The sequence below is a fragment of the Mycobacterium kiyosense genome (genome assembly GCA_021654635.1).
Classification (GTDB): Bacteria; Actinomycetota; Actinomycetes; order Mycobacteriales; family Mycobacteriaceae; genus Mycobacterium; species Mycobacterium kiyosense.
The window spans coordinates 4833400-4948742 of the sequence record AP025179.1; the positions used below are offsets into that span (position 1 = coordinate 4833400).

80 protein-coding genes and 21 pseudogenes (2 of these 101 only partly in view) are annotated in these 115343 nt (G+C 66.4%); 40 read left to right on the top strand and 61 right to left on the bottom strand.

Going from position 1 to position 115343, the window contains the following annotated elements; translation table 11 throughout:
* A protein-coding gene (locus L6444_RS22720) for an enoyl-CoA hydratase/isomerase family protein (RefSeq protein ID WP_236977421.1) crosses the window boundary here: on the bottom strand, positions 1–331 show its 5' end (the start). The gene continues 437 nt to the left of window position 1, outside the view; only the first 331 of its 768 coding nucleotides appear in the window; it begins with the start codon at positions 329–331; the stop codon falls past the left edge of the window.
* 210 nt (positions 332–541) lie between these two features.
* Here L6444_RS22720 and L6444_RS22725 point away from each other — a divergent pair, with 210 nt between their 5' ends.
* Positions 542–1339, top strand: a complete 798-nt coding sequence (locus L6444_RS22725; RefSeq protein WP_236977423.1) for an SDR family NAD(P)-dependent oxidoreductase — start codon at positions 542–544, stop codon at positions 1337–1339.
* A gap of 42 nt (positions 1340–1381) precedes the next feature.
* Here L6444_RS22725 and L6444_RS22730 read toward each other — a convergent pair whose 3' ends face one another.
* On the bottom strand, positions 1382–1777 hold the full coding sequence (locus L6444_RS22730; protein WP_236977425.1) for a DUF732 domain-containing protein: 396 nt from the start codon (positions 1775–1777) through the stop codon (positions 1382–1384).
* Positions 1778–1947: 170 nt separating this feature from the next.
* Positions 1948–2745, bottom strand: a complete 798-nt coding sequence (locus L6444_RS22735) for an enoyl-CoA hydratase/isomerase family protein (protein ID WP_236977426.1) — start codon at positions 2743–2745, stop codon at positions 1948–1950.
* A gap of 117 nt (positions 2746–2862) precedes the next feature.
* Here L6444_RS22735 and L6444_RS22740 point away from each other — a divergent pair.
* Positions 2863–3519, top strand: a pseudogene (locus tag L6444_RS22740) (alpha/beta fold hydrolase); the annotation flags it as partial.
* A gap of 98 nt (positions 3520–3617) precedes the next feature.
* Here L6444_RS22740 and L6444_RS22745 read toward each other — a convergent pair.
* A complete protein-coding gene (locus L6444_RS22745) occupies positions 3618–4187 on the bottom strand; it encodes a TetR/AcrR family transcriptional regulator (RefSeq protein ID WP_236977427.1) in 570 nt (189 codons plus the stop codon).
* Positions 4188–4199: 12 nt separating this feature from the next.
* Positions 4200–5336 carry an acyl-CoA dehydrogenase family protein gene (locus L6444_RS22750; protein ID WP_236977428.1) on the bottom strand — a complete coding sequence of 379 codons (1137 nt, stop codon included), beginning with the start codon at positions 5334–5336 and terminating at the stop codon, positions 4200–4202.
* Between the two features lie 360 nt (positions 5337–5696).
* Between L6444_RS22750 and L6444_RS22755 the strand changes: the two genes are divergently transcribed.
* From L6444_RS22755 to L6444_RS22770, 4 genes are all read left to right on the top strand, one after another.
* Complete coding sequence (locus L6444_RS22755) at positions 5697–6860, top strand: acyl-CoA dehydrogenase family protein (protein WP_236977429.1); 1164 nt, start codon at positions 5697–5699, stop codon at positions 6858–6860.
* A gap of 161 nt (positions 6861–7021) precedes the next feature.
* Entirely contained in the window at positions 7022–8260 is a 1239-nt protein-coding gene (locus tag L6444_RS22760) for a cytochrome P450 (protein ID WP_236977430.1), read from the top strand.
* Positions 8261–8282: 22 nt separating this feature from the next.
* A complete protein-coding gene (locus L6444_RS22765; protein WP_236977431.1) occupies positions 8283–8477 on the top strand; it encodes a ferredoxin in 195 nt (64 codons plus the stop codon).
* A 3-nt stretch (positions 8478–8480) separates the two neighbouring features.
* Positions 8481–9962: an aldehyde dehydrogenase family protein gene (locus tag L6444_RS22770; RefSeq protein ID WP_236977432.1), complete on the top strand. Its 1482-nt coding sequence runs from the start codon at positions 8481–8483 to the stop codon at positions 9960–9962.
* Here L6444_RS22770 and istB read toward each other — a convergent pair.
* Together istB and istA are read right to left on the bottom strand one after the other, a co-directional pair.
* A pseudogene (istB, locus tag L6444_RS22775) lies at positions 9883–10771 on the bottom strand (IS21-like element helper ATPase IstB). The gene L6444_RS22770 and the pseudogene istB overlap by 80 nt on opposite strands.
* A gap of 10 nt (positions 10772–10781) precedes the next feature.
* Positions 10782–12441: pseudogene (istA, locus tag L6444_RS22780) on the bottom strand (IS21 family transposase); the annotation flags it as partial.
* A gap of 181 nt (positions 12442–12622) precedes the next feature.
* Here istA and L6444_RS22785 point away from each other — a divergent pair.
* Positions 12623–12766, top strand: coding sequence for a hypothetical protein (locus tag L6444_RS22785; protein WP_236977434.1), 144 nt, complete (start codon positions 12623–12625; stop codon positions 12764–12766).
* Positions 12767–13025: 259 nt separating this feature from the next.
* Here L6444_RS22785 and L6444_RS22790 read toward each other — a convergent pair whose 3' ends face one another.
* The 4 genes from L6444_RS22790 to L6444_RS22805 form a co-directional block, all read right to left on the bottom strand.
* The gene (locus L6444_RS22790; RefSeq protein ID WP_236977435.1) at positions 13026–14981 is read right to left on the bottom strand and encodes a flavin-containing monooxygenase; all 1956 of its coding nucleotides are present in this window, start codon (positions 14979–14981) and stop codon (positions 13026–13028) included.
* Positions 14982–15277: 296 nt separating this feature from the next.
* Entirely contained in the window at positions 15278–15952 is a 675-nt protein-coding gene (locus L6444_RS22795) for a TetR/AcrR family transcriptional regulator (RefSeq protein ID WP_236977436.1), read from the bottom strand.
* A 64-nt stretch (positions 15953–16016) separates the two neighbouring features.
* Positions 16017–16292 (bottom strand): cytochrome C oxidase subunit IV family protein, encoded by a 276-nt coding sequence (locus L6444_RS22800; RefSeq protein WP_236977437.1) that lies wholly within the window; start codon positions 16290–16292, stop codon positions 16017–16019.
* Between the two features lie 3 nt (positions 16293–16295).
* Entirely contained in the window at positions 16296–16919 is a 624-nt protein-coding gene (locus L6444_RS22805; RefSeq protein WP_236977438.1) for a cytochrome c oxidase subunit 3, read from the bottom strand.
* Between the two features lie 234 nt (positions 16920–17153).
* Between L6444_RS22805 and L6444_RS22810 the strand changes: the two genes are divergently transcribed.
* Together L6444_RS22810 and L6444_RS22815 are read left to right on the top strand one after the other, a co-directional pair.
* Positions 17154–17930, top strand: coding sequence for an enoyl-CoA hydratase (locus L6444_RS22810; RefSeq protein WP_236984345.1), 777 nt, complete (start codon positions 17154–17156; stop codon positions 17928–17930).
* Positions 17931–18484: 554 nt separating this feature from the next.
* Positions 18485–19391 (top strand): annotated as a pseudogene (locus L6444_RS22815) (alpha/beta hydrolase-fold protein).
* Positions 19392–19437: 46 nt separating this feature from the next.
* Here the strand turns inward: L6444_RS22815 and L6444_RS22820 are convergent.
* Positions 19438–19881 carry a lipoprotein LpqH gene (locus L6444_RS22820; protein ID WP_236977439.1) on the bottom strand — a complete coding sequence of 148 codons (444 nt, stop codon included), beginning with the start codon at positions 19879–19881 and terminating at the stop codon, positions 19438–19440.
* Positions 19882–20061: 180 nt separating this feature from the next.
* Between L6444_RS22820 and L6444_RS22825 the strand changes: the two genes are divergently transcribed.
* Positions 20062–20658 (top strand): CAP domain-containing protein, encoded by a 597-nt coding sequence (locus L6444_RS22825; protein ID WP_264889385.1) that lies wholly within the window; start codon positions 20062–20064, stop codon positions 20656–20658.
* A 582-nt stretch (positions 20659–21240) separates the two neighbouring features.
* Here L6444_RS22825 and L6444_RS22830 read toward each other — a convergent pair.
* The 10 genes and pseudogenes from L6444_RS22830 to L6444_RS22875 all read right to left on the bottom strand — a co-directional run bounded on the left by L6444_RS22830 (position 21241) and on the right by L6444_RS22875 (position 32928).
* Positions 21241–22440, bottom strand: a complete 1200-nt coding sequence (locus L6444_RS22830; protein WP_236977440.1) for a hypothetical protein — start codon at positions 22438–22440, stop codon at positions 21241–21243.
* A 101-nt stretch (positions 22441–22541) separates the two neighbouring features.
* On the bottom strand, positions 22542–23192 hold the full coding sequence (locus tag L6444_RS22835) for an Mce protein (protein WP_236977441.1): 651 nt from the start codon (positions 23190–23192) through the stop codon (positions 22542–22544).
* A 131-nt stretch (positions 23193–23323) separates the two neighbouring features.
* Positions 23324–24832 (bottom strand): annotated as a pseudogene (locus tag L6444_RS22840) (MCE family protein).
* Between the two features lies 1 nt (position 24833).
* Positions 24834–25982: an MCE family protein gene (locus L6444_RS22845; protein ID WP_236977442.1), complete on the bottom strand. Its 1149-nt coding sequence runs from the start codon at positions 25980–25982 to the stop codon at positions 24834–24836.
* The gene (locus L6444_RS22850) at positions 25982–27223 is read right to left on the bottom strand and encodes an Mce/MlaD family protein (protein ID WP_459561250.1); all 1242 of its coding nucleotides are present in this window, start codon (positions 27221–27223) and stop codon (positions 25982–25984) included. The genes L6444_RS22845 and L6444_RS22850 overlap by 1 nt, the downstream gene beginning before the upstream one ends.
* Entirely contained in the window at positions 27180–28799 is a 1620-nt protein-coding gene (locus L6444_RS31250; RefSeq protein ID WP_459561251.1) for an MCE family protein, read from the bottom strand. Before L6444_RS31250 ends, L6444_RS22850 begins: the two co-directional genes overlap by 44 nt.
* Positions 28796–29826, bottom strand: a pseudogene (locus L6444_RS22860) (MCE family protein). Before L6444_RS22860 ends, L6444_RS31250 begins: the two are co-directional and overlap by 4 nt.
* Positions 29827–29878: 52 nt before the next feature.
* Positions 29879–31268 (bottom strand): annotated as a pseudogene (locus tag L6444_RS22865) (MCE family protein); the annotation flags it as partial.
* A 5-nt stretch (positions 31269–31273) separates the two neighbouring features.
* Positions 31274–32137 carry an ABC transporter permease gene (locus L6444_RS22870; RefSeq protein WP_236977444.1) on the bottom strand — a complete coding sequence of 288 codons (864 nt, stop codon included), beginning with the start codon at positions 32135–32137 and terminating at the stop codon, positions 31274–31276.
* The gene (locus tag L6444_RS22875) at positions 32134–32928 is read right to left on the bottom strand and encodes an MlaE family ABC transporter permease (protein WP_236977446.1); all 795 of its coding nucleotides are present in this window, start codon (positions 32926–32928) and stop codon (positions 32134–32136) included. Before L6444_RS22875 ends, L6444_RS22870 begins: the two co-directional genes overlap by 4 nt.
* Before the next feature lie 729 nt (positions 32929–33657).
* Here L6444_RS22875 and L6444_RS22880 point away from each other — a divergent pair.
* Together L6444_RS22880 and L6444_RS22885 are read left to right on the top strand one after the other, a co-directional pair.
* The gene (locus tag L6444_RS22880) at positions 33658–34266 is read left to right on the top strand and encodes a DUF305 domain-containing protein (protein WP_236977447.1); all 609 of its coding nucleotides are present in this window, start codon (positions 33658–33660) and stop codon (positions 34264–34266) included.
* Between the two features lie 271 nt (positions 34267–34537).
* Complete coding sequence (locus tag L6444_RS22885) at positions 34538–34750, top strand: hypothetical protein (RefSeq protein WP_236977448.1); 213 nt, start codon at positions 34538–34540, stop codon at positions 34748–34750.
* A 60-nt stretch (positions 34751–34810) separates the two neighbouring features.
* Here the strand turns inward: L6444_RS22885 and L6444_RS22890 are convergent, their stop codons facing one another.
* The gene (locus tag L6444_RS22890; protein WP_236977449.1) at positions 34811–35476 is read right to left on the bottom strand and encodes a TetR/AcrR family transcriptional regulator; all 666 of its coding nucleotides are present in this window, start codon (positions 35474–35476) and stop codon (positions 34811–34813) included.
* Between the two features lie 93 nt (positions 35477–35569).
* Complete coding sequence (locus L6444_RS22895) at positions 35570–36349, bottom strand: hypothetical protein (protein ID WP_236977450.1); 780 nt, start codon at positions 36347–36349, stop codon at positions 35570–35572.
* Positions 36350–36965: 616 nt separating this feature from the next.
* Between L6444_RS22895 and L6444_RS22900 the strand changes: the two are divergent.
* The 3 pseudogenes from L6444_RS22900 to L6444_RS22920 all read left to right on the top strand — a co-directional run bounded on the left by L6444_RS22900 (position 36966) and on the right by L6444_RS22920 (position 42717).
* A pseudogene (locus L6444_RS22900) lies at positions 36966–38782 on the top strand (serine/threonine-protein kinase).
* A gap of 28 nt (positions 38783–38810) precedes the next feature.
* A pseudogene (locus L6444_RS22905) lies at positions 38811–40614 on the top strand (serine/threonine-protein kinase).
* 146 nt (positions 40615–40760) lie between these two features.
* Positions 40761–42717: pseudogene (locus L6444_RS22920) on the top strand (serine/threonine-protein kinase PknH/PknJ).
* 11 nt (positions 42718–42728) lie between these two features.
* Here the strand turns inward: L6444_RS22920 and L6444_RS22925 are convergent.
* From L6444_RS22925 to L6444_RS22935, 3 genes are all read right to left on the bottom strand, one after another.
* Positions 42729–43295, bottom strand: coding sequence for a hypothetical protein (locus tag L6444_RS22925; protein WP_236977453.1), 567 nt, complete (start codon positions 43293–43295; stop codon positions 42729–42731).
* Positions 43296–43557: 262 nt separating this feature from the next.
* On the bottom strand, positions 43558–43695 hold the full coding sequence (locus L6444_RS22930; RefSeq protein ID WP_236977454.1) for a hypothetical protein: 138 nt from the start codon (positions 43693–43695) through the stop codon (positions 43558–43560).
* Positions 43692–45080 (bottom strand): amidase, encoded by a 1389-nt coding sequence (locus L6444_RS22935; RefSeq protein ID WP_236977455.1) that lies wholly within the window; start codon positions 45078–45080, stop codon positions 43692–43694. The genes L6444_RS22930 and L6444_RS22935 overlap by 4 nt, the downstream gene beginning before the upstream one ends.
* A 39-nt stretch (positions 45081–45119) precedes the next feature.
* Between L6444_RS22935 and L6444_RS22940 the strand changes: the two genes are divergently transcribed.
* The 3 genes and pseudogenes from L6444_RS22940 to L6444_RS22945 all read left to right on the top strand — a co-directional run.
* Complete coding sequence (locus L6444_RS22940; protein ID WP_236977457.1) at positions 45120–45548, top strand: HIT family protein; 429 nt, start codon at positions 45120–45122, stop codon at positions 45546–45548.
* Between the two features lie 152 nt (positions 45549–45700).
* A complete protein-coding gene (locus L6444_RS31255; RefSeq protein WP_370652964.1) occupies positions 45701–46567 on the top strand; it encodes a hypothetical protein in 867 nt (288 codons plus the stop codon).
* A pseudogene (locus tag L6444_RS22945) lies at positions 46549–48531 on the top strand (putative bifunctional diguanylate cyclase/phosphodiesterase); the annotation flags it as partial. The gene L6444_RS31255 and the pseudogene L6444_RS22945, both read left to right, overlap by 19 nt.
* On the opposite strand, the gene L6444_RS22950 reads toward L6444_RS22945, so the two are convergent.
* From L6444_RS22950 to L6444_RS22960, 3 genes are all read right to left on the bottom strand, one after another.
* Positions 48528–49568 (bottom strand): LLM class flavin-dependent oxidoreductase, encoded by a 1041-nt coding sequence (locus L6444_RS22950; protein WP_236977459.1) that lies wholly within the window; start codon positions 49566–49568, stop codon positions 48528–48530. The pseudogene L6444_RS22945 and the gene L6444_RS22950 overlap by 4 nt on opposite strands.
* Positions 49569–49711: 143 nt before the next feature.
* A complete protein-coding gene (locus L6444_RS22955) occupies positions 49712–50833 on the bottom strand; it encodes an FAD-binding protein (RefSeq protein WP_236977461.1) in 1122 nt (373 codons plus the stop codon).
* Positions 50833–51660 carry a uracil-DNA glycosylase gene (locus L6444_RS22960; protein WP_236977463.1) on the bottom strand — a complete coding sequence of 276 codons (828 nt, stop codon included), beginning with the start codon at positions 51658–51660 and terminating at the stop codon, positions 50833–50835. Before L6444_RS22960 ends, L6444_RS22955 begins: the two co-directional genes overlap by 1 nt.
* Before the next feature lie 76 nt (positions 51661–51736).
* Between L6444_RS22960 and tap the strand changes: the two genes are divergently transcribed.
* Together tap and L6444_RS22970 are read left to right on the top strand one after the other, a co-directional pair.
* Positions 51737–52981: a multidrug efflux MFS transporter Tap gene (gene tap, locus L6444_RS22965; RefSeq protein ID WP_236977465.1), complete on the top strand. Its 1245-nt coding sequence runs from the start codon at positions 51737–51739 to the stop codon at positions 52979–52981.
* 52 nt (positions 52982–53033) lie between these two features.
* Positions 53034–54353 (top strand): FAD-binding oxidoreductase, encoded by a 1320-nt coding sequence (locus L6444_RS22970; RefSeq protein ID WP_236984349.1) that lies wholly within the window; start codon positions 53034–53036, stop codon positions 54351–54353.
* A gap of 5 nt (positions 54354–54358) precedes the next feature.
* On the opposite strand, the gene L6444_RS22975 is transcribed toward L6444_RS22970, so the two are convergent.
* The gene (locus L6444_RS22975; protein WP_236977466.1) at positions 54359–55228 is read right to left on the bottom strand and encodes a class I SAM-dependent methyltransferase; all 870 of its coding nucleotides are present in this window, start codon (positions 55226–55228) and stop codon (positions 54359–54361) included.
* Between the two features lie 161 nt (positions 55229–55389).
* Here L6444_RS22975 and L6444_RS22980 point away from each other — a divergent pair, with 161 nt between their 5' ends.
* A complete protein-coding gene (locus tag L6444_RS22980) occupies positions 55390–56631 on the top strand; it encodes a cytochrome P450 (protein ID WP_236977467.1) in 1242 nt (413 codons plus the stop codon).
* Entirely contained in the window at positions 56631–57203 is a 573-nt protein-coding gene (locus tag L6444_RS22985) for a TetR/AcrR family transcriptional regulator (RefSeq protein ID WP_236977468.1), read from the top strand. Before L6444_RS22980 ends, L6444_RS22985 begins: the two co-directional genes overlap by 1 nt.
* Before the next feature lie 54 nt (positions 57204–57257).
* Here L6444_RS22985 and L6444_RS22990 read toward each other — a convergent pair whose 3' ends face one another.
* The 3 genes from L6444_RS22990 to L6444_RS30820 all read right to left on the bottom strand — a co-directional run bounded on the left by L6444_RS22990 (position 57258) and on the right by L6444_RS30820 (position 64387).
* A complete protein-coding gene (locus L6444_RS22990) occupies positions 57258–58388 on the bottom strand; it encodes an acyltransferase family protein (RefSeq protein WP_236977469.1) in 1131 nt (376 codons plus the stop codon).
* A complete protein-coding gene (locus tag L6444_RS22995; protein WP_236977470.1) occupies positions 58385–60070 on the bottom strand; it encodes a DEAD/DEAH box helicase in 1686 nt (561 codons plus the stop codon). Before L6444_RS22995 ends, L6444_RS22990 begins: the two co-directional genes overlap by 4 nt.
* A gap of 126 nt (positions 60071–60196) precedes the next feature.
* Positions 60197–64387 carry a PE domain-containing protein gene (locus L6444_RS30820; protein ID WP_459551874.1) on the bottom strand — a complete coding sequence of 1397 codons (4191 nt, stop codon included), beginning with the start codon at positions 64385–64387 and terminating at the stop codon, positions 60197–60199.
* Between the two features lie 318 nt (positions 64388–64705).
* Here L6444_RS30820 and L6444_RS23015 point away from each other — a divergent pair, with 318 nt between their 5' ends.
* Positions 64706–65296, top strand: a complete 591-nt coding sequence (locus L6444_RS23015) for an LppP/LprE family lipoprotein (RefSeq protein ID WP_236977471.1) — start codon at positions 64706–64708, stop codon at positions 65294–65296.
* A 599-nt stretch (positions 65297–65895) separates the two neighbouring features.
* On the opposite strand, the gene L6444_RS23020 is transcribed toward L6444_RS23015, so the two are convergent.
* The gene (locus tag L6444_RS23020; protein WP_236977472.1) at positions 65896–66333 is read right to left on the bottom strand and encodes a hypothetical protein; all 438 of its coding nucleotides are present in this window, start codon (positions 66331–66333) and stop codon (positions 65896–65898) included.
* 14 nt (positions 66334–66347) lie between these two features.
* Positions 66348–66956, bottom strand: coding sequence for a ParA family protein (locus tag L6444_RS23025; RefSeq protein WP_370653198.1), 609 nt, complete (start codon positions 66954–66956; stop codon positions 66348–66350).
* Between the two features lie 429 nt (positions 66957–67385).
* Here L6444_RS23025 and L6444_RS23030 point away from each other — a divergent pair.
* Positions 67386–70786, top strand: a pseudogene (locus L6444_RS23030) (TM0106 family RecB-like putative nuclease).
* Between the two features lie 21 nt (positions 70787–70807).
* Here L6444_RS23030 and L6444_RS23035 read toward each other — a convergent pair.
* Complete coding sequence (locus L6444_RS23035; RefSeq protein ID WP_236977474.1) at positions 70808–72715, bottom strand: MFS transporter; 1908 nt, start codon at positions 72713–72715, stop codon at positions 70808–70810.
* Positions 72716–72925: 210 nt separating this feature from the next.
* On the opposite strand from L6444_RS23035, the gene L6444_RS23040 reads away from it, so the two are divergent.
* The 4 genes and pseudogenes from L6444_RS23040 to L6444_RS30260 all read left to right on the top strand — a co-directional run bounded on the left by L6444_RS23040 (position 72926) and on the right by L6444_RS30260 (position 78776).
* Positions 72926–73690 carry a hypothetical protein gene (locus L6444_RS23040; protein ID WP_236977475.1) on the top strand — a complete coding sequence of 255 codons (765 nt, stop codon included), beginning with the start codon at positions 72926–72928 and terminating at the stop codon, positions 73688–73690.
* 127 nt (positions 73691–73817) lie between these two features.
* Positions 73818–77486 (top strand): annotated as a pseudogene (locus L6444_RS23045) (multifunctional oxoglutarate decarboxylase/oxoglutarate dehydrogenase thiamine pyrophosphate-binding subunit/dihydrolipoyllysine-residue succinyltransferase subunit).
* A 285-nt stretch (positions 77487–77771) separates the two neighbouring features.
* Positions 77772–78599, top strand: a complete 828-nt coding sequence (locus tag L6444_RS23050) for an SDR family NAD(P)-dependent oxidoreductase (protein ID WP_236977476.1) — start codon at positions 77772–77774, stop codon at positions 78597–78599.
* 54 nt (positions 78600–78653) lie between these two features.
* A complete protein-coding gene (locus L6444_RS30260) occupies positions 78654–78776 on the top strand; it encodes a hypothetical protein (protein WP_255730890.1) in 123 nt (40 codons plus the stop codon).
* A 4-nt stretch (positions 78777–78780) separates the two neighbouring features.
* Here L6444_RS30260 and L6444_RS23055 read toward each other — a convergent pair whose 3' ends face one another.
* The 3 genes from L6444_RS23055 to L6444_RS23065 are packed head-to-tail and all read right to left on the bottom strand — an operon-like array spanning position 78781 to position 81891.
* Positions 78781–79680, bottom strand: a complete 900-nt coding sequence (locus L6444_RS23055; RefSeq protein WP_236977477.1) for a glycine betaine ABC transporter substrate-binding protein — start codon at positions 79678–79680, stop codon at positions 78781–78783.
* A 2-nt stretch (positions 79681–79682) separates the two neighbouring features.
* Positions 79683–80858, bottom strand: coding sequence for an NAD(P)-dependent malic enzyme (locus L6444_RS23060; protein ID WP_236977478.1), 1176 nt, complete (start codon positions 80856–80858; stop codon positions 79683–79685).
* A gap of 43 nt (positions 80859–80901) precedes the next feature.
* The gene (locus L6444_RS23065; protein ID WP_236977479.1) at positions 80902–81891 is read right to left on the bottom strand and encodes a malate dehydrogenase; all 990 of its coding nucleotides are present in this window, start codon (positions 81889–81891) and stop codon (positions 80902–80904) included.
* Between the two features lie 191 nt (positions 81892–82082).
* On the opposite strand from L6444_RS23065, the gene corA reads away from it, so the two are divergent.
* Positions 82083–83183 carry a magnesium/cobalt transporter CorA gene (gene corA, locus L6444_RS23070; RefSeq protein ID WP_236977480.1) on the top strand — a complete coding sequence of 367 codons (1101 nt, stop codon included), beginning with the start codon at positions 82083–82085 and terminating at the stop codon, positions 83181–83183.
* 44 nt (positions 83184–83227) lie between these two features.
* On the opposite strand, the pseudogene L6444_RS23075 reads toward corA, so the two are convergent.
* The 7 genes and pseudogenes from L6444_RS23075 to L6444_RS23100 form a co-directional block, all read right to left on the bottom strand.
* Positions 83228–83799: pseudogene (locus L6444_RS23075) on the bottom strand (suppressor of fused domain protein).
* Positions 83796–84968: an ABC transporter ATP-binding protein gene (locus L6444_RS23080; protein ID WP_236977481.1), complete on the bottom strand. Its 1173-nt coding sequence runs from the start codon at positions 84966–84968 to the stop codon at positions 83796–83798. The pseudogene L6444_RS23075 and the gene L6444_RS23080 overlap by 4 nt, the downstream one beginning before the upstream one ends.
* 4 nt (positions 84969–84972) lie before the next feature.
* Positions 84973–85797 carry a carbohydrate ABC transporter permease gene (locus tag L6444_RS23085; RefSeq protein WP_236984351.1) on the bottom strand — a complete coding sequence of 275 codons (825 nt, stop codon included), beginning with the start codon at positions 85795–85797 and terminating at the stop codon, positions 84973–84975.
* 4 nt (positions 85798–85801) lie between these two features.
* Positions 85802–86464 (bottom strand): annotated as a pseudogene (locus tag L6444_RS23090) (carbohydrate ABC transporter permease); the annotation flags it as partial.
* A 67-nt stretch (positions 86465–86531) separates the two neighbouring features.
* Positions 86532–86605: pseudogene (locus L6444_RS31260) on the bottom strand (hypothetical protein); the annotation flags it as partial.
* 13 nt (positions 86606–86618) lie between these two features.
* The gene (locus L6444_RS23095; RefSeq protein ID WP_236977483.1) at positions 86619–88016 is read right to left on the bottom strand and encodes an extracellular solute-binding protein; all 1398 of its coding nucleotides are present in this window, start codon (positions 88014–88016) and stop codon (positions 86619–86621) included.
* Positions 88017–88029: 13 nt separating this feature from the next.
* Complete coding sequence (locus L6444_RS23100) at positions 88030–88557, bottom strand: YflT domain-containing protein (protein ID WP_236977484.1); 528 nt, start codon at positions 88555–88557, stop codon at positions 88030–88032.
* Positions 88558–88766: 209 nt separating this feature from the next.
* Between L6444_RS23100 and L6444_RS23105 the strand changes: the two genes are divergently transcribed.
* The 5 genes and pseudogenes from L6444_RS23105 to L6444_RS23125 all read left to right on the top strand — a co-directional run bounded on the left by L6444_RS23105 (position 88767) and on the right by L6444_RS23125 (position 93993).
* Positions 88767–89273: a DUF4190 domain-containing protein gene (locus L6444_RS23105; RefSeq protein WP_236977485.1), complete on the top strand. Its 507-nt coding sequence runs from the start codon at positions 88767–88769 to the stop codon at positions 89271–89273.
* A gap of 77 nt (positions 89274–89350) precedes the next feature.
* On the top strand, positions 89351–90661 hold the full coding sequence (locus L6444_RS23110; RefSeq protein WP_236977486.1) for a magnesium transporter MgtE N-terminal domain-containing protein: 1311 nt from the start codon (positions 89351–89353) through the stop codon (positions 90659–90661).
* Positions 90658–91183 (top strand): annotated as a pseudogene (locus tag L6444_RS23115) (DUF1003 domain-containing protein). Before L6444_RS23110 ends, L6444_RS23115 begins: the two are co-directional and overlap by 4 nt.
* 143 nt (positions 91184–91326) lie before the next feature.
* Positions 91327–92766: a lytic transglycosylase domain-containing protein gene (locus L6444_RS23120; RefSeq protein ID WP_459561253.1), complete on the top strand. Its 1440-nt coding sequence runs from the start codon at positions 91327–91329 to the stop codon at positions 92764–92766.
* A gap of 67 nt (positions 92767–92833) precedes the next feature.
* Positions 92834–93993 (top strand): annotated as a pseudogene (locus L6444_RS23125) (Mrp/NBP35 family ATP-binding protein).
* A 69-nt stretch (positions 93994–94062) separates the two neighbouring features.
* Here the strand turns inward: L6444_RS23125 and tatB are convergent.
* The 4 genes from tatB to sigE form a co-directional block, all read right to left on the bottom strand.
* Positions 94063–94443 carry a Sec-independent protein translocase protein TatB gene (gene tatB / locus L6444_RS23130; RefSeq protein WP_236977487.1) on the bottom strand — a complete coding sequence of 127 codons (381 nt, stop codon included), beginning with the start codon at positions 94441–94443 and terminating at the stop codon, positions 94063–94065.
* The gene (gene htrA / locus L6444_RS23135; RefSeq protein WP_236977488.1) at positions 94443–95954 is read right to left on the bottom strand and encodes a serine protease HtrA; all 1512 of its coding nucleotides are present in this window, start codon (positions 95952–95954) and stop codon (positions 94443–94445) included. The genes tatB and htrA overlap by 1 nt, the downstream gene beginning before the upstream one ends.
* Positions 95955–96036: 82 nt before the next feature.
* Positions 96037–96426, bottom strand: a complete 390-nt coding sequence (gene rseA / locus L6444_RS23140) for an anti-sigma E factor RseA (protein ID WP_236977490.1) — start codon at positions 96424–96426, stop codon at positions 96037–96039.
* A gap of 170 nt (positions 96427–96596) precedes the next feature.
* The gene (gene sigE / locus L6444_RS23145) at positions 96597–97388 is read right to left on the bottom strand and encodes an RNA polymerase sigma factor SigE (protein WP_236977491.1); all 792 of its coding nucleotides are present in this window, start codon (positions 97386–97388) and stop codon (positions 96597–96599) included.
* 203 nt (positions 97389–97591) lie between these two features.
* On the opposite strand from sigE, the gene L6444_RS23150 reads away from it, so the two are divergent.
* Positions 97592–98275 (top strand): O-methyltransferase, encoded by a 684-nt coding sequence (locus tag L6444_RS23150; protein ID WP_236977492.1) that lies wholly within the window; start codon positions 97592–97594, stop codon positions 98273–98275.
* Between the two features lie 9 nt (positions 98276–98284).
* Here the strand turns inward: L6444_RS23150 and L6444_RS23155 are convergent.
* Positions 98285–100052: pseudogene (locus L6444_RS23155) on the bottom strand (PE domain-containing protein).
* Positions 100053–100295: 243 nt separating this feature from the next.
* On the opposite strand from L6444_RS23155, the gene L6444_RS23160 reads away from it, so the two are divergent.
* Genes L6444_RS23160 through L6444_RS31265 form a run of 3 tightly spaced genes read left to right on the top strand, consistent with a single transcriptional unit; the run spans position 100296 to position 104711 of the window.
* Positions 100296–100934, top strand: a complete 639-nt coding sequence (locus L6444_RS23160) for a TetR/AcrR family transcriptional regulator (RefSeq protein ID WP_236977493.1) — start codon at positions 100296–100298, stop codon at positions 100932–100934.
* Positions 100924–101859, top strand: a complete 936-nt coding sequence (locus tag L6444_RS23165) for an ABC transporter ATP-binding protein (RefSeq protein ID WP_236977494.1) — start codon at positions 100924–100926, stop codon at positions 101857–101859. Before L6444_RS23160 ends, L6444_RS23165 begins: the two co-directional genes overlap by 11 nt.
* Positions 101856–104711 (top strand): CocE/NonD family hydrolase, encoded by a 2856-nt coding sequence (locus tag L6444_RS31265; RefSeq protein ID WP_459561255.1) that lies wholly within the window; start codon positions 101856–101858, stop codon positions 104709–104711. Before L6444_RS23165 ends, L6444_RS31265 begins: the two co-directional genes overlap by 4 nt.
* Here the strand turns inward: L6444_RS31265 and glgC are convergent.
* Entirely contained in the window at positions 104708–105922 is a 1215-nt protein-coding gene (glgC, locus tag L6444_RS23180) for a glucose-1-phosphate adenylyltransferase (protein WP_236977496.1), read from the bottom strand. The genes L6444_RS31265 and glgC overlap by 4 nt on opposite strands.
* Positions 105923–106079: 157 nt before the next feature.
* On the opposite strand from glgC, the pseudogene glgA reads away from it, so the two are divergent.
* Positions 106080–107244 (top strand): annotated as a pseudogene (gene glgA / locus L6444_RS23185) (glycogen synthase).
* 20 nt (positions 107245–107264) lie between these two features.
* Here glgA and L6444_RS23190 read toward each other — a convergent pair.
* The 8 genes and pseudogenes from L6444_RS23190 to L6444_RS23225 all read right to left on the bottom strand — a co-directional run bounded on the left by L6444_RS23190 (position 107265) and on the right by L6444_RS23225 (position 115162).
* Positions 107265–107432 (bottom strand): DUF3117 domain-containing protein, encoded by a 168-nt coding sequence (locus L6444_RS23190; protein WP_003406247.1) that lies wholly within the window; start codon positions 107430–107432, stop codon positions 107265–107267.
* A 177-nt stretch (positions 107433–107609) separates the two neighbouring features.
* A complete protein-coding gene (locus L6444_RS23195) occupies positions 107610–108191 on the bottom strand; it encodes a DNA-3-methyladenine glycosylase I (protein ID WP_236977498.1) in 582 nt (193 codons plus the stop codon).
* On the bottom strand, positions 108188–108553 hold the full coding sequence (locus L6444_RS23200) for a DivIVA domain-containing protein (protein WP_236977499.1): 366 nt from the start codon (positions 108551–108553) through the stop codon (positions 108188–108190). Before L6444_RS23200 ends, L6444_RS23195 begins: the two co-directional genes overlap by 4 nt.
* A gap of 45 nt (positions 108554–108598) precedes the next feature.
* Positions 108599–109573: a glucosyl-3-phosphoglycerate synthase gene (locus tag L6444_RS23205; protein ID WP_236977500.1), complete on the bottom strand. Its 975-nt coding sequence runs from the start codon at positions 109571–109573 to the stop codon at positions 108599–108601.
* Positions 109570–110418 carry a dihydropteroate synthase gene (gene folP / locus L6444_RS23210; protein ID WP_236984355.1) on the bottom strand — a complete coding sequence of 283 codons (849 nt, stop codon included), beginning with the start codon at positions 110416–110418 and terminating at the stop codon, positions 109570–109572. The genes L6444_RS23205 and folP overlap by 4 nt, the downstream gene beginning before the upstream one ends.
* A gap of 207 nt (positions 110419–110625) precedes the next feature.
* A complete protein-coding gene (locus L6444_RS23215) occupies positions 110626–112695 on the bottom strand; it encodes a PPE family protein (RefSeq protein WP_236977501.1) in 2070 nt (689 codons plus the stop codon).
* A gap of 122 nt (positions 112696–112817) precedes the next feature.
* Positions 112818–114591, bottom strand: a pseudogene (fadD6, locus tag L6444_RS23220) (long-chain-acyl-CoA synthetase FadD6).
* Positions 114592–114607: 16 nt separating this feature from the next.
* Positions 114608–115162: a TIGR00730 family Rossman fold protein gene (locus L6444_RS23225; RefSeq protein WP_236977502.1), complete on the bottom strand. Its 555-nt coding sequence runs from the start codon at positions 115160–115162 to the stop codon at positions 114608–114610.
* Positions 115163–115233: 71 nt separating this feature from the next.
* Between L6444_RS23225 and L6444_RS23230 the strand changes: the two genes are divergently transcribed.
* Positions 115234–115343: the start of an ATP-binding protein gene (locus tag L6444_RS23230; RefSeq protein WP_236977503.1), read on the top strand. It continues 2008 nt past the right edge of the window; 110 of the gene's 2118 nt are visible here — the first part of the coding sequence; it begins with the start codon at positions 115234–115236; its stop codon lies beyond the right edge, outside the window.

Here is a 115343-nt window from a genome sequence, read left to right on the forward strand (position 1 = left end):
CCGCCATGGCGACGCCCTGCACTGCGGCGACAACCGGGACCTCGATCTCGGCAATGGCGTCGCACGCACGACGAAATGCCACGAACAGGGTGCGCAACGCGTCCGGGCCTTCAGCTCGCAGGGACTCGACTTCGTTGAAATCGCCGCCCGCACAGAAGTTTCCCTCCGAACCCCGGATGAGGATGACGTTCACCTCGGGGTCGTTACCCAGCTCCCGGACCGCCCGCTCCAATTCGCCGCTCAGCGCGACGGTAAGCGCGTTCATCTGCTCGGGCCGGTTGAGGGTGATCACCGCTACCCGATCGACGACCTCGCGCACCACCAGTGTCATATGTCGTGACCCCCACCGGTGTCGGCAAACGCTCGGGCGATCTTGCACCCGACTCTGCGACCTGCGCCGGAGATGACGGCGACACGCTGGTCGAGCAGCCACTCAACCATGCACCAATCCCTCCTCGTCCGACCGATAATCAATATTTCTAATCTACGTTAAACTACCATGGCGACGGTCACAACAAACGTCCACGACAGGGAGCAGAGCATGGACCTTGGGCTAGCTGGGGCGCGAGTGGTGGTCACCGGAGGCGCCTCGAACATCGGGCGCGGCATCGTCCACGTGTTCGCCGCGGAGGGTGCCCGTGTTGTCATCAACGACATCGACGAGCCCCAGGCCAAACGGGTTCGCGACGAAGCCCTGGCCAGGGGTGCGGCCGCCGCCGAAGTCGCGATCGCCGACCTGACCACCCAACGCGGAGCCGACATCGCGGTCGGCACCGCCCTGGACACCTGGGGCGGCATCGATGTGCTGGTCAACAATGCGGGCTGGAGCGGTCAGCAATTCTTCGCCACAGACACCAACCGTGACAATTGGCAACGCACCATCGAAACCAACCTGTTCACCGCCATCGGCACCACCCAGGCGGCGATCGGTCCGATGAAGGAGGCCGGCGGCGGCGCCATCGCGTTCATCGCCAGCGACGCGGCATTCGGTCAGATCCGCACCGGTGTCTATGGGGCGTCAAAGGCCGCGATGATTGGCCTGGCCCGCACCGTCGCGCGTGAACACGGCCGGCACGGCATCAGGTCCAACGTCATCTGTCCTGGCTTGGTGATCCCGGAGAGCCCCGAAGCCGTGGGCGAATCGAGCCTGTGGGCCACTGGCCAGGACAGTGTGTTCAACGCCGACCAGATCGACTACATGGTCAAGGGGACACCGCTGCGCCGCCTGACCACCGCGGAGGACATCGGCCAGGCCACCGCATGGTTCTGCTCGCCGACGGCGGCTCGGCAGGTGACCGGACAGCTGATCTCGGTCAGCGGCGGCTACACGATGCCCTAGTGCCCTGGGCCCAACTTGGCCGACTCGTCCGGGCTTCGTCCGCTACTCGGCGCCGGGGCTGCCGAAATATTCTTGACCGGGCGGGGGGCGGTAGCCTTGCGCCGATTTGCGCAGTTGCGGGATCACGGCGGGGCACAGCAGATCGACGGCGTAGGAGACCAGATAGTTGGCTGAGAACTCGTCGTTGGGCGTCACGTCGTTCTTCACATCGCCCATTATCTGGGGGTAACCCTCGCCCGCGGTGACCTTGTCGCAGATCCCGTAGCCATAGCCGACCGCGTCGTTGTTCGGGAAGTCGAAGTGCCGGCGCACCGACACGTTGTACGTGTACTCCACCTCGGGCGCCGGTTTGGCGTGCGCCCCGGGGGCCGGCATCGACACCACCGCACAGGCGGCAAGTGCGACGGTTCCGGCGGCCAGCGAGGTGCGACGTTTCATGCGTGACATCCTTTGCAGTCGCGCCGGCGGGGTGAACCGCTGAGTTGAATCGTGCTTAGATTCAACGAGACGAACAAATTCCCGATGCATTGTCAAGACCCGGAATCCGACTGCGCTGCGCTGGGTTCGCGGCATTCGGCCACCCTGTACCGATAACGCCGACAGCCGTGTCATCGGCCGACGAAGTTGGCGGCGCGGCCTTCCTGGAAGGCAGCGATTCCCTCCAGCAGATCGGCACTGGTCAAGGTGCCCTCTTCCAGCTCGAAAGCCAGATCGACGACTTCGGCGGCTCGAAGCGACGTGACACGATTCAGCGCACGCTTGGTGCCCTGCACCGCCAGCGGCGCCAGACCCGCGATGCGCCTGGCGATTTCGCGAGCGAAAGGCAGTGCCTCGTCGGGGTCGTCGACTAGGTCGGTGACAATGCCGAGCTGATAGGCCGTAGGTGCGTCGAGTGCGTCTCCGGTGAGCAGGTGACGGCGGGCGCGCAGCATCCCCGCGGCCTGCGGCCATACCAGGCAGCCGCCGTCACCGGCGACGAGCCCGACCTTCACATGCGTGTCGGCCAGCTTCGCACTCCGTGCCGCAACCACCACATCGCACATCAGTGCCACGGTTGCGCCCAGGCCGATCGCTGGTCCCTGCACGGCCGCGACGATGGGCTGGGGCAGATCAAGGAAGGACTGCAGCAGCCGCCGCCCCGCCTCGACAGTTTCGCGCCGTGCCTCGTCGTCGTCGTGCGCCGCTCGCATCAAGGCGAAGTCGCCGCCGGCGGAGAACGCCTTGCCGGTCGAGCCCAGCACGACAGCGCGCACACTTTCGTCTTTGGCGAGTTCCTCGAGTGCAGCCGCGAGTTCAATCTGCGCCCGATTGTCGAACCGATTCAACAGCTTTGGACGAGTCAGCGATATCTCCCAGACGCCGTCGCCGCCCGAACTCACGGACAGCGTTTCCAGGCTGGTGTTCATCGGGCCTCCCCCGTATTATTAAGATCGCAAAGCTCATAAATCTGCGGTAAATCTACATGATCGAAGGTGATACCAGAAGTGCCATTCATCGACGCGGATGACGGCGTGCGGATACACGTGCAGGATCTCGGCGATGGGCCTGCGGTAGTACTGATTTCGGGTTTTGGCTTGGACCACGAGCTTTGGGACCGCCAGGTACGCGTGCTCACCGGCCGCGGGTTTCGCGTCTTGTGCGTGGACCAGCGGGGTCACGGTTTCTCGGACAACCCGTTGGACGGCTACGACATAGACCGTCTCGCAGCAGATCTCGTCGCTGCCCTGACCCGGCTCGATGTCGGCAACGCCACAGTTGTCGGTCACTCATTCGGCGGGCAGGTGGCCTTCCGAGCCGCTGCGACCGCACCCGAATTGTGCACCGCATTGGTACTCGTGGGATCAAACGGTGTCCGCGCCAGCCGCAGCGACGAGTTTCCATTCGGCGGACCTCCCGAACCGCTGCTGGCGGGAATGCAGGCCGAAGAGCACGCGAACCGCGTCGGGTCCCGATACCGGACAATCGCTACAGCATTCGCGCACGAGCCGGACCCACGAACGGTCGATTGGCTGGTCCGCTGCTCGCTGCGCATGCCTTCGTGGGCCGCGACGGCATGTTACCGGTCGCTGCTGACGACCGATTTGCTGGCCGACATCCCCCGCATTGACCAACCGGTGCTGCAGGTCATCGGGACGAACGATCCCGTGCACTCGGCCAAGGGGGGCCCGCTGGCTACAGCAGCAACTGAAGAACGCCACCCTCGTCGAGATCCCCGACTGCGGGCATTACCCGATGCTGGAGGCGCCGGACGCGTTCGAATCGGCACTGCTGCAGTTCGTCACCGCTTAGTTGCCCCCTCCAACTCCAGCGCCGTCACGGATGCCAATGCCATCTGGGTCAACAGTTCTTCGGCTTGCTTGGCCCGACGGCCGCCCGGTGGGCGCATCGCCCCGGACAGCAGCAACAACTCCACACCCCTTGTGGCAGTGATGATCTCGTCGGTCGAACGGTCGGGATAGCAGCGCTGCAGGCAATCGATCCACCGTTGATTGATGCGGCGATGCCTACGGTCGTGCTCGCGGCGGTAGCGCTCGGCGAGGGAACGCTGATCGCGCAGCCAAATCGACACCAATCGCTCGTGACTCTTGGCCAGACCCACAAACGCGCGCACGAGTTTGTTCAGCTCGGTGACGGGATCCTCTTCGGGTTCCCCGAGACGAACCAGAATGGTGTCCAGGGTCTTGTCGAACAGGGCCGCCAAGATTGCGTCTTTGCTGGGAAAGTGGCGATAGATGGCGGAGCCGGTGGTGCCGGCGGCCTTGCCGATCTCGTCCACGCCGACACCGTCGAAACTGCGCTCGAAGAACAACTTCTCGGCCGCAGCCAGGATCTTTTCGTCGGGCGTCACCTCAGCAGCTTCTCACAAGCCCAGGCCCTGGCCGATGATTACCTTCATGATTTCGCTGGATCCGCCGTAAATCCGGCTTACTCGGCCGTCGAGGTAGGCGTTACCCAACCGGGAGTCACCGCGCAGCGCAACCGACGGGTTCGACAGCGATAGGCAGCGGTCGACCACCCGGCCCTGCAGCTCGGTGCAGTACAGCTTGGCGATCGCGGCATCGCTGCCGCTCAGCCGACCTTCGACGTGACGCAGTAACGCCTGGTCGATGAGCGCCTGACCTGCGGCTACCTCGGCCGCGCACTGGGACAGCGTGAATTTGACCTCCTGGCCCACCTGGCCATCCTGGTGGTCTTCAAGGGCCCAGGAAAGCGCCGCGACGGCCGCGGCCTGCGAGTTCACCGCGATCGACAACCGCTCCTGGGCGAGGTTCGACGTCAGGTAGGTGAATCCTTCGTTCTCCACACCCAGGAGGTTTGCGACCGGAATCCGCATGTCGGTGAACGAGATCTCGGCCAGATCCTGCGCACGAAGACCCAGCTTGTCCAGCTTGCGCCCGCGCGCGAAGCCCGGCGTCGAGGTGTCCACCAGTAGCAGGCTGATGCCCCGCCGACCCGCCTCCGGGTCGGTCTTGACCGCCAGGATCACCAGGTCAGCGGCCGCACCGTTGGAGATGAACGTCTTGGCGCCGTTCACCACATAGTGATCCCCGTCCCGGCGAGCCCGCGTCGACATCGCCTTGAGGTCGGAGCCGGCGCCAGGCTCGGACAGTCCCAGCGCGGCCACCACCTCACCGGCCACCATTCGGGGTAGCCAGGTGGCGCGTTGTTCGGCGGACCCGTGGTGCAGCAGATAGGGCAGACAGATATCGGTTTGCACGCGCAAACCCCCGATGGCCAGGCCCAGCGCCTGAATCTCCTCGGTGACGACAACGCTGTGTCGATAGTCCGAGCCCGCCAGGCCACAGCTGTTCTCGGGCACCCCGATGCCCAAGATGCCGACCTCGGCCGCGCCGCGCCAGAATTGCCGCGACGGCTTGCCGTCGGCCAACCACGCCGGATACTCCGGTACGACGTGCTCATCGAGGAACTTACGCACCCGCAGGCGGAACTGCACCTGCTCCGGGGTGAAAATCGACCGGGTCTGCTGGGTGCTCACTTACCACAAGTCCGTCGGGTGCGGTTGACTGGGTCCGGTTCCACTACGCCGCGAGGTGCGGACTCCTGCGGACGCGGGTATTTCATGATGCTCCTTCGCGAGCGTATCTCGGTGCAAATCGATTTATCGTAAACGGTCGTTATCTGCGCTGGCGACGGGGGAACCTGAGCTCGGGCCGATCCCGGTCGGCTCAAGACCAGGACCGCCCCGGCTGTACACGGTTGCTAGCGTTGATAACCACGATGTTGACCCGTCGAAGGGTCCCCGCCTACCATTCGGTTTGAGTCGACCCCCGGTGCCCACCGGTGCTGGTGACGTTCCTGTCGCTGACGCGAGCGGTCGTTCTGCTGAGGAGCTTTGATGGATGCGGTGGGGCTCACCGAGGAACAACGGGATTTCGCCATTGCCGTGCGCGATTTCTGTCGCAAGGAATGCGGCACGCGCGAGCAACGCGACGCGTTGACCGACAACGGTGCCGAACAGCACCATCCCGGCCTGTACCAAAAATTGGCAGCGACAGGATATCTCGGCGTTTCGATACCCGAAGAATACGGCGGCAGCGGCGGTGGACTCACCGAGCAGGTCATCTTGTTCGAGCAGCTGTGGCGGGGGTTGGCCCCCGTCCACGGAGCCGGCACCTCCCATACCGTCGCCGGCATTTACAAGAGGTTTGCGACCGAGGAGCAGAAGCAGGCGGCGCTCGGGGCGATCTGCTCGGGCAAAGTGATGTCGATCAGCATCTCCGAACCCGGCGCCGGCTCGGATGCGGCCGCCGTCAGCTGCAAGGCCGAAAAGGTCGACGGCGGCTGGCGCGTACACGGACAGAAAACCTGGTGCTCGGATGCCCAATTCGCAACCACGATCCTGGTGGTGGTGCGCAGCTCGCGAGGCGTTCGGCCGCACGACGGTCTCACACTGCTCGAGGTGCCCACCGACGCAGCAGGCCTGGAGATCCGTCCGATCTCGACGATGGGCGGCAGCGAGGTCAACGACCTGTTCTTCACCGATGTCTTCGTTCCCGAATCGGCCGTGGTGGGCACCGAGGGTAACGCCTGGAAGCAGATAATGGCCGGGCTCAACGGCGAGCGACTGGTTTGCGCGGCGCAGGGCCTGGGCATGGCGCAGCGCGCCTTCGACGACCTGTTGGCCTACGTCGGCGAGCGCGAACAGTTCGGCGCCCCGATCGGATCCTTCCAGGCGCTGCGGCATCGCATCGCCGACCTGGCCATCGAGATCGAATCCGCGCGAGCCCTGACCTACGCCACCGTGCACCACATCGAGCACCAGATCGGTACACCCGAGGAATGGGTTCGCGCCACGTCGATGTCGAAGGTTAAAGTGACCGAGACCGCGAAAAAGGTTGCACTGGAAGGCGTTCAGATGATGGGCGGCTACGGCTACAGCACCGAGTTCGACATGCAGAGGCACCTGCGGCTCAGCATCGCGCCCACCATCTACGCGGGGACGAACGAAATCCAGCGCGACATCATCTCGTCCACCTTCGGGTTGCGTCCAGCGCGCTGACCAGGCTCAGGGTGACGCCCGACATACCGCGGCCCCGACTATGACGCTTGACACCTTCCGCACCGACGAACCATAATTGAGACTGCTTAACTCATAATCCGCCGGGGGGCGGATAGGCCAGCCAGCCCTGCGCCTTTGGTTTCTCGATTAGGAGTCGATAGATGACGACGGCAAAGCCCGACATCCGCGTTTTGGACGCCGATACCTACGCCAACGGCGACCCGACGACCTTCGGGCTACCGCTGGAGCAGTATGCGTACCTGCGTGACGAGGCCCCCTGTCACCTGCACGAATTCGACGACCCGATGCTCATCGACCGGGCCTGGATCGTCAGCCGAAACGCGGACATCTGGGCCGTCGACCGTAATTCCGAGCTCTACGCCGCCGACCGTGGCGGGGTGAACATGTGGAAGGTGACCCCGCTGGACCCCAAAGTGGGCGGCAAACCGGCCATGCTGACCATGGACGGCCCGAAGCACCGCACTCAGCGCGGGGTGATGAGCAAGGCGTTCACGCCGGGCATGGTCAAAAAACTCGAGGACAAATTCCGCGAGTACGCCGTCAACATCGTCGACGCCGCGCTGGAGAAGGGCTCGTTCAACTTCGTGACCGACATCGGCCACGCCATGCCGATGGAGGCGCTCGGCGACGTGCTGGGCGTACCCAACGGTGACCGGGAGAAGTTCTTCGCCTGGGTTGACACCTTCGCCGCGCCATTCGACACCCGCATCACCCCCTCGTTCGAATACGTCATGCAGGCCATCTTCGACCTGCTCGGTTACGCGGTCGAACTGGGTGAGCTCAAGCGCCGCGAACCCGGCGAGGACGTGATCACCCAGCTGGTCCAGGCCGGTGCGGAGGTCATCTCCGAAGACGAACTGATGGGCAACGTGGCGTTGCTGGCATCCGGTGCCGCCGAGAGCACCCGTACCGCGCTGAGTCACGGTATGCACGAGCTGATGCGCAACCCCGAGCAGATGGCCTGGCTGCGCGCGCACGTCGACGACATCCCGAACACCGCCATCCAGGAGATCGTGCGCATCGCCACCCCGTTCACGCACCTGGTGCGTACGGCCACCGCGGACCACGAACTGCACGGCCAGCAGATCAAAGAGGGCGATGTGGTGCTGATGCTGTTCGCCGCAGGCAACTTCGACGAGCGCGCGTTCGACAATCCCCATGTCTTCGACCTGTCCCGGGAGAAGAATCCGCACGTCAGCTTCGGCCGCGGCCCGCACCAGTGCCTAGGCAAGCACGTCGCGGGCCTGGAGATGAAGATCCTGCTCGAAGAACTGCTGCGACGCACCAAGGACATCACCCCCGCCGGGGATATCAGCTATATCCGCGACGCGTATTCGCGGGGCGTGTACCAGCTTCCCGTCACCGTCACACCCGCCTGATACACCGGAATCGATACGGCAGATGAAGATCATCGTTGACAATGACCGCTGCGAGCTGCACGGGGAATGCGTGATGGCCGCGCCCGAGGTGTTCGACATCGAAGACGACAAAGAGTGGGTGACGGTGCTCGATGCCAATCCCGGCGAGCATCTGCGGTCAGCGGTCGAGGAAGCCGCGATGATGTGTCCGGTCGCCGCAATCCGAATTGAGGACTGAGCCATGACCACCGCCGAGGAAGCCAAGCAGAAGAACGGGACGCGGCCGGCAGACGAATCGGTTGTCGAGGTACGCAACCCGGCCGACAACTCGGTGGTCGGCGTAGTCCCGAACGTACCCGCGGACGAGGTGGCCGCGCTGGCCGGCGAACTCCGCAAGGCCCAGCCGGCATGGGAGGCACTGGGGCCCGAGGGCCGTGCCGTTCACCTGCGGCGGTGGCTGGACTGGATCGTCGACAACCAGGACCGCATTCTCGGCCTGGTGCATCGCGAGGCCGGAAAGTCCTGGGGCGATGCGCAGATCGAGTTGCTGGTGTGCATGGAGGTCATCAACTACTACACCAAACACGGGGCAGAGTTCCTGGCCGACGAGACCCGCCGCCCGCACGGACCGGCGTCGGCAACCAAAGGTCTGCGAATTCGTTACCGCCCTTACGGATTGGTTGGCGTGATCACTCCGTGGAACTATCCGCTCGGCATGCCGATGCTCGACGTGCCGCAAGCCTTGATGGCCGGCGCGGCGGTACTCACCAAGCCCTCAGAGGAAACACCGCTGGGCTGGGCCGAGGTGGTGCGTGGCTGGAGCGAGATCGGTGCACCACCGGTGCTCGGTTGCGTGACCGGACGCGGCGATACCGGGCGGGCCCTGGTGGACGTCGTCGACATGGTGCAGTTCACCGGTTCCACCAAGACCGGCCGCCAGGTCGGCATCCGCTGTGCGGAACGGTTGATTCCGGTCAGTCTCGAATTGGGCGGCAAGGACGCGATGATCGTGTTGTCCGATGCACCGCTCGAACGGACCGTCCGCGGCGCGATCTGGGCGGGATTGTTCAACTCGGGCCAGTCGTGTGTCGCCGTGGAACGGATCTACGTCGAGGATTCGATCTACGACGAATTCACTTCGCGCCTGGTCGACGAGGTCAACAAGCTCCGCCAAGGCCACGATACGGCCGGCAGCTTCGCCACGGATATCGGCGCCTTGGCCAACGAAGCCCAAATGGCAATCGTCGAACGCCATGTCGAAGACGCGGTAGCGCGCGGAGCGCGCGTCCTGACCGGCGGAAAGCGGGCCGAGCATGGATTGTTCTATCCGCCAACGGTGTTGGTGGACGTCGACCACACGATGGCGTGCATGCGCGAGGAAACCTTCGGGCCGCTGCTGCCGATCATGAAGGTATCCAGCGAAGACGAAGCCATTACCTTGGCCAATGACACCAATTACGGTCTGGGTGCCAGTGTTTGGACGAGCAGCAAGGAGCGCGGCGAGCGGGTCGGCAGGCGGATCGAAGCGGGCGGCGTCAACGTCAACAACGCGATGATGCACGTGTTCCAGTTCCCGCTGCCGATGGGCGGCTGGAAGGAATCCGGCCTCGGACACCGGATGGGTGGGGCCGACGGTCTCTATGTCAACCTGACTCAGGACCACTGTGACGGCTTGATTCGGGACCACCTCGGCGAGGAGGTGGTGGCTCAGGCGTCTTCGTAGGCTGTGATCGCGAGCTGCTACCGCGGGTATGGCTGAGCCGGTATGAGGTGGTGCCGGTTTCGATGATGGTGCCGTGGAAGGTGAGTCGGTCGACGATCGCGGCGCAGAGTCGGGGGTCGGTGAAGGTTTTGGTCCAGCCGGAGAAACTCTCGTTGGATGCGATGGCTACTGACGCCTTTTCCTCGCGTTCAGTGAGTACTTGGAACAGCAACCCCGCGCCCCGGCGGTCGAGTTCCATGTAGCCGAGTTCGTCGATACATAAAAGATCGACGCGGCCGTAGCGGGCGATCGTGCGGGCGAGTTGCTTTTCATCGGCGGCCTCGACGAGTTCGTTGACCAGTTTGGTCGCCAGTGTGTAGCGGACGCGGAAGCCTTGCTCGGCGGCGGCGGTCCACACCAATGAGCAGGTGGGACTTGCCGGTGCCCGAGTCGCCGATCAGGCAGAGCGGGTCGCCTCGGCGTATCCAATCGCCTTGGGCGACGGTATGTACGGTGGCGGCGTTGATGTTTGGGTTGGCGTCGAAATCGAAGTCGCCCAACCATTTCTGACGTGGAAACCCGGCCGCTGCGACTCGCCGCAAGGTGGATCGGCGGTCCCGGTCATCGCATTCGGCCAGGAGCAGTTCGGCGAGGAAGCCGTGGTAGGTGAGCTGTTCACGCTCGGCGACTTTCACTGCTTCGTCGATCACCGCACGCACGGTCGGCAACCGCAGGCGTCGGCATGCGGAATCGACGGCGGCTTGGGCCGCTTGTGGGGTCATCCCGCGTTGGCGGCGCAGGGTGTTGGTGACTTTCGTGGCCGTGCTCATGATCCAGTCGTTCCTTCCATTCCGTCACCGGGTGGCGGTGTTGGGGTCTGCGTTGGAGCAGCTCGTCGTAGGCCGCGACGTCAGGCAGCGGCCGGGGGTCGGGTGGCAGGCCGGCGATCACGGTCGCTGGATCAGCCAGGCGGCGCTGGGTCAGACTGACGACCCGGTAATCGACGGTATTGGCATGGTTACCGGCGTGACGGTCTGATTCGAGACCACCACCGGCGGCATGCAGGCGTGCTTCGACCGCGACCACATCCGCTGAAACGGCACCGACCGACAGGGCGGCGTGGATCCCGGCGATCACATCGGTAGCGCGCATGCTGCGGTGCAGCAGCAGCACGTCGATTAGCGAGCGAGTCCCGCCAGCATCGCCGTCGACGCGGCGGGCCTGCTGCCAGAACGCCTCGTGCGCTGCGGTGAAAGTGCCGGCGGCGCGGGCCTGAGCAAGCGCGGTGGAGCCGGGCAACGCGCCGGGTTTGCAGTGCAACACCTCCAGATAGTGGTCGAGGTTGATCGATTGCCCGTTGCGGGTCGTGACGCGTTCATGGCGTGCGGCGATAGTGCGGCCGTCGAAGACGACCAACCCCGAGGCCCGCAGCGACACCCTGACTTTGCGTCCGATCAACCGGGCGGGAACCGAGTACTTCGCCGACCGCGCCGTGATCAGCGCCGACCGGTCCACCCGTGGATGCAGCACCAGCCCGGGTCGAACCGCTCGGCAGGCAGAGCGGCGAGATGTTCTCGTTCGGTCTGGAAGTCCTGGCCCACGGTGTGCAGCCGGCCGGTGACCCGCCGATGATCCTCACGTGCTTCGCAGCGGCGGATGTAGTCGTTGAGCTCTGACAGCGAGTCCACTTCCGGCATGGGCGTGAGCCAGGTGCGGCGGAAACGTCCGATCTCGCCCTCGACTCCGCCTTTCTCGTGGGCGCCTTCCACTCCCGGCTGGCAGTAGAACGGGTCGAACCCGTAGAACGATCTGAACAGCACCCACCGGTCGTTCTCGACCCTGCCCCGACCGCGGCCGAACACCACCGAGGTGACCGCAGACTTCAAGTTGTCGTAGCGGATATGGCGCACCGGGATGCCGCCGATCACGTCGAATGCTTCGATGTGGCCTTCGAGGAACGCCTCCTGCGACTGAGTCGCATACACCGATGGACTGCCTTGCCGGACATCGACATTCGGAAAACGAACATGTAGCAGCGGGTTCTGACACCAGCGAGGATGACGTGAACCTCGCCGAAATCAACCTCAGCTTCAGCGCCGGGCGGGTGTTCCTGCGGCACGAACGCTTCCTGCGCCTGCTTACCGGACTCGGCGATGATCTCCGCACGACGGACCCGGACATAGTCACGCACCGACGAATACGACACATCCTCAACGCCGTGTTCATCGGCCAGACGATTGCAAATCCTTGTCGCAGTGTGGCGTTGCTTGCGGGGCGCATCCAGATCGGTCCGCAGCATCGCATCAATCGCAGGTTTGAGCGGGCCCAGTTTCGGCGACTCCCGCACCGGTGTCTTCCGCCTCGGCGGCTCCGGATTCGCCAACGCGTGCCGGACCGTATCCCGGCCAACCTTGTACTTACGAGCAAGCGCCCGAATACCCAAACCCTCGACCCGGGCGTCCCTACGTATCTGGGCGAACAGCTCCACACGACTTCCCATCCGGAACCCTCCGACAGCGAGCCAATAATCGACACGCCAACCGTCGAGGGTGGTCCTGAATCAAACCGTCACAACACACCGGTCTGAAAGAAGGTGGTCCTGAATCAGGCCGTCACACCGGTCCTGAATCAAACTGTCATAGCCAGCCGACGGCATCCGAAAGTACTGTCGCGCACAGGCAGTGGTCACCGAGAAGGTCCACCTGCCCACCGAAACGCACTGGTATCCGTATTCGCCGCGCAAAGCCCGGATCACCGGCGTGATGCTGCGACTTCTGGAAATGCACGACTGGCGCCGCCGGCTGGGCCTTCGCCCGAAGAAGTAGAACTTCACCCGCACAAGCAGAAGCGCTAGCCGCGCCGGCACTCGAAGTCGAGTCGCCTCTCGATATCACTGCTCGAGATCACTGCACTTTGAAAGGCGCTCTGCGCCAAAGACAGCCGACACCCGGCATCGATGCGTCTCGTCGCCGGGTGTCGCGCTACGTCAAGCGTCGATGACGAAATCAGTGGCTCGGCCGACGGGCGCTGGCAGCAGCGCCAGCCGCCGCGTCGGCCGAACCACCAGGCCAGCCGCTAAGCCGGCTAAGCCAGCAGTTCGGCAGCCTCCGAGGAGACTGTCACCTCGTGGTGGTCACTCGGGTCGAACTCGCGGAGCCGCTGCCAATAGTCGACGTACTTCCACGGACTGCTCACCACGATGCGTCCAGCGTCGTTGCGGTAGTAGGTCGTCATCCCCTTGTGCGACCAAATGCAGTGTGCCAAGGCCTCATCGAGCTCGTCGTTGTAGCGCTGGAACACGCCCTGATCCACTTCGACCGACGCGATCTCGTTGACCAGCAGATGACGGATCGCCTGCATGGTGTAGCGCACCTGAAATTCGGTGGCGTGAATCGCACTGCCGCCGTGACCGGCATTGGTATTGGGGCCGTTGAGGATAAAGAAGTTCGGGAAGTCCGGCACGGTCACCCCGAGGTATGCCCGCGCATCGTTGGCGCCCCACTGCTCGCGCAGCGTGGTCCCGGATTTGCCGATGATGTCCATCGGCCACAGGAATTGCAGAACTTTGAATCCGGTGGCCAACACGATCACGTCGGCGGGCACTTCGACCCCCGAGCGCGTCACCACATTCTGCCCCCTGACCTGTGCCACCGCGTCCGTGAGCAGTGTTACGTCGTCACGGCACATGGTGCGGTACCAGTGGTTGTCGATCAAGGGACGCTTCCCGTAAGGCGGGTAGTCCGGCAGACACGCATCGAGCAGATCAGTTCGATCACCAAGCTGCTCCTTGATGTACTTGGTGAGGAATACCCGGTGGCGATCGTTGGCCGCGTTGACGGACCGTTCCGGGTGCGGCCATTCCGGATCGATCTGCAACGCCGAATGCAGTCGGTCGCTGAAGTTCCAGAACGACCGCAGCCGATACCACTGGATGTAGAAGGGGATTTCGGTCATCAGGAAGCGCACCGTCTCTTTGACCGCGCGATGATAATTCGGATGCGGCAACGCCCATTGCTTGGACCGCTGGAATACAGTCACGTGACTGGCAATGTCGACGATGGACGGCACCACCTGCATCGCGCTCGCGCCGTTACCGATCACGGCGACGCGCTTCCCACTGAGGTCGACCGATCTGTCCCAGGCCGCGGTGTGCATGGCCGGTCCCGGGAATTCGTCCAGTCCGGGGATCGGTGGAATCGACGGCCGGTTGACCATGCCCACAGCGCTGATCAAGACGTTGGCCGTTAGCGACTCCACGGCTCCGTCGGAGGATTTGATGTCGATCTGCCAAACGGCGTCCGTGGTCAGATACCGCGCCTGCACCACCTCGGTGCCGAACCGGATGTGCTTCTTGACATCGAATTCCGACGACACGCGCTGGATGTAGTCCTCGACCTCGTCCCGCTTGGCGAAGTAACTGGTGATGTTCGGATTCGGGGCGAACGAAAAAGCGTAGAGGTGACCGGGTGTGTCCACGCCGCAGCCTGGATACACGTTCTCCAGCCAGGTGCCGCCCAGATCCTGGTCTTTTTCCAGCACAACGAAGTTGACGCCGGCAGCTTCCAGTTTCGCCGCCATGCAGACACCCGACAGGCCTGCCCCGATGATGGCCACCCGGAAGTCGCTGCGGATCGACTCAGCGGGTATCTCGACATCGCGGGAGATGAAACCCATTTCCTCAGAGAGTAATTCGCCGTAATCGACGGACACCTCTTCAACCATCGCGCAGCTGAGCATGCGTGTCACCTCATCCGGGGAGGGGGTGACCGGCGCCAGCCGTCCTTCGTAGTAGGCGACCACTGCGTCCAAGGCCGCGGCGCGCACCTCGGCTTGGAGTTCGGGAGACAGTCCTCCGGAGTCGTTGTCGTCCAGAGGTTTTCCGCGCGCGGGCCGGAACGGTGGGCTGGTCCACTTTCGATCCCCGGTGAGATGCTGCAACACCAGCAGCAGGGTAGGCAGATTGGCGTCTTCGAGCGCCGCCTGCATCCTCTCAAACCAGTTGGGAATCCGCGCCCACGGCGCCGATACGGCAGTGGTCATTGATGTTCTCCGCCTTCAGGGGCACGACGCATCGGTCAACGCCTGACGGCGAAACCTTTCGTCGCTGCCATCAACCAGTCTTTTTGAACTGACGCGTCTCAATATACGCAGAGCTCTCGATCAACGCAACATCTCCGGCCGAACCTGGTTGCGGGAATTCATTGGCGCCCTACTACAACATTTCCGCTGCTCACGCGGCTCGAACAGGTCGATCAGCCGACTGGCCCGGCCGTGTCGATCCAGCCCGGCTCCGCGAGAACGATCGTGCACAGGGCGGGCACCGGGCCGCGCGCCGACTAACGGTTCCCGGTGCGGCGACGCCGCGGTGCGGTGGACTTGCGCTCAACGCTCTCCGGGGCGACATATCCCAATCGCAACAGGCCGATCGCGTGCTCCGCGATCTCCTTCGAGGTGATCTTTTCCTTGGGCCGATACCACCGCGAAACCCAGAGAATCATGCCCAGGATCAATCGTGTGGTGATGACAACGTCACCTTTGTCGATATTGCCGGCTTCCATATTGTCGGCGACCACCGAAACCCACAGCTTTTCGAATTGCCGGCTCCACTTGTGCCAGCGCTGCACCACGTCGTTGGGCAGGTCGCCGCCGTCGAAGAATACGGGCATATAGCTCCGCATTTGGACCGCCGCTTCGGACTGCAGCCGAACCATTTCCCTGAGTCGCTCCGCGGGATCGGCAATCTCGCGGATGGCGCCTTCGACCTGCTCGGTGATCTCGCGGGTGCTGCGTTCGAAGAGTATGCCGAGTAGATCCTGCTTGGTCGGAACGGTGCGGTACAGCGTCGCACGGGACACCGACAGCTTCTCGGCGGTGTCCACGATGGAAACCGCCTCGTAGCCGCCCTCGTGGAATAGCTCAGCCACCGCGTCGGCGACCGCATCACGGTCGATGGTCAGACGTGGCCGTCCCCGTGGGCGACCACTGCCCTCACCGTTCACATTTTTCGGCACCGCGCTCCTTTACTGTTCGACACAGTTTAGAGGTTGTATGTCGCACAATGCGCGGCATGGCCCATCAGGCGAGGACGAACATCGCTGTCAGCAGTGCCAGCAGGCCGACGCAATAACCCTCGAAAATTCCGCGCAGCACGCGCGGGGCCATTTTCAGCTCCATGAAGTACAAGCCGACCAGGCGGACCTTGAAGATCGCGACGGCGAAGATCGCCAGGCTGGCCGGGAGGTGATGCCCCTCTCCGAATCCGTGGTCAGTACCCAACGACCACGACAAAACGGTCAGCGCACACAGTAGAAACCAGACCAGCGAGGCGTTGGTACGTACCAGCGATTTCACGTTTCACCTCACCAGGAAGATCAATGGATAAATGACGATCCAGAGCAGATCGACCATGTGCCAGAAGCACGCGCCGCCCTCGAAGAAGGCCAAATGCGTTTTGGTCGGTTCCGGTTTGCGGGCCAGGGTCGACAGAACGGTCAGCACGATCAGCCCGATGATCACGTGCGCCAGATGTAGTCCGGTCAGCACGAAGTAGTACATGAAGAATTCGTTGGTGCTCGGCGTGATTCCGGCCGAGACTTTTTCGTGGTATTCGTACGCCTTGATGGCCACGAAGCACGAGCCCACCAGTGCGCCGCCCAGGGTCAAGGGCCGGGCGAGGTGGCGCAGTTCGGGACGCTGCAGGGCATGCGTCGCGAATACCACGAGAATTGAGCTGGTGAGCAGCACCAGGGTGTTGGTCGCGCCCAGCGCCCGGTTGAGGGCCCCCTGGGACTCGGCGAACAATGCCGGCCGGACACCCCGCTGGTGCAGGTACACCGTGAACAAGACGGTGAACACCATCATGTCGCCGAACAGCAGCACCCAGATGCCGGGCTCGCCCGGCACATGCCGTTTGGAGGCCCGTGACCGGCCCTGGTCGGCATCGCCGGAGGAGCGCGCCACCCCGATCACTTCGGTCATGTAGTAGATCCTTTGCCGTCGTTGCCAAAAAGGTCATCTTTGAGATAATGCGTCTCAATAGTAGGCAGCGGCCGGCCGGTTCGTCAACGAGACCTGAAGCCGTGAACGATCGCTCACATCAGATTGATATCCTCGCATCCGATCTCGTAACGTGACGGGTGAGCCACCGCGTGGCCGTTGCGCACCGCCGGATGGCGCCTGATTGAGCAGTGCGCCCACACCATCCCGCCGCTGATGCGGCCGAGAAAGGAACTGACCGACGTGGATCGCGTACTGCTCGAGGTCGACAGCGGTGTCGCCCTGATTACCGTCAACGACCCCGACCGGCGCAACGCGGTGACCGACGAGATTTCGGCGGGATTGCGCCGCGCGGTCGGCGACGCCCAGAACGATCAGCGCGTGCACGCTGTGATAGTCACCGGCGCGGGAAAGGCATTCTGCGCCGGCGCAGACCTCAGCGCACTCGGTTCCGCTGCCGAGGCCGGGTTGCGAAACCTCTACGACGGATTCATCGCGGTGGCCGAGTGCCGGCTGCCGACGGTGGCTGCCGTCAACGGGCCCGCCGTCGGCGCCGGACTGAACCTGGCACTGGCCTGCGATATCCGGATCGCGGGACGCAGAGCGCTGTTCGACGCCCGCTTCCAAAAGCTCGGCATCCATCCCGGCGGAGGCATGACGTGGATGCTGCAACGCGCAGTCGGCCCCCAGGTCGCACGGGCCGCGCTGCTGTTCGGGATGCGGTTCGACGCCGACGCCTCCGTCAGACACGGTCTGGCACTTGAGGTTGCCGACGATCCGGTGGCGGCGGCGCGAGAACTGGCTGCCGGTCCGGCATCGGCGCCACGAGACGTGGTGACCGCAACGAAGGCCACGATGCGTGCGACCTACGCCCCGGGCTCCGTCGACACCGATCTGCACACTCTCGCCGTCGAGGCCGAGCTGGGCCCACAGGCCGCCTCGGTCCAGTCGCCGGCTTTCGCGGAGCGCCTCGCCGCCGCGCGCAGCAGGTAGCTCAATCTCGCCCCGAACGATCGTTCGCACGCCGGTCAGCGCCCCCCAGACGGGCTGAGACTCCTGCCCGGCAACCTGACGAAGGGAGCGCGCTATGCGCCGGTCAGACCGAGAATTTGAACGTCCATTCGGTTGCCGGCCAGTACACATCCCAGCGGCGGTCCGGTGGATCGCGGTCTGACTCGAAGCCGCCCCTGGCGATCAATCGGTGCGGTTACCGCTGGCAGCTACCACAAGTTGAGGGCCGCGACTCGATTCCGCTAGTTGGACCCATAGTAAGGCGGCGGGTAGACCCCCCTGGCAAGCCACGCGATCGCCGCCAAGCCGTATTCCAGCTCGTCGGTCGCGTCGTAATCCGGGTACTGGTCCATGCGATCACCTCTGGTCCTCTTTGCCGACAACCCAACCGATACCAGTCTAGGCTGCCGACGGCGAAGAGCGAAAGATCGTTCGCGCATCCGATCTTGCCGCCCAGAGGCGAATAGTGGTTCACTGTGAGGAAATTGACAATTACATTGCGACATTTGATGCAGTGGTAGACGAACGAGGTTGATGTGAAAGGTTTGTCGATGCGGCTGCGTGTCGTCTGTGCTGCAATTCTCGCTGTTGTGTTGTGCGACATCACGGCAACGGCGGGTGGTATCGCCACCGTCAAGGCCGCGCCCGCCTTCGAGTCCCTCATGGTGCCGTCGGCGGCGATGGGCCGCGACATCCCGGTGGCGTTTCTCGGCGGAGGTCCGCACGCGGTCTATCTGTTGGACGCGTTCAACGCCGCCCCTGGCGTGAGCAACTGGGTAACGGCGGGTAACGCGATGAATACGCTTGCCGGTAAAGGGATCTCCGTGGTTGCGCCCGCCGATGGGGCCTACAGCATGTACACCGACTGGGAGCAGGATGGCGGCAAACAGTGGGATACCTTCCTTTCCAGCGAACTCCCGGACTGGTTGGCCGCCAACAAAGGATTGGCGCCAGGCGGACACGGTGTGGTCGGCGCAGCCCAGGGCGGTTACGCAGCGGCGGCACTCGCCACGTTTCACCCTGACCGATTTCGTTATGCCGGATCCCTGTCCGGAGTGCTCGCTCCCGAACGGACCGGCGTAGACGGCGCCGTGCGCGCCGTGCTCGGCGACGGCGGTGCCGATTCGGCGAACATGTGGGGCGCTCCCCAGTACGGCCGCTGGAAATGGCACTCCCCCTAATGCGCACGTCGTGCGGTTGGTCGACCAGAACACCCGGCTGTGGGTCTTCAGCCCGGCAGCCGGCAGCCCCAGCGATGGTGGCGCCGTGGGGGCCTTCCCAGACATCTGGCAGAGCACCTGCCGCGATTTCTACGCCGGCTACCGCGCCGCGGGCGGCCACAATGGTCACTTCGACCTGGGTGCCGGCGGCGGCAACGACTGGGGTACCTGGAGCCAGCAGCTCGGCGCGCTGTCGGGCGACCTGGCCGCAAATATCCGGTAACCGCTGCAGGCGCCGCTAACGGCCTAACCGCGGCTGCGCCATCAGATCAGCACGACAACTTCATGGTGAACGGCACCGTAGTGGGTTCGGGAGATTTCGGGCCGTAACCCCGTGCCTCACCGGTGATCTGGTAGGTGTTCTCGGTCATCTCGACGGTGGCATGCAGGTCCGCCAAGCCTCGGTTGTAGTCGCCGGAGAACCCGTTCAGGTTGCGAATTCGGACGAACTCGACGGTGAGCTTGCCCGCGTTGGACACCATCAGCGTTGCCCCCGAGTCATTGTCACCAAGGGAGACCGTGGTGAGGTGTTGCTCCGGTGGCGCACACTCCACGGTCCGGATCAACGGGAGTTCGCTTCCGTCGATGGTGAGCCGTGCCGTGCCGGGATCCAACGTTCCGGGTGTCCGCTTGGCGGCCACTGCCGACGAGCAGGCCGCGCTGCTCCCGACCAATACTGCGGCCGCAGCGACGAGGGCAAAGCGATTCTTCACGGCGATCCTCCTGTCCGCGAATCGTTCTTGCAGTGTATCGAGCCGCAGGTGGGTGCGCGCAAGTATTTTAGGACGATAAGTTTCAGAAATTATCGGTTGCATCGTGCCATGGTTCGGCAAAGGCCACAGCTCGGTGGGACGAAGCGTTACAGCGCATGGTGCCGCCGGTCGAGTGGACCGATGGCGGAACATGATTCGAGAGGGCACCGAAAGGTTCCAACTCATGGATTTGCTGCACCAACTGTGAAAAAATCAGCAATTATGAAAGCGCGCGAAACAAACCACCGGCAGCCTGCGGCGCTTCCGACCCTGGCCTTCATCAGTGCCGGAATCGTGACGCTGTGCGCCGTCTCCGCCACGCCGATAGCAAACGCCGACAACAATCGGCTCAATAACGGTGTGGCGGCAAGCGTTTACGCCATCAAGCGTCAGGCCGGCTGCAAAACCGACTTGAAGAACAACGCCGCCCTCGAAGCCGCCGCCCAGCGGCACGCCGACGATGTTCTGAACAACGTGGACCTCGACGGTGACATCGGGTCCGACGGGTCGACGGTGCAGGCCCGCGCCCAGGCTGCGGGCTACAACGGCACGGTGGCCGAGACGGTGGCCACCCTGCCGTCGGCGTCGATCAACGCCATTGACATCCTCGGGAATTGGTATTACCGCCCCGACTACTACGCGATCATGTCCAACTGCGCCAATACCCAGATCGGTGTCAGAACGTCGAACAGCGTGCCTCGCAGCGTGACGGTGGCGGTGTACGGTCAACCGGCCTGAGCCCCGCGACGCGATGCGGCACAAGCGTATTACCTGCTCGATCCAGAATTTCACAGTCGTTAAAAAATGGTCACTGCGATAGGCTGAGCTGATGATTCGACCGTTCGGGGCTGCGTCGGCGTTCTTTGCGATTTGTCCGGTGGCGCTCTGTATCGCGGGCTCCGCGGCTGCCTCGCCGCAAGACGAGAACGGCCGCTGCACCTTCGTGCTCGACGGCCCGAAAGTAGTAGATGTTTCGGGTGTGAACTACGTGACGGCGAGCGTGACCGTGGGAACATGCACGCTGCATGTCCACACCGAGGCCACCGTGTGCCTCTCCGTCGACGGAGGCGATTCGGCTGGTCAGTGCGGATGGGGATCCGAGCCGCTACCGGCGGTGGTTTACTACCCGTACCGACCAGGCGCGACGTACGTCGTCAAGGGCCACGGATGCACGGACGTCTTGCAGGGCAGCAACAGCCCGGCGTCGCCCACGACCGTGTGCCAAGATATTGCACCGACCCGGGTCACGTTGTAAGAACCCGCATTACGGTCCCCCGGACCACGAACCGAAAACCGTGGTCGGTCAAGCCTCCTGGACTCCTAGACCGGGTCGAACCCCGAAAGCAGCCAGCGCCCGTCGATCTTGTCCAACGTCACCCGCACGCACGTCGTGGAGTCGGCGGGCGGATTCTTGTCGACGACGGCCGTCTGATTGACATAGAGCAGGACCACGGCGTGGTTGGGAGTCGCCGAAACCGAGGCCGCGGCGGGAACGGAGGCTGTGGTGGAGATGTGGCCCTGTTTCGCGCCAGGAATCACCACGTCGTTGATCAGCCGCGTGTAGGACTCCTTGAACCCACCGGTCATCCGATTCTTGGCAGACTCAAGATCCTTTTCCACGGACTCGGACTTATACGACAGCAGGGCGATCGTGGATTCCTTTGCGGCCGCGACGGATTCGATACGCGCGAGCTGAGTCTGGCGCGTCGTGGAATCCTGCCACTTCAAAAAGCCGGCGCCGGCAGCCAGTAGCAGCGCGATAGCGGGAAGTAGTCCGTACACCACCACCCGGGACCAGCTGATCCGGCGCCTGGCCTTGGCCGGCTTCGAGGCTTTGCCCTCGTCCTCGTCGGCATCGGTCTCGGCGTCGGTCTCGGCATCGTCGGTGTCGTCGGCCTCGGACGTCGCGGCGTCGGCCTCCTCGGTGACCAGCGTCTCCTCGGTGACCTGGGTATCAGTCGAGTCCGCGGTTTTCACAAGCTCTTTCGCGTCGCCGTCGACCGACTCCTCGTCCGACCGCGCGGATTCGGTATCCGGCACTTCCTTCGTCACGCGAACGCGCGGTTGCAGACGGTGGCTCCTGCGCCGGGTTCTGCCGGTCTCCGGACTCGCGACGAGCCGATCACCCTCGCTCGAGGTGTTTGGTTCGGATGCCGTGGCGTCGCCGCACTCGTCGGATTCCGCGGCTTTGATCTCCTGGGTATCCGCCGAGCGCGCCGTCTCGATGGGTTCTTTCGAGTCGCCGCCGTCCGATTTCTCGTCCCGCGGGCCGGATTCGACGTCGGCGTCCCGCACCAGGCTGGTCACCCGGCCGACGCGCGGTTGCAGACTGTGGCTGCGGTGCCGGCCCGTAGTGGTGCCAGTACGCGTGAGTCGGCGCGGCTCCCTGGCCGGCCCCAGGCGTTTCTGCTTGCCACCCGGGTCGCCGGAGGTGGCCGTGCCGAGCTTCCCGGAGTCAGGTGCGGCGACCGTTCGAGTAGTGGTCTCGCCTGTGATCGACTCGGTGCTCTGCGCCTTCACCCTGTCTTGCTTGCTATCACTGCCTGGTCTAACCCCCACGGTGGCTGAGTCCCCTTCTGATCGATCGGATTTCGCGCCGGCATCGCCGGAGTGCGGCGTGGTCATGCAACGAAGGCGACGTTGGAGACCTTGGTATCGCCACCAGACTTCTCCACTGTGATGCGCATCCGCCACTGCCGGGGCGCCTGCTCTTCTGCGCCGAGGTTGGTGGTCTTGATGGACACGGCGACCAGCACCTGCGCCTTATCGCCGGACTCGGATTCCACACCCGCTTCGGTGATCGTTCCCACCGACTTGGACTGTGCCTTCTTGAGCACATCGATGAAAGGTTGCTTGCGCTTGGAGAATTGGTCGTAGAACTGACCGGTTGCCGAATCGAGAACCCGCTGAACGTCGCCCTCGGCGTGCTGCCAATCGATGGTCGTCAGGTTGAGGGCGCACTGCCGTCCGATCTGAAGGAACATCTGGCGCTGCGTTTCGGCCTGGTGCGACTCGTACGAGCGAAAACCCAGCCAGCCGACGGTGGCTGCCAGGGCGACGATGATGACCGTCCCGACCATCGCTGCCTGTCGCAGATGCGACCGCCTCACCGGAGCCGCGTCCTCGGAGACGTCGTCTTCGTCTTCGCTTTCGGCGTCTTCGTTTTCGGCGTCTTCGTTGACCGCGGTTTCGTTGTCTGCGGACTCTTTGACTGCGGCGTCGTAGTCCTCGGCTACGGCGTCGCCGTCTTCGACCGCGGTGTCGTAGTCCACGATCTCGTCGGCAACGTCATCCGTTTGCTCAAGCTCCGCCGTCGGCGACTCGGTTTCCTTCGCAGTTGGGGAAGCGCCGTCGTCAGTTCGTTTCCGCTTCAGCGAAAATCGGGCTCTCCGCGAGGTTTTCGTTAGTTTCCGGTCGGGGGTGTCAGCATCTGCTGCCATGTCCGCTCCTTGCGCCCACCAGCCAACGTGGGCTGACTGTACCTTTGCCCGTCCGGCCCAACATACTCTCCGGTTGCCGGGTCATATTCTGCTGCCGCGATCGGCGACGGCGGCAGCGCCGCTGGTGAAGCCTGTTCCGGCGAAGCCGGCGGGCCCCCAGGGAATCCCGGTGGAATCGCTTCCCCCGGGTCAAACTGCGGCACGCCCTGTCCGGTGAGCGTCGCGTTCGGGTCGCCCTTCCAGTTGAAGCCATCGTTCAGCGGAATATAGGGCTCATTGCTTTCGCACTGTTTGACGGTCGCGGCCCGTTTGCCCGGCCGCGTCTCACACGGATAGTTGCGCGCACCACGCACCGCGTTGAAAGTCGAATCTTGCGGTATGCGGCAGTAAACCAGGCCCGGCGGACGTGGCGGGGTGTCCTCGAAAACAGCCGAGCGCTGTTGCTGGGTCGGAAAGAACCCGGTAGTACACGGCGGCGGCCAGTTGAGGTTCAGGTTGAAGCTCAGGCCTAGGCCCCGGTAGGGCCCCTTGAGGTCCTTGTCGGCCAGCTGTATCGCCTGAGAGTCGGCCACGATCTGCGGGAGCTCGGTCAACAGCGCTTCGACGTTATCGCGGTAGGTCAACGTGGCGTCGGCAACCGGGACGAGGTTGTTCACCGCATTCGGCAGCGACGGATCCAGCCTGCCAATGACATCACGCAGCGACGCGAACAGTGGACCCACGCCACGAACGGTGCCGCTGAATGCGCCGTCGTTCTGTTCCACTGCCTGCAGTTGCCGGGTGACGCTCGCCAGATGAGCAGCCCAACCCTGAATCGCGTCCGCGGACTCGCCCTGGCTGTCCAACAGCGGCTTCGACTGGTCTATCAAGGTCAGAATGGCGTCAAGATTCTGCCGCGCATCGGTCGCGAGTTTGGCGCCCCCCGCCGAACAGCCGGGACAATTCCGGCCCGAGACCCCCTACCGCCGTGTAGGACTCGTCGACCACCGTTCGGAGGTTATCCCGGGGGATGGCATTCAGGCCACGATTCACCGCGCCCAACAGCGAATTGATGTTCGGTGGGACGCGGGTGCGCTCCGGGGGGGGATGATGTCGCCGTTCTTGAGCAGCGGCCCGTTGCCGTTGCGCGGAACCAGATCGACGTACTGCTCACCGATGGCCGAGGCGCTGTGCACATAGGCCGTGAGATCGGCGGGGATGTGGAACTCCGACCGCAGCGAAAGCACCGCCTCCACACCGGAATTGGTGAGTTGCACCTTGGATACTTTGCCGACTTCCACACCTCGGTAGGTGACGTTGCCGGCGCGGTACAACTCCCCTGCCCGCTCCAAGTGCACCTTTACCGTGTACCGCCCGATGCCGAGATACACAGCCGGCAACTGCGCGTAGTACAACCCGACCAGACCCGCGAAAACCGTTGCGATCAGCGCGAAGATCGCCAGTGTAATGAACGTTCGCCGATGTAGGCGCATATTACGGCCCTTGCTCGAATTGATAGGGCGCAACCAACGGGTTACGTGCGGTGTACGGGCTGGGCATCACTCCGAGCGTGCGGCCCCACTGCATCTCGAGTTCGGTCAGGTTGCCCTCCCACCGGGTGCCGGTGAAGAACGACGAGTCAAGTCGGCTGAGCGTCAGGTCGAAAACACCGGTCAAGTTGCCGTAATCGCCACGAATCCATTTGGCCAGCGGCGGTTTCGAGAACAGGGGGACGGTGATGTAGTCCAGCCCGCGGGTCAGCGCCAACCCGGCGTTGGCCAATGATTGCTCCACCGGACCCACGTCGCCGAGCTCTCTGATGAGGTTTTCCTTGACCTCGGCGACGGTGTCAGCGGCGTCACCAGCGGCTGGCCCGAACCGGGAAAGGGCGCCGGTGAGCTTCTCTTTCTCCTTGTTCAGGATCTCGATGGCGGCCGGGATGGTCTTGAGCGCCTTGTCCAAAACCGGTCTCTGGTCGGCGAATTGACCGACCAGGTTGTTGAAGCTCTCCAGCGCGGCGATGATATCCGCGGTTTGGTCGTTGAGGTAGAAGGTGAACTTGTCCAGCTGCCCGATCAGACTACGCACGTCATTTTCCCGGCCCGCAAATATCTTGCTGACCGACGAGGTGATGTCTTGGAGCTGACCCACACCGCCGCCGTTGAGCACCAGCGACAAAGCGCCCAGCGACTGCTCGGTGGACGGGTAGGCACCCGCCGACGACAGCGGTATCACCGAGCCGTCATGCAGCTTGCCCTTGGCCGGCACACCCGCCGGAGTCGCCAACTGGATGTGCAACGTCCCCAGCAGACTCGTCTGGCCAATGGTGGCGGTCGCGTTGCCAGGTAGCTCCACGTTGGGATCGATTGTCATGGTGACCAGCGCATGCCAGCCCTGGCGCTCGACTCTGGCGACGTTGCCGATCAGCACGTCGTTGAACTGGACGCGGGAATTCTCCTTGAGGTTCTGCACATCGGGCATCTGCGCCTGGATGGTGTAATGCCCTGCGCCAACACCGGCCCGACCCGGCAGCGGCAGCGAGTTCGCACCCCGGAAGTCCCGCAGCGCACCGCATCCCGAAACGGCCACCGCCAGCGCGAGGACGAGCAGCACGCCCACGGGGCGCGCGTAACTTTGCCGCATCAATGTCCACCCCCGAGGCCGTCGACGTTGTCCAAGCTGCCCGGCAGCATCATCGAGCGCAATCCCGTCGCCGGATCGACCGGCAGCGGAGTTGGCGGTTTGGCCGGCACGTATGGAGCGTTGGTGTTGATCATCCCGTTGCCGAAGTAGTTGAAAATCTCGTTGGCCGGCGGCAGCGGCCCGTTGGGCGGCGGCGGCACCGTGCGGAAGGCCTCGGTGGGCGGCGGGCCGGGCGGCGGGATGTAGTCCGGCCGCAGCCAGTCCTCGCTGTAGGTGACTTCGTTGGGACGCGCCGATTGGCCGACGAACGGGTTGAATCCGAGCGGGAAGAAGTTGATCTGACGGTTCTTGATGATCGGCGCCAGATACTGCACGCACAGCTTGGCTGACTGTTCCGCGCCCAACCGCGACGCCGCCTGCACTGCCGAACATATGAACTGAACCGTGTTCGAGAAGTTTTGCAGCGCAAGCGCTCCGGTGAAGGCGCCCTGCGAGGGCTGATAGATGTTCAGCACGTTCTGGAACACGTGGGGTCCCACATGCAGAGCCTGCTTGACGTCGTCGAGGCTCTGGTCTATGGCCGTCGTCAACGTGACGAGTTGATCCGCGGTGACACCCAGCGTCTCGCGATTGTCATCGAGAAATTTCTTGCTCTTGTCCAGGATTTCGTTCAGAGAGGTGGCCCAGTTCCCCACCTCGTTGGGATCGTTACTCAACAAACCCGTTACCGCGGAAAGGTTTTGATTCAGCTGGCGTAGCAGGCCGCCGCTGTCATGCAGCGCCGAAACCAGAGCCGCGAGGTTCTTGAACGTCCCATACAAGTCGCCACTATGGTCGGCCAGCGCCGAAACCGCTTGGGACAGTTTGACAATCGCTACTCGGATGTCTGCTCCCTGGCCGCGGAGGTTGGCGGCCGCGGTGTTGACGAACGCCCCCAAGGTGCTGATTCCGCCGGGCTGGGTTGGTTGCAGAACATCGGTGAGCTTCTCCAGCTGTGCGCGAAGGTCGTCCCACTCGACCGGTACTGCGGTTCGGCTCAGCGGCATGACCGTGCCGTTGGCCAGCGCCGGCCCCCCGGTGTAGACGGGGGTGAGTTGCAGGGCACGGACCGTGACCAACGAGGGGGACAGAATCACCGCTCTGGCGTTGGCAGGCACCTTGTATTTGTTGTCGTACCAGAACGAGATCTTGACGCGATCAGGTTGCGGTTCGATTTTTTTCGATCCGGCCGACGGCCACACCGAGAATCATCACATCGTCGCCGACGTAGATACCGTTGGCATTGTCGAAGTAGCCGACGATGTTCGTGCGGCCACTGGACGGTCGTATCAGCGTCACCACCCCGCCGACCAGTGCCAGCAGCAACACCGCGGCCAGAATTATCCGTGATTTGCCGGAGTTCACTGTTGTCCCCCCCTGCGCAGGTGCCGGACCCGGCCGCGGACCCGCAGATTCCGTTGGAGCGACCACCGTCGGTGGTCCCGGCGGTATCTGCCCGGGCGCCTGCATCTGGACCGGCCCCGAGGACGCATTGCCAGGCCCGGGACCGAGGGCAGGCGGACCCGGTGGCGGACCGCCCGGCGGCGGCGCCGGCGGCTCCGGCCGCAGCGGGTAGCAGCCGACACCGTTGATCGGGCCGCACGGGTGATCGCCGGGATTGCCGGTGATGGCGTCGGGAATGCTCAGCCGCGGATCGCCACCCTGGCCGGTCCGCGGGTAGGGCATCGGCAGCGGTGGCGTGGCCGGCTGACCGGTCTGCGGATCGGAGAGCTGGGACGGCAGCAGGGTCGCCGGATCCATTCCGAGGTCGGAGAAGGCGGCATCGATGAACGGCTGAACGTACTGTCCGGGAAGCAAATTCACGATGTAGGCCTTGAAGAACGGACCCGAGGCCACCGCTTCACCCAGCGCGAGCGCGAAGCTGTCCAGCCCTTTGATCGCTTCCTGAATCCGCTCTTTGCGGTTGTTGAGCAGCTCGATAACCCCGTTGAGCTTCTCGAGCGCCGGCCGCAACGTTGCGTGGTTGTCGTCGACGATCGGCCCAAGCGCCTGGGCTATCGCGGCGTTGTCGACCAAAATCTTGTCCACATAACGACTTTCGGCCTTCAGCTTGACCAACAGGGTGTTGGTGTCGCCGACCAGGTTGACGATCTCGTCGCTACGCTTGGCCAAAACCTCGGTTACCTTGGCGGCGTTGCCCAGCAGGCTGCGCAGCTCCTTGTCTCGCGCATTCAGCGATTCGGCGAACCGCGCCACACCCTGCGCAGCGGCCTTCACCTGAGGCGGAGTACCGCTGAACTCGTTGGCCAACACCGAGAGCGCGTCGGAGAGCTTGTTGGTGTCCAAGTTGGCCACCGTTGTCGAAAGATCACCCAGTACATCGGGCAACTGATACGCCGGAGTGGTCCGCTCCAGCGGAATCGGAGCCCTGAGCCGACCTTCACCGCGCGGGGTCAGCTCGATGAGCTTGCTGCCCAGCAGTGTCTTCAACTTGATCGCAGCCTCGGTGCGGTCACCGAGTCGCACCGAGTTTGGAACGCGGAATTTGATCAGTACCTTGGGTCCGTCCAAGTCGACCGAAGACACCCGTCCGACGCGAGCGCCCGATACCTCGACGACACTGTTCGTCTCCACGCCGCCCGCTTCGGCGAAGTACGCGGAGTACTCCGTCTCGTCTTTGAGGAACGTCAACTTGTCGTAGTTGAGCGCGGCGAACGAAATGACCAACAGTACGACGATGCCGACCAACGCAACGCGATACGGGTTGCGTTCGGAGAACTGCTTCCCTTCGTAAAGGCGTTTGAGCGGGTTTTTCATTTCGGGGTGCACCTCCCCGAGCGCTGGCTGGCCAGCGTTATATAGGTCGGCTGCCCGTTCTTGCCGTTCACCTTGAGGATCAGGTCGCAAAGATAAAAGGTGAAGAAGTCCCCGTAGAGCCCCTCCCTGCCGATGATCCGGTAGTCGTCGGGCAGGGTGTTGATCAAATTGTCGACGAAGTCCTTGTCGGCCATGATGGTTCCGGCGACGCGGTCGGTCTGATCGACGACCTTCTTCAGTGGCACGCGCGCCCGCTTGAGCACCTCGGCGCCCACCGCGAACAGCCGGTCTATGCCCTTGAATGCGCTGGCGACCTCGTCCCCGTGGGTCCGCAACGTCACCATCAGTGCCGACAGCGAGTCGATCGTCTTGGCCAGCTGACCGCTCTGGTCGCCGACCGAAGCCAATGTGGTGTTGAGGTTGGTGATGAGCTGTCCGATCAACTGATCCCGGTCAGCCAGGGTGTTGGTCACCGCGGCGGCCTGGCCCAGCACCGACTCGACCGTCGGGCCCTGACCCTGCAGCGCCTGGATCAGCTGCCCGCTGAGCGCGCGTTGATCTGATCGGGGTTCAACGACCGAAAGACCGGACGCAAGCCGCCGATCAGTGCGTCCAGATCGAGCGCCGGCTCGGTCTGGCTGATCGGAATGGTCGAACCTGGACCCAGCTTCTTGACCGAGCCCGCGCCTTCTTGTAATGCGATGTATCTACCACCGAAGAGGTCGTCGTAGCGCACGAGGGCCCGGCTGCCTTCGGTGAGCACCACCGAATCGTCGGCGGTGAATTCCACTCGCACAGTGGAATCGGGCTGGACGACAACTTTCTTGACCTTGCCCACCTCGACGCCCGCGATGCGGACGAAATTGTTCTCCCGCAGCCCCGATACGTTTGCGAATATCGCGTTGTAATTGGTGGTCTTCTGGAAGCGGGCCTGGCCAAACACGGCGAACAGCAGCGCAATACCCGACATACACACGATCGCGTAGATGGCAAAGCGCAACAAAGTGCTGCGGAAGTTCTCGCGCAATGTCTGCCTTTCGTGGTCGCTGGTGGAATCGCTCTAGCGGGGCTTGGGCGGAGTTCCCGGGGAAGGGCGGAACGAATGGTTCCGATCCCGCCGGCGGGTTGCCCATGCCGGGGTCCTTGGGCCGGCCGGGCGGCGGCGCGGGCGGCAGGTTGGGATACAGCGGCGTCCCGTCCGGGGCGTATCGCTGCGCACCGTACGGCGGTGCGCCCGGGTTACGGCACCGGACCCGGCGCCGGGCCGCCTTCGTCCTTCAAGGTCGGCGGCAGCGGTGTGCCGCGGGTGTACGGCCCGTAGTTGGCGTAGCCGGGGAACCCGACGCCAGGGTTGGGCCGCACATCCAGCCCGCTGCCGAATCCGGAGTCAGTGATCAGGTAGCGCTGCGGGAAGTTCTTCTCCACGTCGGGCAGCGAGCCACAGCTCGGCGTCCCGCCGGGACCGCCCTTGATGTCAAGTTTCGGCAGATTGTCCGGGTAACGATAGGTGTCGTCCCCGAACAGCAGCCCCGCGTCGGCGATGAACGATCGTCCGTTGAAGGTGAAGGCGTCCGCGTAGCCCCGATCCATGAGAAGCTTCGCGCCGAGGAACGTGCAGGTGTATTCGGGGTTGTACTTGTACAGCAACCGGGTCAAGGGCTCCAGCGTGTTGACCAGATGCACGATGTTGGCCTTGTTTATGCCGAAGAGTTGTTCACCAGTCGTACCCAGCCCGGTAAGCGAGACAAGCGCGTAGTCGAGGTCCTTTTCTTGCCTGATGATCACCGAGCTGTCCGCGGTCCCGGCATCCAGCACGTTGACCAGGTTCTGCGCCGCGCCACCGTAGGCGTCGCTGAATCCCTTGAACGCGCGCCAATCTGACCGGATGAGCTCGCTGCGGGGATTGACGGCCATCAGCACCTGGTTGAAGTCGGTGATGGACTGCCCGATGGCCTCGCCCTTGCCGCGCAACCCTTCGGCCAGTGCCGCGATTATCGCGTTGAGTTTGGCCGGGTCGATCTGGTTCAACACGCCGACCAGATCCTTGAGGACCGTGTTGGCTTCGATACTCACCTTATTCGTACGCAACACCGCCCCCGACGCCAGGCGCTTTTGACTCGGGTCGCGCGGGGCCACCAAGTCGACGTACTTGGCTCCGAACGCAGTAGGCGAGCTGATCTGGACGTCGACATTGGCCGGGATGTATTGCAGCTGGTCGGGCCTGATCTCCAAGTGCAGAGTCGCTCCGTCTTTCGGTTGGATCGACGCGACCCGCCCGACCTCGACGCCGCGGTACTTCACGACGGAGTTGGCATCCATGACCAGACCGGCCCGGTCCGAAACGAGCGTCACGTTTGCGTAGGAGATGAAATCGCGGTTGAAGCCGATGATGACAAGCGGGATAGAAACCAAGACCCCGATCACGGGGATCAAGGCCAGCCAGCGGGGGTTCACCCTCTTCTGATTCATCGCGGTTATCCCGACAGGTGGAAGTCGCCCGACTTCCCGTAGAGGAGCAGGGACAAGACGAAGGTGAGCGTGATGGAGACGACGATGGACGCACGCACCGCCCGTCCGACCGCCTCGCCGACGCCGGCGGGCCCGCCCGACGCGGTGTAGCCGTAGTAGGTGTGGATCAACATCACGATGACCGCCTGCACGGTGCATTCGAACAACGACACCAGCACGTCGCGCGGCAGCAGGAACGTGTAGAAGTAGTGGTCAAAACCGCCGGCGCCCTGGTGGTAGGCCAGGGTGACGACCGTCCGCGTGGTGAATACCGACCCGACGAACGTCACGCAGAACAACGGCGGCACCACCATCAGACCACCCAGCACCCGGGTGGACACCAGGTACGGGATGGAGCGGATGCCGATGACCTCCAGCGCGTCGATCTCCTCGCTGATCCGCATCGCGCCGAGTTGCGCGGTTGCACCGGCACCGATGGTGGCTGCCAGACCGTTGGCCACGATGAGCGGAAGCTGTAGGCGCACGTTGGCATAGGCGGAGAAGAACCCGGCGATCGCGCCGACGCCGAGGCTGCTCGCCTGGACATAGCCGAAGATGCCGATGATGGCCGCGGCGCTGCCGGTCAGGACCGCCAGGATCACCACCTCGCCGCCGACCAGTGCCAGGGCGCCGACACCCAGGCCCATCTCGGCCAGCACCCGCAACGTTTCCGAGTGATATTTGACGATTGCGTCGCGCATCGAGGCGAACGCCTTGATATAAAAGGCCGTCTGCTCCCCGAGGCGATCCCAGTGCGCCACCACATTGCGCGCCGACCGCGCCAGCCGCGGAAAGCGGGCCCTGACCACCGTCACCGTCTCGCTGCTCATGTCGCCAACGTCGCTGTCGCGGTCAGGACGCTGATGATGATGTTGACGATCAGCAGCGCCATGAAGGTGTACACCACGGTCTCGTTGACCGCATTGCCTACCCCCTGGGGGCCACCGCCTGCGGTGATGCCCTTATAACAGGCAATCAATCCGGCGAGCATTCCGAACACGGATGCTTTGATGAAGCTGACCAGCACCACCGTCGCGTTGGTCAACAACGTCAAACTCGAAGCGAAAGCGCCGGGATTGCCGTTCAGCGCGAAGACCGAAAAGAGGTAATCGGCGCAGAGGCCGGCAATGATCACCACGCCGTTGATCAGATTCCCGGTGATGAGCAACGCAGTCACCCTCGGCACCACCAGGCGGTGGATCGGGTCGATGCCCAACACCCTCATGGCGTCGAGTTCCTCCCGGATGGTGCGTGCCCCCAAGTCGGCACACATTGCCGTGGCGGCAGCACCGCTGAGCACGAAAACGGTGGTTACCGGCCCGATCTGGGAGACCGTCGCCAGCCCCGATGCCGCGCCCGTGGTGTCACCGGCTCCGAATGACGTCGCCGCCACCCCGAAGAGGAAGACGACCATACCGTTGAAAGTCACCGATTGTGCGAAGGCCGGCAAGGTCGCGACCCGAGCGATGAACCAGCATTGTTCGATGATCTCGCGCCAGAAGAACGGCGGACGCAACGCTTGAATGAACGTGTCCAACGCCAGCGCGATAAAACCGCCGATCTCCCGCATCGGCTTTTGCAGCGGTTTGGTCAGCCCGACCAGAGGAGTAGTGGAAACCATCAACGACTCCTGTTAGTCCACTCGGCGCCGACCGCGATGGTGGCACCCCGGACCGGTCAAGTTGGAAGTGAGGGCTCCTGGGATGGCGGCCGCACGCACCCGACCGGCTCCGGTCGGGTGTGGATAGGCACCTGGCGCGATGTCAACCACCCCCATTTGTATCCATCCCCCTCGGGCGGTGAGTTCGGCTTCCAGATGATGCGACTCGGACCACATTCTAAATCCGATGTGCGCGGAACCACATTATGCAGCAACCAGTCTCAAGTCAACACTTTTCTGTCCTTGCCGTCTCAAAACCCCTACGGACCGGCCTTGCCAACACCAGGATCAACCCGACTTGCGCTGGCATGCTTCAGGTTTCGGGCGGGCTTGGCCAGATTTTCGGCTCCGGGCGCGCGATACCAAATACAGTGTTGCTGTACCAATATTTCACCGAGATTAAAGACTGCGACGGCGCCCGGACACCCCGCCGACGCGGCGCCAGTAAGCCCGTCCTAGCTGGTCGCAGCCGGTAGACCGAGCGGTTCGCGGGCGACGAAGTTTAGCGACGCTATACCAACCAGAGCCCGTGTCGGAAAAGCGATCTCGCGGCACGCAGCACACACCGGCGCCTGCTGGCACGCAACCTGGCGACGAAACGATAACGGCGCTCGCACGTGTCACAGCCGCCGACCGTATCGCGCGCACCGCGACGAAGAGGGATACCGAAACGTCCTCTACGCTGACGGCGTGCCGCCCCTTTCCGCCCGCATCGCAATCACCGTGACGGCCTGTTGCCTCGCGATGTCGCCGGCAGCATGCAACAGCTCGCATTCCGGCGACCACGCGCATTCCTCCCGCAGCGACGACAAGCCGGTGATAACCGGTGAACCCGCCGCGTACAACGCCGCCGACATCGCGTTCGCGCACAACGCAACCGCGCGTGAGGAACAAGCAATCAGCATGTCACGCCTCGTCCCGGAGCATTCCAACAACTCGGACGTCATTGCGTTCGCCGCGAAGACCGAGTCGGCTCTCCAACTGGACACGCAGGTCTTGAAAGCACTGCGAGCCCAGTGGAAGGAAAGCCAGGACAACCAGACAGGCTCCAGCGCTGCCCCCGCCACACCCGCCGATCCGAGCGCCAACCCCACCGTCGCAAAGCTTGATTCGCTGCACGGGTCCGACTTCGACACACTCTGGCTGAAGTCGATGATCGAACTCTTCCAGGGAACGATCGACCTCGCCAATGCCGAGGTCACCGGCGGAAAAAACGTCGACGCGGTGAGTCTGGCCAGACAAATTGTCACCGCACGGCAGGCCGACGTCGGACAAATGCGGCAGCTTCTCGCCGGCTGACCGGCTGCGGTGTTCGCGCTTCGCGCCAAGCGACGGGCGCCAGCGAACCGAATCCCGCCGGCCGCGGCGTCGCCTGGCTCGTTTCGTGCCACGCACGCCCTTGGCGCCGGATCGACGCCGGTCTGCGCACCACTCCCCCACGCAGCCCTGGCTTCAGGACACTGAAGATCGCGCAGTGCGAGCCGGCCGCAGCTCGCCTTCGGCGGCCCGGTCGTTGGCGTACCAGATCCAGATCGCCGGGGGCGCCGTAATTGGATTACATTGACCGTCAATGCTTTTCGTCGCGTCCGGCGACGGCGGCGAATTCATGCGGCAACGAGGCTTTGGCCGCACGATCGGCCGGTACCGCACTATCCCTTCGGCGGCGACGATAACTCTATTCGGCCGCATTCAAAAGTATTGCACAACAATCGATTTCGAATCGTCATACATTCCGTCCGGCGGGAAACCGAATTCGCGGCCGGTTGAAATGCACAACCCATGAGAATACGAAATGTGTTGCGGTAAGGACTATCTAAGCATCACGACGACCCGGGACTACGGCTCACTGAGCCACCACCGGCGCGACACCCTCGGGGTAGGCACCGTAGATCGTGAGACGAGCCATCTCCTCAAGGAAAGCTTCGGCACTCGGGCTCGGGCGGGTCGCACCCTCGAACATCCAGTCCCCGAACACCGCGAGCGAGAAGACCATCCCGAAGATCACCCGGGTCACCACCGCCGGTTCGAAGGGACGGAAGCCGCGCTGACTGATCTCCTGCTCGATGACCGCCTCGAACTCTTCGAGAAGCGCACCTAGTTGAGGGGCCACCTCGGTGTCCGCACTCAGTGGCCCGCCGACCGCCCGCGCCGCGATCATCTCGTGGATGAGCCGTCGGTTGGCCGACAACACATCGTAGACACCGCGATAGAAGTCGTAGGTCTCCACATAGGCACTTTTCATGCCGCGGGGCCGCCGGCCCCAGTCGGCGATGTATTCGGATACGAAGGTGTTGAACGGGGCCAGTACGGCCTCCTGGAAAAGCTTCGACTTGGATCCGAAGTGCCGGAAAATCATCGGTTCCGTCACCGAGGCCGCACGCGCGATTTCTCGCGTGCTGGTCCCGGCGTAACCGCGCTCCGCGAACAAGGCGCGAGCCGACTCCAGCAGCAAGCGCTTGCCCTCGCCGCGCGTTACTGACTGGCCGTTGGCCGTTGACTTGCTGGACACACCATTATTCTGCATCGACCGCCACTCGCGGACGCGCGATTCCGCGCAGTGGCGCGGAATCGCTTTCGCGACTCTTAGACGACGTTGTCCCGGCTACGCGAAGAAGTTCTCGCTCGGGTCGTCCTGCTGTGCCCGGATGGCCCGGAAGCACAGATTGCTCTGGATGATGATCCAAATGGTGAACAGCACGAAGGGTGACCAGAACACCAGGAGCCCATTCCAGGCGAACGGCCCGGTACGGGGCAGGAAGGCGAACGCCCCGGCCTCGAACATGAACGTGATCCAGAGCGAACCGTAGGCCCACCACCGAGGGAACGGGTTGTTCTTGACCAGCTGGGTAGCCGGACGCAGGGCGATCACCGACACCGCCACCCACGCGAAGATGTAGGCCTGGTCGGTCGTGGTCATCGTCAGCGACGCCAGCTCGTGCATGAGTGTCGTCACCTCATTGTTCTTCCGCGGTGCGGTGTAGGCGGCCACTCCCCAGAACATCGGTGGCAACGCCAGGTAGATCGACATCAAAGTGCCACTTGCCAGGGTGAGCGCACTCCAGACTTTCCAGCGCCCCGGTTCTACCCGGGCCATCTGCGCGGCGAACACGGCCCAGATCGGCATCATGAAACAGCCGGTCCAACTGCAGATGACCGCGCCCCACTTGATCTTGGTCCGGTTGTCCACGTACCACTGGGCCACCTGTTCCGGTGACCACTGCGGGTTCTTCAGGGGGACCTGCTGCAACAAGAACAGGAAAGCGAGGCCGTAGACGATGGCGAGAACGACGCCCCACCACAGGACGGCACGCTGACTCGCCAGGGAGAAGTGGCCGCGATTGTCGACAGTGCTGTGCGGCGGCGATGTCGTGGATGACGTCATGAACTGCCCTCTCAAAGATGCGATCGGTCGTACTCGGTAGGTCGTGTCACACGCCGCGGCAAAGTTTCACGACTACGACATGTACCGAAGTATGATAACGATCGTTCGCATAGGTTCGTCAATAGCTGAACCGGCGCCGCACTGAACGACAGCAACGTGCCGCACCCCGGACCGGCATCGGTCTCGTTCTACTCTGATCGCGCCCGTCACCGCGCGGGAAAATCGACGCTGGTCCGGTTTCGGCAGGGCAGTCAGCCTGCCGCGAAGACCGATCGTTGACATCCGCGCGGTCCCGCCGCGTGCCACCTCGCTTCGAACACCCGGGGACAGAGCCCTGTCACCGGCAGGACGCCCGCGTCGCAGGGCAATCCTCCTCCTTGCCAACCGAATTCGAGCTCCGCGTGCCGATGACGGTGCCGTACATCCGTTTGCTAACCGCCGGCCGGATCCTTTGGCAGGGGGCCTTGCGTTGCCCGTAAGATCTGTTTGCGCTGTCGCATAGCGGGCAGAATGCCGGTCTCCACCTCGCCATGGCATTACGTGCAGTTTTCTCGGCCTGCTATTCCTGGGATCTTGATAGTGTCGGCGGCACCGGGTTGATTTGGAAGGATCAGCGATGAGCGACACGCAGGGCTCACGGGTGGGCTCGATGTTCGGGCCCTACCACCTCAAACGGTTGCTGGGTCGCGGGGGGATGGGCGAGGTCTACGAGGCCGAGCACACCGTCAAAGAGTGGACGGTGGCGGTCAAGCTGATGACGGCCGAATTCAGCAAGGACCCCGTCTTCCGCGAACGCATGAAGCGCGAGGCCCGCATCGCCGGGCGCCTGATGGAACCCCACGTGGTGCCCATCCACGACTACGGCGAAATCGACGGCCAGATGTACCTCGAGATGCGGATGATCGAGGGCACCGACCTCGACACCGTCCTCAAGCGGTACGGCCCGCTGACCCCGCCGCGCGCGGTGGCCATCATCACCCAGATCGCCTCGGCCCTGGACGCCGCCCACGCCGCCGGCGTGATGCACCGCGACGTCAAACCGCCCAACATCCTCATCACCGGCGACGACTTCGCGTACCTGGTGGACTTCGGCATCGCCAGCGCCACCACCGACGAGAAGCTCACCCAATTGGGCACGGCGGTGGGCACCTGGAAATACATGGCGCCGGAACGCTTTTCCAATGACGAGGTCACTTATCGCGCCGACATCTACGCATTGGCCTGCGTGCTCTACGAATGCCTGACCGGCACCCCGCCGTACCGCGCCGACAGCGCCACCACGCTGGTCACCGCGCACCTGATGGACCCCGTCCCACAGGTGAGCACCGCACGTGCGGGCATCCCGAAAGCCTTCGACGCGGTCATCGCACGGGGTATGGCCAAAAAGCCCGAGGATCGCTACGCCAGCGCCGGCGACTTCGCCCGCGCCGCCCACGAGGCGCTCAGTACCCCCGACCAGGACCACGCCGAAAACATCCTGCGCAAGAGTCGGGAGTCGAACGTGCCGAGCACCGCGGCGCTGTCCGGGCCACCGGGAGCCCCTGCCGGCCCCCGCCACCGGCCGCCCCGCCGCAGTATTCTCCGCCGCCTTCCTATGGCGCCCCGCCCGGTTCGGGTCCGGTCCCGCAGCAGGCACCGCCCAGCGGGCCGGCCTGGACGCCGGGCAGTGGACCCGTGCCCGCACCGAGCGGCCCGGCATCGGCGCCGCAATACCTCGGCAGCAGTGGCTGGGGCGGCACACCGACCCAGCCGCCACCGCCGCCGAGCGGACCGAACCCCTGGGACCAGGGCAACCAGCCGGCCAAGAAGCGCAGCCCGTGGCCGATAGTGGCTGCGGCAGCGGCGGTGGTCGTGGTCCTGGTCCTCGTTGGTGTGGTGATCGTGATGGCTACCGGGTCCGACGACAAGACAGACGCAAGCGGCACCACCACGTCGGTCACCACCAGCACGAGCAAGCCGTCCGTCACGACCAGGACGCCGCCGTCGACGACCCCGGGCGGCGACCCGGCCAGCAAACTGCTCTCGATGCTGCCGTCCGGCTACGCGCCCGGGGTCTGCAACACGACGACGCCGAAGCCGAACACAGTGTGGAGCGGAACCCAGGCGATGATCACCTGCGGACAGAACACCAACCCAGGTGGGCCGAGCCACGCGATCTACGGGCTGTTCCCCAACCTGAACGCGCTCAAGCAGTCGTTCACCGACGACATCAACGCGGTGCAATTGACGAACTGCCCCGGCGAGGGAGCGTCGCCGGGCGGCTGGCATTACGACCGCGACCCGAACGTCACTGCCGGCCAGATCGCTTGCGGCACATACAAAAACCATCCCAACGTGATCTGGAGCACCGAGGGCAAGCTGATGCTCAGCGACGTGTTCGGCGATCCCGCCACCCTCGAGGAACTGCACACCTGGTGGACCAAATACGGCTGATCGACCGGTCCGGCCGATGGGGGGCCCGATGAGTCAGGAACCCGGCTCGCGGTCAGGTTCGATGTTCGGGCCCTACCGCTTCACGCGACTGATCGGGCGCGGCGGGATGGGCGAGGTCTACCAGGCTGAACACACCATCAAAGGGTGGACGGTGGCCGTCAAGCTGATGTCGGAAACCGTCAGCAAAGATCCGGTGTTCCGGGAGCGGATGAAGCGCGAAGCCCGCATCGCCGGCCGGCTGCAGGAGCCGCATGTCGTGCCGATCCACGACTACGGCGAGATCGACGGCCAGATGTTCCTGGAGATGCGACTCATCGAGGGCGACGACCTCGACAGCACGCTGCAGCGCTACGGCCCGATGCCGCCGACCCGTGCGGTCGCCATCATCACCCAGGTCGCCTCGGCGCTGGACGCCGCGCACGCCCTCGGGGTGACGCACCGCGACGTCAAACCGCCCAACATCCTCATTACCCGCGACGACTTCGCTTACCTGGTCGACTTCGGCATCGCCAGCGCCAAAACCGAGGAGAAGCTCACTTCGCTCGGCGCCCCGGTGGGCACCTGGAAATACATGGGTCCCGAGCGGTTCAGCGACGGCGAGGTCACGCCGCGCGCCGACATCTACTCGCTGGCCTGCGTGCTGTACGAGTGCCTGACGGGTGCCGCGCCATACCCCTCCGACAGTGCCGGCGTCCTGATCAGTGCCCACATGATGAACCCCATCCCCCGGCCCAGCGCCGCGCGCGAAGGGGTTCCCCGGCCCCTGGACGCCGTCATCGCCCGCGGCATGGCCAAGAGGCCGGAGGATCGCTACGCCAGCGCCGGTGAGCTGGCGCAGGCCGCGCGTGACGCGCTGAGCAACCCCGACCGCGACCGGGTCTCCGATATCGTGCGCCGCTCGCAGGAGACGGCGTTGCCCGAACGGTTCGTCGATCCCAAGACCGTCCGGCATTCGCGCCCGCCGTCCGCAGACCCGCCCCGCCCGTCCGGTCCGATCCGGTCGGGACCGCCGCCCTCAACCACCCGCCGGCCGGCCGGCGTGCGCCGCATCCCCGCAGATGCCATCTGCCCCAACGAGTTCCACGGGCAACCCGACCTGGGCCCTCGCCCGACCACCGAGTGGACCCATCCCCGGCGCGCCGCCGACGCCGCCGTTCAGCGGACCGGTGTCATGGCAGCCCGCGGCGCCACGCGGGCGCAACCACTGGGCGATCGTCGCCGGCGTGGCCGCGGTGGTCCTGGTGCTCATCGTGGCCGCGATCGGCATCTGGGCGGCCACCAAGGACGACGGCAGCGCGCAGGCAGGGGGGCGCTCGACGACCACCGCCCCGCCCACGACCCAGACCACCGCGTCCACCACCGCACCGACGACGCCGGTCCCGTCGTCCGGCTCGTCCGGTTCGCCCGCAGCGCAAGCCCGATTGTCGGCCGCGTGCCGACCGGCTATCCCGCTGGATCCTGCAAACCGGACGACAAGACGATGCCAGGGGCGATGGTGTCGGTGACCTGCGGGCAGAACACCGACAGCAACGGGCCCAGGGTGTCGGGATACGGGTTGTACTCCGATATCGCCGCGCTGAAAAAGGCGTTCTCCGGGTTCATCGGGACCTTCACCGTCCAGCAGTGTCCCGGCGGCAAGGCGTCCCCGACCACGTGGTGGCACACCCAAGGACCCGAACACCATCCTCGGCCAGATGGCGTGCGGCACCTACAAGGGCGACCCGCAGGTCATGTGGAGCAACGAGCAGACGCTGATGTTCGGGCTGGTCTCCGGCAGCCCGCAGGGGCCAAGCATCGACCAGGTGTTCAAGTGGTGGGGCTCGCACTCGTGACCCGGGTTTGACGCCGGCTGGAAATCGCAGCTCGTTTCAGCTTTTGCCGCCGGCCGCCGCAGCTGCCAGTGGCAGATTATCTGGCAATTTACCTCGGTGTTGTTGATAGTGTCGGCGGCAGCGCGGGGTGATTGGGAGGATCAGCGATGAGCGACACGCAGGGCTCGCGGGTGGGCTCGATGTTCGGGCCCTACCACCTCAAACGGTTGCTGGGTCGCGGGGGGGATGGGCGAGGTCTACGAGGCCGAGCACACCGTCAAAGAGTGGACGGTGGCGGTCAAGCTGATGACGGCCGAATTCAGCAAGGACCCCGTCTTCCGCGAACGCATGAAGCGCGAGGCCCGCATCGCCGGGCGCCTGATGGAACCCCACGTGGTGCCCATCCACGACTACGGCGAAATCGACGGCCAGATGTACCTCGAGATGCGGATGATCGAGGGCACCGACCTCGACAGCCTGCTCAAGCGGTACGGCCCGCTGACCCCGCCGCGCGCGGTGGCCATCATCACCCAGATCGCCTCGGCCCTGGACGCCGCCCACGCCGCCGGGGTGATGCACCGCGACGTCAAACCGCCCAACATCCTGATTACCCGCGATGACTTCGCGTACCTGGTGGACTTCGGCATCGCCAGCGCCACCACCGACGAGAAGCTCACCCAGATGGGCACGGCGGTGGGCACCTGGAAATACATGGCGCCGGAACGCTTTTCCAATGACGAGGTCACTTATCGCGCCGACATCTACGCGCTGGCCTGCGTGCTCTACGAATGCCTGACCGGCGCCCCGCCGTACCGCGCCGACAGTGCCGGCATCTTGGTGACGGCTCATCTGCGCGACCCGGTCCCGCAGGTGAGCACCGCACGTGCGGGCATCCCGAAAGCCTTCGACGCGGTCATCGCACGGGGTATGGCCAAAAAGCCCGAGGATCGCTACGCCAGCGCCGGCGACCTCGCACTGGCCGCCCACGAGGCGCTCAGTACCCCCGACCAGGACCACGCCGACAAGATCGTGCGCCGCAGCCAGGAGGCCACGCTGCCCGGTCCCCCGACGATGGTCCCACCGACCATGCCGGCCGGGCCGATGTCGCCGCCGCGGTCCACACCGCCACCGCGATCCACACCGCCGCCGCAGTCAACTCCGCCGCCGAACACCCCGCCGCCGGACCCGCGCTATGCCCAGCCCCAGTACCGCGGCGCGCCCGGCTCGTCGGGACCGGTCCCGCAGCAGCGGCCGCCCGCTCCGGCCGGCAATCCCGGCTGGGCCGCGGCCAGTGGCCCGATCTCGGCGCCGAACCCGACACCGCAGAATCCCCCGTACTACCCCGGTGGCGGCCCGCCCGGCGGACCGCCCAGCACACCGATTCCGTATCCGCAGTCGGGTCCGGTTCCGGCCTGGAACCAACCGCCGCCCAAGAAACGCAACCCCTGGCCCATCATCGCGGCCGCCATCATCGTGGTCGCGCTGGTGGCCGGAGGAATCGGCATCTATCTGGCCACGCGGCCCGACCCGAAACCCAAGGTCAAGCCGATCTCCGAGGATCGGCTGAACTCACTGTTGCTCAGCCCATCGGAGATCAACTCGGTGATGGGTTCGTCCACGATGCAAGCCGGCAAGACCCTGACGTCGATGGACACTTCCGACGTGACGCTCTCCGCGCCGGACTGCCGGAGCGCGCGTTACGTCGGCGCGGCGCCGGTGTTCGCCGGTACCGGCTACACCGGGATCAGCGCCGTGCAGCTCGCCGAGCCGGACGAAGATTACAAGCACTGGGTGGTACAGGCCGTGGTCGCGTTCCCGACGGCCGAAAAGGCCCGCGAGTTCATGGACAGTTCGCTGAAAAAATGGAAGAGCTGCGCCGGCAACACCCTGACGGTCACCAGTAAGTCCAAGACCTACCGGTGGACTTTCGCCGACGTGCAAGGCGCGCCGCCGAAGATCACCATCGTCGATACCCAGGAGGGGGCCGACGGTTGGGAATGTCAGCGGGCAATGGGTGTGGCGAACAACGTCATCGTCGATATCAACGCCTGCGGCTACCAGATCACCGATCAGGGCAGCAAGATCGTGGACAAGATCGTCGCCAACGTCAACAAAGAGAAGTAACGCCGCCGGGGTCAGCTCGACAGATCGGGGCCCTGCGCACGCAGGTCGTCGACCGCGGACATCGCGCTGCGCAACTTGGCGAGCCATTCCTCGGTGTGCTCACCGACCAGCTTGACCGACCAGGCCAGGGCGTCGGCGCGGGAGCGAGCGACGCCGGCGTCGACCAGCGTATCGAGCACCTGACGCTCCGGTTGACGCAGCCGCGTCATAACCGGAACAGCGATGTGGGTGAACAACTTTCGTTCGCCGTTGACCTCCACACCCCAGGACACCTTGCGCCCGTAGCGCGCCTGCGCCTCCTCGGCGATGGCTATCCGCTCCGCCCGGGTCTCCTCACGGAATCGCGACGCCCGGCCCTCGGCGCGTGCGGCGCTTTCTTCCTCGGCGCCGTCCGGGACCGCGAGCCTGCCGACAACCGTGATCTCCTCGCGGTCGACCACGACGGTGGGGTCGCCGTCGAACCAGCTTTCGGGTAAGCGACCGGCGAACCATTCGGCCGCGCCGGCCGCGTCGGGCTGATCGGCCTGCTGCCAGCCGCCGGGTCGCCCGTGCCGGCGACCGTGATGATGAATACTCATGATTGCATGATTACACCATTACATCGATTACTGAACGATGGTTCGCCGCGAGCGAACAACAAGCGCCGGACAACCTGGCTGAGACAGCCCCCGGAAGCGTTGCCATCAGGTACGGGCGGTTGTATTTTTGGGAGCGAAGCAGGCCCGGAAGTGACCAAATCTCAAGTGCCGGAAGACGGGGTAACACCCGGCCGCGTCCGACCCGCGTACGACGGAGTCGGAACGCCCCCCGAGTCACGCCGGGCCTGCCCTATACGCGTGATCAGTCCCGCCGGACTCGATGCACCCTGGTCTCCCCCTCGATGCCTTTCAGCCGCCGCGCCGGCGAACGACCACTGAAAATCAGCATCGTTGCGTCCAGGCCGTCGAGCAGGTCGTCGATATCGGACCCGTCGCTCATGACACCGGCGGCCGGCGCTGCGCCCACGGCCGGGCCGCTTCGATCTGCGCCGACAGCGACAACAGCGTCGCCTCGTCGAAGGGTCGCCCGACCAGTTGTACCGACATGGGCAGGCCGTCGTCGTCGAAGTCCCAGGGAACCACCGCGGCCGGCTGACCGGTCAGATTCCAGACCTGCTGATACGGAACCCGCTGACCGACCAGCAGTAACGTCGAGATGCCGCCGCGGCGCTGGTAGGCGCCGATGCGGGACGGCCCCGCAGCACAACCCGGCGTTACGACGACGTCGACGTCGTCGAAGATCGACTGGATCCGCGCGCTCAGCCCGATCTCCGATTCCCGCAACGCCGCCATCCGCCGGTCGGAGAAAAACGAACCCAGCCGGGCGAGGTGGCGGGTGCGCGCCTCGAGCCGCTCCGGGTGGGCCTGTGCGTCGGCGTCGTCGCTGATGCCGCGCAGCATGCGAGGCAGATAGTTCGCGTAGAGCGACGGCGGGTACTGCGGGTCGCGATCGATCACCTGATGACCCAGGTCGCGAAGCAACGCTCCCGCCTGTTCGAGCGCGTTGCGCTGAGCCGTGCCGACCCGGACCGGCATCGGCGTCGGCACCTTGGCGCTCAACGCGATTCGCAGCTGCCCCGGCGGTCGTGTCGCGGCGGCGGCGAACTCACCTTCCGGCCCGGGCACCGTCGTCGTCGCATCGAGCATCAGCGCCGCGTCCAGCACCGACCGGGTGAGGGGGCCGTTGACGCTGAGCCCCTCCCAGGCGTCGTCGTGCGGCTCCAGCGAGACCCGGTCGCGCTGCGGCTTCAACCCGAACAGGCCGCACCAGGTCGCCGGGATGCGGATCGATCCGCCGCCGTCGGAGCCCAGCGCGATCGGGGCCAGGCCGGCCGCGACCGCCGCGGCGCTGCCCCCGCTGCTGCCGCCCGGCGTACGACGGGGGTTCCACGGATTGCGGGTCGCCCCGAACGTCAGCGACTCGGTGAACGGCATGATCATCAGCTCGGGCACCGCGGTCTTGCCGATGACGACCGCACCCGCGGCACGCAGCCGACGGACGACCTCGGCGTCGTCCTTCACCGCCGGGCCGTGCGCACCGCTGCCGTAGGTCGTGACCTCGCCCGCGACGTCGACGTCGTCCTTGATCGCGATCGGCACCCCGAGCAGCGGTCGCCGCACCCCGGCGTCCAGGCGCTGCTGGGCGAGCTCGGCCTCCTCGCGGGCGCCGTCGTACCGCACCACCCGGTAGGCGCGCAGTTCGCTGTCCAGCCGCTCGATCCGCTCCAGGTAGACCTCGAGCAGCTCGGGAGCGGTGATCTCGCCGTCGGCCAGCATCCGGGCTTGCTCGGCGGCGCCGGCGAACGCGAGATCGCTAGGGTCCACTGCCGCAGCGTATCTCGGGTTGCCAGTACCGTTGGCGACATGTCCTGCGTGTTCTGTGCGATCGTCGCCGGGACAGCTCCGGCCATCCGGATCTGCGAAGACGACGACTACCTGGCAATCCTCGACATTCGTCCGTTCACCCGCGGCCACACCCTGGTGATTCCCAAGCAGCACAGCGTGGACCTCGGCGACACCCCACCGCAGACCCTGGCCGGGATGATCACCATGGGTCAGCGCATCGCTCAGGCTGCCAAGACGACCGAGTTGGCCGACGCCACCAATATGGCGATCAACGACGGCAGTGCCGCGTTCCAGACCGTGTTTCACATCCACCTGCACGTGCTGCCGCGACGCAACGGCGACAAGCTCGCACTGGCCAAGGGCATGGTGCTACGTCGAGATCCAGATCGGGACGCAACGGGACGGATCTTGCGCGCAGCATTAGCCGGTACTGACAGCCGTGGTTAATCGTACGGCTGGTCGCGAAACCCATTCGATGACTGAATCTGCGTCAGTAATGAGGTAGAAATGCAGTCCAGCGGTCTATTCTGTGAAAGCGCGCGGTGGAAGCCTTCGATTACCTCGCCGGCAGGCGCGCTACGGGCTAGCTGGAGCAGGGAATGAAGCGCTGGACGGGATTGCCGTGCCCGCTCACCGGGCTGACGATGGGCGTCAGCTGTGCGGTGGTCGGCGGTTACGCGCTCGCGGCGGCCCTGGTGCTCCCTTCCTCGCTGCTGGGCTGGCAGGGCCCCTACGCCACGCGGCCCCTCGTGCAGGTCGTGACCGTGCTCTGCCTGCTCTTCGCGGCCGGCTGCGCTGCGCGAGCCGCTCGGCACGCCGTCGGCCGCCGCCGCTTCGGCTGGCTCTCGCTGGCTGTCGCGCTGACCGGCTGGGTGGTCGGTGAAATCATCTGGGCCGTCCTCGACGTGCGCACCGAACTCGACCATGCCAGCCATCCCGCTGCGGCGGAGTTCGTGCTACTGCTGTTCCCGATCGGCGTCCTGACCGCACTGGCGTCGCTGGCCAACCCGCAGGGCCACAACATCTGGCGTCTGGTGCTCGACGGCATCATCGTGGCAACCTCGCTGTTTGTCGCCTCGTGGGTGTTCGTCCTGGACAAACTGCTGCAGACGGCTAACAGCTCACGGCCGACCACGGTGGTCCACGTCGTCACCGACGTCATGCTGATGACCGTCGCCATCCTGGTGTTGTCGCGAGGCCGTCCCGGCGGTCGCCGCAGCATCACCCTGCTGGCCGGCGGAATCACCACCATCATGCTGGCCGACCTGCTGGTCCTGTTTCGCACCGGGGTGGGCAGCTACCACACCGGCGACCTGGTCGACGTCACCCGGGTCGCGGGACTGGGACTGGTCGCGCTGGCGGGTCTGGTCAGCACCACGGAGTCCCCGACCGCCACGAACCTGGACGAGGTCACCTCGCGGGTGCGGCTCTGGTTGCCCTACCTGCCGTTGCTGCCTATCCGCTGACATACGCCGGTCTGCTGCTGCTGATGCAGGCGCGGCTCAAGCGGGTGCCGCTCGCGGTTCGGCTCGACTCGGTGGTGTGCGGACTGGCGATGGCCGCCGTGGCCGCAGCGCTGACCGCGGGGCCGATCCAGGCCGCCACCGCGCGCGCGCCGGCCACCGTGCTGGTGGGGCTGATCTACCCGTGGTGCGACCTGGTGTTGCTGGCGCTGGCCGCCGGGATGCTGCCGATCCTCGGCTGGCGGCACGAGTTCCGCTGGAGCTTGCTGGTCGCCGGATTCGTGTTGTTCGCGGCCGCTGACACGGCCTATCTGTTCGAGACCTCCGCCAGCGAATACCGGGTCGGCACCCTGCTCGACGCCTGCTGGCCCGCGTCGTCGCTGTTTCTCGCGCTGGCCGCCTGGACCGCGTGGTCATCGACGCCCCCACTGCCGCGACGCGGACTCGGCTACTACGCCGCTCCGGTGGCGTGCACCGTCGTGGCGCTCGCCGTCACCGCGGTAGGCCACGAGTCACGCAGCGCGCCGATACTGGCGGCGCTGAGCCTGATCGCGGTCGCGGCCCGATTCTCGGTGACCTTCCGCGAGGTCAGCAATCTGGCCGAGAACCACAAGCAAGCCATGACCGACGGGGTTACCGGGCTGCCCAACCGGCGGTCTCTGGCCACCACACTGACCGAGGTGCCCGTCTCCCCGCCGCGGACGCCCGTGGTCGGGCCGCCGCTGCTAGCCCGGGCACCGGCTCGTCGTGCACTGCTGTTGTTGCAGTTACTGGAGTTTCACGAGATCAACGACACCGTCGGTCCGCGCTTCGGCGACGAACTGCTACGCCAGATCGCAGATCGATTGTCCCAGAACGTGCGTCGCGACGACCTTCTTGCGCGCGTCGGTGACGACCAGTTCGCGATACTGCTCGCCGAGGGCGCAGACCTGATCGCCGCACGCGCCCAAGCGGGCCGGCTGCTCGAGGCGCTGGGTGAGCCGTTCGCCCTGGACCCGGTGACCATCCAGGTCGACGCCCGGATCGCGATCGCACTGTTCCCCGACCACTGCGACCATCCACAGGAACTGCTGAACCGCGCGGAAATCACACTGCCGCATGCCAAGTCGGCCCACGGCAGGATCGCGGTCTACGACACGGCGTTCGAGCTGTATCGGGAGAACGACCCCAGCCTGATCGAGGAACTTCGAGCCGCCCTGGCCGACGGCTCCGAATTGACCTGCCACTACCAGCCCAAGATCAACGCCGCGGACGGCAGCGTGCACAGCGTCGAGGCGCTGCTGCGCTGGCACCATCCCGCCCGCGGGTTGCTGCTGCCCGAAGAGTTTCTGCCCGAGGCCGAACGCGCCGGCCTGATGCGCAAGATCGCCAACCGCACCGTCGACCTCGCGCTGAAACAAGCTCGAGCTTGGCGCGACCAGGGACTGCCGCTGACCATCGCGGTGAACCTGTCCACCACCAACCTGCTCGACCTCGACCTGGTCGGCAGCATCGATCAACAACTGCGCACCCATGGCCTGCCCGCCGACGCGCTGATCATCGAGATCACCGAAAGCACGCTGGTGGACTCGGCGCGGTCGCGCAACACCGTCGCCGCGTTGCAGCAGCTGGGGGTGCGTATCTCGCTGGACGACTACGGCACCGGATGGTCGTCGCTGGCGCGGCTGCAGGACGTGTCAGTGGACGAACTCAAGCTGGACCGGGTGTTCGTGGCACGACTGGCCCAGGACCCGCGTTCGGTGGCCATCGTGCGATCCACCGTGGCGCTGGCCGAGAGCCTGGGCGCCGATCTGGTCGCTGAGGGTGTCGAGGACGAGGTGACGTTGCGGGCGTTGCGGCAGTACGGCTGCACCATCACCCAGGGTTTCGTGCACAGTCCGCCCCTGCCCGGCAGCGACCTGCGGGACTGGATCCTGACCAATGCGCCCGGCCCGGCGCCGAAGAAAGCTCAGCAACAGCCGAGCTAGAACAGCTCCTTGGCGAGCAACTCCAGTGTGTTGACCCGCGCCGGCGACGTCGCCGGGTCGGTGCCGCGGTACGCCGCGGCGACCGGGTGCACCATCACCTCGTCGACGTCGAAATGCGCTGCCAGCGAACGCAATTGGTCGGCGGCCTCAGCGGGGGCGCCGACGACGGCGCGGCGCAGGCCGCTGTCCACGATGTGCTGTTGTTGCGGCGTCAGGCGGGCCTGTTGAGCCTCTTCGACCAGTTGCACGGGTCCCAGCGGTTGCCCGGTACGCAGCCGCGCCATCATCTGCAGATTGGGCAACAGCAAAGCCGTTGCTTCGTCCCGTGTTTCGGCTACGGATGCATTGACGGTAAGGAAGGTCACCGGCTCGTGGGTCAAATCGCTGGGCCGAAAGTGCTTGCGGTAGTAGGCAAGCGCCTCTTCGGTACCTTGCCCGGAGAAATGATGGGCGAACACGTACGGCAAGCCCTTGGCGGCGGCCAGCTGCGCCGAGTACATCGAGGACCCCAGCAGCCACAGTCTCGGCTCGCTGGTGGCGGCGGGGGTGGCCTTCAGCGTGTAGTCACCGGAACGCAGCGCCAGCCGCACGCCGCTCGCGCTCATCAACGCCGCGACGTCGTCGAGGTACTGCGGGAAGTTCGCTATGTCGCTGTCGTCGGCGGCGCCCCGGCCCGCACGCAGCATGTAGGAAGTCACCGGGTCCGAGCCGGGGGCGCGGCCGATGCCCAGGTCGATGCGGCCCGGCGCGGCGGCCTCCAGCAGCGCGAACTGCTCGGCGACGGCCAGCGGCGCATGGTTGGGCAGCATCACCCCGCCCGAGCCGAGTCGCAATTGGGTGGTCTGGGCGGCGAGGTAGGCGATCAGCACCGGCGGGCTCGTCGCGCCCACCGACGGCATGTTGTGGTGTTCGGCCAGCCAGTACCGGGTGAAGCCGAGCCGGTCGGCCGTCTGCGCCAACGCCACCGTCGCGGCCAGCGCATCCCCGGTCGACTGGTCGGAACGCACCGGGACAAGGTCGAGTACAGAAAGTCGCACGCCTTCCTCAACGCGTTCGAGGGTGCAAACCTTCCCGCGCTGAAGTCGGAGTTGATCCGCCGACCGCTGCACTGGCGTGTCGTTCGGCACCCGACGTTGCGCCAGCGTGACGCTCGGCGCGAAGGGGGGGAGTCGGGCGCGGATCAGTAGTTCATCAGCGTGATCGAGTTCACGATCATGTCGAACTGCTCCTGCGATATCGGCGCGCCGCCGGGAATGCTGTCGCTGGCCAGGAATTGAGTGCGCTCGGTGTAAGCGTGAAAACGCTTGAAGTAGTTGGCAAATCCGAGTCCATGGTCAGTGCGGGCCAGTTTCAGCTCGCCCGCCAGAATGGTCGCGCCCAGCAATGCCAGGCTGGTGCCCTGCCCGGACAGCGGCGAGGCGCAGTACGCGGCGTCGCCCACCAGCGCCACCCGCCCGATCGACCAGTGGTCCATCACTATCTGCGACATTTCGTCGAAGTAGAAATCCGGCGCCGAGCGCATCAGCTCCAGCAGTTTCGGCCGAACCCAGCCGTCGTCGGCCATCCGCCGTTCCAGCTCGGCGAACTGCGCTTCGGTGTCGCGGTAGTCGATGCGCAGCTCGGGGTCCATGAACCCCAGCATGGCTCTGGCCTCGGAGTTGTTGCGCGCGCTGTACACCCCGGCCATGGTGTGGTCGCCGTAGTGCCACATCTGCCAGTAGTCCAGATTCAAAAAGTTGGGCACCGTGAAGATCGCGGCGAAGGTGCCCAGGCGCTTGATGAACCGCTCCTCCGGTCCGAACACCAGCCGGCGCACGTTGGAGTGCAGGCCGTCGGCGCCGATCACCAGTTCGAAGGTGCGGGGCTCCTCGCGTTCGAAGGTGACCTCCACGCCGGGGCCGAGATTATCCAGAGTGACGATGGTGTCGTCGAACAGGAACTCGGACTTCAATTTCGTTTCGTCGTACAGCAATTCGACCAGGTCATCACGCAGCAACTCGATGTCGGGGCTGCCGATCGGCCCGCCCGTCGGTGTCGACTCGGTGTCCTCGGACAACACGTTGCCGTCCCGGTCGACGACGGACGAACCCCGGATGCGGGTCCGGCAGTCCTCGGCCACCGCGCGCAACCCCATCCGGTCCAGCACCTCTAGCGCCGGGCCGCGCACGTCGACCGCCTGACCACCCGGCCGCAGCCCCGGGTAGCGCTCCACCACGGTCACCGCATAGCCGATCCGGTCCAGCCAATACGCCGCGGTCAGACCCGCGACACTGGCCCCGGAGACCAGCACCCTCTCGACCATTAATCAATCCCTGCCAGCTTCTTAGCGTCCGCGAAGACGTCGTCGAGCATTGCCGGAGTCAACCTACCGGTGAACATGTTCTGCTGGCTCGGGTGGTAGCAGCCCAGCACCCGCACTCCTGACGGCAGTTCGGCGACGACGCCATGGCCGAACTTGGCCCGGCCCGTCCGGCTCGCGCCGGCCAGCTTGAGCGCAATCTGCCAGGCGAAACCGCCCAGCGCCACCAGCACCCGCACATCCGGTGCGACCAGCCGCCACTCGGCCGCCAGCCAGGGTGCGCAGGTGTCGCGCTCGGCGGGCGTCGGGGCATTCGCCGGCGGCGCACACCGCACCGGCGCGACGATGCGAATCTGCTTGGCGCACAATCCGTCTGCGGCGTCGACACTGGTCGGCTGGTTCACCAGGCCGGCCCGGAACAGCGCCGCGTAGAGCTGGTCGCCGGAGCGGTCGCCGGTGAACATCCGGCCGGTGCGGTTGGCGCCGTTGGCGGCCGGAGCCAGCCCGACGATCAGCAGCCGCGGCCGCTCCGCTCCCCAGCCCGGCACCGGACGACCCCAATAGGGCTGGTCGGCGAACGAGCGGCGCTTGGTGACCGCGACCTCCTCGCGCCAGGCCACCAGCCGGGGGCAGGCCCGGCACACGCTGATCCGCGCGTCCAGTTCGGCGATGTCGGGTGCCGTGTCGGCCAGCTCTACGACGCGCGCGGCGTCGGCGGCTACCGGCGTCTCGAGGGTTGCCCGGTCGCCCGGCCACCCGGAGCCCGGCGCGACGGGCGAGCTGAACGCCTGGCCGGTGTTCGGGTGGAAGAGCACCCCTACATCCTGCACGGGCCAGCAAATTCGGTGGTTTCCGTGGCCGGTTTGGCGTTAGATTCAGCCGCGATATCCCATGAGCAGCTTGTCGATGGAAAACAACCGCGGCCCGGTCATTCTCGTCCTCTTTGCCAGTCTGATGGCGTGCGCCGGCGACGGCATCTCGATAGTCGCGTTCCCCTGGCTGGTGCTGCAGCGCCAGGGCAGCGCCGGTCAGGCCTCGATAGTGGCCGGCGCGACGACGCTGCCGCTGCTGGTTTCCACGCTGGTCGCGGGCACCGCGGTCGACTTCTTCGGTCGCCGGCGGGTGTCGATGGTGGCCGACGCGCTGTCCGGGTCGGCGGTGGCCGGCGTGCCGTTGGTGGCGTGGGCGTTCGGCGGGCAGGCCGTCGACGTCGCGGTGCTGGCGGTGCTCGGTGGGTGCGCGGCGGCGTTCGACCCGGCCGGTATCACCGCGCGCCAGTCGATGCTGCCGGAGGCCGCCGCCCGGGCCGGCTGGTCGCTGGACCGGGTCAACAGCAGCTACGAGGCGATCCTGAACCTGGCCTTCATGGTGGGCCCGGGCATCGGCGGGCTGATGATCGCGACGGTCGGCGGCATCACCACGATGTGGATCACCGCAGGGGCGTTCGCGATGTCCATCCTGGCGATTGCGGTGCTGCGGCTGGAGGGCGCCGGCAAACCGGTGCACGTGAACCGGCCCCGAGGATTGAGGTCTGGGATTGCCGACGGGCTGCGTTTCGTGTGGAGTCTGCGGGTGCTGCGCACGTTGGCGCTGATCGACCTGACCGTCACAGCGCTGTATCTGCCAATGGAGACCGTGCTGTTCCCCAAGTACTTCAGCGACCGGCATCAGCCCGGGCAGCTCGGTTCGGTGTTGATGGCGTTGTCCCTGGGCGGCTTGCTGGGTGCGCTGGGCTATGTGGCGCTGGCGAAACGAGTACCGCGCCGGGTGATCATGCTGACCGCGGTGCTCACCTTCGGGGCCGCCGCCACCGCGATCGCGTTGCTGCCGCCGCTGCCGGTGATCCTGTTGCTGGTCGCGCTGGTCGGCCTGGTGTACGGGCCGATCCAGCCGATCTACGCCTACGTCGTGCAGACCCGGGCGCCGGCGCACCTGCGCGGTCGGGTGGTCGGGGTGATGGCGTCACTGGCCTATGCCGCGGGCCCGCTGGGACTGTTGCTGGCCGGTCCGTTGGCCGATGCGGCGGGCCTGCACGTCGCGTTTCTGGTGCTCTCGCTGCCGATCCTGGCGACCGGGTGGCTCTGCATCGGGCTGCCGTCGTTGCGAGAACTGGATCGCGCACCGGAGTTCGCTGTCGGCTCCTCAACGTAGGATCGGCCCGGTGAGCGTGCTAGACGGCCTGATCTCCGAACTGCCCGAGGGGATGGTGATCACCGACCCCGCGGTGACCGAGGGCTACCGCCAGGACCGCGCCCTGGACCCGTCGGCGGGCAAACCGCTAGCCGTAGTCCGGCCGCGGTGTACCGAAGAGGTGCAGACCGTGTTGCGCTGGGCTTCCACCCACAAGGTGCCGGTCGTACCGCGCGGGGCCGGCAGCGGGTTGTCCGGCGGGGCGACGGCGGTGGACAACGGAATCGTGCTCTCGACCGAGAAGATGCGCGACATCACCGTCGACCCGGTCACCCGTACCGCGGTGTGCCAGCCCGGGCTGTTCAACTCCGAAGTCAAAGCCGCCGCCGCCGAGCACGGACTCTGGTACCCGCCGGACCCGTCGTCGTACGAGATCTGCAGCATCGGCGGCAACATCGCCACCAACGCCGGCGGGTTGTGCTGCGTCAAGTACGGAGTCACCACCGACTACGTACTGGGCATGCAGGTGGTGCTGGCCGACGGCACCGCGGTGCGGCTTGGCGGCCCGCGGGTGAAAGATGTTGCGGGACTTCCCCTTACCAAGCTGTTCGTGGGTAGCGAAGGGACGCTCGGTGTGGTCACGGAGGTGACGCTGCGGCTGCTGCCGGCCCAGCACACCTCGAGTGTGGTGGTGGCCAGCTTCGCCTCGGTGGAGACGGCTATTGATGCCGTGCTCGGGGTCACCGCACGGCTGCGACCGTCGATGCTGGAGTTCATGGACCAGGTCGCGATCAACGCCGTCGAGGACACCTTGCGGATGGACCTGGACCGGACGGCGGCCGCGATGCTGGTAGCCGGCTCCGACGAGCGGGGTCGCGCCGGCACCGAGGACGCCGCGATCATGGCCGAGGTGTTCGCCGAAAACGGTGCGGTGGAAGTGTTTTCGACCGACGACCCCGACGAGGGCGAGGCTTTCGTGGCTGCGCGGCGATTCTGCATCCCGGCGGTGGAGGCCAAGGGATCGTTGTTGCTCGAGGACGTCGGCGTGCCGCTGCCCGCCCTCGGATCGTTGGTGACGGGGATCGCCCGGATCGCCGACGAGCGGGACCTGATGATCTCGGTGATCGCGCATGCCGGTGATGGCAACACACATCCGCTGTTGGTTTTCGACCCCTCCGATGCCGCGATGGCCCAGCGCGCTCAACTGGCCTACGGCGAGATCATGGATCTGGCCGTCGAATTGGGCGGCACCATCACCGGTGAGCACGGTGTCGGCCGGTTGAAGCGGCCCTGGCTCGAGGGGTATCTGGGACCCGAGGTGATGGAGCTGAACCGGCGGATCAAACAGGCGCTGGATCCGTTGGGGATTCTGAACCCGGGGTCGGGAATCTGAGTGGCTCAGAATGAAAATCGGTTGATCACATCGTAATTGCGAATCGGTGTGGCGTTGACCAGCCGCCAAACCAACCGCAGTGACGCCGACGGGATGCGTCCCGACAGTGCCCCAACCGGCGACTGCTCAAGGAATCGCAGCCGCGGGTTCCAGCGCTCAATCTCTCGGGCGTCCCGGATGCCCCACTTGGTGATGCCCCGGGTGAGCACCTTGGACAGTCGCGGCCCCAGCGGCGAGGTGGTGTCGAAGATTAATTCGCCGCTGCTGAACCGATCCGTGAGCCGCTGCAACAAAGTGCACACCTCGGAACCAGTCAGATACATGAGCAGCCCCTCGGCGACCATCAGCAGCGGCCGATCGGTGGGTATCTCTTCCAGCCAGCCCTCGTCGGTCACTGTTGCGCCGATCATCTGATGCTCGGCCGTGTCGTGATAGAGCTTGCGCCTCAGCGCGATCACTTGCGGTTGGTCGACGTCGAACCACCGCACGGTTTCGGCGGGTTTCTCCTGTCTGAGCGGCGCGCTGTGAGGAGGAGCCGGGTACCCGGGCTTCAGCCGGAACGCGCGGGTATCCATGCCGCAGCCGAGGTGCAGTACGACGGCATTCGGGTGGCGTCGCAGAAAGTCGGCACACCAGTCGTCGAATTGCCTGGCGCGCATGGCGACCAGGTACTGGTTGGACCGGGGAAACGTGGCGCGATGTACCCGGGCCCAGTCGTATTCGATGCGGTCCACCGCTTCAACTGCCGCGTGGTCCCCCAGAATCGGCTCCGGCGAGCGGCTCTCGTATGCCCGTAGGTACAACGTGCACAGGTTGGTCCATTCCACCGAGCCCCACTGCACGCCGCTGAAGTCGACTTGGTCGGGCGTGGTCATGCTGTTGTTTGGCCTCCGACACTCGAGTGTGCACCGTGGGCGTTTGCGAGTGAAGCCAGGGCGGGACCTTTCTTTCCCCGCCCAGGATTCACCGGCAACGCTCAGGCGAACGCCACCGGTGCTTCGTTGACAAATACCGGCGAATGTCGTAGATATAAGACATGACCGCTGTTATGTCTCACGAGGCGCCCGCGAAGTTCGTGCTTGCCACCGCAGAGACCTGGCCCAACCCCTGGCCGATGTACCGGGCGCTGCGCGACCACGACCCGGTTCACCACGTCGTGCCATCCGGGCACCCGGAAAACGACTACTACGTACTGTCCCGGCACGCGGACGTCTGGGCCGCCGCGCGCGACCACCAGACGTTCTCCTCGGCGGAGGGCCTGACCGTCAATTACGGTGACCTGGACATGATCGGGCTGCGGGACAACCCGCCGATGGTGATGCAGGATCCGCCGGTGCACACCGAGTTCCGCAAGCTGGTCTCGCGCGGGTTCACCCCCCGTCAGGTCGAGGCGGTCGAGCCCAAGGTGCGCGAGTTCGTGGTGCAGCGGATCGAGGCACTACGCGCCAACGGCGGCGGCGACATCGTCACCGAGTTGTTCAAGCCGCTGCCGTCGATGGTGGTGGCGCATTATCTTGGTGTGCCCGAAGAGGATTGGGCCCAATTCGACGGGTGGACCCAGGCCATCGTCGCGGCCAACACCGCCGAGGGCGGTATCGCCGGGGCACTGGAAACCGTCGGCGATGCGGTGGGGACCATGATGGGCTACTTCACCGCGCTGATCGAACGCCGTCGCACCGAACCCGAGGACGACACGATCTCGCATCTGGTGGCCGCGGGCGTCGGTGCCGACGGCGACATCGCCGGCGTGCTCTCGATCCTCGGCTTCACTTTCACCATGGTCACCGGAGGCAACGATACCGTCACCGGAATGCTCGGTGGCTCAATGCCTTTGCTGCATCAGCGACCCGATCAGCGCCAGCTGCTGGTCGACGATCACGACCTGATTCCGGAAGCCGTCGACGAGTTGTTGCGGCTCACCTCCCCCGCGCAGGGCCTGGCCCGCACCGCCACCCGGGACGTCACGATCGAAGACACCACCATTCCGGCCGGACGTCGGGTGCTGCTGCTCTACGGGTCGGCCAACCGCGACGAGCGCGTGTACGGGCCCGATGCCGGCGAACTCGACGTGCGGCGCCGCCCCCGCAACATCCTGACTTTCAGCCACGGTGCACACCACTGCCTGGGCGCGGCCGCGGCGCGGATGCAGTCGCGGGTCGCACTGACCGAATTGCTCAGCCGCTGCCCGGATTTCGAAGTCGACCCCGAGCACATCGTGTGGTCGGGCGGCAGCTATGTGCGGCGCCCGCTGTCGGTGCCGATCCGGATGCGATCCTGATGGACTGGCTGGCCGAACGGCGCACCGAGGTGGCCGCCGACCGGATTCTGGACGCCGCCGAGAGGCTGTTCACCGAGCACGGGCCCGATTCGGTCGGCATGAACGAGATCGCAAGGGCGGCAGGGTGTTCGCGCGCAACGTTATACCGGTACTTCGACAGTCGGGAGGCACTGCGGACCGCGTACGTCCACCGCGAGACGCACCGGCTGGGCAGCGAGATACTGCGGCGGATCGAGCGGGTTGCCGATCCCCGCGAACGGCTGATCGACGGCATCATCGCCACCCTGCGGATGGTCCGCGAAAACCCCGCGCTGGCAGCCTGGTTCGGGGCCACCCAGCCGCCGATCGGCGGCGAGCTCGCTGGGCAGTCCGCGGTGATCGTCGCGCTGGTGTCCGGCTTTCTGAGTTCGCTGGGCCCTGACGACCCTGTGGCGGTGCAACGGCGGGCCCGCTGGGCGGTACGGGTGATCATCTCGATGCTGACGTTCCCCGGCCGCGACGAGGCCGACGAGCGAGCGATGATCGAGGAGTTCGTGGTGCCGGTGGTGACGCCGGTGTCGGCGCGTCGCTAGTTTTTCCTTCGCTATCTTTTTCGCGGTCAGGGTCTGACCCGAAAAGGCGATCGCCTAGACCCGGGTCAACCGGTTCAGTAGCCAGGCCAACGGAATCGTCACCACCACCGTTGCGACGTAGAGATACAGCATCGGACCGGTGTACACGTGCGCTCGCACGATGTAGACCATCGCGAACTCCATGGTGATCAGGTGGATCAAGAAGATCTCGTAGGAGATCTCGCCCAGCCACACCATGGGCCGGCTGGCCAGCAGGACCGAGTACCAGCCCTGATTCCCCAGCGCCAACGGCGCCACCGCCAGCGTGGCGATCACCGTGTAGAAGACCGTCTTCCACAGCGCCTCCGGCAGCGACGCCGGCGAGGTGGTGGGCGCCCCCGCGATCGGCGTGGAGACGATGAAGTAACAGACGACCGCCAGGGGGATCGCGGCGAATGCATAGCAGCGCACGCGCTCCGCCTGCAGCACCGTCAGCAACATTCCGCCCAGAAACCAGGCCAGATAGGTCGGCAGCCACAATCGGGCGCCGTCGGGAATCTGATGATTACTGTGCACCAGGATCAGCCATCCCGGACTGATCAACATCAGCGCCAGGATTGTCGCGATCACCAGTTTGGGCCGCCAGCGCCGTCGGCTTATCGACACCAGCAGCAGGTAGGACAACAGCGGCAGCAGCACATAGAAGGACGCCTCCACCGCCAGGCTCCACATCTGCGTCAGGCCCTGATGCAGGTACTTTCCGAGGTACCCGTCGGTGTAGATCTGGGTGAGCGTCAGGTTGCGGATCAAGCCGAGCCAGCTGTGTCCGGGGTTGGGTCCGGCCTCGCGGAAGTGGTACAGCACGTAGGCAACCAGCACGGTGATCACATAGGCGGGCATGATGCGCCGAACCCGGTGCCGCGCATAGCGAGTCAGCGACGGCGGTGGACCGCCGGTCTGCGCCGCCTTGACCCACGGACGGAACAGCAGGTAACCGGACAGCACGAAGAAGATCGGCACCCCGATCTCCATCCTGGCTCCCACCAGACCCCAGTAGCCGTGGGTGTACTTGCCGGTGGTGTAGGCGGCGTGAGTGCCCACCACCAGCAGTGCCGCGACGGCGCGGACACCGGTCAGCGAGGCCACCCGGTCGACACCGGAGACCTGCTCGAGTCCGCCCTGATCCTGCTCCTCGGAGACCGTCATCCGGCGGGTTTCCGGCGCGGTCTGCCACCGTCGTTGCGGGGCGCCCTCTTGTCGGACTGCCGGTCGGGCCGAAGGTTGATCAGCACACCCGAGATGCGGGTATTTTCAAGCTTTTTCAGCACCGCCCTGGGCAGCTTTGCCGGGAGTTCGACCATCGAGAAATCGGGTCCGATGGCGATATGACCGAAGTCGCTGCGGTGCAGACCCCCTTCGTTGGCGATGGCTCCCACGATCGCTCCCGGACCGATCTTGTGCCGCTTACCCACATCGATTCGGTAGGTGGTGAAAGGCTTTGTCTGCCTGGGCCTTTCGGTACGATCCTGCGGGCCTCGTTTTTCGCGATCGCGTCGCTCCGGCGGCGGGTCGGGCGCCAGCAGGAACGCCTCGCCGTCGCGGGACTGCAGCGCCAGCGCGGCGGCGATGTCGGCCATCGGAACGTCGTGCTCGCGTTCGTAATCCTCCACCAACCGCCGGAACAGCTCGATGCCCTGGCCGCCCAGCGCGCTGGTGATCGAGTCGGCGAACTTGGCGACCCGTTGTGCGTTGACATCCTCGACGGTGGGCAGCGCCGCCTCGGTGAGCGGCTGCCGGGTGGCCTTCTCGATCGCCTTGAGCAGGTGGCGTTCTCGTGGCGAGACGAACAGCAAGGCCGAACCTTTGCGTCCGGCGCGGCCGGTGCGCCCAATGCGGTGCACGTAGGACTCGGTGTCGTGCGGGATGTCATAGTTCAGCACGTGCGAGATGCGCTCCACATCCAGTCCGCGCGCCGCCACGTCGGTGGCGACCAGGATGTCGATGTTCCCATCCTTGAGTGCGGCGATGGTGCGCTCCCGCTGACCCTGCGGGATGTCACCGTTGATGGCGGCGGCGGAAAACCCTCGGGCACGCAGCTTTTCGGCGACCTCCTCGGTAGCCTGCTTGGTGCGCACGAAGACGATCATCGCCTCGAACGGCTCCACCTCGAGCACCCGCGTGAGCGCGTCCATCTTGCGCGGGCCCGCCACCTGGATGTAGCGCTGTGAAATATTCTCTGCGGTAGCGGTTTTCGCCTTCGAGGTGACTTCCAGCGGGTCATGCAGGTACTTGGTGGTGATCTTGCGGATGGCCGGCGGCATGGTCGCTGAGAACAGGGCGACCTGCTTGTACTCCGGGGTCTCGGACAGGATGCGGTCCACCTCTTCGGCGAAGCCCATGGTGAGCATCTCGTCGGCCTCGTCGAGCACCAGGTAGTCCACCCGGGACAGGTCCAGCGTGCCGCGCTCGAGGTGGTCGATGACCCGGCCGGGGGTGCCGACCACTACCTGTGCGCCCCTGCGCAGCCCCGCCAGCTGGACGGTGTACGACGCCCCACCGTAGATGGGCAGCACGTTGAGCTGCGGCAGATGCGCCCCGTAGCGGCCGAAAGCCTCGGCCACCTGCAGCGCCAGCTCCCTGGTAGGCGCTAGCACCAGCGCCTGAGTCGCCTTGCTGGTGGTGTCGATCTTGGACAGGATCGGGATCGCGAACGCCGCCGTCTTGCCGGTGCCGGTCTGGGCCAGCCCGACGACGTCGGTGCCGGCGAGCAACGCCGGAATGGTGGCCGCCTGGATGCCGGTCGGCGACTCGTAGCCGACGTCTGCGATCGCCCGCAGGACCGACGGGTGAATCTGCAGGTCGGCGAAGGTTTCGGGAGGGGTGTCCATCGGTTAGGGAGTCTAGTGGTCGGTAAGCCGGCGCCGTCGGGCGCAGGAGGTTAGCGGCCGGTCGGCGGTGCGCAGCATGACGCGGCTCCGGCCAGGCCGCAGCCCGGCCGGAGCCGCGTTCCTCGGTTACGGGTGGTTGGCGCCGTTCATACCAGTGGGGTTGTTCTCGTAGATCGCGTTGTCGACCATGATCACGTCGGCCTCACCGCCGTTGCCACCCGTTCCGATGGTGGTGGCGTTGCCGCCGTTACCGCCGTTACCACCGTGGACTGTCTGGTTGACCAGGTGCGAGGAGTTGCCGGGATCCCCGCTGGGGGAGAGTGCCGCGATGATGTTTCCGTCGGCCGGGCTCCCGCCGACACTGCCGGCACCGGTACCGGTGCCGCCGCTGCCGCCGGTGGCGCTACCGCTCGCGAAGGTGTTCTGACCCAGCGCGCTGATCCGGCTGGCACCGGGAGAGCCTGTGTTGCTCCCCGTTCCGCTGACATTGGCGCCGCCGCCGGTGCCGCCGTTGAGGCCGTCACCGCCCCGGCCGCCCTGCGACGTGCCCGTGGCCTCGGCGTTGGCCCCGCCGGCGGCGATGGACGCGCCTCCTCCGTTGCCACCGTGGCCACCCACAGTCCCGTTACTGGTGGCGTCGCCACCGGCCCCGCCGGTCGACGTACCATGAGCCGTCCCACCGGGGCCGCCCACCGAGATGTCGGGGCCGCCGCTGGGATTGACGACCACGGTCGTCTTGCCGCTCTGGATGTCGGACTGTCCACCCAGACCGCCGACGCTGCCGGTGCCGGTGCCCTTGCCGCCGGCACCGCCGGTTGAGTTTCCATATGAGGTGCCTTGCGGGCCGGCCTCGAGTTCGCCGAAGCCGCCTCGACCACCGGTCCCGCCGCTGACACCTGCTCCGCCTGTGCCGCCGGTTGCGACGGCCTGGAGCCCGGCGCCACCGATCGTGCCGCCGGCGACGGTCGTACTTCCCGTGCCGTCGACGACGACGAGGCCGGAACCGCCCGCGCCGCCGGTTCCGCCGGTGCCTGCGCCACCCTCGCCACCTTGGGCGGTCGCTCCGAAGATGGTGCCACCGTGAACCGTGCCGGTAGTGGGGTCGAAGCCAACGAGGGCCGCGCCGCCGCTTCCGCCGGTGCCGCCGCCGGTGCCGCTGCCGCCCAAACCACCCAAGGCATTGCTGTTGGTGATGTGCCCGCCGCCGCTAGCGGAGACGATGGCCGCGCCGCCGACCTGGCCCGCACCGCCGTTGCTACCGCCGGCACCGCCCTGGCCACCCTTGGCGGTGGTCCCACTGACGGAGCTGCCCGTATCGGACGCGGAGATAGTCGCGGCACCGCCACCGGCGCCCCCACCGGCGGCGGCGGTGCCGCTGCCGTCGCCGCCTCGACCACCGAGCCCGCCAATGGCAGAGCTGTCGTTGACCGTGCCGCCGCCGGCTGTGGTGATCTGCGCCGCTCCGCCGGCACCACCATTCCCGCCTTTGAAGCCATCACCGCCGGTGCCGCCGGCCCCGCCGCCGCCGCTTTCGATGTAGTTGCCGGACATGTTCTCGCCGGTGACATCGACTTCCTGGGCGGATCCGCCGTTGCCGCCGATGCCGCCAACGCCGTTGCCGCCCGCGCCGCCGGCGCCGCCGTTGCCGCCGTGAACGGTCATGTCAGTGGAGTGGGTGCCGTTCAGAGGTATCAGCCTGGCGACCGCACCGTCACCGCCATGTCCACCCACGGCGCCGTTCGTGCCGTTGGCGCCGCCGTTTCCGCCGTTGCCGCCGATCGAGGTGCCGTTCACAATCTGTGTGCCGAGCGGACTGGTGTCGGTGTTGTTGGTGACCCACGCGTAACCCCCGTTACCGCCGCTGCCGCCGAGGCCGTCGCCGCCGTTGCCGCCAGCGGCGTGGCCGGTCGCAGAACCGTAAATACCGCCGACCTGGGCATCGCCGGCCAGGCCACCGCTGGCATTGGACGCACTGGCGCCGCCGCCGTTACCACCGGTGGCAGTGCCGGACGCCGACCCGTCCAGCCCCGCAGAGAGCACCACCCCATAGCCGCCGGTGGCGCCGTGTCCGCCGTTGCTGGCATCGCCGCCGTTGCCGCCGGTCGCAAAACCGGAGGAGTTGCCACCGGTGACACTCCCGTAGCCTGCCTGTACTTCGCCGCCGCTGCGGGCTGGGTTGTACGCGTTGCCGCCGACGCTGTCGGCGCCGGTGGCCTTGCCGCCGTTGCCTCCGGTGCCCGTGCCGCTCGCGGTGCCTCCGGCACTCGCATTCACGTCACCCAGGCCGCCGTAGCCGGCTGTGCCTCCGTCGACGCTGTCGCCGCCCCTGCCCCCGTTGCCGAAGCCGCTGGCGTGACTGTCCGCGCCGCGGGCCACGATCGCGCCCTGCCCGCCGGCACCGGCGGTGCCACCGGTGCCGAAGGCGTTGCCACCGTCGCCGCCCTTCGCGGTACCGCCGGCGGTGCTGGTTGCGGTGTCGGCCCAAATGGTCGCGCTACCACCGGTCCCCCCGGTGCTGCCGGCCGCACTGGCGCTGCCGTCGCCGCCGTGCCCGCCGTAGCCGCCGGTCGCGGTACCGCTGACGGTGCCGGTGGGTCCCGAAATGAGGGCACCGCCGCCACCGCCGCCACCGCCGCCGCCGTAACCGGGGCCGGCTGCGGTACCGACCGCACCGGCACCACCCGATCCACCAATCTGTCCGGTCGCACCGCTACCGATGCCGGCACCGGTACCGCCGGCCCCACCCGCGCCGCCGCTGCCGTTGGCGCCGCTGCCGTGACCGAGGCCACCCTTGCCGCCGGTACCGCCCGTTCCACCAGCCTGTGCCTCATTTGCGCCACCGAAGCTGGGGTTGCTGAACTGGTTCTGGCCGGCGCCGCCCTTACCGCCGGCGCCGCCGGTGCCGCCGGTGCCGTTGACGCCACCGTCACCACCCGTACCACCGTTGCCGCCGTGGCCCGCCTGTTGACCGGTACCACCGTCGGCGCCGGCACCGCCTTTCCCGCCATCCCCGCCGTGGCCGAACGCAGTGCCATTGCCGCCGGTGCCACCATTGCCGCCCGTGCCGGTGCCGCCGGCGCTGAAGGTGCCGGTTGCGCCGTCACCGCCATTACCCCCGTCGCCGCCGCTGGTGGCCGCGGCACCACCATGACCCGCCGATCCTGCAGTTCCGGTGCCGGCCAGCCCGCCGGTGCCCGCTGCGCCACCGGTCCCGCCAGTGGCGTGAGCGGTACCGGCGTTGCCGCCGTTGCCGCCGTGACCGCCGTTGCCGGCGCTCAGGGCAGCGCTCCAATCGCCTGCCGCGCCGGCGCCACCCGTGCCGCCGATTCCAGCGTCACCGCCGTTACCGCCGCTGCCGCCGTCGCCATTGGCGCCCAGGGAGCCGAACAATCCGCCGGCGCCGCCCGCGGCACCCTTGCCGCCGTTGCCGGCGAGGCCGCCGTTACCACCGTCGCCGCCGTCGCTGCCGAGACCGGTACCGCCGCTGGCCCACGTGCCGGTCGTGCCGGTGGCGCCGGTGCCGCCCGCACCGCCGTCGCCGCCGACACCTCCCGCGCCGCCGGCACCGCCGGTGGAGAACAAGGCGCGTCCCGCGCCACCCACGCCACCGTCTCCGCCGAGACCGCCGTGCCCGCCATCTCCGCTGGTGCCGGCCGTGGTGACGCCGATGCTGCCGTTACCACCCGCACCGCCGACACCGCCCGCACCGCCGTTGCCCCACAGCAGGCCGCCCGCGCCACCGGCGCCGCCGGTCCCGCCGGACGTGCCGGCCGCGCCATTCGTCCCGGTCCAGCCGATTCCACCGGCCCCGCCGGCACCGCCGTGGCCGAACAGGAATGCGGATCCACCGGCCCCGCCGGTGCCGGCGGCGGTGGTAGCCGTTCCGGCCACACCCGACCCGCCCTTGCCTCCGTTACCCCACAACCAACCGCCGTCGCCACCCTGCTGTCCTGTCCCGGCCGCGCCATCCGCACCGTCGCCGAACAGTGGACGCCCGGTCAGCGCCTGGCTTGGTCCGTTGATCAGGCCGGTCACCTCCTGGGCCAACGTGTCCAGCTGCGATGCCGCGGTCGCTTCGGTCAGCGAGTAGGCCCCGGCGCCGGAACCCAGCGTCTTCACGAACTGGTCATGGAACACCGACGCCTGCGCGCTGAGCGCCTGAAATTCCTGTCCGTAGGTGCCGAACAGCGCTGCTATCGCCGCCGACACCTCATCCGCGGCCGCGGCCGCAACCTGGGACGTCGACCCCGCCGCCGCCGCTCTGGCGGCCTCGACCGCCGTGCCGATGTCGGTCAGATTTGTTGTTGCTGCAGACAATGCACTAGGCGAAACCAACAGGTAAGACATTTGAGAGCCCCCATCCGAAATCTGCACGCTCAAGCCACCGCTCCGCTCCCGCCGCGGAGCTTTCAATGGATTAACTAGTGATTGCCAGAGCTCGGTGTGAGTTTTACACAGAAACTTTCGCAGTAGGTCATATTGAAAAAGTAATTTCAACAACTTTTCAGCCGCCGAACGACTCCACCTCATATGACCGGTGGTCATCATCTGCGAGGCAGCAGCAACGCAGCACGGTCACACGCCACATGGTGGTACGGCCGCGCCTGCCACACCCGGCAGCCCGGTGCCGGTACGGTGCCCGATGTGTGGTCGCTCCGTTGTCGTGCCGCTGCACTGACAGCTTTGTCAGCCGCGGCGGGGGCCGCGACATTGGCTGGATGCGGCTCGGGGGACTCAACCGTCGCCAAGACGCCACAGGCCACAAAGCCCACCGCTGCGTCGGCTGTCACCACCGCGCCGACAGCCGCGGCGGGCCCGCCACCGAGCACTAGTGCGGCCCCGCCCGATCCCTGTGCAGTCAATCTGTCCGCACCCACCATCGCCAAGGTCGTCTCGGAACTACCCCGCGACCCGCGCAGCCAGCAGGCGTGGAACCCCGAACCGGTGGCCGGCAACTACAACGAGTGCGCCCAACTGTCGGCGGTGATCATCAAGGCCAACACCAACGCCGAGAATCCGACCACCCGGGCGGTGCTGTTCCATCTCGGCAAGTTCATCCCTCAGGGCGTCCCGGACACCTACGGGTTCAACGGGATCGACCCCGCGCAGAGCACCGGCGACACCGTTGCGCTGACCTACCCCAATGCGCTCGGGGTGGGCAGCGTGGTGAGGTTCCGGTGGAACGGCAGCGGCGTGGAGCTGATCGGCAACACCGGCGGCCGCTGAGCTGCCCGATCATCGCTCGGAGGACGCTCAACGGCGAGCGGATACTCCTCCCCTGACTCGCGCGCCACAGGTGATTGCCAACTAGGGACAGATGGGGCCGCCGGGTCGGGCTTGTCGGCGTCGCCTCGTGCTCCGTCGGCGGTGACGCAGGTAGTGCCGTAGCTGCGCCGGGTCCCTCCGGGATGCGACACACAAAGACGACGGCAAAGACGACTGCGCATCCCGCCACAGCTAGCGCGGACCCCACTCGCAGTAGCTTCCGAAAAATGGTGCGAACGGTTCTCGGCCTCGAGCTTTGCATCAAATTATCTAAAGATTCCCGCCAGAACAGCTATTTGCTAACTCGAACCATAAGGATTTATGGAAGTACATATATGCATCAATATGCGAATGCAAGAACGCTTTTTACAAAGATACTGAATAGTTAAGCAGATGACTATTTAAATAGTAGTGCATTATTTGCCAGATGGCTGGCTGAATCACGTGGTGGCAACTGGGCATCGCGAGCCACCGCTGCGCGCGGCGCGACGACGACAAGCTGAGGCGACTCGGGGACGGAGCTAAGCGGCCACTGGCGTGGCCGTACGGCCTCTAGCCAATCAACGCAGGTCAGGGTAAGTCTGAACGATTGCCGCCATGACAAGCGCTTGCAGGCTCGTCGCCTCATCCGCCACGACCCGCTTGAGGGTACGGTGCATCGCCCGGGGCAAGTCGAGCGTGGTCCGCACACCACCGCCCGCGCCTCGATGAGTCACGGATGCGCGAGCCAACCCAACGGGATCCTTCAGCCCCAAATTGATAGCAGTACGGATGAGTTCGCCCATGGTCGTTTCCTGGTCTAACGCCCGACGCTTGAGTGCGGTACGCATCGTCTGCTGCAGGAGCAATGTGGTCCGCATGGCCTCGTGGCCCACCGGTGCTGGCATGGGTGTGAGCTGCGAAGCCTCGTCGTAGCCCTGAAATGCACTCGCCGCGCGCGCCGTGGCGGCCGCTCCGGTAGGCCGGCGGATCACGGCCTCCCGCACGGCTGCGGACATCGAAGACTTCTCCGTCATACCGTCGCGGCCTTCCCGTCGGTCCACGCTGCAGCAATGAGTTCGTCGAACACGTCGGCGTAGTCTCCCAAATCTTGCGGTATGTCGCGACCGAACGCACGCTCGATCGCACTGTGATGCCGTACCACGCTGTGCATGACCGGGGCGTTGGCAGCAATTAACGCCTGCGGCATTTCCACTGCCTCGACCTTCCGCGCATCCACCAGGGTCAGCAGTATCGTCGTGGGACGGTGCTGCGTGACGTCCAGCGTGGGCCAGACTCGGTCGATGTCCGCCGCGCGGGGGCCGGTCGGAATGATTACCAGGTCGGCTACGTCGATCGCGGCATCGATCGCCGCCGCCACTGCGGGCGGGCTGTCCACCAATATCAGTTCGCCCGGTTCACTCGCCAAGGCGCGCACGGCCGCCGCTGTCCCGGGAACGACATCAAAGGGCAGCGGCGTCCCCCGGTGCGCGGCCCGATCGGCCCACGAAGAGGCTGATCCTTGCGGATCCGCATCGACGACACGCACCGCAATCCCCCGCCGCTCCGCAGCCGCGGCCAAGAACATCGCCGTCGTCGTCTTCCCGACGCCGCCCTTTGTCTGCACTAGCGACCAGATCACAGCTCTGCAAAATCCCCCAAGTAAAGCCCGTATGACGCCGACACCTCGTATTGCGTCGGCACAGCAATCTAGCTGGTGAAACACACCACAGAGTCGACCGCGGCCCGGGGCCGTGGACCGCTGACCGGAGGTGAGTCCAACCCGCCGGCACAGCCCACGGTCAGGCGATATGGGCAACTCTCGCGCAGGAGGTGGATCGACACCGGGACCCCGACCCCTCCTCCCGAACGATCGATGACATTACGCACGATTATGTGCGTTCTGCATGAGTTTCCACAATCTTGTGTGGACGATTCAGAATTCACTTGGCCCGGCGATCGGTTGCACCGCGGGATTTTCAGACCCTCGATGCTCGCGGTCGTCGCGGCTAGCTGCAGCGAACAGAAGAGCCGGCCACGCCTGTCGTACCCCTGACCTACAGTTGCGGCTGTGTTCGTCACCGGCAACAGGATCGTCTACAGCGCTTCGGATCTCGCGTCCGCCGCGCACTGCGAGTACGCGCTGCTGCGTGACTTCGACGCGCGGTTGGGTTGGGGACCCGCCGTCGCCGCGGAGGACGACCTGCTCGTGCGAGCGGCGGTGCTGGGCAACGAGCACGAACGCCGCATGTTCGGGCAGTTGCGCACCAACTACGGCGACGAAGTGGCCGTCATCGGCCGGCCCGCGTACACCGATGCCGGGTTGACTGCCGCCGCGGCGGCCACCATGCGGGCAGTCACCGACGGCGCCCCGGTGGTGTACCAGGCGGCGATGTACGACGGGCGCTTCGTCGGGTTCGCCGATTTCCTGATCCGTGACGGCGAGCGGTACCGGGTCACCGACACCAAGCTGGCCCGTTCCCCAAAGGTCAGCGCGCTGCTGCAGCTGGCGGCCTACGCCGACGCCCTGACGTCGGCCGGTGTCCCGGTGACCGAGCATGCCGAGCTGATTCTCGGTGACGGCACGGTGGTGCCTTACCCGGTCGACGACCTCATCCCGGTCTACCGGTCTCAGCGCGCCCATCTGCAGGAGTTGCTGGACGCCCATCACGCCGCCGGCCGGGCGGTGGACTGGGAAGACGAAGGCGTGCAGGCCTGCCTGAGGTGCACGCTGTGCGCTGAGCAGCTGCGAGACCGCGACGATCTGCTGCTGGTCGCCGGGATGCGGGTCAGCCAGCGCGAGAAGCTGATCGGCGCGGGCATTACCACCATCGGCGAGCTGGCCAACACGGGCGGTCCGGTGGCCGGGCTGTCCCCCAGCTCACTGAGCACGTTGTCCGCGCAAGCCAAAATTCAACTGCTGCAACGCAATACCGGTACTCCGCAGTTCGAGATGGTGAACCCGCAACCGCTGGCTTTATTGCCGGAGCCCGACCCGGGTGACTTGTTCTTCGATTTCGAAGGTGACCCGCTGTGGACTGCCGACGGAACGAACTGGGGCCTGGAATACCTCTTCGGCGTGTTGGAAGCGGGTCCGACGGGCGCTTTTCAGCCGCTCTGGGCGCACAACCGGGCTGACGAGCGTGAAGCTCTCAAACAGTTCCTGGCCATGGTGGCCAAGCGCCGCAAACGCCGCCCCAACATGCACATCTACCACTACGCGCCCTACGAGCGAACCGCGCTGCTGCGACTGGCCGGGCGCTACGGCGTCGGCGAGGACGAGGTGGACGATCTGCTGCGCAACGGTGTGCTGGTCGACCTGTATCCGTTGGTGCGCAAGAGCATTCGGGTGGGCGCGGAGTCGGTCAGCCTCAAGGCGCTGGAGCCGCTGTACATGGGTGCGCAGCTGCGGTCCGGGGACGTCACCACCGCCGCCGACTCGATCACCGGCTACGCCCGGTACTGCGAGTTGCTCTCGCAGGGTCACGCCGGCGAGGCCGCCACGGTGCTCAAGGAGATCGAGGACTACAACCACTACGACTGTGTGTCCACCCGCAACCTGCGCGATTGGTTGCTGATCCGGGCCTGGGAAGCCGGAGTCACCCCAGCCGGAACCCAACCGGTTACCAACCAGGACACCATCAAGGACCATGATGAGCTGGCGTCGAAGCTCGCGAAGTTCACCGGCGACGCCGCGGCCGACGACCGCACCCCGGAGCAGACGGCGGTGGCCCTGGTGGCGGCGGCGCGCGGCTACCACCAGCGCGAGGACAAGCCGTTCTGGTGGTCGCATTTCGACCGCCTGAACTATCCGATCGACGAATGGTCGGACAGCACAGACGTTTTCGTGATCGACAACACAACGGTCGCCGTCGATTGGAACACCCCGCCCCGGGCCCGCAAGCCGCAACGGCGCCTGAAGCTGACCGGTGAACTTGCGCGCGGCGAACTCCACTCGCAGGGTGCGTTCTGGACCCACCGGCCCCGCCCGGCATGACCGACGACCCGGATCGTCGTGCCGCGGCGCACGCCGAAGTCATCGAGGTCGACGATCCGACGCTGCCCACCACGGTCCTTCTGTTGGAGCGAACCGGCAGCGACGGCCACCCTTTCGACCAGGTGCCGTTCGCGCTCACCCCGGGCCCGCCGGTGCCGACGACGGCGCTGCGGGAATCGATCGAGTCCACGGCGCAGGCAGTGGCTTCGGGGTTGCCGGAGCTGCCTCGCACGGCGATCACCGACGTGCTGCTGCGGCGCCCACCGCGCACACCGGGCGCGCTGCCCCGCACCGGCGATACCGTCGCCGACATCACCGCCGCGACACTGAGCCTGGACTCGTCCTACCTGGCCGTGCATGGACCACCCGGCACCGGCAAGACGCACACCGGCGCCCAGGTGATCAACACACTGGTCACGGACCACTCGTGGCGCGTCGGCGTGGTCGCGCAGTCACACGCGGCGGTGGAGAATCTGCTGGACTGTGTGATCGACGCCGGCCTGGACCCGACCCGAATCGCCAAGAAGCGCCACGACGGCAGCCCCAAACGCTGGCAGCAGATCGACAACAGCGCCTACCCGGCGTTCATCGCCGACAATGCGGGCTGTGTGCTGGGCGGCACCGCCTGGGATTTCGCCAATGCGAACCGGGTGCCGCCGGGTAGCCTCGACCTGCTGGTGATCGACGAGGCTGGACAGTTCTGTCTGGCCAACACCATCGCCGTGGCGCCGGCGGCGGCCAACCTGCTCCTGCTCGGCGACCCCCAACAGCTGCCGCAGGTCAGTCAGGGCACCCACCCGGAACCGGTCGACGTGTCCGCACTGGACTGGCTCGTCGACGGCCAGCGCACCCTGCCCGACGAGCGCGGATACTTCCTCGACCTGTCCTACCGGATGCATCCGGAGGTGTGCGCGGCCGTCTCGAAGCTGTCGTACGAGGGCCGGCTGCACTCCCATTCCGAGCACACCACCGCACGCCGGCTGGCCGGATTCCGCCCCGGCGTCCAGGTGCTTCCCGTTGCGCACCAAGGCAATTCGATCGACAGCCCAGAGGAAGCGGCGGCGATCCGGGCCGCGATCCAGAAGTTGATCGGCAATGCATGGTCCGACGGACACGCCACCCGCCCGCTGGACCCCGCCGACGTGATGGTGCTCGCGCCCTACAACGCGCAAGTGACGCTGATCAGACATGAGCTGGCCGCCGTCGGGCTCGACCGGGTGCGGGTCGGTACCGTCGACAAATTCCAGGGCGGTCAGGCGCCGATCGTGTTCATCTCGATGACGGCGTCCTCGATCGAGGAAGTACCACGCGGAATCTCGTTCCTGCTCAACCGTAATCGGCTCAACGTGGCAATCAGCCGAGCGCAGTACGCGGCCGTGATCGTGCGCTCCGAACAGCTGACCCGCTACCTTCCCGCCACCCCGGCCGGCCTGCTCGAGCTGGGTGCGTTCCTGGCGTTGACGCACGCGGACTAGGCGTGTCCGGCCAGTGCCTAGCTAGGACGCCCCGGGGCCCCCGGGCCGGCGTGGTGGAGCCGTTTCGCCGCGCCGGAACGGCACCCGTTGCCGCACACCGACCTGCGGCCCGTGCGGGGCGCCGCCGCCGGGCACACCAGGCCGGGGGCCGGCGGCCGGCGCAGCACGCCACGGCTCGCCGGGCTGCCTTGGCTCGATATGCCCTGGCCCGACACGCCTTGGCTCGCCGGGATGCCTCGGCTCGCCGGAAAGCCTCGGCTCGACGGGACGCCGTGGCTCGACCACGGACCGGCGCGTCTCGATGGGCGGCGCGGGTCGCACTGCGGTAGGCCGGGGTTCGGGGTCGGGTTCACGGCACAGCACGTACTCGACATACGCGTCATCAGTCGAGTCCGGGGTCGAATTCTGGTTCGCCGGTGTCGTCACCCGCCCCAAAACCCCGCCGGTCGTCGCCCGCCCCCGACGCCAGCCCTGCGCCGCCCCGACCAGAAACAGCGACGCGACGACGCCGAACAACGCGATGAACGCCGGTAGCAGCATCGACTGCGACATCGCCGCCGCGAACGGCCCCCGCAGGAATTCCGGCAGCTGTAACCCCTCATCTCCTGTTGGATGTGCCGCACCGCCCGAGCCGGGCAGTTCCGCGCCGATCCGTGAGGTCATGAACGCAGCCATGCCGGCGCTGCCCAACACCGCGCCGAGCTGCCGGGTGGCGTTGTAGGCGCCCGAGCCGGCGCCGGCCTGCTCATGCGGCAGGTTTCGGGTGGCGGTCGCTGCCAACGGTGACCAGATGAACGCGTTCGCCACCCCCAGCACTATGAACGGAAGCACCAACCGCCAGATCGGTGTGGCCGGATTCAACTCGATCGAGATCCAGGTCAGCGAGATCGCCAGCGCCGAGAAGCCGAAACCCAGCAGCGGCACCGGGTGGGTCCGGTCGATGAACGTGCCGACGATGGGCGCCAGCACACCGCTGGCGATGGCCACCGGCGCGATCAGCAGCGCCGAACGGGTCGGCGACAACCCGCACACCAGCTGCGCATAGAAGGTCAGCGGCAGCATCATCGCGGTGGACGCGAACGAGATGATCGCCACGCCGATGTTGCTGAGGCTGAAGTCGCGGTCACCAAAGATGCTCAGCGGCACCAGCGGCGCGTGGCGATTGATGGACTGCCAGTAGACGAAGGCGGTCATGAACCCGACGCCGGCGACCAGCACCGCCCAGATCCACGGCGCCCAATGGGCGGATTGGCCTTCCTGCAGACCGAAGACCAGCAGAAACATGCCCGCCCCCGACAACGCGACGCCGATCAGGTCGAAGCGCTGGTCGCGGATCGGCAGCACCGGAACCAGCCAGACCGCCAGCGCCACCGCGATCACGCCGACCGGCACGTTGACGAAGAAGATCCACTGCCAGCCCAGACTGTCCACCAGTAAGCCGCCGACCAGCGGCCCGATCAGGCTGGCGACGCCGGCGGTGGCGCCCCACATGCTCATCGCGGCGCCGCGCCGGTGCGCGGGGAAGATCCGGGTGATCGTCGACAACGTCTGTGGGGTGAGGATCCCGGCGCCGACCCCCTGCACCATCCGGGCCGTGATAAGCATCGCCGCGGAGCCGGCCAGACCGCACCACACCGAGGCGACGGTGAAGATCACCAACCCGACCAGGTACAGATTTTTCGGGCCGAACCGGTCGCCCAGCCGCCCGGCGACCAGCAGCACCACCGCATAGCCCAGCAGGTAGGCGCTGGTCACCCACACGACGGTGCCGTACCCGATCTGCAGGGCCTTCATAATTGTCGGGTTCGCGACGGCGACGATGGTCGAGTCGACCATGATCATGAAAAAGCCGAGCATCATCGCCCACAGCGCCGCCCAGGGGTTCGCGGACAAGCTGCCCGCATGCTCCCGACCGGTCGCCGTGCTCATGTTGCGCACCTCGTTTCGAATCCAGCCCGCATTATTCCCTCCCGGTTGCCGCCGCGCTGCCCGCCGCCCCCGCCGCCCTTCCCGCCCGCCCGGGAACACCTCGAAGTGCCTGCCGCGTTCCCCAGTGGAACATGTGCAGGTTTGCTGCCCGAACCGCGTCCGGCCGCCCGGACGCTAGCCTGGGGAGAGGCCCTTCCCGAGAGAGGCACCATGAGCTTTCGACGAAACAAATCGGCCCCGGACCAGCGAGCTGCCGGCGAGGGAGATACCGGAGGCCGGCCCAAGGCGTCAACCCGCGCCCTGGCACAGGTGCTCGAACGCAGCTCGCACATCCAGGGCCCGGCTGCCGATGCGTACGTGTCGCGGTTGCGTCGCACCTATCCCGGCGCCGACCCCGCCGAGATCGTCGGCAAGCTGGAAAAGCGGTTCCTGTCGGTGGTGACGGCCAGCGGCGCTGCGGTCGGAGCGACCGCGACATTCCCCGGTATCGGCACGCTGGCCGCGCTGTCGGCGGCCGCCGGAGAGACCGCGGTCTTCCTTGAGGCCACCGCCCTGTTCGTGCTGGCAGTGGCTTCGGTGTACGGCATCCCGCTCGACCATCGGGAACGGCGCCGGGCGCTGGTGCTGGCGGTGTTGGTCGGCGAGAACAGTAAGTCGGCGGTGGCCGACCTGATCGGCGGCGGCCGCACCAAAGGCGCCTGGGTCTCCGAAAGCGTGGCCTCGCTGCCCCTGCCGGCCATCTCGAAGCTGAACACACGGATGTTCAAGTACTTCGTCAAGCGGTTCGCGCTCAAGCGCGGGGCACTGATGTTCGGCAAGCTGATGCCGGTGGGCATCGGGGCGATCATCGGCGCGATCGGCAACCGGATGATCGGCAAGAAGTTGGTCCGCAATGCGCAATCCGCTTTCGGCCCAGCTCCGGCACGGTGGCCGGTCACCTTGCACCTACTGCCGCCGGTGCGGGATGCCGGCTGACGGGCGCCCCGGTCTCGCTGGCTAATCACGGCCGAAGCGATAGCCTTTACTGGGTCGGTCGGGACCTTCAACCCGCCAGGGTGACGCAGGACTCACGCGAGAAAAAGAATCGAGGCGAACAGCGGCCGTGGCCAACATAAGTTCACCATTCGGGCAAAACGAGTGGCTGGTCGAGGAGATGTACCGCAAGTTCCGCGACGACCCCTCGTCGGTGGACCCCAGCTGGCACGAGTTCCTGGTCGACTACAACCCCGAGTCGACGCACGACGCCGCTGCCGAGACCAAGCCGGCCCCGGCGGCCAAGCCCGCCGCGACCAAACCCCGGTCCCCGCGGGAGCAAGCCGGTACCCCCGGCCAAGCCTGCCGTGGAACCGGCCAAGAGCACCGCGGCCGCGGGCAACGGCGCGCCGACCAAGACGGAAACCACGGCGGCCGAGCCGGCCAAGTCGAAGGCGACCGGCCCCCAGCCCGGGGAGGGTGAGGACGTCCAGGTGCTGCGCGGCGCCGCCGCGGCGGTCGTCAAGAACATGTCGGCGTCGCTGGACGTACCGACGGCGACCAGCGTCCGGGCCATCCCCGCCAAGCTGCTGATCGACAACCGGATCGTCATCAACAACCAGCTCAAGCGGACCCGCGGCGGCAAGATCTCGTTCACCCACCTGCTGGGCTATGCGCTGGTTCAGGCGATCAAGCAGTTCCCGAACATGAACCGGCACTACGCCGAAATCGACGGCAAGCCCAATGCCGTCACCCCGGCGCACACCAATCTGGGGCTGGCGATCGACCTGCAGGGCAAGGACGGCAAGCGCGCCCTGGTGGTGGCCGGCATCAAGCGCTGCGAAGAACTGCGGTTCGCCGAGTTCGTGTCCGCCTACGAGGACATCGTGCGGCGTGCCCGCGACGGCAAACTGACCGCCGAAGACTTTGGCGGCGTGACGATTTCGCTGACCAATCCGGGGACCATCGGAACGGTGCACTCGGTGCCGCGGTTGATGGCCGGCCAGGGCGCGATCATCGGTGTGGGCGCGATGGAATACCCCGCGGAGTTCCAGGGCGCCAGCGCCGAGCGGATCGCCGAACTGGGTATCGGCAAGCTGATCACGCTGACCTCCACCTACGACCACCGCATCATCCAGGGCGCCGAGTCCGGCGACTTCCTGCGTGCGATTCACGAGATGCTGCTCTCGGATGCCTTCTGGGACGAGATCTTCCGCGAGTTGGGCATCCCGTATCTGCCGATTCGGTGGAGCACCGACAACCCGGACTCGATCGTCGACAAGAACGCACGGGTGATGGAATTGATTGCGGCATACCGTAATCGCGGTCATCTGATGGCCGACATCGACCCGCTGCGGCTGGACACCACCCGGTTTCGGAGCCACCCTGACCTGGAGATCCTCAATCACGGCCTGACGCTGTGGGACCTCGACCGGGTGTTCAAGGTCAGCGGCTTCGCCGGCGCCGAGTACAAGAAACTGCGCGACGTGCTCGGGTTGCTGCGCGACGCGTACTGCCGCCACATCGGCGTGGAGTACACCCACATCCTGGATCCCGAACAGCAACGCTGGCTGGAACAGCGGGTCGAGACCAAGCACGTCAAACCCACCGTGGCGCAACAGAAATACATCCTGAGCCGGCTCAACGCGGCCGAGGCGTTCGAGACGTTCTTGCAGACCAAATACGTTGGGCAGAAACGATTCTCGCTGGAAGGCGCCGAGAGCGTGATCCCGATGATGGACGCGGCGATCGACCAGTGCGCCGAGCACGGTCTGGACGAAGTGGTGATCGGCATGCCGCACCGCGGCCGGCTCAACGTGCTGGCAAACATCGTCGGCAAGCCGTATTCGCAGATCTTCACCGAGTTCGAGGGCAACCTGAACCCGTCGCAGGCGCACGGCTCCGGCGACGTCAAGTACCACCTCGGTGCCACCGGGGTGTACCTGCAGATGTTCGGCGACAACGACATTCAGGTGTCGCTGACCGCCAACCCGTCGCACCTGGAGGCCGTCGACCCGGTGCTGGAGGGCCTGGTGCGGGCCAAGCAGGACCTGCTGAACCACGGCTCGGAGGACACCGACACCGAGAAGGCGTTCTCGGTGGTGCCGATGATGCTGCACGGCGACGCGGCGTTCGCGGGCCAGGGCGTGGTCGCCGAGACGCTGAACCTGGCGCACCTACCCGGCTACCGGGTGGGCGGCACCATCCACATCATCGTCAACAACCAGATCGGCTTCACCACCGCGCCGGAATACTCGCGATCCAGTGAGTACTGCACCGACGTGGCGAAGATGATCGGTGCCCCGATCTTCCACGTCAACGGCGACGACCCCGAGGCGTGCGTGTGGGTGGCGCAGCTGGCGGTCGATTTCCGGCAGCGGTTCCACAAAGACGTCATCATCGACATGCTCTGCTACCGGCGCCGCGGCCACAACGAGGGCGACGACCCGTCGATGACCAACCCCTACATGTACGACGTCGTGGACAACAAGCGCGGCGTCCGCAAGAGCTACACCGAAGCCCTGATCGGCCGCGGCGACATCTCCCTCAAAGAGGCCGAGGACGCCCTGCGCGACTACCAGGGTCAGCTCGAGCGGGTCTTCAACGAGGTCCGCGAGCTGGAGAAACACGGCGCCCAACCCAGCGAGTCGGTGGAATCCCACCAGATGCTCCCGGCCGGCCTGGACACTTCGGTGGACAAGGCGCTGCTGGCCCGCATCGGCGACGCCTTCCTGGCCGTCCCGGAAGGTTTCACCACGCACCCGCGGGTGCAGCCGGTGCTGGACAAGCGCCGCGAAATGGCCTACGAGGGCAAGGTCGACTGGGCCTTCGGTGAACTGCTGGTGATCGTGGTCGCAACACTGGTAGTTGGACCAACTGGTGCGGCTGTCAGAAAGACACCCGCCGCGGACCTTCTCATCCTCATTACGGTTTTAAACTGCTACTGCTGGAACACCCCGGTCGGAGTACCTGGTCTGCTGGTGTTGCTTTTCGGCTAACAAACACCGTCAACCCGGACGCGGTGGTGCTGTGGGAGGCGCAGTTCGGCGACTTCGTCAACGGCGCGCAGTCGATCATCGACGAGTTCATCAGCTCCGGCGAAGCCAAATGGGGCCAGCTGTCGACCGTGGTGCTGCTGCTGCCGCACGGCCACGAAGGGCAGGGCCCCGACCACACGTCCGGCCGCATCGAACGCTTCCTGCAGCTGTGGGCGGAAGGCTCGATGACGATCGCGGTGCCGTCCACACCGGCGAACTACTTCCACCTGTTGCGTCGGCACGCGATGGACGGGGTGATGCGGCCGCTGATCGTGTTCACGCCGAAGTCGATGTTGCGCAACAAGGCCGCGGTCAGCGACCTTCGGGATTTCACCGAGATGACGTTCCGCTCGGTGCTGGAAGAGCCCACCTACGAAGAGGGCATTGGCGACCGCGGCAAGGTCACTCGGATTCTGCTGACCTGCGGCAAGCTCTACTACGAACTGGCCGCCCGCAAGGCCAAGGACAACCGCGACGACATCGCGATCGTCCGCATCGAACAGCTCGCGCCGCTGCCCCGGCGCCGGCTGGCCGAGACGCTGCACCGCTACGAGAACGCCAAGGAATTCTTCTGGGTGCAGGAGGAGCCAGCCAATCAGGGTGCGTGGCCGTCGCTGGGGCTGACGTTGCCCGAGGTGCTGCCCGATCTGCTGGCTGGGATCAAGCGGGTGTCGCGCCGCGCGATGTCGGCGCCGTCGTCGGGTTCGTCGAAGGTGCACGCGGTGGAGCAACAAGAGATCCTCGACTCCGCTTTCGCCTGACGACGATGCGCGCCGCGCAGCGGGGTGCGGAGGAGTCAGGCAGTCGGACCCCGCCTGACGACGATGCGCGCCGCGCAGCGGGGTGCGGAGGAGTCAGGCAATCAGGCCCCGCCTGACGACGATGCGCGCCGCGCAGCGGGGTGCGGCGTCCAAGGTTCACTCTGCGCCGAGGGCGCGAAAGTTCGAGTAGAGCCCACCGCCAGCGCAGAATGAACGCCCCTGCAGATCCCCGGACCGGCGGTACCGCTAGCCTCGAGCCCGGGCCAACACGAGGGGAGCACGCTCATGCAGGGATTCGCCGGAAAAGTAGCCGTGGTGACCGGCGCGGGTTCGGGCATCGGGCAGGCACTCGCCCTGGAGCTGGGCCGTTCGGGCGCCAGCGTGGCGATCTGCGACGTCGACGCCGAGGGGCTGGCCCAGACCGAGGAGCAGCTCAAGGCGATCGGGGTGCAGGTCAAGGCGGATCGCCTCGACGTCACCGAACGCGAACGCTTCCTGCTCTACGCCGACGAGGTCAAGGACCACTTCGGCAAGGTGAACCAGATCTACAACAACGCCGGCATCGGCCACACCGGTGACGTCGAGGTCGAGCAGTTCAAAGACATCGAGCGGGTCATGGACGTCGACTTCTGGGGGGTGGTGAACGGCACCAAAGCCTTTCTCCCCCATCTGATCGCCTCCGGCGACGGACACGTCGTCAACATCTCCAGCGTGTTCGGCTTGTTCTCGGTGCCGGGCTACTCCGCCTACAACTCGGCCAAGTTCGCGGTTCGCGGCTACACCGAGGCACTGCGCCAGGAGATGCGGCTGCACGGTCACCCGGTGGGCGTCACGACGGTGCACCCGGGCGGCATCAAGACTGCGATCGCTCGCAACGCCACCGTCGCCGAGGGGCTGGACCGTGACGAGCTGGCCCAGCTGTTCGACAAGCGGCTGGCCAACACCAGCCCGCAGCGGGCGGCCAAGATCATCCTGGCTGCGGTGCGCAAGAACAAAGCGCGCGTGCTGGTGGGTCCCGACGCAGTCGTGCTGGATCTGATGGTCCGGGTCGCCGGTCCCGGTTACCAGCGGATCGTGGAGTTGGTGACCGGCCGAATTCTGCCTAAGCCCTGACTCGGCGCTGCACCAGCCGTACTAGAAGCGGACTCAATGGGTATACGAACCGTCATGACATCCCCGCAACCAGGAACCGACCCCGTCGAAGAAGAAGTTCTCGCGCCGGCGACGCCCACCGCGCAAGGGCTGCCGCTGGGCGACGAGGACGAAGATCCCGACACCCTGGGCAAGTAACGCATCAGCGCCCCAGCGGATGCTCCCCCAGCCACGCATCCGCCACCACCTGCGGGTCGGCGCCGGTAGCCACCTTGCGGCGCATCTCGGCCAGGGCTTCGGTGTCCAGCACGCCGGCGATCTCGTTGATGGCCAGCAGTTGCCGGGTGCTCAGCACGTTGCGCCGGTAGAGCGGCACGACGTTCTCCGCCTGGATCAGTGCGGGTTTGTTGTCGGCCAGCGAGACCACGTCCGCTGGGATGGCCGGGTCAGCGGTGGTGGCCCAGGCCGCGGTCAGCTCACCTGATCGCAGGGCCGCGAACATCGTTGCGTCATCGGCGAATTCACGCGTGGCGGACAGCCGGCACGAACCCACATTGACCGGGGGCCGACGGCCGGCCACACTGCCGACCCGCAACTCGGCGCACCGGCCCGGCACCAGGCTCAGATCGTTGCCGCCCCACGCCGCGGCGGTGGAGCCGGTGACGATCAGCACGGGTTTGTCCTCGGCCGCGGTGGCGTAGTCGCCCGCCGCAATCCCTTCGGGCAGGGCCGCGTTCAGCGCGCGGTAGACGGGGCCGTCCGCGTTGGGCGAGTCGTCGGACCGATCCGCGGCACCCGGGTGGGCCGCCGGGCCGGGTTGTCCGGCGGCCCCGGGCTGCAGCGTCTGCAACACCCTGCCGGTGTAACCGGGGACGATGGTGAAAGCCCCCGCATCCAGCTTGGCCATCGGGTCCTCGGCGGTTTCGCTGTGCGCGGCAAAGCCATAGGACCTCAGCGCCGAAACATAAAGAGCAGCAAGAATTTTGGCGTCGCCGTCAGGTCGGGAGCCAACCACCAGGTCCCGATTCCCAGTGCTGCGCGAACACCCGGCCAGAGCGAGCACCAGGGCCAGCAGCAGCGCGGCCGGCCGACCGACGCTCACCCCTAGTCGGAGAAGTCGGCGGCCAGCGCCACCGCGGCGGCCACCGCATCCCCGACACGGCGGTCCAGCGGGCTCGGCACGATGCGGTCGAGCGCGAGGTCCTCGCTGGCCACCGCGTGAATCGCCGCGGCGGCGGCCACCATCATCTGCTGGGTGATGCGGCGCGCTCCGACGTCCAGGGCGCCGCGGAAAATGCCCGGGAAGGCCAGCACGTTGTTGATCTGGTTCGGGAAGTCGCTGCGCCCGGTGGCCACCACGGCCGCGTACTTGGCCGCGACATCGGGGTGGATCTCGGGGTCGGGATTGGACAGCGCGAACACGATCGCATCCGGTGCCATGGTGGCGATCAGCTGTTCGGGCACCAGTCCGCCGGACACGCCGAGAAAGACGTCGGCGCCGTCGAGCGCCTCGACGAGTCCGCCGGTGCGGCCGGCCGGGTTGGTGCGCCGGGCCAGCTCGTTTTTGACGCTGTTCATGTCGTCGCGGCCGCTGTGCACGATGCCCCGCGAATCGAGCACCGTGATATCCGAAACCCCCATGGCCAGAAGGAGATTCGTGCATGCGACACCCGCCGCGCCAGCCCCGGAGACCACCACCCGGACCGAGGACATGTCCCGGCCGAGCACCTTGGTGGCACCCATCAGTGCGGCGAGCGCGACGATCGCCGTGCCGTGCTGGTCGTCGTGCATCACCGGGCAGTCCAGCGCCTCGATGACGCGTCGCTCGATTTCGAAGCAGCGCGGCGCCGAGATGTCCTCGAGGTTGACCGCACCGAAGGTGGGCCGCAGCCGGATCAGCGTTTCGACGATCTCGTCGGGATCCTTGGTTTCCAGCACGATGGGGATCGCGTTGAGGCCGCCGAACTCCTTGAACAGCGCGCACTTGCCTTCCATCACCGGCAGCGACGCCGCAGCGCCGATGTCACCGAGCCCCAGCACCGCGCTGCCGTCGCTGACGACGGCGACCAGCCGGTTGGCCCAGGTGTACCGCGCGGCCAGGGTGCGGTCGGTGGCAATCGCGCGGCTGACCTGTGCCACGCCCGGGGTGTAGGCCAGCGACAGCGCGCGCTGGGTGTCGAGCGGCGAGGTCAGGCCCACCGAAAGCTTGCCGCCTTCGTGTGCCGCGAAGATCTCGTCGTCAGTGATGTCGACCCGGGGGCTTTCAAGCGTTTCCGACACGGCCCCAGGGTACTGACTACTGATTAGTAGACCTAATTCGCTTCTAGATCAGCTTCAGCTCTGTGACGGCGCTGCGCTCGTCGACGAGTTCGGCGGTGGTCTTGTCGATGCGGCTGCGGGAGAAGTCGTCGATCTCCAGCCCCTGCACGATGGACCAGTTGCCGTCTTTGGTGGTCACCGGGAACGACGACACGATTCCTTCCGGCACGCCGTAGGAGCCGTCTGAGTACACCGCCATCGACACCCAGTCGCCGTCCGGGCTGCCCAGCAGCCAGGACCGGGCGGCGTCGACGGTGGCCGACGCGGCAGAGGCGGCCGAGGAGGCACCGCGCGCGTCGATGATCGCCGCCCCGCGCTTGGCGACGGTCGGGATGAAGTCGTTCTCGATCCAGTCCTGGTCGTTGACCACCTCGGCAGCGTTCTTGCCGCCCACCTCGGCGTGGAAGATGTCGGGGTACTGAGTGGCCGAGTGGTTGCCCCAGATGGTCATCTTCTTGATGTCGGTGACCTTGGCGCCGGTCTTGCGGGCCAACTGGCTGATCGCCCGGTTGTGGTCCAGGCGGGTCAGCGCGGAGAACCGCTCCTTGGGGATGTCGGGGGCGTTGCTCAGCGCGATCAGCGCGTTGGTGTTGGCCGGGTTGCCGGTCACGCCGATGCGGACGTCGTCGGCGGCCACCTCGTTGAGGGCCTTGCCCTGCGCGGTGAAGATCGCCCCGTTGGCCTCCAGCAGGTCACTGCGCTCCATGCCCGGGCCGCGGGGACGGGCGCCGACCAGCAGCGCCAGGTTCACGCCGTCGAAGATCTTGTTCGCGTCGGCGCCGATCTCCACCCCGGCCAGCAGCGGGAAGGCGCAGTCGTCGAGTTCCATCACCACGCCCTCGAGCGCCTTCAACGCGGGCTCGATCTCGAGCAGACGCAGCTCGATCGGGCGGTCCGGGCCCAGCAGCGAGCCACTGGCCAGGCGGAACAACAGGCTGTAGCCGATCTGGCCGGCGGCACCGGTGACGGCGACCTTGAGTGGACTTGCGCTCACGTCGGTTCTGCTCCTTTGACGGATTCTTTTAGGTGGATCCACGAGACGGGGTTCGGGGTCGAAACTAGCGCACCGGCGCAGCCGCCAATTCGCCTGGTCCGGCCCGCAGCCGAGAACGTCTCCTGTTGTTGCCGCAAGACGCGTACGATGAACCACCGCTCAGCAGGGCCGCACTGCGATCGGAGGTGGACGTGTTTCCTGGATTCGACGCTTTGCCCGAAGCACTGAGGCCGGTCGCGCGACAGCGCAACCAACACGTGCACCCGGTGCCCAATCCGCCGACCGAGACGCTCGTCGACTGCGCTGTCTACCTGGACGGCAATCGGCTGCCCGGCAAGTGGTCGCCCGCCGACGCCCTGGCCAAGGTGAAGGAGCTGCGCCTAATCGGCCAGAACGCCTTCGCGTGGGTGGGTCTGCACGAGCCGGACGAGCTACAGATGCAGGAGGTCGCCGACCTCTACGGCCTGCACCCGCTGGCCGTCGAGGACGCTGTGCACGCCCACCAGCGACCCAAGCTGGAGCGCTACGACGAGACCCTGTTCCTGGTGCTCAAGACGGTCAAATACGTACCGCACGAGTCGGTGGTGCTGGCCCGCGAGATCGTGGAAACCGGCGAGATCATGATCTTCGTCGGCGCCGATTTCGTGGTCACCGTCCGGCACGGCGAGCACGGCGGGCTGCACGACGTGCGCAAGCGGATGGACGCCAACCCCGAGCACCTGCGGCTGGGCCCATACGCGGTGATGCACGCGATCGCCGACTATGTGGTGGACCACTACCTCGAGGTCACGGAGTTGATGGAGGACGACGTCGACGCGATCGAGGTGGTGGCGTTCGCGCCCGGCCGCAAGATCGACGTCGAGCCGATCTACCTGCTCAAGCGCGAGGTCGTCGAGTTGCGCCGCTGCGTGGCCCCGTTGTCGGGCGCGTTCGGGCGCATGCAGACCGAGAACAAGGACCTGATCTCCAAGGAAGTGCGGCGCTACCTGCGCGACGTCGCCGATCACCAGACCGAGGCCGCCGAGCAGATCGCAGCGTACGACGACATGCTGAACTCACTGGTGCAGGCCGCGCTGGCCCGGGTCGGCATGCAGCAGAACATGGACATGCGCAAGATCTCGGCGTGGGCCGGCATCATCGCGGTGCCCACCATGGTCGCCGGGATCTATGGCATGAACTTCCACTTCATGCCGGAATTGGACGAGAAGTGGGGCTACCCCACGGTGGTCGGCGCCATGGTCCTCATCTGCGTATTCCTGTACTTCCAGTTCCGTAAGCAGGACTGGCTGTAGCGGCGCGAGTCTCCGACCGCCGGCCCGAGCCTGAAATCGGGCGGTCAACTGGGTTGTGCAGCAGGACGATTCGGGTCAAACACGTCGACTCCGTCGTTCTGCCAGGCCTGGCGCATGGCCTCGGCGCCCTTGAGCCGAACCCACGCCGCCTCGGTGGCCGTCAGAGGAGTCGCGGACAGAAACTGCACCGGGGCGCGCGGCGGATCCAGCGCCAGTTCGGCAATATCGCTGCGGCCCAACAACACCGCGGTGAACGGCGCCGCGGCCCACAACGGCGCGCCGAGATCGATCAGCGCGTCGGGCACCAGCACCATGCCTTCCACCGCAGGCGTGGCCGCCACGATCGCCAGGCTGCGCGCCAGCCCGGCGACCGGACCCGTATCCCGCAGCCGGCACACCACTTCGGCGCGCGGTCCCGGATTCGTCGGTGACGATCTCGGTCGGGTCGGTCATCGGATGACGCGAGCAACCCAGGGTCACATAATGCGTCAACCCTTCGGAGCGAAAGCGCAGCACCTCGATAGGCTCGGCGCCCAGAAACGTCACGCTCGCCGAATCGGGCTCCCGAACCGGCGAAATGGTCACGCAGCCAAGCACGTACCCGATCCAGCGTCATTGTTCGAGAGGTACTGTGAGGTTGACTCCGGAATCGGCGTCGAATACGGCGACCTTGGCGGTGTCGAACGCCAGCTCGACCTGCCCGCCGGCTGCGGCCTTCGACTCGGCGGAAACCCTTGCCACGAATTGGTTTTCGTTCACCTCCGACTCGGCCGCCACCTCGTCCAATAGCGCCGAGTGCACGTCGGGGCCGGCGGTGGTGAAGTAGACGTACTTGTCCGAGCCCAGCGACTCGACGAGGTCGACGTCGACCTGGAAGATCAGCGACCCGATCCGCTGGTAGCCGTCGATCAGCGCAGCATCGTGAATGTGCTCGGGACGCACCCCCACCAGCACACTCTCTGGTTTCGGGTGCTGCGCTATCACCTGCACAACCTCGGGCGCCAACGTCACCTCGCCGAAGGACAGGCTCAGGCCGAACGACGTCAACGTGGCCGGGAAGAAGTTCATCGCCGGAGAACCGATGAAACCGGCCACGAAGAGGTTCGCCGGCCGCTCGTAAAGCTCGGTGGGCGTGCCGATCTGCTGGGCGACTCCGGCATGCATGACCACCACCCGGTCGCCCAGCGTCATCGCCTCGGTCTGGTCGTGGGTGACGTAAACGGTGGTGGTGCCCAGCCGCTTCTGCAGCCGGGCGATCTCACCGCGCATCTGTACGCGCAGCTTCGCGTCCAGGTTGGACAGCGGCTCGTCCATCAAAAAAGCCTTGGGTTGACGCACGATTGCCCGACCCATCGCGACCCGCTGCCGCTGACCGCCGGACAATTGTGCGGGCCGGCGATCCAGCAGGTCGGTCAAGTCCAGGATTTTGGCGGTCTCCTCGACCTTGGCCGCGATGTCCGCCTTCTTCATCTTGGCCAGCGTCAGCGGGAAGGCGATGTTCTGCCGGACCGTCATGTGCGGATACAGCGCATAGGACTGGAAGACCATCGCGATGTCACGGTCCTTGGGATCCTTCTCGTTGACCCGCTCGCCGCCGATACGCAACTCGCCCGACGAGATATCCTCAAGTCCGGCAATCATATTCAGTGTGGTGGTCTTGCCGCAGCCGGATGGTCCGACCAGGATCAGGAATTCACCGTCGGCAATGGTGACGCTCAGGTCCCGCACCGCGGTGTGGCCGTCCGGGTAACTCTTGTGGAGGTGTTCGAGCACAATCTCGGCCATCGGGCTATCCCTTCACGGCGCCGGAGGTCAAGCCGGCGACGATGCGTCGCTGGAAGATCAGGACAAAGACAATGATCGGGACGGTGATCACGATCGCACCCGCCGCGATCGATCCGGTCGGCTCCTCGAACTGCGAGCTGCCGGTGAAGTTGGCGATCGCCACCGGTGCGGTGATGGCCGCCTTGGTGGCGGTCAGGGAAAGGGCCAACAGCAAGTCGTTCCAGGCGAAAATGAACACCAGAATGGCCGCCGTCACCAGCCCCGGCGCGGCGAGGGGGGCGATCACCTTGAGCAGGACCTGAGCCGGGGTGGCGCCATCCATCTTGGCCGCCTTCTCCAAATCCCATGGAATTTCCCGGAAGAACGCCGACAGAGTGTAGATGGCCAGCGGCAGCGCGAAGGTGATGTAGGGCAGAATCAAGCCCGGCCAGGTGTCGAACAGCCCCACCGCGCGCTCTATGTCGAACAGCGGCGTCACCAGCGAGATCGCCGGGAACATGGTGATCAGCAACGTCATCCCGACAAGCAGCCGCTTGCCCGGGAAATCCAGTCGCGCAATCGCATACGCTGCCATCGCACCCAGCACCACGGCGATCACGGTGGTGATCAACCCGATTCCGATCGAGTTGATCAGCGCCGAGCTGAAGAAGTCGCCCCGGAAGATGCCGCGATAGTTTTCCAGCGTCATCGACGACGGGAACAGCTTGCCGTCCTTGGCATTCGACGACGGTTTGAGCGACAGGCTGAAAATCCACAGCACCGGAAGCAGCGCGTACACCAGCACCATCGCGTCGACAACGACCCAGAATGCGGCGCGCCTCGGCGTCAACGTTTCACCGCGCATCGACGTCGCTCCCGGGAGCCGAGGCCCCGAACACCTTGACGAACACCAGCGCGATAAGTCCCACACACATGAAGATCAACACGCTGATCGCCGACCCCAACCCGAGGTTGAAACCCTTGAACAGGTTGTCGTAACCCAGAATCGACACCGACCCGGTGTTGTTGGCGCCGGCGGTCAGCACGTAGATGTTGTCGAAGATGCGAAAGGCGTCCAGCGTCCGGAACAGCAGGGCAACCAGCACGGCCGGCTTCATGATCGGCAGGACGACCTTCGTCAGCCGCCGCCACGCGCCGGCGCCGTCAACCTGCGCCGCCTTCACCAGATCCTCGGGCACCAGCGCCAACCCGGCCAGCAACAGCAAGGCCATGAACGGCGTCGTCTTCCACACCTCGGCGAGCACCACCACGCCCAGCGACGGAATCTGTTGCGTCAGTGGCGCACTGCCGTCCGGTAGCAGGTTAGCCAGATAACCGGTGCCCGGTGTCCACGCGTAATACCAACTGTAGGAGGCGACTACGGTGACGATGCCGTACGGGATCAGCACCGCGGTGCGCACCAGCGCGCTGCCGAGCAGGGTGCGGTGCATCACCAGGGCGAGTGACAATCCGACGACGAACTCGATGGTCACCGACACCACGGTGATCTGCATCGTCGCCGGCGCCGCTCCCCTCATCAGTCCCTCTGCATCGTCGCCGGCGCACCACCATGGCGCCGCTCCTCCTCATCGCTGCGCTCTGCATCGTCGCCGGCGCACCACCATGGCGCCGCTCCTCCTCATCGCTGCGCTCTGCATCGTCGCCGGCGCGTCACGGCAGCAATCCCTTGCCCTCGATCGCCTTGCGCACCTGAACGCTCAGCTCATCCGCCGTGCGCTCCGGGTCGATTGCCGTGATGGGGCTCAGCGCCGCCGCCAACCGCAGCGACACCGCCTGGTAGACCGGTGTCGCCGGCCGCACCGCAGCGTCGGTGAGCTGCTGGCGGATGATGCCGTACATCGGGTACTTCGCCTGGAACTGCGGGTCGGAGTACAACGAGGTCCGCACCGCGGGCAGGCCCCCGTCAATCGACACGAACCTCTGGTTACCGATATCCCGCAGGCACCGGACGGCCTCGAACGCCTCGGCGCGATGGCGGGTGCTCGCAGCCACCGCCAGGTTCAGCCCACCGATCGTCACCTTGGCCGGACGCCCGGCCACGCCGGGGTACCGCGCGAAGTCGAACACCTTCTGGCTGGCCGCATACGCGAGGGCGAACTGCTCGTCGGTCGGCGCGAACGTGCCGAATTTGTCGATGCTGCCGGCCAATTCGGGCATTTTGTTCAGCGGCAGAAACGCTACCGCGCCCTTGACGGCGTTACCGAGCATGGACGGCAGCACGTGCGGCCAGTTGACTTCGAGCGCGGCCTTGCCCTGCTCGACCGCCAGCCGCGCGGTGCCCTCGTCGCTTCGGGTGATCGACGGGTCGGCTCCCGGCGCGGTGGCCACGGCCCGCAGGACCCGCAGCGCGGTCACGGTGGCGGCACGGTGCTCTGGGGTATCGGTCAGGGTGACCCGTTTGCCGTCTTCGGACAGCACCTCTCCGCCCGCACTGACCAGCAATGTGTTGAACCACACCACCAGCCCTTCGGCCTCGTTGGCCTGCACCGCGATCCAGCTGGGCTGCCCGGCCGCTGCCAGTCGTGCCGCTTCGGCCACCATGGCGGACCAGTCCCGCGGCGGTTGTGGAACCAAATCTGCTCGGTACCAAAGCAGTTGAGTGTTCGTAGTGAGCGGTGCGGCATACAACCGGTGGTTCCAGGTAGCCGTTTTCAACGGGCCCGGCAGGGTGTCGACGGCAGCGTCGGACTCGGTCAATCCGGACGGATCCTCCGACAACGGCAGCGCCCACCCCGCCTCGGCGAACTCCGCGGTCCACACCACGTCCAGCGCCATCACGTCCAGCGTGCGATCGTTACCGGTCAGCCGCCGGGCCAGCTGCAGTCGCTGCTGATCGGGCGAGCGGGCCAAGCTGATCTGGGCGACGCGGTAGCGACCATCGGCCGCGGCCGTGCAGCGCGCGGCCACCGCGGCGAACGTCGCGCCGTCGGTCGCGGGCGTATAGAAGGTGATCACCAGCCCGGAGCGGCCCGAGCCGCAGCCGCACATCGCCCCGGCGATCAACAGCGCCGAAATCAGCGCGGTCAGCCTTCGCTGCGTTCGCCGCAAGCGTCCGCCCTTGTCAGATCGCCAGCCGGGCCAGCAGGTCGCGCGCCTTCTCCGCGTTCTGTGGATCGCAGAGGACGTCGTAGCGCCCGGCCACCAGTTGCATGGTGGAGCTGAAGTCCCGGGTTCCGCGGGCCATCGCGTAGGGCACCGCCGAAGTGATCAGCCCGAAGAAAATGCCGGCGACCAGGCCGGTGACCAGCGCACCCCACGGGTTCGGGCTGAAGAAGCCGAGCACCAGCCCGATGAACAAACCCAGCCATGCGCCACTGAGCACGCCGCCCCCGAGCACCTTGCCCCAGGTCAGCCGACCGGTGACGCGTTCCACCTGCATCAGGTCGACACCGACAATGGTGACCTGCTGGACCGGAAACTCCTGGTCGGAGAGGTAGTCGACGGCGCGTTGCGCCTCGGCGTAGGTCGGGTAGGAGCCGACCGGCCAGCCTTTGGGCGGTGTCGGCAAGGCGGGGACATTGCGCCGGCCCGCGGCGGCCCCACCGCCCGCGGTCGGGCCGGGCTGTCCGGGCTGGAACGGGCTAGTCATTAGTGCTTATTCTCCTCTGGCCCTCTTGCTGCACAAGCCATCGTTTCACGTCCCGGACCCCCGCACTATCCTGGGCAACCCGCAAACCACCGGGCTGCGCGCATATCACCAGGCCAGCCGCCCTGGCAAGGGTGCCGGTAGCGCAGTTATGGGTTAGGTTGTCGGCATGACAGATCCTCGCGACGAGGGTTCTTGGCAACCTCCGATCGGTGACCAACCGACCTGGGCCGCGCCGGTGTCGTCCCCGCCACCGCCGCCGCCACCCAGCTACCCACCCCTTACCAGCCCGGCCCGCAGCCCTATCCGTCCGAATACCCCGGACTCCGCAGCCCAGCTACCCGCCACCGCCCGGCCAGCAGCCCTTCGGGGCGCCGCAGTATCCGCCGCCTCCACCGGTTCCGGCCTACCCGGGCGCCGGCTACCCGTACACGGGCGCGCCGGGCAGCCCGTACTACGGGTCACAGAACAGCACCAACAGCCTGGCCGTCGCGTCGCTCGTCACCTCGGTCGTCGGCATCCCGCTGTGGTTCCTCTGCTATACCGGCACGTTGCTCTCGATCGCGGGAATCGTGCTGGGCATCGTCGCGCTCAACCAGATCAAGCAGACCCAACAGCCGGGCCGCGGCATGGCCATTGCCGGCATCTCGGTCGGTGGCGGAACGATCGCGCTGGTCGGCATCTTGACGATCGTCTTGGTGGCCGTGTCCAACCATTGACCCGGAGTCCGCCCCCGGCAAGGGTTTCGGCGGACTCGGCAGGCGTGCGGGACGGCGAGGCTCCTACGCTTTCCCGTATGGCATCGGTCAACAGGGTGTACGTCGCGCGACTGCCGCGAATGATGGTGCTGGGCCCCATGGGCGAGTCGTTCGGGCGCGTCCGCGACGTGGTGATCAGCATCAGCATCGTGCGTCAACAACCCCGAGTGCTGGGCCTGGTCATCGACCTGGCTACCCGGCGCAGCATCTTCATCCCGATCCTGCGGGTGGCCGCGATCGAACCCGATGCGGTGACGCTGCGCACCGGAAACGTGTCGTTGCGGCACTTCGAACAACGCCCCGGCGAAGTGCTGGCCATGGGCCAGGTGCTGGACACCCCGGTTCGGGTCAACGATCCCGACCTGCCCGAACTGGCCGGCGTCGACGTCGTCGTCACCGATTTGGGCATCGAACAGACCCGGACCCGGGACTGGGTGGTGAGCCGGGTCGCCGTCCGTACCCACCGCCGGTTGCGCCGCCGCGGCCCGGTGCACGTCGTGGAATGGCAGAACGTGCACGGCCTGACGCCGTCGGCGCTGGCGATGCCGGGCCAGGGGGTGGCGCAGCTGCTGGACCAGTTCGAGGGCCGAAAGGCCGTCGACGTGGCCGACACCATCCGCGGCTTGCCGTCCAAGCGCCGCTACGAGGTGTTCAAGGCCCTCAGCGACGAACGGTTGGCCGACATCCTGCAAGAGCTCCCCGAACTCGACCAGGCCGAGGTGTTGTCCCAACTGGGCACCGAACGGGCCGCCGACGTGCTGGAGGAGATGGATCCCGACGACGCCGCCGACCTGCTGGGCGTGCTGAATCCGACCGAAGCCGAAGTGCTGCTGACCCGGATGGATCCCGACGACTCCGACCCGGTGCGACGGCTGCTGAAGCACTCGCCGGACACCGCGGGCGGGCTGATGACCTCCGATCCGGTGGTGCTCACGCCGGACACCTCGGTCGCCGAGGCCCTGGCCCGGCTGCGCGATCCCGACCTGACGCCGGCGCTGAGCTCGATGGTGTTTGTGGCGCGTCCGCCGACGGCCACCCCGACCGGGCACTATCTGGGCTGTGTGCACCTGCAACGGCTGTTGCGCGACGCGCCGAGCGAGCTGGTCGGCGGAATCGTCGATTCCGACCTGCTCACCCTCACCCCGGAGACCCCGTTGGGTTTGGTGACCCGGTATTTTGCCGCCTACAACCTGGTGTGCGGACCGGTCGTCGACGATCAGAACCATCTTTTGGGCGCGGTAACGGTAGACGATCTGCTCGACCACCTGCTCCCGCATGACTGGCGGGTGGATGTGCCGCAGCTTGACCCTGCCGGCCGGCCGGCACGACCCGGAGGATCATCGCTTTGAGCAAGTCTCCAACGTCTCGGCGCCTGTACACGCCGCGGACGTCGCGCAACATCTCGGTGCGGCTGGATCCGGAGACGGTAGGTCAGTTCACCGAGTCGATCGCAAGGTTTTTTCGGCACCGGCCGTTACCTGCTGCTGCAGACGATCGTGGTGCTGGTGTGGATAGCGCTCAATCTGGTGGCGGTGCGCTGGCGTTGGGACCCTTACCCGTTCATCCTGCTCAACCTGGCCTTTTCCACCCAGGCTGCCTACGCCGCGCCGCTGATCCTGTTGGCCCAGAACCGTCAGGAGAACCGCGACCGGGTCGCCCTGGAAGACGACCGGCGCCGTGCCGCCCAGACCAAGGCCGACACCGAGTACCTGGCTCGCGAACTTGCCGCGCTGCGACTGGCCATCGGCGAAGTCACCACGCGCGACTACCTGCGTCACGAATTGGAGGGCCTGCTCGCCGATCTGAGAGCGATGACGCAGGGCGGCGGCCCGGTGCTGGTACCCGACAGCTCCCCCAGAACGGCGTACTAAGAAATCGAACTGATTACCCAAATGGGGCATTGCGCAACTCGTGTAACAAGAGTTATGTATGGTGATCTAGTTCACGAAGCTAACAAGACGCTAACAATACGGTCAGTTTCCCGGCGGCTCACATAATTCGAGGACGGTTCGAGGTGCACATTGGGGGACGCTGGGGTGTTGGCCCGGCCGTCGCGAAGGTGCGGCAGGGTGCACTTCGCGTAACGCGAGCGCCGGTTTTCGGCGTCTTCATGATCTCCCCGTTGATCTTCGCCGGCGCGGTCAGCGGCGCGGCACCCACGTTGCACGCGAAGATGCCGAGCCGTACCGCCATTGCCCCGGTCGCCGCGGTGGGCCCGGCCCCGCACGTCGACCTGTCCGGACCCACCGTCATCTCGGTGCGGCGGGTGCCCAGCAGCTTCCACGTCGCAGCCGCCACCAGTTCCGCCCCGCCTCCGCCGACTGTCGTGAATTCGCCTGGGGCCCTTGGTATTCCGATCATGGCGTTGTCGGCCTACCGTAATGCCGAGCAGAAGATGGCCGTCGCGCAGCCGGGCTGCGGAGTCAGCTGGAACCTGCTCGCCGGCATCGGCCGCATCGAATCCGGTCACGCCGGCGGCGGCGCCGTCGACGCCCGCGGCACCGCGGTCAACCCCATCTACGGCCCCGCGCTGGACGGCACGCTGCCCGGCAACGAGGTGATCGTCCAGGGCAGCCAGGGCAATCGGGTGACCTACGCCCGCGCCATGGGGCCGATGCAGTTCCTGCCCGGCACCTGGGCGCGCTACGCGGTCGACGGCGACGGCGACGGCATCCCCGACCCGCAGAACCTGTTCGACTCCACGCTGGCTGCCGCGCGCTACCTGTGCAGCGGCGGGCTCAACCTGCGCGACCCGTCGCAGGTGATGGCCGCCATCCTGCGCTACAACAACTCGATGTCCTACGCCCAGAACGTGCTGGGATGGGCCGCGGCGTATGCAACCGGTGTGGTCCCGGTCGATCTGCCGCCGATCACCGGGCCGCCGCCGCCGATCGGCGACGCGCACCTCGAGCACACCGAGGGTCTCGGGCCGAACCTGCCGCTCAACGTCACCGGTCTAGGCGTCACCGACCCGCTGGGACAGCACATGCCGCTGATCGACTTCGGGCCGCCGCAGCTCATCGCCCAGTACCCCGCCTTCGGGTCACCGGACTTCCCGCAATCACCGGCATGGCCCTGGCTGCCACCGACTCAGCAGCAGACGACGATCCCGTCGAACACCCCGGGCTGCACGCTGATCTGCATCAGCTCGCAGAATCCCGACGCGGTTGCGCCGGGGTCGCTCCAGCCCGGGCTGCCGCAGCCCGCGGCGCCGCCCGTCCCCAACGGGGGCATCGTGATCGCGCCGGCGCCCGCTCCTGTCGCGCCGGCGCCGCTGGACCCGTTCGCTCCCCGGCGCCGCCCGCGCCGGTGGCTCCTGCTCCGGCGGCCCCGGCTCAGCCGGCCCACCCGGCCGCGCCGACGGGCCCGGCCAACCCGGCCCCGAAGCCGCCGACCGGCGCGACGGCACCAAGCCGGCGGGACCCGCTCAGCCGATCCCGCCCGCCCCCGGTGAGCCGGCGCTGGCCCCGGTCAGCTACCGTCCGGTAGCCCGCACGCAATGCCGCCTAGACTCGGCGGTGATGTCTGCAACCCACGATGACGCCGCCGGTCTGACCACAGCGATCCGCACCGCATTGGCCAAGGTGATCGATCCTGAGCTGCGGCGACCCATCACCGAGCTCGGGATGGTCAAGAGCATCGACATCGGCGCCGGGGGCAACGTGCACGTCGGGATCTACCTGACCACTGCGGGCTGCCCGAAGAAGTCCGAGATCACCGAGCAGGTAACGCGGGCGGTCACCGACGTTCCCGGCACCGGGAAAGTCACCGTCAGCCTGGACGTGATGAGCGACGAGCAGCGCACTGAGCTGCGCAAACTGCTCCGCGGCCCCAATTCTGGAGCGGCCGAACCCGTCATCCCGTTCGCCCAACCCAGCTCACTGACCCGGGTGTACGCCGTCGCATCCGGTAAGGGCGGTGTCGGAAAGTCCACGGTCACAGTGAATCTGGCCGCCGCCATGGCCGCCCGCGGACTGTCGGTCGGAGTGCTCGATGCCGACATCCACGGTCACTCCATTCCGCGCATGATGGGCAGCACCGACCGGCCCACGCAGGTGGAGTCGATGATTCTGCCGCCGATCGCCCACGAGGTGAAGGTCATCTCGATCGCCCAGTTCACCCAGGACAACACCCCGGTGGTGTGGCGCGGGCCGATGCTGCACCGGGCGCTGCAGCAGTTCCTGGCCGACGTGTACTGGGGCGACCTGGACGTGTTGCTGCTCGACCTGCCGCCGGGCACCGGCGACGTCGCCATCTCGCTGGCCCAGCTGCTGCCCAACGCCGAGATCCTGGTGGTCACCACACCGCAGCTGGCCGCGGCCGAGGTGGCCGAGCGGGCCGGCAGCATCGCGATCCAGACCCGGCAGCGCATCGTCGGCGTGGTGGAGAACATGTCGGGGTTGACGCTGCCGGACGGCTCCACGCTGCAGGTGTTCGGCGAAGGCGGCGGCCGTCAGGTCGCCGAACGGCTGTCGCGCGCGGTCGGCGCCGACGTGCCGCTGCTTGGTCAGATACCGCTGGATCCGGCCCTGGTGGCCGCGGGCGACGCGGGTGTGCCGGTAGTGCTCAGCGCGCCCGACTCGGCGGTCGGCAGGAGCTCGGCCGCATCGCCGACACCCTGTCGTCGCGGCGGCGCGGCCTGGCAGGCATGTCACTCGGGCTGGATCCGACCCGGCGATAGCCGCCGGTGCAATCCGGCGGTGCTTCTCGTCGCCAGATTTCGCAGCCTGGTTACGCTCGCGGCAACTGGTTACGTGGCGTCGGTGTCGAACGGGGTGCGCTCGGGCGGCGGGGGCGGATCGGCCGGCGCCGGTGGGGCGGGCGGCTGGGCCGGCGGGTCGAAGTTGCCGGTGAAGATCGAGTCGTCCCCGTCGAGCAGGTGTTTGGTGAGTGCGGCCCGCGGCGTCATGCCCCGCAACTTCTGCAGCTCGCTGAGTTGCCCACGGATGTCGTCGAACTCCGGTCCGATGTCCTCACGCAGCTGGTTGGTCATCCCGCTGAGGTAGTCACGGGCTTGCCGCAGCGCGCTCGTCGTCCAGTGAATGGCTCCCGGGAGTCGCTCCGGACCCAGCACCACCAGCCCGACCACGACGAGTACGAGCATCTCCCCCCAGCCGACGTTGGCGAACATTAGCTGGTATCCGGGTCGGGTTTGACCGTCAAGGTGACGTGGCGGCCGTCGCGGACCACCTCGATCTGAGCGTCCTGGCCGATGGTCAGCTGGCGCACCGCGACGACGGCTTCGTCGGAGTCGGCGACCTTGCGGCCGCCGATCTTGACGATCACGTCGTTCTCCAGGATGCCGCCCTTCTGCGCGGGCCCCCCGGCCTTCACGTTGGCCACCTGCGCACCCGAGGCGATCGCGTTGCTCACCGACCGGGTGCTGATGCCCAGCGTCGGGTGCACGATCTTGCCGTCCCTTATCAGTGCCTCCGCCACCAACTTCATTTCGTTCACCGGAATGGCGAAGCCGAGCCCGCTGGCGCTGTCAGACAGCGATTTGCCCGCGCTGTTGATGCCGATGACCTGGGAGTCCATGTCGATCAGCGGGCCGCCGGAGTTGCCGTGGTTGATCGAGGCGTCGGTCTGGATCGCGTCGAGGACGGTGTCGGTGTCCGAGCCCTCCCCTGACAACGGAACCGGCCGGTGCAGCGCGCTGATGATGCCGTGCGTCACGGTGCTGCGCAGGCCCAGCGGAGCGCCCGCCGCGATCACCTCGTCACCCACCCGCACCTTGTCGGAGTTACCGAGCCGGGCGACGCTGAGGTTCTCGACGTTGTCGACCTTAAGGACGGCGAGGTCGGTTTTGGGGTCGCGCCCGACCAGGCTGGCCGGTACCTCCTTGCCGTCGTTGAACACCACCGTGGTCTTGAACTTGCTGGGGTTGGCGGCAGCCTCGGAGATGACGTGGTTGTTGGTCACGATGTAGCCGCGACCGTCGATGACCACACCGGAGCCCTGCATACCCTCCTGGTCGCTCTTGGACTCGATGGTGACCACCGAATCGGCGACGGCGGCTGCCACCTTGGTGAATCGACCGGCCGGCTCCTCGGCGTTGCCGGAGGTCGACAGCGTCACTTTCGAGGTGGTGAACGCCTCGACGACCTCGGCGGTCTTGCGGCCGATCACCCCGCCGATGGCACCGATCAGCAAAGCGATGATCAGCAGGATCGCCAGCGCAAGGTAGGAGACCTTCCCCCCGAACAGCACATCGCGCACCCCGAGCTTGCCGCTGTGGCGCTGCTCGCCGTGCGCCACCACCGCCGGTAATGCGGGCGTCCCCAGGGCCGCGGCGGCACCGGGATCGCGCCACGGGTCGTCCAGTTCCTCGGCCTCGTCCTCGTTCTTCTCGGCCTCCAGCGCGTCGGCGTCGATGGGGTGGCGTTGCAAAGTCTCGGTGGCGCCGTACGGGCGGCCGAACGCGTCGGCGAGCACCGGGTCGGCCGGCTTATCGTGCGGACGGAACTCCGACTGCTCCTGGAACTTCTGTGGGCGCACCCGGTCGGCCACGAAGGATCCCTGCTGCCCGAAAGGACGCCCGAACGTCTGGCGCGAGGACGGGTCGACCGGTGGGCGGTAGATGGGCCGCGGCGCAAGCCGTTCGGTGTCCTGGCCCCTGGGGTTGCCTTCGTCGGAGGTCACAGTTCCTCTTCTAGATCCATTGCTTAACCGGCGTCCGTGTCCACCCTAGTATCCACAGACACTCCGACGGCCGAAGCGCGAGTTAGCGGCGCTTCCGCTGTTCGGGATCGGGGTCGGCGAGGGCGTCGGGAAGCTGCGTCGCATCCTGGTGCGGGTAGTGCGGGATTTCAGAGAGCAGCCCGAGCAGTGAGCTGGGGATGCTGATCGGGTGCGAGTCGCGCAGGGCGGCTCGGGCGCGACTGTGGTCCTCGACCTCGGCCGCACACTCGGGGCACAGCGAGAGATGGTGCGCGGCGCGCAGGTGGGCGTTCATCCGCAGCTCGCCGTCCACGAACGCCGCGATGGCCTCGATCGAGAGGTGCTCGGTGGACCCGAAGCGCCGCGGCGCCCCCACCGGGGCGTCACTCTGCGAGGCGAATTGGGCGGGAAGCCAGGAGAACGCGCGCCGAAACACATGTCCCCGCTCGGCCATCACTGGATCCTTCCGCGTGCGCTGTCCCACCTTGTCGAGCCATCTGTATCTCGAATGTAGCGCGGTGCGGTGCTCGAGAACCGTGTTCAGCCTTTTTAAACCGGAGTATTTGGGATCAGTTGGCAACCCTGCAGTGGCCGAAACGATGGCTCGACCGTCCGCAGGATGGCTCAGCTGGCCGCCGCAACCGATCGGATCTCGGGCTGCAGCCCATGGCCCGGATGGGCGGCCAGGTAGTCCCGCAGCGCCTGACGGCCGCGGTGAATCCGGCTGCGCACGGTGCCCAGCTTGACTCCCAGGGTGGCGCCGATCTCCTCGTAGGACAGGCCTTCGATGTCGCACAACACCACCGCGGCGCGGAACTCCGGCGGCAGCGAGTCGAGCGCAGCCTGCAGGTCCGGCCCGAGCCGCGAGTCGTGGTAGATCTGCTCGGGGTTCGGCTCGTCGGCCGGAACCCGGTCGTAATCCTCGGGCAGCGCTTCCATCCGGATGCGGGCGCGCCGACGAACCATGTCGAGGAACAGGTTGGTGGTGATGCGGTGCAGCCAGCCCTCGAACGTTCCCGGCTGGTAGTTCTGGACGGACCGGAAGACCCTGATGAACGTCTCCTGGGTGAGGTCCTCGGCGTCGTGCTGGTTGCCGGTCAGCCGGTAGGCGAGGCGGTACACGCGGTCGGCGTGCTGACGCACCAACTCGTCCCAGGACGGCATGGTGGCCTTGTCCCCCGTCGCGTCGAAAACCGCTGTGCCCAACGGGGTATCGGACGGTTCCACCCAATCCTGGTCACGCACTGGTTGTGGGTGCGACATGCTGGTCGGGCTCAATGTGGTGATGGTGAGTTCCTCCGGACTTCCCCTGCCATTCAAGGTCGGCAGTTCGTCATTCGCGGCAACGCGAAGTTGCCATTTGGTATTCCCGTCGTCGTTCCCGTCGTCCCGGCCCCAACGTGCTCCGCGTTCCATGGGACTCACCGTCGCCTACCCGAGTGTGGGCGAGGTATGAGCAATCTGAGCTTTGGCTGAGAAACCATACTGTTACCCACATTTCCCAGCCCTTATGCAATCGCGGTGAGCTTGGTCGCACCGCGGGCCCCCGGGCGTGTCGTCCCCTCCCGCACCGGGCGCGCCTGAACAACCACGCCACCGGTTCGGCATACTCTGCGGACATGTCCACTTCCGACGAGCCACCCGGCGCTGACGGCTCGCCCAGCCAGGAGACGCCCAGCAGGGCCGATGCCTTATTGGCGCACGCCGAGAGGTCGATTTCCGAGGACGCGATCCTGGCCGGCGCCCGCGAACGCGCCATGGACAGCGGAGCCGGGGCTGTCACCCCCGCGGTCGGCGCGCTGCTGAGCCTGCTGGCCAAGCTCAGCGGCGGCAAGGCGGTCGCCGAGGTCGGTACCGGGGTGGGCGTCAGCGGCTTGTGGCTGTTGTCGGGCATGAGCGACGACGGCGTGCTGACCACCATCGACATCGAACCGGAGTATGCCCGGCTGGCCAAGCAGGCGTTCACCGAGGCACAGGTCGGCCCGTCGCGTACCAGGTTGATCAGTGGTCGCGCCCAGGAAGTCCTGACCCGGCTCGCCGACGAGTCCTACGATTTGGTGTTCATCGACGCGGACCCGGTCGACCAGCCGGACTATGTCGTCGAAGGGATCCGGCTGCTGCGCTCGGGTGGGCTGATCGTGGTGCACCGGGCTGCTCTGGGCGGCCGCGCCGGTGATCCTGAGGCGCGCGACGCCGAGGTGGCCGCGGTGCGCGAGGCGGCGCGACTGATCGCCGAAGACGAACGGCTGACCCCGGCGTTGATCCCGCTGGGCGACGGCCTGCTGGCCGCCGTCCGGGATTGAGCGCGCCGGTCAGAGCGCGCCCAGCAGCGTCTCGGCGATCGCGAACGGGAAGTGCACCGTGGCGGTGGCCACCTCGCGCGCGCCGTCGCGGACCGCGTTGACGATGGTCGCCGGGTCGCCGGTGAACAGGGCTGAACCTACGTCGTAGCCCGCGAACTGGGGCGCGGTGATGAAGTTGCGGACGTCGACGAACAGCTGGGTCGGCAGGTTCGCCGGTCCGACGGGTGTCCCGTTGTAGCTCAGCATGGTCCAGCCAGTCGCCGGGCTGCCTTGCACCACCACCACCCCGGTGTTCGACAGCGAGCCGGTGACCAGCAGCAACGGGTTGGGGTTGTCGACCATCATCATCGTGCCGGTCTCGATGGCAAGAGCGCTGGAATATGCCGCGACCTGGTGACTCGAGCTGCTCAGCGCGGTGTTGTACATGGTCTGCACCGCGTTGTTGAAGCCGCTGGCGAAGGTCAGGCCGGTGGGGTTGACGGCGGAGATGCCCAGCATCGGGAAGGCGGGCAACCCGAGTGTCCACACCACGGGTCCGGCCAAGTAGATCAATCCCGCGGGAATCTGCCCCATGCCTTCCAGGAGCCCGGCGTTGATCTCGTTGAGCCCGGGCAACACGACGGGGGTCAGGCTCGGCTGCAGGGTTGCGAGGTACGAGGCGGTCTCTTGCGTCCTGATCATCTGCGAATCGAAGATGCCGGCGAATGCGGGCTGCTGGGCGTGCAGGACGGCGGCGACATTCTGCGCCTGCGTCACACCCAACGCCGTGAGCGGAGGTCCGGGCACCGCCGTGTCGAGCAGGTTGGCCACGTTGCTGGCGGTCTGCCCGTGCCGGATGAAGTCGATGGTGACGATTTCGCTGCTCGGCGGGATGTACGTGGGGCCGCCCTGGCCGATGAACAAACCGGGGTAGCCACGCGTTCCGACGGCCCCGGTCGGGACGCCGGTGCCGCCCATACCGCCGTATCCGCCGTCCCCGAACAACAGCGCCTGGCCGCCGGCGCCGCCGGACCCGCCTGCCAGCACCGTCAAGGCGGCGCCTCCGAGCCCGCCCCGGCCGCCGTTGCCCATCAGCCAGCCGCCGACGCCTCCGCGGCCGCCGGTGCCGCCGTCGTAACCAGCACCGCCGATGCCGCCGGTGCCGATCAACCCGGCATTGCCGCCGTTGCCGCCGGAGGCCAGCCAGCACGCCGCCGGTGGGGCTGTAGCCAGCGCCACCGTCACCGAACAGGATGCCGCCCGCGCCCCCGGTCGGGTTCGCCAACGTGCCGGTGGTTCCGTTACCGATCAGCGCCCGCCCGAGCAGCGCATTGGTGGGCGCATTGATGATCGGATCGATCGCCTGGCCGAGCGGGCTGCCAATCCACGCTTGTCCGGCCGTGTGAACCGGCTTGTAGACGAGCGCCTGAAATGCGCCGGACGCAAATTCGTTCAGTCCCTCCAGCGCAGGGGCGGCGATGCCGCCGCCGAGCAGCGTGGCCTCGAACTGCTGCAGGATGGCCGCCTCGGCGCCGCCGTACGACGCTGCTGCAGCGCCCAGATTGCGCACGAACTCCTGGTGATAGGCGGCCGCTTGAGCCGCCGCGGCCTGGTACTCGCCGGCGTGCGCGCCGAACAGGGTCGCGATGGCGACAGACACTTCGTCGGCGGCCGCGGCGGTCACCTGGGAGGTCGGCAGGAGCGCGGTCAGGTTGCCGGTGCTGATTGCCGAGCCGATCTGGGCCGCATTCGCGGTCGCGGTTTCGATCCCATCCAGTGCTGCGACGACAAATGACATTTCGCTACTCCTCGCTGCGTAATTAGGCCGGAGCCATCATGGCACCTCGCCGGATGAATAGCGGGTAAATCGACGAAAAATTCAAAGCATCGCCGATTCGTGTCCGAGCGGCGAGACCTGCGCGTTCGCCGCAGCGCCGGGCCGCGATGCCGCACGTGTCGGGAGCGTCATGCGACCGATGCGTCCGATACTCGCTCAGGAGACCCTTGACGCGGGATTGAACGCCTGTTTAATGTGTTGAACATGCGTTCAGCCGATTTGACCGCAGCCGCTCGGATCCGGGACGCGGCCATCGCGCAGTTCGGCGAGCACGGATTCGGCGTCGGGCTGCGCACCATCGCCGAGGCGGCCGGAGTCAGCGCCGGCCTGGTCATTCATCACTTCGGCTCCAAAGAAGGGCTGCGTAAGGCCTGCGACGAATACGCGGCCGAGGAGATCCGCGGCGCCAAATCCGAGGCAATGAAGTCCAGCGACCCCGCTACTTGGCTGGGGCAGATGGCCGAGATCGAGTCCTACGCGCCCTTGATGTCCTACCTGGTACGCAGCATGCAGTCCGGTGGTGAACTGGCGAAAATGCTGTGGCAGAACATGATTGACAACACCGAGGAATACTTGGCCGAAGGTGTGCAAACCGGCACCCTGAAGCCGAGTCGCGATCCGCACGCCCGAGCCAAGTATCTGGCCATCACCGGTGGCGGCGGATTCCTGCTCTACCTCCAAATGCACGAGACGCCAACCGATCTGCGCGCAGTCCTGCGCGACTACGCCCGCGACATGGTGCTGCCGGCCCTCGAGCTCTATTCCGAGGGCCTGCTGACCGACTACACCATGTACGAGGCATTTCTGGCCGATGAGAAACGAGGAGAACCCGATGTCAGCTGACAGCCAGACACCCATCGAAGTCCGGGGCCTCACCAAGAGCTTCGGCGCGACCCGCGCGCTCGACGGCCTGGACCTGCGGGTGCGCGAAGGCGAAGTGCACGGCTTTCTGGGACCCAACGGCGCCGGCAAGTCGACGACCATCCGCATCCTGCTGGGCCTGGTCAAAGCCGACGGCGGCACCGCCCGGCTGCTGGGCGGCGACCCGTGGACCGACGCCGTGACATTGCATCGCCAGATTGCCTATGTGCCAGGCGATGTCACGCTGTGGCCCGGTCTGACCGGTGGCGAGACCATCGACCTGCTGGCGCGGATGCGCGGTGGCATCGACCCGGCGCTGCGCGCGCAGCTGATCGAGCGTTTCGAGTTCGACCCGCACAAGAAGGTGCGGGCCTACTCGAAAGGAAATCGACAGAAGGTGTCGTTGATCTCGGCGTTTTCCTCGCGGGCCAGGCTGCTTCTGCTCGACGAGCCCACCAGCGGACTGGACCCGTTGATGGAGAACGTATTTCAGCAGTGCGTTGCCGAAGCAAAAGACCGCGGTGTGACGGTGCTGCTGTCCAGTCACATCCTGGCCGAGACCGAAGCGCTGTGCGAGCGGGTGACCATCATTGCGGCCGGCAGGACGGTGGAAAGCGGGTCGCTGGAATCCATGCGGCACCTCAGCCGCACCTCGATCAAGGCCGAGATGATCGGCGATCCGGGCGATCTGGCCCGGATCAAGGGCGTCGAGGACGTCAGCGTCGAGGGCAACACAGTGCGTGCGCAGGTCGACGGCGAAAGCCTGGGCGAATTGATCCGGGTGCTCGGTACCGCCGGGGTACGCAGCCTCATCAGCCAGCCACCCTCGCTGGAGGACTTGTTCCTGCGCCACTACAGCATCAACGGTGCCGGCACGCAGGACCGCGCGGAGGTGCCGGTGCGATGAGCACCACACTTCTGGATCGTCCGGGAAGCCCTGCCAGGCAACGTATTTCCCAGTTTGTCGGCACCCTGGGGTTGCTGAGGCTGTACCTGCGCCGCGACCGGGTGGTGCTGCCGCTGTGGGTGCTGCTGCTGTCGATCCCGTTGGCCAGCGTCTATATCGGCAGCATCGACAAGGTCTACCCGACCGCGGCCGACCGGGCCGCCTTCGCAGCCTCCGTCATGGCCAGCCCGGCCCAGCGGGCGCTCTACGGCCCGATCTACAACGACGGCCTCGGCGCGGTCGGTATCTGGAAAGCCGGGATGTTCCACCTGCTGATCGCGGTCGCCGTCGTCCTCACCGTGATCCGGCACACCCGCGCCGACGAGGAGACGGGCCGGGCCGAGTTGCTCGACTCGACTGCGGTAGGCCGCTACGCCAGTCTGAGTGCCGTACTGCTGCTGTCCTTCGGTGCGTCCGTGGCCACCGGCGTGATCGGTGCCGCCGGACTGCTCACCACCGAGGTGGCACCGAGTGGATCATTGGCGTTCGGGGCAGCATTGGCCGGCTCCGGGTTGGTGTTCACCGCTCTGGCCGCTCTGGCCGCAGTGGCCGCTCAGCTGTCGGCGAGCGCACGGGTGTGCCGCGGCTACGCGTTCGCCGCTTTGGGCGCCGCTTTCACCCTGCGGGCGGTCGGCGACGCCGGATCCGGTGCACTGTCCTGGTTTTCGCCGCTGGGGTGGTCACTGCAGGTGCGGCCGTACGCAGATGAGCGCTGGTGGGTGCTGCTGCTGCACCTGGCCACCACGGCCGTGCTCACCGCGGTCGCCTACCGGTTACTGGCCGCCCGCGACGTCGGTGCCGGGTTGATCGCCGAACGCCGCCGCGGCGAACATCACCGTGGAAGCGGATCAACAGGTGGTATCCACCGGCCTCTACGGCCTGGTGCGACACCCGATGTACGTCGGCAACCTGATCCTGATGCTGGGTTTGCCGTTGGCGCTCGGCTCCTACTGGGGCCTGGTCCTCTACGTTCCGTTGTTAGCGGTGCTGGTGCTGCGAACACTCGACGAGGAGCGGGCGCTGGCAGCCGATCTGCCCGGCTACCGCGACTACCAGCAACGCGTGCGATACCGTTTGGTCCCCAACATCTGGTAGTCGCGGCGCTTAAAGTATCTGGCGTGAACCGCAACTCGGCACCCGCCCTGGATCGGCCGTGGCGCCGTCCGAACGCCCTGGGCTACGCGCGGGACCGGATCGCCGGTGTCGTCAGGCCTCGCATAGCGATCACCGAAGCGCCGGCGGAGGTCATCGTCGATCGCGACGTGGAGGTACCCACCCGCGACGGAACATTGTTGCGGATCAACGTTTTTCGACGATCCGGCGAGTCTCCGCGGCCGGTCATGCTGTCCATCCACCCCTACGGCAAGGACGAACTCCCGCGTCGAAAACGAAAGCGATGGACCTTCTCACGTCAGTACCGCATGATCCGCCAGCCCAGCAGGGTCCAGTTCTCGTCGTTGACCGGCTGGGAGGCGCCGGACCCGGCGTTCTGGACAGCGCAGGGCTTCGTGGTGGTCAACGCCGACGCCCGGGGCTGCGGCCGCTCCGACGGCACCGGCAACCTGCTGTCGCGGCAGGAAGCCGAGGACACCTACGATCTGGTGCAATGGCTGGCCGGCCAACCCTGGAGCGACGGCAACGTCGTCATGCTCGGCGTGTCCTACCTGGCGATCACCCAGTACGCCGTCGCGGCGCTGCGACCGCCCGCGCTGCGGGCCATCTGCCCGTGGGAAGGCTTCACCGACGCCTACCGCGACCTTACGTTTCCGGGCGGAATTCGGGAGACCGGCTTCACCGCCCTGTGGTCGCGCAACTTGGCCCGCAGCACCCGGCAGGCCTACGTCCTGACCGAAGAACAGGACAGACACCCACTGCGCGATGACTTCTGGCGCTCAATAGCACCCGACCTCGCAGCGATCGACATCCCGATGCTGGTCTGCGGCAGCTTTTCGGACAACAACCTGCACAGCCGCGGATCGATCCGGGCCTTCACCCGAACCGGCTCTGAGCACGCCCGCCTCTACACGCACCGCGGCGGCAAGTGGGCGGTGTTCTACTCCCCGGACGCGCAGGCCGAACAGTTGAAATTCTTCCGCGACGTGCTCGACGGCGCGCGGGCCTCGCGCAGCGTTCGGCTGGAAGTGCGGGAGGACCGCGACACCGTTGTGAGCGTGCGGGAGGAGGGCCACTGGCCGCTGGTGCGGACTCGCTGGCAGCCGATGTATCTTGCCGGAGGCGGTGTGTTGACGGCTGAACCACCGCGGCACGCGGGCAGCATCACCTTCGAAACGAGCTCCCGCGCAGCAGCGTTCAATTGGACGGTGGCGGAGGACATCGAGCTCACCGGATCGATGGCCGCGAAGTTGTGGGTACAACTGGACGGTTGCGATGATGCGAATCTCTTTGTCGGCGTTGAGAAATGGCGCGACGGTCGCTACGTCGGCTTCGAGGGGTCCTATGGCTACGGCCGCGACCGGGTGACCACCGGATGGCAGCGCGTCGCACTGCGCGCCCTGGACCCCGAGCTGTCCCAACCCTGGGAACCGGTCCCGGCCTGTGCCGAGCCGGCCGCGGTGTCGCCCGGCGAGGTGACGGAGGTGCAGGTGGCGCTGGGACCGTCGGCAACGCTGTTCCGGGCCGGCGAGCAACTGCGCTTCGTGGTGGCCGGGCGCTGGCTCTCGCCGCGCAATCCGCTGACCGGTCAATTCCCGGCTGCCTATTCCGATCCGCCCCGAGGCCAGGTGACGCTGCGCTGGGGCCCCCGCTACGACGCGCACCTGCTGATTCCGGTGATTCCCCAGCGGACCAGCTAGACCCAGACGCCCTTACCCACCGCGACCACGCCACCGGCGCTGATCGCAAAGCGTTCCCGGTCTTTCTCCAGATCCACGCCAACCATCTCGCCCGGCCCGACGACGACGTTCTTGTCCAGGATCGCGTGCCGCACCACCGCGCCGCGGCCCACCCGCGCGCCCGGCATGACCACGCTGCCCTCCACGATCGCGCCGTCGTCGACCACCACGTTGGACGACAGCACCGAGTTGCGCACCGAGGCCGCCGAGATGATGCTGCCGGCACCCACCACCGACTCCTGCGCCGAGCCGCCGTTGACGAACTTCGGCGGCGCCAGGTTCTCGGTGGCGCCCAGGATCGGCCAGCGCCGGTTGTACAGGTTGAACACCGGATGCACCGACACCAGGTCCATGTGTGCGTCGTAGAACGCGTCGAGCGTCCCGACGTCACGCCAGTACGCGCGGTCGCGCTCGGTGGCGCCCGGCACCTCGTTGTCGCTGAAGTCGTAGACGGCGGCCATGCCGTCCTCCACCAGGTAAGGGATGATGTCGCCGCCCATGTCGTGGTCGGAGTGGTCGTTGTCGGCGTCAGCGCGGATGGCGTCGATCAGCACCTTGGTGGTGAAGATGTAGTTGCCCATCGACACGAAGGTGCTGTCGGGGTCGTCGGGGGTGCCGGGCGGGTTCATCGGCTTTTCGACGAAGTTGCGGATCCGCCCCGACTCGTCGGCGTCGATGCAGCCGAACGCGGTTGCTTCGCTTCGCGGTACCCGGATGCCGGCGACCGTCGCACCGGCGCCGCTGTCGATGTGAAAGCGCACCATCTGCTCGGGGTCCATCCGGTACACGTGGTCGGCACCGAAAACCACGATGTAGTCCGGATCTTCGTCATAGATCAGGTTCAGCGACTGGTAGATCGCGTCCGCCGAACCCGTGTACCAGCGCGGGCCGAGGCGCTGCTGGGCCGGCACCGGGGTGATGTACTCACCCGCCAGCCCGGACAACCGCCAATTCTGCGAGATATGGCGGTCCAGCGAGTGCGACTTGTACTGGGTGAGAACGCAAATCCTCAGGTAGCGGGCGTTGACGAGGTTGGAGAGCACGAAATCGATCAGCCGGTACCCGCCGCCGAAGGGAACCGCAGGCTTGGCCCGGTCGGCGGTCAAGGGATACAGCCGTTTGCCCTCGCCGCCGGCCAGCACGATGCCCAGCACGTGTGGCGCTTCCCTCATGCGCTCAAACCTATCGGCAGCCGCAAGTGGTTGCCACCGGTAGGCCCATGATTGGCGGCGCGGCGGACGGGCTGCCGGTCAAGGTGTTTGGCTCGACGGGCCCGTTCCACACCAGCCCGACATGCGGGCTGCCTCGTCGGCGAACTACGGTGCGGGTATGCGGGTGGCGATGATGACTCGGGAATACCCTCCGGAGGTTTACGGCGGAGCCGGTGTCCACGTCACCGAATTGGTGTCCCAGCTGCGCAAGCTGTGCGCGGTCGACGTCCACTGCATGGGCCGCGCCCCGTCCCGGCGCGATCACCCATCAGCCCGACCCGCGGCTGCGCAGCGCCAACGCCGCGCTCTCGACGCTGTCCGCGGACCTGGTGATGGCAGACGCCGCCAATGCGGCCACCGTCGTGCATTCGCACACTTGGTACAGCGGCATGGCCGGACATCTGGCCAAGCTGCTCTACGACGTCCCGCACGTGCTGACCGCGCATTCGCTCGAGCCGATGCGGCCGTGGAAGGCCGAACAGCTCGGCGGCGGCTACCAGATCTCCTCCTGGGTGGAGCACACCGCGGTGCTGGCCGCCGACGCGGTGATCGCGGTCAGCTCCGGCATGCGCGACGACATCCTGCGGGTCTATCCCACCCTGGACCCGAATCTGGTGCATGTGATCCGCAACGGCATCGACACCGAGTTCTGGCATCCCTCCGGTGCCGTGCACACCGGGTCCGTACTGCAAGAGTTGGGTGTCGACCCAAACCGGCCCATCGTGGCGTTCGTCGGCCGCATCACCCGGCAAAAAGGCGTCTCGCACCTGATCGCGGCCGCGCACCAGTTCAACCCGGACATTCAGTTGGTGCTCTGCGCCGGCGCGCCCGACACCCCCGAGATCGCCGAGGAGGTGCGCTCCGCGGTGGCTAACCTCGAACGCAGCCGCACCGGGGTCTTCTGGGTGCGCGACATGCTCCACAAGACAAAACTGCGCGAAATACTTTCCGCGGCAATAGTTTTCGTGTGTCCGTCGATCTACGAGCCGCTCGGCATCGTCAATCTCGAGGCGATGGCCTGTGCCACGGCGGTAGTGGCGTCCGACGTCGGGGGCATACCCGAGGTGGTCGTCGACGGAGTCACCGGCTCACTGGTGCACTACGACGCCGACTTCCCGGACGCGTTCGAGGCGAGGCTGGCCGAGGCGGTCAACGCGCTGGTCACCGATCCCGCCAAGGCACACCACTACGGTCGGGTGGGGCGTCAGCGCTGTATCGACGAATTCTCCTGGGCACACATCGCCGAGCAGACGCTGGACATCTACCGGAAAGTGTGTGAGTAGCAGCCCCGTGACGGGCAGGTTCAGCTGGTGACGCCCTTGAGTTCATCGCCCAGCGCGGCGGCTTCGTCGGGAGTCAACTCGACCACCAGCCGACCGCCACCTTCAAGTGGTACCCGCATCACGATGCCGCGCCCCTCCTTGGTTGCTTCGAGTGGACCGTCGCCGGTCCGGGGCTTCATCGCCGCCATCGAGTGCTCCCTCCAGATTCGATCTGGCCCGCTGCCGCGGACCTGGTCGGCGCCGAGCATGCCCCGCCAGTGAATTTCCCGCCATACCCGACTTTGAACTGCCAAATCACCCCCCTATTGTTCCCTATCGCGGGGACCAGGTGCACAAAGACCCGCATCTAGTGCCAACTGAGGTTGTCAATTCTCGGTTGGCCGCACCCAGCAGGCGCGGACGTGGTCGTCGACCATGCCGGTCGCCTGCATCAGCGCATAGGCCGTGGTGGGTCCGACGAAGCGGAACCCGCGACGTTTGAGTTCCCGCGCCATCGCCTTCGATTCCGTGCTCGCTGAGGGGATTTCGCTCAGCTCGGCGAACCGGGGCCGCGGTTCGGGAGCGAACGACCACAGCAGGTCGGACAGGTCCTGAGGCGAACCGAGCTCTGCGGCTGCGCGGGCGTTGGCGATCGTCGCCTCGATTTTGGCCCGGTTGCGCACGATAGACGCGTCGGCCATCAGGCGTTGCACGTCGGCATCGGTGAACCGGGCGACCTTCTCCACATCGAACCCGTCGAAGGCGCGCCGGAACTCGGGTCGTTTGCGCAGGATGATCAGCCACGACAGACCGCTCTGGAACGCTTCCAGGCTCATCCGTTCGAACAGTGCCACCCCGTCTCGCACCGGGCGGCCCCACTCGTAGTCGTGGTAGTCGCGGTACAGCTCAGCGTCGGGTCCGGGCCGCGTTTCGGCCCAGCCGCAGCGAACCAGGCCGTTCTCGGTCACGTCGGGCCCGAGCGCTCGGCGTCAACGGGGTCGACGCCAGGTTCGGCCACTGGCGCTTCGGCCGGCGTCTCGGCTCCGGAAGCCTGCAGTGCGGCCACCTGCCCGCGCAGTATCTCGATTTCGCGGGCCAGCCGGTCCAGCACCCAGTCCACTTCGCTGGTCTTGTAACCGCGCATCACCTGCGTGAACTTGACGGCGTCGATGTCGGCGCCGGTAACCCCGAAGGCCGGCAGCACGGTGGCCGTCGTCGCGCGCGGCAACGGCGGCAGCGGCTCGCCGCGGCCGAACAGCAGGCTCGCCGCGCCGAACAACACGATCGCCACCAGAACCAGCACCACCAGGTACAGCAACACCAACGCCACGAGAGTCGATCTTGCCCTACTGCACCGACAAGTCGGGGTCGGCCTTTAACGCGGCCGCAAAGCGTTCATCGGCGGCCGGTCGGCCAACGACACCGGCCAGGTGTGCTGGGTGTATTCCTCCGAATCGGGGCCGACGGGGAAGAACTGGGTCAGCCCCACCCCGGAGTCGGGAATACCGCACCGCGACAGCAGGGTGGCAATGACCTGCCGGCTCATCGCGCCGAGCTCCTCGAGCGGGCGGTTACGATGTTGGCGGACCCCGAGGTTGACCTGCGTAATCGCATCCAGACCCAGCCGGTCGAAGGTGTCTACCAGCAGGCCGATCTCCACGCCGTAGCCCGGCGCGAACGGCAGCGACGCCAACAGCTCGCGGCTGGCCGCATACTCCCCGCCCAACGGCTGCAGCACACAGCCCAGCTCCGGGCGCAACGCCGCCAACAGCGGCCGCGCCACGAGTTCGGTGACCCGTCCCCCGCCGGTCGCGTTCGCGGACGCGTCACCGGAGTTCAGCGGCCGCCGATAGAAGCCCTTGACCAGGTGAATCCCGTCACCGGTGAGCAGTGGGCCGACGAGATGCGGCACGAACATGGGATGCGGGTTGACCAGGTCGGAGTCGATGAACACCACGATGTCGCCGCTGGTGGCCGCCAGCGAGCGCCACAGCGCCTCGCCCTTGCCGGGCCGGGTGGGCAGCTCGGGCAGCGCCTGCTCGCGACTGACCACGCGGGCGCCGGCGGCGATGGCACGGATCTCGGTGTCGTCCGTGGACCCCGAATCGAGCACGAGCAACTCGTCGACCAACCCGCCTCGGTCCCGGACCAGCGGCGAGACGCTGTCGATGACCGATCCGATCGTTTCTTCCTCGTTGAGCGCCGGCAGCACGACCGAGATCGTCCGCCCGGCTTTGGCGGCGACCAGCTCGTCGATCGTCCAGCGCGGACGGTTCCAGCTGCGGTCGGCCAGCCAGGTGTCGCCGGGGCGCGCCGAGAGCCTGGCCAGATCCAGCTCCGAAGCCGTCATGCCAGTCCTCTCACGGTGCGCGCCGGGGCACGAATGCCCTGGATCGAGGCCACCATCTCCAGCACCCGCCGGGTGGCGGCGACCTGGTGGACCCGGAACATGCGTGCTCCGGCGGCCGCGGCCAGCGCGGTGGCCGCCAGCGTGCCTTCCAGTCGTTCGGTCACGTCCACACCCAGAGTCTCCCCGACGAAGTCCTTATTGCTCAACGCCATGAGCACCGGCCACCCGGTCTCGACAAGCTCGGCCACGTGCCGCAACAGGATCAGGCCGTGGAACGTGTTCTTGCCGAAGTCGTGGGTGGGGTCGATCAGTATCCGGTCGCGGGCCACTCCGACCGCGACGGCCCGCTCGGCGGCGGCGGTGACCTGGCAAATCACGTCGTCGACCACACCGCGGGTAGTCGTACCGTAACTGACTCGGAAGGGTCGTGTCCTGGGCGCGGCGCCGCCGGTGTGCGAGCAGACCAGCCCGGCGCCGAATTCGGCGGCCACCTGCGGCAGGCCGGCGTCGATACCGGCCCAGGTGTCGTTGACGATGTCGGCGCCGGCCGCGCAGGCCAGCCGGGCTACCTCCGAGCGCCAGGTGTCGACGGAGATCAGCTGATCGGGATAGGTAGCGCGCAGCCACTCGATGAAGGGCACCAGCCGGGCGACCTCAGTGTCCGGATCCACGATCTCGCCGGGGCCGGCCTTGACCCCGCCGACGTCGATGACGTCGGCGCCCTCGGCGACGGCGCGGTGCACGGCCTCGCGGGCGGCGTCGTCGCTGAACGTCGCTCCCTTGTCGAAGAACGAGTCCGGGGTGCGGTTGATGATCGCCATGATCAGCGCGCGATCGGCCGCCACCGGGCGACCGCACAGCGTCGGATGGCCGGCTGACGCCGGCGGTGTCGACTGCACGCTCCCATAGTGCCTGGTGTGCCCTTTTACCGCGCGAGCGTGACGGTTCGGCTCACCGGAGTCACCGATCCCGGCGCAACATTTACGGACCCGTGGCGATTCGCTCAGAGCTCCAAATGGCCGGGATCGCGCTAGGCACTTCTTCAGGATTCGCTAATTGAAGAATCCCGACTGGTGATCGCCCGTGTTGAACCCACCCGAGTTGAAAGACCCCGAATTGCCGATTCCGGAGTTGCCGCCAATCAGGCCACCGTTGAAGAAACCCACGTCGCCGCCGGATCCTTGTGGCGCGTTGCCGAACCCGATGGCGCCGTCGCCTTGGTTGGCAATGCCGACGCCATTGGAACCTGAATTCCAGAATCCGGTGTTGTCGTTCCCGGTGTTGAGGACCCCGGCGTTGTGTGCGCCGATGTTTCCGACGCCTTCGTCGAAATCGCCGGTGTTGCGGAATCCCGACGTCCCGCTACCCACATTGTTGAACCCTGACGTCCCCACGCCCACGTTCCCGAATCCGGAGTTGACCGATCCCGTGTCGTAGGCACTGCCGAAACCGGTGTTCGTATTGCCCGCATTCCCAGCACCGGTGTTCGTGTTGCCGGAGTTGCCGAATCCCGTATTCGTGTTACCTGAATTCAGGACCCCGGTGTTGGCGGCACCCGAATTTCCAATGCCTACGTTCGCGAGACCGGAGTTCGCCAAACCCACGCCATTACTGCCGGCGTTGAGCGCACCTATCGTGTAATTGCCGGAGTTGCCGAAGCCGACGGTGTCGTGTCCGGCATTCCAGAACCCGACGTTGGCGCCATACCCGGTGCCGTCGCTGACCGGCGGACCAGAGTTGGCAAATCCAACGTTGGTGCTGGCGGAATTGTTGAAACCGGTGTTGATGTTGCCGGAGTTCCAGAACCCGGTGTTCACATTACCGGTGTTCGCGAATCCGGTGTTGAAGTCACCCGAGTTGCCGAAGCCGACATTGCCGTTACCCGAATTGAAGAATCCGATGTTGTTGTTACCTGAGTTGAAGAGGCCGATGTTCCCACTACCAGAATTCAATCCGGCGAGATTGATACCGAATTGATTGTCGCCGGTGAGCCCGATCCCGAAATTGTTCGTCCCGGTATTGCCAAACCCGAGGTTGTTCGTGCCGGTGTTCCCGAGCCCAATGTTGAAGTTTCCTTTGTTGCCGACGCCGATGTTGCTGTTGCCCAGGTTTCCGTTGCCGAAGTTGTGCATCCCGTTGTTGCCGAAGCCGACATTGGCATCACCGATATTGCCGCTACCCAGGTCTTGGCTGCCCAGGTTCCCACTACCCAGACTTCCGTTCCCATAGTTCCCGCTGCCGACGTTGTCTTTGCCGATGTTGCCGACGCCGAGGTTGAAGCTGCCGGTATTGCCGCCACCGAGATTGATACTACCGAGGTTGCCTAAGCCGACGTTGGAATAGCCATTGTTGCCGATGCCGATGTTCGTGTTACCGCCGCTGTTTCCGGCGCCGAAGTTCAGATTTCCATTGTTGCCGAGTCCTATATTGAGATTGCCCGTATTTCCGGCACCGATGTTGATGTTGCCCTTGCTCCCATTGCCGAGGTTTGCGTTCCCCACATTGCCGCCGCCGACGTTGAACTGGCCGGTGTTGTTGAACCCGATATTCGGGAAGCCATTATTAGCCAAGCCGCTTAGGGCAGCACCCAGACCCGGGAGGCTCGGCAGCGCCTCGGCCCAAGGCACCAGCTGCGCAACCGCGGATGACGCGCCGCCGTGATATCCCAACATTGCCATTACATCCTGAGCCCACATCTGCTCGTATTCGCACTCGGCGGCAGCGATCGCCGGCGCGTTCTGCCCGAACACATTCGACACCACCAACTGCACCAGCTCGTTGCGATTCGCGAGCACGGCAACCGGGTGCACGATCGCTGCCCGTGCGGCGTCGAAAAGGCTCACCAACGTCCGCGCCTGGCCCGCCGCCCCGGCCGCCTGGTCTGCTGCGGCAGCCAGGAATTGCGCGTACGGACCGGCGACAGCGGTCATCGCCGCTGCCGCCGGGCCCTGCCAGGCCTGCATCGTCAGATCCGACGTCACCGACGAGAATGATTTCGCCGCGCTACCGAGCTCCGACGCCAGCGACTCCCAGGCGGCTGCGGCAGCCAGCATGGGCTCCGACCCCGCCCCGGTGTGCATCAACACTGAGTTGAGTTCAGGTGGATTCAGCACAAAGTTCATGGCGAAAGTCCTCCCCCGCACGATGGCGTGATGTTGCACGTGTATTTCTCACGCGTGCAACCAGGACTTATCGAACCCCACGGCACGTGGCTAAGTCAATAAGTAAATGGTCGTTCGGAGCGTCAGCCCTGCGGGCGCTTCCCTGCCGCGACCTCGGCAGGGTATTCGTCGTAGAACGGCACATAACCCTCTTCGCGCCCGGCCAGCACGTAGAGCGGGTCCTCGACGTCAGAGCCGTAGCCCTGCTTACGCAATTCGACCTTGCGGCTCTTGAACGTCGTGGTGTGCTCCAGCGATTCCACCACCCGCACAAACAGCGGCAGCGCATACGACGGCAGCTGGTCGTAGACCGCGCGGGCCAGGGCGGCACCGTCTAACTCCGCCCCCTCCCGCAACTTGATCGCCGCCATCCCGGCGCGTCCGCCGGTGTCGGGCACCTCCACCCCGAACACCGTGCATTCCTCGACCTGCGGATCGGAAGAAACCGCACCCTCCACCTGGGTGGTGGCCACGTTCTCGCCCTTCCACCGGAACGTGTCGCCCAACCGGTCGACGAACGCGGCGTGGAACAGCCCCTGCGGGTTCATCACGTCACCGGTGTTGAACCAGGTGTCGCCCTCCTTGAAGGCGTTGCGCACCAGCTTCTTCTCGCTGGCCGACTTGTCGGTGTAGCCGTCGAACGGCTGCAACCGGTTCACCGGGCTGAGCAGCAGGCCCGGCTGGCCGGCCGGCACCCGTCGCACCCGGCCAGCGTGGTCACGCACCGGTTCGCCGGTATCGGGGTCGTACTCGACGTAAGCCAGCGGCATCGGCGAAATCCCGGTGCTGCGTGGCACATTGAACACGTTGATGAACGCAGTGGTGCCTTCGCTGGCGGCGTAGAACTCGCACACCCGCGGGATGCCGAACCGGTCGGTGAATTCGTCCCAGATCTCCGGACGCAGCCCGTTGCCGGCCACCACGCGCACGTCGTGGGCTCGGTCGGTCGGCTTGGTCGGCTGGTTGAGCAGATACCGGCAGAGTTCGCCGATGTAGATGAACGCGGTGGCCTCGCTGGCGATCACCTCGTCCCAGAACCGCGACGCCGAGAACGACTTGCCCAGCGCCAGCGTCGCCCCGCTGTTGATCACCGAGGACACCGCGACCGTCAGCGCGTTGTTGTGGTAGAGCGGCAGGCAGCTGTACAGCGTGTCGGTGGCCTTCAGCCGCAACCCCAACCCGCCGAACGCACCCAGCGCCTTGAGCCACCGGTAGTGCGTCATCACGCTGGCCTTCGGGTAGCCGGTGGTGCCCGAGGTGAAGATATAGAAGGCGGTGTGCTTCGCCCGCACCGCGGATACCGACGCCGGGTTGGTGGCGGGGGGTGGTGGCGAACCGTTCCAGATCCTCGATGGTCAGCACCTCTGCCGCCGATCCGCCGGATTCGCTGATGGCGCTGACCAGGTCGGATTCGGCGACGAGCACCTTGCTGTCGAGCACGCCCAGACTGTGCGCCAGCACGTCGCCGCGCTGGTGATAGTTGATCATCCCGGCGATCGCGCCGCATTTGACCACGGCCAGCATGGTGAGCACGGCGTTGGGCGAGTTGCGCAGCATGACGCCGACGACGTCGCCGGGCCCCACCCCGCGGGCGGCCAACACCGCGGCGTACCGGTTGGCGGTCGCGTTGGCTTCGCGGTAGGTCAGTTGCTGGTCGCCGAACTTCAGAAAGACCCGGTCGGCGTAGCGCGCGGCGCGGTCCTGGAACACCGAGCCGATCGACGTCCTGGAACCCGGGCGGGCCAGCAGACCGGTCTGCACACCACGCACAATCGACGGCACATCGGCAATCAGGCCGGGAACACGTAAGGCGAGGTCGGTGAGTTTGATCCGGCCGCGCGCGCCTTGCTCGGACACGTGATCCCTCGATTCGTTATCTGTCTGGCGTGCAGGCTTGTAGCGCCTCGCTGACCTTATCGACCACCGTGAGCCGGTCGACCGCGGCCCGCGAGATATACCCGCTGTCGAGCAGCCCGTATATCCAGGCCCGCACGGGTTCGTAGTGCCCCCAGGGATCCAGTATCACAATAGGTTTGTCGTGCACGCCGAGATATCCCTCGGTCCATGCGCTCAACAACTCGTCCAGGGTGCCGACGCCGCCCGGTAACGCGATGAAGGCGTCGGCGCGGTGCTCCATGACCTGCTTCCGCTCGCGCAGGGTGTCGGTGACAATCAGCTCGTCGGCTTGGCGGTCGGCGAGTTCGCGGTCCAGCAGCATGGTCGGAATCACCCCGACGGTCCAGCCGCCGGCCGCGCGCGCCGCCTCGGCGACAGCGCCCATCGCCGAGACGTTGCCGCCGCCCCAGACCAGGGTCCAGCCGCGCTCGGCGATCGCCGTTCCCAGTGTTGCGGCGAGTTCGAGCAGTTCGGGATGGGTCGGCGTGGCGGCGCAGTAGACGGCCACCGCCCGCTGGTCGGTGGGGGGCATATCCGAAACCTAAACCACTCGGCTGCACCCTGCGCACCCTGTTCGCCGGTCGCTGGCCATAGAGTCGACTCGTGCCCATGCGCTGGAACGTCCCTCGACACACGGCGGCGCTGGAGCGGTTGGATGTCGCGCTGAATCAGTCGGGCGGGGCGGTGGTGCTCGGGCCCGACGGGGTCGGCAA

Excerpts from the sequence above, each read along its gene's own strand:
- L6444_RS22725 (WP_236977423.1), top strand. The coding sequence starts at position 542 with ATGGACCTTGGGCTAGCTGGGGCGCGAGTGGTGGTCACCGGAGGCGCC.
- L6444_RS22730 (WP_236977425.1), bottom strand. The coding sequence starts at position 1,777 with ATGAAACGTCGCACCTCGCTGGCCGCCGGAACCGTCGCACTTGCCGCC.
- L6444_RS22735 (WP_236977426.1), bottom strand. The coding sequence starts at position 2,745 with ATGAACACCAGCCTGGAAACGCTGTCCGTGAGTTCGGGCGGCGACGGC.
- L6444_RS22755 (WP_236977429.1), top strand. The coding sequence starts at position 5,697 with ATGGATGCGGTGGGGCTCACCGAGGAACAACGGGATTTCGCCATTGCC.
- L6444_RS22760 (WP_236977430.1), top strand. The coding sequence starts at position 7,022 with ATGACGACGGCAAAGCCCGACATCCGCGTTTTGGACGCCGATACCTAC.
- L6444_RS22765 (WP_236977431.1), top strand. The coding sequence starts at position 8,283 with ATGAAGATCATCGTTGACAATGACCGCTGCGAGCTGCACGGGGAATGC.
- L6444_RS22770 (WP_236977432.1), top strand. The coding sequence starts at position 8,481 with ATGACCACCGCCGAGGAAGCCAAGCAGAAGAACGGGACGCGGCCGGCA.
- L6444_RS22790 (WP_236977435.1), bottom strand. The coding sequence starts at position 14,981 with ATGACCACTGCCGTATCGGCGCCGTGGGCGCGGATTCCCAACTGGTTT.
- L6444_RS22805 (WP_236977438.1), bottom strand. The coding sequence starts at position 16,919 with ATGACCGAAGTGATCGGGGTGGCGCGCTCCTCCGGCGATGCCGACCAG.
- L6444_RS22810 (WP_236984345.1), top strand. The coding sequence starts at position 17,154 with ATGCGGCCGAGAAAGGAACTGACCGACGTGGATCGCGTACTGCTCGAG.
- L6444_RS22825 (WP_264889385.1), top strand. The coding sequence starts at position 20,062 with ATGGCGGAACATGATTCGAGAGGGCACCGAAAGGTTCCAACTCATGGA.
- L6444_RS22845 (WP_236977442.1), bottom strand. The coding sequence starts at position 25,982 with ATGCGGCAAAGTTACGCGCGCCCCGTGGGCGTGCTGCTCGTCCTCGCG.
- L6444_RS31250 (WP_459561251.1), bottom strand. The coding sequence starts at position 28,799 with ATGAAAAACCCGCTCAAACGCCTTTACGAAGGGAAGCAGTTCTCCGAA.
- L6444_RS22870 (WP_236977444.1), bottom strand. The coding sequence starts at position 32,137 with ATGAGCAGCGAGACGGTGACGGTGGTCAGGGCCCGCTTTCCGCGGCTG.
- L6444_RS22875 (WP_236977446.1), bottom strand. The coding sequence starts at position 32,928 with ATGGTTTCCACTACTCCTCTGGTCGGGCTGACCAAACCGCTGCAAAAG.
- L6444_RS22885 (WP_236977448.1), top strand. The coding sequence starts at position 34,538 with ATGCTTTTCGTCGCGTCCGGCGACGGCGGCGAATTCATGCGGCAACGA.
- L6444_RS22895 (WP_236977450.1), bottom strand. The coding sequence starts at position 36,349 with ATGACGTCATCCACGACATCGCCGCCGCACAGCACTGTCGACAATCGC.
- L6444_RS22925 (WP_236977453.1), bottom strand. The coding sequence starts at position 43,295 with ATGAGTATTCATCATCACGGTCGCCGGCACGGGCGACCCGGCGGCTGG.
- L6444_RS22930 (WP_236977454.1), bottom strand. The coding sequence starts at position 43,695 with ATGAGCGACGGGTCCGATATCGACGACCTGCTCGACGGCCTGGACGCA.
- L6444_RS22940 (WP_236977457.1), top strand. The coding sequence starts at position 45,120 with ATGTCCTGCGTGTTCTGTGCGATCGTCGCCGGGACAGCTCCGGCCATC.
- L6444_RS31255 (WP_370652964.1), top strand. The coding sequence starts at position 45,701 with ATGAAGCGCTGGACGGGATTGCCGTGCCCGCTCACCGGGCTGACGATG.
- L6444_RS22955 (WP_236977461.1), bottom strand. The coding sequence starts at position 50,833 with ATGGTCGAGAGGGTGCTGGTCTCCGGGGCCAGTGTCGCGGGTCTGACC.
- tap (WP_236977465.1), top strand. The coding sequence starts at position 51,737 with ATGGAAAACAACCGCGGCCCGGTCATTCTCGTCCTCTTTGCCAGTCTG.
- L6444_RS22970 (WP_236984349.1), top strand. The coding sequence starts at position 53,034 with ATGGTGATCACCGACCCCGCGGTGACCGAGGGCTACCGCCAGGACCGC.
- L6444_RS22975 (WP_236977466.1), bottom strand. The coding sequence starts at position 55,228 with ATGACCACGCCCGACCAAGTCGACTTCAGCGGCGTGCAGTGGGGCTCG.
- L6444_RS22980 (WP_236977467.1), top strand. The coding sequence starts at position 55,390 with ATGACCGCTGTTATGTCTCACGAGGCGCCCGCGAAGTTCGTGCTTGCC.
- L6444_RS22985 (WP_236977468.1), top strand. The coding sequence starts at position 56,631 with ATGGACTGGCTGGCCGAACGGCGCACCGAGGTGGCCGCCGACCGGATT.
- L6444_RS22990 (WP_236977469.1), bottom strand. The coding sequence starts at position 58,388 with ATGACGGTCTCCGAGGAGCAGGATCAGGGCGGACTCGAGCAGGTCTCC.
- L6444_RS22995 (WP_236977470.1), bottom strand. The coding sequence starts at position 60,070 with ATGGACACCCCTCCCGAAACCTTCGCCGACCTGCAGATTCACCCGTCG.
- L6444_RS23020 (WP_236977472.1), bottom strand. The coding sequence starts at position 66,333 with ATGTCCGCAGCCGTGCGGGAGGCCGTGATCCGCCGGCCTACCGGAGCG.
- L6444_RS23035 (WP_236977474.1), bottom strand. The coding sequence starts at position 72,715 with ATGAGCACGGCGACCGGTCGGGAGCATGCGGGCAGCTTGTCCGCGAAC.
- L6444_RS23040 (WP_236977475.1), top strand. The coding sequence starts at position 72,926 with ATGAGCTTTCGACGAAACAAATCGGCCCCGGACCAGCGAGCTGCCGGC.
- L6444_RS23050 (WP_236977476.1), top strand. The coding sequence starts at position 77,772 with ATGCAGGGATTCGCCGGAAAAGTAGCCGTGGTGACCGGCGCGGGTTCG.
- L6444_RS30260 (WP_255730890.1), top strand. The coding sequence starts at position 78,654 with ATGACATCCCCGCAACCAGGAACCGACCCCGTCGAAGAAGAAGTTCTC.
- L6444_RS23080 (WP_236977481.1), bottom strand. The coding sequence starts at position 84,968 with ATGGCCGAGATTGTGCTCGAACACCTCCACAAGAGTTACCCGGACGGC.
- L6444_RS23100 (WP_236977484.1), bottom strand. The coding sequence starts at position 88,557 with ATGACTAGCCCGTTCCAGCCCGGACAGCCCGGCCCGACCGCGGGCGGT.
- L6444_RS23110 (WP_236977486.1), top strand. The coding sequence starts at position 89,351 with ATGGCATCGGTCAACAGGGTGTACGTCGCGCGACTGCCGCGAATGATG.
- tatB (WP_236977487.1), bottom strand. The coding sequence starts at position 94,443 with ATGTTCGCCAACGTCGGCTGGGGGGAGATGCTCGTACTCGTCGTGGTC.
- rseA (WP_236977490.1), bottom strand. The coding sequence starts at position 96,426 with ATGGCCGAGCGGGGACATGTGTTTCGGCGCGCGTTCTCCTGGCTTCCC.
- sigE (WP_236977491.1), bottom strand. The coding sequence starts at position 97,388 with ATGGAACGCGGAGCACGTTGGGGCCGGGACGACGGGAACGACGACGGG.
- L6444_RS23150 (WP_236977492.1), top strand. The coding sequence starts at position 97,592 with ATGTCCACTTCCGACGAGCCACCCGGCGCTGACGGCTCGCCCAGCCAG.
- L6444_RS23160 (WP_236977493.1), top strand. The coding sequence starts at position 100,296 with ATGCGTTCAGCCGATTTGACCGCAGCCGCTCGGATCCGGGACGCGGCC.
- L6444_RS23165 (WP_236977494.1), top strand. The coding sequence starts at position 100,924 with ATGTCAGCTGACAGCCAGACACCCATCGAAGTCCGGGGCCTCACCAAG.
- L6444_RS31265 (WP_459561255.1), top strand. The coding sequence starts at position 101,856 with ATGAGCACCACACTTCTGGATCGTCCGGGAAGCCCTGCCAGGCAACGT.
- glgC (WP_236977496.1), bottom strand. The coding sequence starts at position 105,922 with ATGAGGGAAGCGCCACACGTGCTGGGCATCGTGCTGGCCGGCGGCGAG.
- L6444_RS23190 (WP_003406247.1), bottom strand. The coding sequence starts at position 107,432 with ATGGCGGCGATGAAGCCCCGGACCGGCGACGGTCCACTCGAAGCAACC.
- L6444_RS23205 (WP_236977500.1), bottom strand. The coding sequence starts at position 109,573 with ATGACGGCTTCGGAGCTGGATCTGGCCAGGCTCTCGGCGCGCCCCGGC.
- L6444_RS23215 (WP_236977501.1), bottom strand. The coding sequence starts at position 112,695 with ATGAACTTTGTGCTGAATCCACCTGAACTCAACTCAGTGTTGATGCAC.
- L6444_RS23225 (WP_236977502.1), bottom strand. The coding sequence starts at position 115,162 with ATGCCCCCCACCGACCAGCGGGCGGTGGCCGTCTACTGCGCCGCCACG.